98 protein-coding genes and 1 tRNA gene (2 of these 99 cut by a window edge) are annotated in these 115,343 nt (G+C 53.5%); 44 read left to right on the top strand and 55 right to left on the bottom strand.

Features of this window, described 5'->3' with window-relative positions; all coding sequences use genetic code 11:
• On the bottom strand, positions 1-1,737 hold the 5' portion of the coding sequence (locus tag ACQ9LF_RS01905) for a DUF4954 family protein (RefSeq protein WP_462487670.1). 477 nt of this gene lie to the left of the window's left edge; the window shows 1,737 of its 2,214 coding nt (coding positions 1-1,737); it begins with the start codon at positions 1,735-1,737; its stop codon lies off the left edge, out of view.
• A 344-nt stretch (positions 1,738-2,081) separates the two neighbouring features.
• Between ACQ9LF_RS01905 and ACQ9LF_RS01900 the strand changes: the two genes are divergently transcribed.
• The gene (locus ACQ9LF_RS01900; protein WP_462487669.1) at positions 2,082-3,272 is read left to right on the top strand and encodes a saccharopine dehydrogenase family protein; all 1,191 of its coding nucleotides are present in this window, start codon (positions 2,082-2,084) and stop codon (positions 3,270-3,272) included.
• A gap of 28 nt (positions 3,273-3,300) precedes the next feature.
• Positions 3,301-3,429 carry a hypothetical protein gene (locus tag ACQ9LF_RS01895; RefSeq protein WP_462487668.1) on the top strand — a complete coding sequence of 43 codons (129 nt, stop codon included), beginning with the start codon at positions 3,301-3,303 and terminating at the stop codon, positions 3,427-3,429.
• 28 nt (positions 3,430-3,457) lie between these two features.
• Here ACQ9LF_RS01895 and ACQ9LF_RS01890 read toward each other — a convergent pair whose 3' ends face one another.
• Together ACQ9LF_RS01890 and ACQ9LF_RS01885 are read right to left on the bottom strand one after the other, a co-directional pair.
• Entirely contained in the window at positions 3,458-5,389 is a 1,932-nt protein-coding gene (locus ACQ9LF_RS01890) for a c-type cytochrome (protein WP_462487667.1), read from the bottom strand.
• A gap of 1 nt (position 5,390) precedes the next feature.
• Positions 5,391-8,147: an HzsA-related protein gene (locus tag ACQ9LF_RS01885; RefSeq protein ID WP_462487666.1), complete on the bottom strand. Its 2,757-nt coding sequence runs from the start codon at positions 8,145-8,147 to the stop codon at positions 5,391-5,393.
• Between the two features lie 525 nt (positions 8,148-8,672).
• Here ACQ9LF_RS01885 and ACQ9LF_RS01880 point away from each other — a divergent pair.
• From ACQ9LF_RS01880 to ACQ9LF_RS01825, 12 genes are all read left to right on the top strand, one after another.
• On the top strand, positions 8,673-9,227 hold the full coding sequence (locus ACQ9LF_RS01880) for a sigma-70 family RNA polymerase sigma factor (protein WP_462487665.1): 555 nt from the start codon (positions 8,673-8,675) through the stop codon (positions 9,225-9,227).
• Positions 9,220-10,884, top strand: a complete 1,665-nt coding sequence (locus ACQ9LF_RS01875) for a FecR domain-containing protein (RefSeq protein ID WP_462487664.1) — start codon at positions 9,220-9,222, stop codon at positions 10,882-10,884. The genes ACQ9LF_RS01880 and ACQ9LF_RS01875 overlap by 8 nt, the downstream gene beginning before the upstream one ends.
• A gap of 163 nt (positions 10,885-11,047) precedes the next feature.
• Entirely contained in the window at positions 11,048-13,246 is a 2,199-nt protein-coding gene (locus ACQ9LF_RS01870) for a LamG-like jellyroll fold domain-containing protein (protein ID WP_462487663.1), read from the top strand.
• A 238-nt stretch (positions 13,247-13,484) separates the two neighbouring features.
• A complete protein-coding gene (locus ACQ9LF_RS01865; protein ID WP_462487662.1) occupies positions 13,485-16,811 on the top strand; it encodes a LamG-like jellyroll fold domain-containing protein in 3,327 nt (1,108 codons plus the stop codon).
• A gap of 492 nt (positions 16,812-17,303) precedes the next feature.
• Complete coding sequence (locus ACQ9LF_RS01860) at positions 17,304-18,320, top strand: TRAP transporter substrate-binding protein (RefSeq protein ID WP_462487661.1); 1,017 nt, start codon at positions 17,304-17,306, stop codon at positions 18,318-18,320.
• Positions 18,317-18,835: a TRAP transporter small permease gene (locus ACQ9LF_RS01855; protein WP_462487660.1), complete on the top strand. Its 519-nt coding sequence runs from the start codon at positions 18,317-18,319 to the stop codon at positions 18,833-18,835. The genes ACQ9LF_RS01860 and ACQ9LF_RS01855 overlap by 4 nt, the downstream gene beginning before the upstream one ends.
• The gene (locus ACQ9LF_RS01850; protein WP_462487659.1) at positions 18,832-20,133 is read left to right on the top strand and encodes a TRAP transporter large permease; all 1,302 of its coding nucleotides are present in this window, start codon (positions 18,832-18,834) and stop codon (positions 20,131-20,133) included. Before ACQ9LF_RS01855 ends, ACQ9LF_RS01850 begins: the two co-directional genes overlap by 4 nt.
• Positions 20,134-20,255: 122 nt before the next feature.
• Positions 20,256-20,561: a hypothetical protein gene (locus ACQ9LF_RS01845; RefSeq protein WP_462487658.1), complete on the top strand. Its 306-nt coding sequence runs from the start codon at positions 20,256-20,258 to the stop codon at positions 20,559-20,561.
• Between the two features lie 72 nt (positions 20,562-20,633).
• Positions 20,634-21,107: a hypothetical protein gene (locus ACQ9LF_RS01840; RefSeq protein ID WP_462487657.1), complete on the top strand. Its 474-nt coding sequence runs from the start codon at positions 20,634-20,636 to the stop codon at positions 21,105-21,107.
• Between the two features lie 96 nt (positions 21,108-21,203).
• A complete protein-coding gene (locus tag ACQ9LF_RS01835; protein ID WP_462487656.1) occupies positions 21,204-22,145 on the top strand; it encodes a calcium/sodium antiporter in 942 nt (313 codons plus the stop codon).
• 106 nt (positions 22,146-22,251) lie between these two features.
• Entirely contained in the window at positions 22,252-24,057 is a 1,806-nt protein-coding gene (locus ACQ9LF_RS01830; protein WP_462487655.1) for a family 43 glycosylhydrolase, read from the top strand.
• 79 nt (positions 24,058-24,136) lie between these two features.
• Complete coding sequence (locus tag ACQ9LF_RS01825; protein WP_462487654.1) at positions 24,137-24,709, top strand: tellurite resistance TerB family protein; 573 nt, start codon at positions 24,137-24,139, stop codon at positions 24,707-24,709.
• 516 nt (positions 24,710-25,225) lie between these two features.
• Here ACQ9LF_RS01825 and ACQ9LF_RS01820 read toward each other — a convergent pair.
• From ACQ9LF_RS01820 to ACQ9LF_RS01810, 3 genes are read right to left on the bottom strand one after another with little or no spacing between them, the layout of a single operon-like run.
• Complete coding sequence (locus tag ACQ9LF_RS01820; protein WP_462487653.1) at positions 25,226-25,798, bottom strand: manganese efflux pump MntP; 573 nt, start codon at positions 25,796-25,798, stop codon at positions 25,226-25,228.
• A complete protein-coding gene (locus ACQ9LF_RS01815) occupies positions 25,795-26,748 on the bottom strand; it encodes a metallophosphoesterase (RefSeq protein ID WP_462487652.1) in 954 nt (317 codons plus the stop codon). Before ACQ9LF_RS01815 ends, ACQ9LF_RS01820 begins: the two co-directional genes overlap by 4 nt.
• A complete protein-coding gene (locus ACQ9LF_RS01810; RefSeq protein WP_462487651.1) occupies positions 26,748-27,467 on the bottom strand; it encodes a DUF1638 domain-containing protein in 720 nt (239 codons plus the stop codon). Before ACQ9LF_RS01810 ends, ACQ9LF_RS01815 begins: the two co-directional genes overlap by 1 nt.
• A 72-nt stretch (positions 27,468-27,539) precedes the next feature.
• On the opposite strand from ACQ9LF_RS01810, the gene ACQ9LF_RS01805 reads away from it, so the two are divergent.
• Positions 27,540-27,815 carry an acylphosphatase gene (locus ACQ9LF_RS01805; RefSeq protein ID WP_462487650.1) on the top strand — a complete coding sequence of 92 codons (276 nt, stop codon included), beginning with the start codon at positions 27,540-27,542 and terminating at the stop codon, positions 27,813-27,815.
• Positions 27,816-27,983: 168 nt separating this feature from the next.
• Here ACQ9LF_RS01805 and dtd read toward each other — a convergent pair whose 3' ends face one another.
• The 6 genes from dtd to ACQ9LF_RS01775 all read right to left on the bottom strand — a co-directional run bounded on the left by dtd (position 27,984) and on the right by ACQ9LF_RS01775 (position 34,578).
• Positions 27,984-28,433, bottom strand: a complete 450-nt coding sequence (dtd, locus tag ACQ9LF_RS01800) for a D-aminoacyl-tRNA deacylase (RefSeq protein ID WP_462487649.1) — start codon at positions 28,431-28,433, stop codon at positions 27,984-27,986.
• A 5-nt stretch (positions 28,434-28,438) separates the two neighbouring features.
• The gene (locus ACQ9LF_RS01795; RefSeq protein ID WP_462487648.1) at positions 28,439-29,554 is read right to left on the bottom strand and encodes an aldo/keto reductase; all 1,116 of its coding nucleotides are present in this window, start codon (positions 29,552-29,554) and stop codon (positions 28,439-28,441) included.
• Between the two features lie 21 nt (positions 29,555-29,575).
• Positions 29,576-32,266, bottom strand: coding sequence for a right-handed parallel beta-helix repeat-containing protein (locus ACQ9LF_RS01790; RefSeq protein WP_462487647.1), 2,691 nt, complete (start codon positions 32,264-32,266; stop codon positions 29,576-29,578).
• A 14-nt stretch (positions 32,267-32,280) separates the two neighbouring features.
• Complete coding sequence (locus tag ACQ9LF_RS01785; protein WP_462487646.1) at positions 32,281-33,489, bottom strand: M48 family metallopeptidase; 1,209 nt, start codon at positions 33,487-33,489, stop codon at positions 32,281-32,283.
• 62 nt (positions 33,490-33,551) lie between these two features.
• Positions 33,552-34,109, bottom strand: a complete 558-nt coding sequence (locus tag ACQ9LF_RS01780) for a LemA family protein (protein ID WP_462487717.1) — start codon at positions 34,107-34,109, stop codon at positions 33,552-33,554.
• Positions 34,110-34,185: 76 nt separating this feature from the next.
• Positions 34,186-34,578, bottom strand: a complete 393-nt coding sequence (locus tag ACQ9LF_RS01775; RefSeq protein WP_462487645.1) for a zf-TFIIB domain-containing protein — start codon at positions 34,576-34,578, stop codon at positions 34,186-34,188.
• A 140-nt stretch (positions 34,579-34,718) separates the two neighbouring features.
• Here ACQ9LF_RS01775 and ACQ9LF_RS01770 point away from each other — a divergent pair, with 140 nt between their 5' ends.
• From ACQ9LF_RS01770 to ACQ9LF_RS01760, 3 genes are all read left to right on the top strand, one after another.
• Positions 34,719-35,552, top strand: a complete 834-nt coding sequence (locus tag ACQ9LF_RS01770) for an amidohydrolase family protein (RefSeq protein WP_462487644.1) — start codon at positions 34,719-34,721, stop codon at positions 35,550-35,552.
• Between the two features lie 71 nt (positions 35,553-35,623).
• Complete coding sequence (locus tag ACQ9LF_RS01765) at positions 35,624-37,177, top strand: sodium-dependent transporter (RefSeq protein ID WP_462487643.1); 1,554 nt, start codon at positions 35,624-35,626, stop codon at positions 37,175-37,177.
• Positions 37,178-37,456: 279 nt separating this feature from the next.
• Positions 37,457-39,931, top strand: coding sequence for a 3-keto-alpha-glucoside-1,2-lyase-like domain-containing protein (locus tag ACQ9LF_RS01760; protein ID WP_462487642.1), 2,475 nt, complete (start codon positions 37,457-37,459; stop codon positions 39,929-39,931).
• 239 nt (positions 39,932-40,170) lie between these two features.
• Here the strand turns inward: ACQ9LF_RS01760 and ACQ9LF_RS01755 are convergent, their stop codons facing one another.
• Both ACQ9LF_RS01755 and ACQ9LF_RS01750 read right to left on the bottom strand, forming a co-directional pair.
• The gene (locus tag ACQ9LF_RS01755; RefSeq protein ID WP_462487641.1) at positions 40,171-40,437 is read right to left on the bottom strand and encodes a MazG nucleotide pyrophosphohydrolase domain-containing protein; all 267 of its coding nucleotides are present in this window, start codon (positions 40,435-40,437) and stop codon (positions 40,171-40,173) included.
• An 18-nt stretch (positions 40,438-40,455) separates the two neighbouring features.
• Positions 40,456-40,860, bottom strand: coding sequence for an RrF2 family transcriptional regulator (locus ACQ9LF_RS01750; RefSeq protein ID WP_462487640.1), 405 nt, complete (start codon positions 40,858-40,860; stop codon positions 40,456-40,458).
• A gap of 323 nt (positions 40,861-41,183) precedes the next feature.
• On the opposite strand from ACQ9LF_RS01750, the gene ACQ9LF_RS01745 reads away from it, so the two are divergent.
• The 3 genes from ACQ9LF_RS01745 (at position 41,184) to ACQ9LF_RS01735 (ending at position 42,741) form a co-directional block, all read left to right on the top strand.
• Positions 41,184-41,540, top strand: coding sequence for an STAS domain-containing protein (locus ACQ9LF_RS01745; RefSeq protein ID WP_462487639.1), 357 nt, complete (start codon positions 41,184-41,186; stop codon positions 41,538-41,540).
• Between the two features lie 144 nt (positions 41,541-41,684).
• Positions 41,685-42,122 (top strand): ATP-binding protein, encoded by a 438-nt coding sequence (locus ACQ9LF_RS01740; RefSeq protein ID WP_462487638.1) that lies wholly within the window; start codon positions 41,685-41,687, stop codon positions 42,120-42,122.
• Between the two features lie 145 nt (positions 42,123-42,267).
• The gene (locus ACQ9LF_RS01735; RefSeq protein ID WP_462487637.1) at positions 42,268-42,741 is read left to right on the top strand and encodes a hypothetical protein; all 474 of its coding nucleotides are present in this window, start codon (positions 42,268-42,270) and stop codon (positions 42,739-42,741) included.
• A gap of 108 nt (positions 42,742-42,849) precedes the next feature.
• On the opposite strand, the gene arsB is transcribed toward ACQ9LF_RS01735, so the two are convergent.
• From arsB to ACQ9LF_RS01710, 5 genes are read right to left on the bottom strand one after another with little or no spacing between them, the layout of a single operon-like run.
• A complete protein-coding gene (gene arsB / locus ACQ9LF_RS01730) occupies positions 42,850-44,025 on the bottom strand; it encodes an ACR3 family arsenite efflux transporter (RefSeq protein ID WP_462487636.1) in 1,176 nt (391 codons plus the stop codon).
• Complete coding sequence (gene arsM, locus ACQ9LF_RS01725; protein WP_462487635.1) at positions 44,022-44,834, bottom strand: arsenite methyltransferase; 813 nt, start codon at positions 44,832-44,834, stop codon at positions 44,022-44,024. Before arsM ends, arsB begins: the two co-directional genes overlap by 4 nt.
• Positions 44,835-44,843: 9 nt before the next feature.
• A complete protein-coding gene (locus tag ACQ9LF_RS01720; protein WP_462487634.1) occupies positions 44,844-45,293 on the bottom strand; it encodes an arsenate reductase ArsC in 450 nt (149 codons plus the stop codon).
• A 3-nt stretch (positions 45,294-45,296) separates the two neighbouring features.
• Positions 45,297-45,755, bottom strand: a complete 459-nt coding sequence (locus tag ACQ9LF_RS01715) for an arsenate reductase ArsC (RefSeq protein WP_462487633.1) — start codon at positions 45,753-45,755, stop codon at positions 45,297-45,299.
• Positions 45,731-46,120, bottom strand: coding sequence for an ArsR/SmtB family transcription factor (locus ACQ9LF_RS01710; RefSeq protein ID WP_462487632.1), 390 nt, complete (start codon positions 46,118-46,120; stop codon positions 45,731-45,733). The genes ACQ9LF_RS01715 and ACQ9LF_RS01710 overlap by 25 nt, the downstream gene beginning before the upstream one ends.
• Positions 46,121-46,533: 413 nt before the next feature.
• Here ACQ9LF_RS01710 and ACQ9LF_RS01705 point away from each other — a divergent pair, with 413 nt between their 5' ends.
• The 7 genes from ACQ9LF_RS01705 to mnmG all read left to right on the top strand — a co-directional run bounded on the left by ACQ9LF_RS01705 (position 46,534) and on the right by mnmG (position 53,701).
• Positions 46,534-47,124, top strand: a complete 591-nt coding sequence (locus ACQ9LF_RS01705) for a PEP-CTERM sorting domain-containing protein (protein ID WP_462487631.1) — start codon at positions 46,534-46,536, stop codon at positions 47,122-47,124.
• Between the two features lie 311 nt (positions 47,125-47,435).
• Complete coding sequence (locus ACQ9LF_RS01700) at positions 47,436-48,485, top strand: PAS domain-containing protein (RefSeq protein WP_462487630.1); 1,050 nt, start codon at positions 47,436-47,438, stop codon at positions 48,483-48,485.
• The gene (locus tag ACQ9LF_RS01695) at positions 48,486-49,805 is read left to right on the top strand and encodes a PAS domain-containing sensor histidine kinase (RefSeq protein WP_462487629.1); all 1,320 of its coding nucleotides are present in this window, start codon (positions 48,486-48,488) and stop codon (positions 49,803-49,805) included.
• 9 nt (positions 49,806-49,814) lie between these two features.
• A complete protein-coding gene (locus ACQ9LF_RS01690; protein ID WP_462487628.1) occupies positions 49,815-50,423 on the top strand; it encodes a response regulator transcription factor in 609 nt (202 codons plus the stop codon).
• Between the two features lie 121 nt (positions 50,424-50,544).
• Positions 50,545-51,174: a MarC family protein gene (locus ACQ9LF_RS01685; RefSeq protein WP_462487627.1), complete on the top strand. Its 630-nt coding sequence runs from the start codon at positions 50,545-50,547 to the stop codon at positions 51,172-51,174.
• A 48-nt stretch (positions 51,175-51,222) separates the two neighbouring features.
• Positions 51,223-51,876 carry a 16S rRNA (guanine(966)-N(2))-methyltransferase RsmD gene (rsmD, locus tag ACQ9LF_RS01680; RefSeq protein ID WP_462487626.1) on the top strand — a complete coding sequence of 218 codons (654 nt, stop codon included), beginning with the start codon at positions 51,223-51,225 and terminating at the stop codon, positions 51,874-51,876.
• Positions 51,857-53,701, top strand: coding sequence for a tRNA uridine-5-carboxymethylaminomethyl(34) synthesis enzyme MnmG (gene mnmG, locus ACQ9LF_RS01675; RefSeq protein ID WP_462487625.1), 1,845 nt, complete (start codon positions 51,857-51,859; stop codon positions 53,699-53,701). Before rsmD ends, mnmG begins: the two co-directional genes overlap by 20 nt.
• Here the strand turns inward: mnmG and ACQ9LF_RS01670 are convergent.
• The 4 genes from ACQ9LF_RS01670 to recG form a co-directional block, all read right to left on the bottom strand.
• Entirely contained in the window at positions 53,667-54,521 is an 855-nt protein-coding gene (locus tag ACQ9LF_RS01670; protein WP_462487624.1) for an HAD family hydrolase, read from the bottom strand. The genes mnmG and ACQ9LF_RS01670 overlap by 35 nt on opposite strands.
• A gap of 12 nt (positions 54,522-54,533) precedes the next feature.
• A complete protein-coding gene (locus ACQ9LF_RS01665; protein WP_462487623.1) occupies positions 54,534-55,217 on the bottom strand; it encodes a potassium channel family protein in 684 nt (227 codons plus the stop codon).
• Positions 55,218-55,248: 31 nt separating this feature from the next.
• Entirely contained in the window at positions 55,249-57,027 is a 1,779-nt protein-coding gene (locus tag ACQ9LF_RS01660) for a TrkH family potassium uptake protein (protein WP_462487622.1), read from the bottom strand.
• A gap of 97 nt (positions 57,028-57,124) precedes the next feature.
• On the bottom strand, positions 57,125-59,221 hold the full coding sequence (recG, locus tag ACQ9LF_RS01655) for an ATP-dependent DNA helicase RecG (protein WP_462487621.1): 2,097 nt from the start codon (positions 59,219-59,221) through the stop codon (positions 57,125-57,127).
• 160 nt (positions 59,222-59,381) lie between these two features.
• On the opposite strand from recG, the gene ACQ9LF_RS01650 reads away from it, so the two are divergent.
• Together ACQ9LF_RS01650 and ACQ9LF_RS01645 are read left to right on the top strand one after the other, a co-directional pair.
• On the top strand, positions 59,382-59,897 hold the full coding sequence (locus ACQ9LF_RS01650) for a sigma-70 family RNA polymerase sigma factor (protein ID WP_462487620.1): 516 nt from the start codon (positions 59,382-59,384) through the stop codon (positions 59,895-59,897).
• Positions 59,898-59,901: 4 nt separating this feature from the next.
• Positions 59,902-61,299 carry a FecR domain-containing protein gene (locus tag ACQ9LF_RS01645; RefSeq protein WP_462487619.1) on the top strand — a complete coding sequence of 466 codons (1,398 nt, stop codon included), beginning with the start codon at positions 59,902-59,904 and terminating at the stop codon, positions 61,297-61,299.
• A 26-nt stretch (positions 61,300-61,325) separates the two neighbouring features.
• On the opposite strand, the gene ACQ9LF_RS01640 is transcribed toward ACQ9LF_RS01645, so the two are convergent.
• Both ACQ9LF_RS01640 and ACQ9LF_RS01635 read right to left on the bottom strand, forming a co-directional pair.
• A complete protein-coding gene (locus ACQ9LF_RS01640) occupies positions 61,326-62,201 on the bottom strand; it encodes a DUF4405 domain-containing protein (protein ID WP_462487618.1) in 876 nt (291 codons plus the stop codon).
• Positions 62,202-62,484: 283 nt separating this feature from the next.
• On the bottom strand, positions 62,485-64,221 hold the full coding sequence (locus tag ACQ9LF_RS01635) for a rhamnogalacturonan lyase family protein (protein WP_462487617.1): 1,737 nt from the start codon (positions 64,219-64,221) through the stop codon (positions 62,485-62,487).
• A gap of 248 nt (positions 64,222-64,469) precedes the next feature.
• Here ACQ9LF_RS01635 and ACQ9LF_RS01630 point away from each other — a divergent pair, with 248 nt between their 5' ends.
• Positions 64,470-64,742: a hypothetical protein gene (locus ACQ9LF_RS01630; RefSeq protein WP_462487616.1), complete on the top strand. Its 273-nt coding sequence runs from the start codon at positions 64,470-64,472 to the stop codon at positions 64,740-64,742.
• 81 nt (positions 64,743-64,823) lie between these two features.
• Here the strand turns inward: ACQ9LF_RS01630 and ACQ9LF_RS01625 are convergent, their stop codons facing one another.
• The 4 genes from ACQ9LF_RS01625 to ACQ9LF_RS01610 form a co-directional block, all read right to left on the bottom strand.
• The gene (locus ACQ9LF_RS01625) at positions 64,824-65,426 is read right to left on the bottom strand and encodes a PEP-CTERM sorting domain-containing protein (protein ID WP_462487615.1); all 603 of its coding nucleotides are present in this window, start codon (positions 65,424-65,426) and stop codon (positions 64,824-64,826) included.
• A gap of 83 nt (positions 65,427-65,509) precedes the next feature.
• Positions 65,510-65,725, bottom strand: a complete 216-nt coding sequence (locus tag ACQ9LF_RS01620; protein ID WP_462487614.1) for a hypothetical protein — start codon at positions 65,723-65,725, stop codon at positions 65,510-65,512.
• A 101-nt stretch (positions 65,726-65,826) separates the two neighbouring features.
• On the bottom strand, positions 65,827-66,435 hold the full coding sequence (locus ACQ9LF_RS01615) for a PEP-CTERM sorting domain-containing protein (protein WP_462487613.1): 609 nt from the start codon (positions 66,433-66,435) through the stop codon (positions 65,827-65,829).
• Positions 66,432-69,212 (bottom strand): right-handed parallel beta-helix repeat-containing protein, encoded by a 2,781-nt coding sequence (locus ACQ9LF_RS01610; protein ID WP_462487612.1) that lies wholly within the window; start codon positions 69,210-69,212, stop codon positions 66,432-66,434. The genes ACQ9LF_RS01615 and ACQ9LF_RS01610 overlap by 4 nt, the downstream gene beginning before the upstream one ends.
• A 1,066-nt stretch (positions 69,213-70,278) precedes the next feature.
• Here ACQ9LF_RS01610 and ACQ9LF_RS01605 point away from each other — a divergent pair.
• On the top strand, positions 70,279-70,971 hold the full coding sequence (locus ACQ9LF_RS01605; protein ID WP_462487611.1) for a response regulator: 693 nt from the start codon (positions 70,279-70,281) through the stop codon (positions 70,969-70,971).
• A gap of 23 nt (positions 70,972-70,994) precedes the next feature.
• Entirely contained in the window at positions 70,995-72,782 is a 1,788-nt protein-coding gene (locus tag ACQ9LF_RS01600; protein ID WP_462487610.1) for a HAMP domain-containing sensor histidine kinase, read from the top strand.
• Between the two features lie 173 nt (positions 72,783-72,955).
• On the opposite strand, the gene ilvN is transcribed toward ACQ9LF_RS01600, so the two are convergent.
• From ilvN to ACQ9LF_RS01585, 3 genes are all read right to left on the bottom strand, one after another.
• Positions 72,956-73,465 (bottom strand): acetolactate synthase small subunit, encoded by a 510-nt coding sequence (gene ilvN / locus ACQ9LF_RS01595; protein ID WP_462487609.1) that lies wholly within the window; start codon positions 73,463-73,465, stop codon positions 72,956-72,958.
• A 140-nt stretch (positions 73,466-73,605) separates the two neighbouring features.
• Positions 73,606-75,318, bottom strand: coding sequence for a biosynthetic-type acetolactate synthase large subunit (gene ilvB, locus ACQ9LF_RS01590; protein WP_462487608.1), 1,713 nt, complete (start codon positions 75,316-75,318; stop codon positions 73,606-73,608).
• Positions 75,319-75,384: 66 nt separating this feature from the next.
• Complete coding sequence (locus tag ACQ9LF_RS01585; RefSeq protein ID WP_462487607.1) at positions 75,385-75,546, bottom strand: hypothetical protein; 162 nt, start codon at positions 75,544-75,546, stop codon at positions 75,385-75,387.
• 395 nt (positions 75,547-75,941) lie between these two features.
• On the opposite strand from ACQ9LF_RS01585, the gene ACQ9LF_RS01580 reads away from it, so the two are divergent.
• The 5 genes from ACQ9LF_RS01580 to ACQ9LF_RS01560 all read left to right on the top strand — a co-directional run bounded on the left by ACQ9LF_RS01580 (position 75,942) and on the right by ACQ9LF_RS01560 (position 83,336).
• Positions 75,942-77,105 (top strand): hypothetical protein, encoded by a 1,164-nt coding sequence (locus tag ACQ9LF_RS01580; protein WP_462487606.1) that lies wholly within the window; start codon positions 75,942-75,944, stop codon positions 77,103-77,105.
• Positions 77,106-77,210: 105 nt separating this feature from the next.
• The gene (locus ACQ9LF_RS01575) at positions 77,211-78,812 is read left to right on the top strand and encodes a LamG domain-containing protein (RefSeq protein WP_462487605.1); all 1,602 of its coding nucleotides are present in this window, start codon (positions 77,211-77,213) and stop codon (positions 78,810-78,812) included.
• A 41-nt stretch (positions 78,813-78,853) separates the two neighbouring features.
• On the top strand, positions 78,854-81,277 hold the full coding sequence (locus ACQ9LF_RS01570; RefSeq protein WP_462487604.1) for a carboxypeptidase regulatory-like domain-containing protein: 2,424 nt from the start codon (positions 78,854-78,856) through the stop codon (positions 81,275-81,277).
• A gap of 85 nt (positions 81,278-81,362) precedes the next feature.
• Positions 81,363-82,487, top strand: coding sequence for a hypothetical protein (locus ACQ9LF_RS01565; protein ID WP_462487603.1), 1,125 nt, complete (start codon positions 81,363-81,365; stop codon positions 82,485-82,487).
• A gap of 60 nt (positions 82,488-82,547) precedes the next feature.
• Positions 82,548-83,336, top strand: coding sequence for a hypothetical protein (locus ACQ9LF_RS01560; RefSeq protein WP_462487602.1), 789 nt, complete (start codon positions 82,548-82,550; stop codon positions 83,334-83,336).
• Positions 83,337-83,388: 52 nt separating this feature from the next.
• Here the strand turns inward: ACQ9LF_RS01560 and ACQ9LF_RS01555 are convergent, their stop codons facing one another.
• The 10 genes from ACQ9LF_RS01555 to ACQ9LF_RS01510 form a co-directional block, all read right to left on the bottom strand.
• Positions 83,389-84,237 (bottom strand): 4Fe-4S binding protein, encoded by an 849-nt coding sequence (locus ACQ9LF_RS01555; RefSeq protein WP_462487601.1) that lies wholly within the window; start codon positions 84,235-84,237, stop codon positions 83,389-83,391.
• Positions 84,238-84,257: 20 nt separating this feature from the next.
• Positions 84,258-84,497 carry a hypothetical protein gene (locus ACQ9LF_RS01550; RefSeq protein WP_462487600.1) on the bottom strand — a complete coding sequence of 80 codons (240 nt, stop codon included), beginning with the start codon at positions 84,495-84,497 and terminating at the stop codon, positions 84,258-84,260.
• 45 nt (positions 84,498-84,542) lie between these two features.
• Positions 84,543-84,640 (bottom strand) — tRNA-Sec (locus ACQ9LF_RS01545).
• 53 nt (positions 84,641-84,693) lie between these two features.
• Positions 84,694-86,262 (bottom strand): selenide, water dikinase SelD, encoded by a 1,569-nt coding sequence (gene selD, locus ACQ9LF_RS01540; RefSeq protein ID WP_462487599.1) that lies wholly within the window; start codon positions 86,260-86,262, stop codon positions 84,694-84,696.
• Between the two features lie 16 nt (positions 86,263-86,278).
• Entirely contained in the window at positions 86,279-87,058 is a 780-nt protein-coding gene (locus ACQ9LF_RS01535) for an acyl-CoA dehydratase activase (RefSeq protein ID WP_462487598.1), read from the bottom strand.
• On the bottom strand, positions 87,055-88,437 hold the full coding sequence (locus tag ACQ9LF_RS01530) for a 2-hydroxyacyl-CoA dehydratase (RefSeq protein WP_462487597.1): 1,383 nt from the start codon (positions 88,435-88,437) through the stop codon (positions 87,055-87,057). The genes ACQ9LF_RS01535 and ACQ9LF_RS01530 overlap by 4 nt, the downstream gene beginning before the upstream one ends.
• Entirely contained in the window at positions 88,434-89,297 is an 864-nt protein-coding gene (locus ACQ9LF_RS01525) for a 2-hydroxyacyl-CoA dehydratase (protein WP_462487596.1), read from the bottom strand. The genes ACQ9LF_RS01530 and ACQ9LF_RS01525 overlap by 4 nt, the downstream gene beginning before the upstream one ends.
• On the bottom strand, positions 89,294-90,460 hold the full coding sequence (locus ACQ9LF_RS01520; protein WP_462487595.1) for a double-cubane-cluster-containing anaerobic reductase: 1,167 nt from the start codon (positions 90,458-90,460) through the stop codon (positions 89,294-89,296). Before ACQ9LF_RS01520 ends, ACQ9LF_RS01525 begins: the two co-directional genes overlap by 4 nt.
• A gap of 3 nt (positions 90,461-90,463) precedes the next feature.
• Entirely contained in the window at positions 90,464-91,267 is an 804-nt protein-coding gene (locus ACQ9LF_RS01515) for a class I SAM-dependent methyltransferase (RefSeq protein ID WP_462487594.1), read from the bottom strand.
• A gap of 18 nt (positions 91,268-91,285) precedes the next feature.
• Entirely contained in the window at positions 91,286-92,215 is a 930-nt protein-coding gene (locus ACQ9LF_RS01510) for a DUF3034 family protein (RefSeq protein ID WP_462487593.1), read from the bottom strand.
• A gap of 380 nt (positions 92,216-92,595) precedes the next feature.
• Between ACQ9LF_RS01510 and ACQ9LF_RS01505 the strand changes: the two genes are divergently transcribed.
• The 4 genes from ACQ9LF_RS01505 (at position 92,596) to ACQ9LF_RS01490 (ending at position 98,848) form a co-directional block, all read left to right on the top strand.
• Entirely contained in the window at positions 92,596-92,739 is a 144-nt protein-coding gene (locus ACQ9LF_RS01505; RefSeq protein ID WP_462487592.1) for a hypothetical protein, read from the top strand.
• 309 nt (positions 92,740-93,048) lie between these two features.
• On the top strand, positions 93,049-94,464 hold the full coding sequence (selA, locus tag ACQ9LF_RS01500) for an L-seryl-tRNA(Sec) selenium transferase (RefSeq protein ID WP_462487591.1): 1,416 nt from the start codon (positions 93,049-93,051) through the stop codon (positions 94,462-94,464).
• Positions 94,461-96,371, top strand: a complete 1,911-nt coding sequence (gene selB, locus ACQ9LF_RS01495) for a selenocysteine-specific translation elongation factor (protein ID WP_462487590.1) — start codon at positions 94,461-94,463, stop codon at positions 96,369-96,371. Before selA ends, selB begins: the two co-directional genes overlap by 4 nt.
• Positions 96,372-96,394: 23 nt before the next feature.
• Positions 96,395-98,848 (top strand): glycoside hydrolase family 2 TIM barrel-domain containing protein, encoded by a 2,454-nt coding sequence (locus tag ACQ9LF_RS01490; RefSeq protein ID WP_462487589.1) that lies wholly within the window; start codon positions 96,395-96,397, stop codon positions 98,846-98,848.
• Positions 98,849-98,913: 65 nt separating this feature from the next.
• Here the strand turns inward: ACQ9LF_RS01490 and ACQ9LF_RS01485 are convergent, their stop codons facing one another.
• The 6 genes from ACQ9LF_RS01485 to nusA all read right to left on the bottom strand — a co-directional run bounded on the left by ACQ9LF_RS01485 (position 98,914) and on the right by nusA (position 105,873).
• Positions 98,914-99,666 (bottom strand): YebC/PmpR family DNA-binding transcriptional regulator, encoded by a 753-nt coding sequence (locus ACQ9LF_RS01485; RefSeq protein WP_462487588.1) that lies wholly within the window; start codon positions 99,664-99,666, stop codon positions 98,914-98,916.
• A gap of 26 nt (positions 99,667-99,692) precedes the next feature.
• Positions 99,693-100,568 carry an ATP phosphoribosyltransferase gene (gene hisG / locus ACQ9LF_RS01480; RefSeq protein WP_462487587.1) on the bottom strand — a complete coding sequence of 292 codons (876 nt, stop codon included), beginning with the start codon at positions 100,566-100,568 and terminating at the stop codon, positions 99,693-99,695.
• Between the two features lie 65 nt (positions 100,569-100,633).
• A complete protein-coding gene (locus ACQ9LF_RS01475; protein WP_462487586.1) occupies positions 100,634-101,299 on the bottom strand; it encodes a hypothetical protein in 666 nt (221 codons plus the stop codon).
• Between the two features lie 22 nt (positions 101,300-101,321).
• Positions 101,322-101,768: a 30S ribosome-binding factor RbfA gene (gene rbfA, locus ACQ9LF_RS01470; protein WP_462487585.1), complete on the bottom strand. Its 447-nt coding sequence runs from the start codon at positions 101,766-101,768 to the stop codon at positions 101,322-101,324.
• 20 nt (positions 101,769-101,788) lie between these two features.
• On the bottom strand, positions 101,789-104,590 hold the full coding sequence (gene infB / locus ACQ9LF_RS01465) for a translation initiation factor IF-2 (protein ID WP_462487584.1): 2,802 nt from the start codon (positions 104,588-104,590) through the stop codon (positions 101,789-101,791).
• A 56-nt stretch (positions 104,591-104,646) separates the two neighbouring features.
• Positions 104,647-105,873, bottom strand: a complete 1,227-nt coding sequence (nusA, locus tag ACQ9LF_RS01460) for a transcription termination factor NusA (protein ID WP_462487583.1) — start codon at positions 105,871-105,873, stop codon at positions 104,647-104,649.
• A 619-nt stretch (positions 105,874-106,492) separates the two neighbouring features.
• On the opposite strand from nusA, the gene ACQ9LF_RS01455 reads away from it, so the two are divergent.
• Complete coding sequence (locus ACQ9LF_RS01455) at positions 106,493-107,899, top strand: hypothetical protein (RefSeq protein WP_462487582.1); 1,407 nt, start codon at positions 106,493-106,495, stop codon at positions 107,897-107,899.
• On the opposite strand, the gene ACQ9LF_RS01450 is transcribed toward ACQ9LF_RS01455, so the two are convergent.
• The 6 genes from ACQ9LF_RS01450 to ACQ9LF_RS01425 all read right to left on the bottom strand — a co-directional run bounded on the left by ACQ9LF_RS01450 (position 107,881) and on the right by ACQ9LF_RS01425 (position 113,685).
• Positions 107,881-108,630, bottom strand: a complete 750-nt coding sequence (locus ACQ9LF_RS01450; protein ID WP_462487581.1) for a VanZ family protein — start codon at positions 108,628-108,630, stop codon at positions 107,881-107,883. The genes ACQ9LF_RS01455 and ACQ9LF_RS01450 overlap by 19 nt on opposite strands.
• Before the next feature lie 27 nt (positions 108,631-108,657).
• Positions 108,658-109,725, bottom strand: a complete 1,068-nt coding sequence (locus tag ACQ9LF_RS01445) for a DUF7544 domain-containing protein (RefSeq protein ID WP_462487580.1) — start codon at positions 109,723-109,725, stop codon at positions 108,658-108,660.
• 97 nt (positions 109,726-109,822) lie between these two features.
• The gene (gene hisF / locus ACQ9LF_RS01440; protein ID WP_462487579.1) at positions 109,823-110,587 is read right to left on the bottom strand and encodes an imidazole glycerol phosphate synthase subunit HisF; all 765 of its coding nucleotides are present in this window, start codon (positions 110,585-110,587) and stop codon (positions 109,823-109,825) included.
• Complete coding sequence (gene hisH, locus ACQ9LF_RS01435; RefSeq protein ID WP_462487578.1) at positions 110,581-111,201, bottom strand: imidazole glycerol phosphate synthase subunit HisH; 621 nt, start codon at positions 111,199-111,201, stop codon at positions 110,581-110,583. Before hisH ends, hisF begins: the two co-directional genes overlap by 7 nt.
• 193 nt (positions 111,202-111,394) lie before the next feature.
• A complete protein-coding gene (gene tilS / locus ACQ9LF_RS01430; protein WP_462487577.1) occupies positions 111,395-112,804 on the bottom strand; it encodes a tRNA lysidine(34) synthetase TilS in 1,410 nt (469 codons plus the stop codon).
• 65 nt (positions 112,805-112,869) lie between these two features.
• A complete protein-coding gene (locus ACQ9LF_RS01425; RefSeq protein ID WP_462487576.1) occupies positions 112,870-113,685 on the bottom strand; it encodes a tetratricopeptide repeat protein in 816 nt (271 codons plus the stop codon).
• A gap of 614 nt (positions 113,686-114,299) precedes the next feature.
• On the opposite strand from ACQ9LF_RS01425, the gene ACQ9LF_RS01420 reads away from it, so the two are divergent.
• Positions 114,300-114,503, top strand: a complete 204-nt coding sequence (locus ACQ9LF_RS01420) for a cold-shock protein (RefSeq protein WP_462487575.1) — start codon at positions 114,300-114,302, stop codon at positions 114,501-114,503.
• A 135-nt stretch (positions 114,504-114,638) separates the two neighbouring features.
• Here the strand turns inward: ACQ9LF_RS01420 and ispD are convergent, their stop codons facing one another.
• A protein-coding gene (gene ispD / locus ACQ9LF_RS01415) for a 2-C-methyl-D-erythritol 4-phosphate cytidylyltransferase (protein ID WP_462487574.1) crosses the window boundary here: on the bottom strand, positions 114,639-115,343 show its 3' portion. It continues 36 nt past the right edge of the window; only the last 705 of its 741 coding nucleotides appear in the window; its start codon lies beyond the right edge, outside the window — the gene reads right to left on this strand; it ends in the stop codon at positions 114,639-114,641.

Raw genomic sequence — 115,343 nt, 5'->3', positions numbered from 1 at the left:
CATGGCAGCAAAATTGGCTTGCGAATTGGCCTGCAGATAGGCAATCAAGGTTTTGACGGCGTAATACATCAGCATATCACCGTAGGCATGATACCCTTCATAGGTTTTACAGATCATCACTTTGCGACGGGATTTTTCCATATTTTCGCCACAGATTTCCAGTTCGTCGACTGCGTTCTGTGGTCCGTTCAGTAATTGTCTGCCGATATTCCCCAGCTGCTCAGCGGGCAGGTCTTTGGCATATTGGCCCGACCGCATCAGAGCGGCTTTGCCGGTCCACCGTTCCAGCAGTGTCCGGCCGGTAATCAGTTCTTCGGCCGTATCCGGCGCCAGCGTCTCAAATTCAATATGCTGGATTTTATGAATGCGTTTATCACGGCTTTGGAATTTTGAGGAGTTTCGGGCCAGAGCATACATATTAAACAGCCACCAGAATGCCGGAATCACTTCCAGCTGATCTTTGGCGGTATTGTTGTTCAGCAGGGAAAATGGCAGGGGGATATTCAGTTCGGCAGGATAGTCCCCTTTGGCCAGCAGCACAAAAGACGCAAAACGGCTGGAGTGCTTGATGCTGGTGCACAGTCCCGGCCAGAATCCCCGACCGGCCTGGACCTCGTTATCATTGGCACGGCTGTTATGGTTTGACCCGACTGTGGCTCCGGCAGCCATATTGCTTTGGCCCATTACCACTGCGGCAATCAGGAATGAGTTGTTATGATGCTGCTCATGGGCCGGGAAGATCAGATTGTTGAGGACTTCGCAGCAGGAAATGGTGGAGTTGTCACCGAGGAAGGAATTGATCAGTCTGGCCCCGTATTTCAAATTCGAATTATTGCCCAGAACGAATCGCACCGCTTTGCAGCCGTAGAAAATATGGCAGCCGTAGCCGATGATGCCATTGACCAGCTCCACGCCTTCGCCGATCTGGGTAGGTTCCTCCGGGGAAGAATTGATGGTGAGGTTCTTGAGCTTGTTGGCGCCTTTGATATAGCAATGCGCTCCGACTTTCACATCCTTGAGAATACGCGAGTTCTTAATCACGCACTGATCGCCGATGACGCCGTAATATCCACGCCGTGCATCGAATCGCTGTTGTGTGATGTCTTTGAGTTTTTCCTGCAGGGCCTTGTCGTCCCGATACTTGGCCCACAGATACGCATCGGCAGTAATCATTCCGTCGAACGGGAGCACCTGCCGGCAGCCGGTTTCGTTCATGATATCCATCCACACGCGGACCTTTTCCGGCTCGCCCTGCTTGACAATCCCATTGCCGAACTTGGCGTAATTGGTGGTGTGCATTTCATCAATGTTGGCCAGAATGCATCGATTGCCAATGATATAGTGGGCCATATAGGACACATTGTGAATCGCCACATCGTCGCCGATATCGCAGGCCACAATCCGGCTGTTATTGATGCCCGCCGGGATTTGCAGGTCATGATGCTGCAGGATTACATTCCGCAGCCGACCGATACGTACCAGACCAAAAAAGTCTGTATTCTTGACCAATTTCGGATCAAATTCGTCGGTGACAAATATCTCGTCCCAGTTATCGGACGTATTGCTGTTCATCACCAGCCGTTCCAGTTCATCGGCCCGCAGATGACGCCATTTCGGCGCCGGCTGGCTGATCTGACTGTTGCGGAGATAATATTCATCCTGGCCTGCGGGCAGATACTCGGCGGGGATAAAATGTCGACCGATGCTTCCTGACGGCTGAATCGATACATGCTCCATGCCAATGGGCCTCCTGAAACCTGAGTTCGGTTTTGTCAATTCCTGTCGTCTGTCAAAAGATAAAATCTACCAAATGAATCCTAAAAAGAAAATAGGGAAAACCCTGCATTTTTCGAAAAAAAATGGGCACTTTGGTCTTAGAGAAACAGTATGTTGCTGTTATCGGCAGGTCTGCTTTGAGAGATAATTGGTTATAAAACAAAATAGTTACGGCAGATTTAATGGATTTGGAAAAATTGCCCGCCTCCAGGTGTCAGTTTAACTGGATTTTAGACCTGAAAATGCTATACTCTGGTCTCAGAGTGAACGGATTATTAACCATTGTAGAGTAAGGAGAGCCGGAATTGAGTAAGGTTCTGATTATCGGCGCCGGCGGTGTCGGCAATGTTGTCGTCCAGAAATGTGCCCAGCTGCCGGGGGTGTTTTCGGACATCGTGCTGGCCAGCCGGACGGTCAAAAAATGTCAAGATATTGCCGCCAGCCTGAAACGACCGATTACGGTCGAACAGGTCGATGCCGACGATGCCAAACAGGTCGCAGCCCTGATTCGCAAACACAAGCCCCAACTGGTGATCAATGTCGCCCTGCCCTATCAGGATTTGCCAATTATGGATGGCTGCCTTGAGGCGGGGGTCGATTATCTTGACACGGCCAATTATGAGCCCAAGGATGTGGCCAAATTTGAATACAGTTGGCAGTGGAATTACCACGACCGCTACAAAGATAAAGGGATTATGGCCTTGCTGGGCAGCGGTTTTGATCCGGGGGTGACCAATGTCTTCTGTGCTTATGCGATGAAGCACTATTATGACGAAATCAACTATGTGGATATTGTGGATTGCAACGCCGGCGACCATGGCCATCCGTTTGCAACCAATTTCAATCCGGAAATCAACATCCGCGAAATCACCCAGAAAGGCAAGTACTGGGAAAACGGCCAGTGGGTGGAAATCGATCCGATGAGTATTCGCAAGGATATCAACTATCCCGAGGTTGGTCCCAGGGCGTCATATCTGCTGTATCATGAAGAGCTCGAATCGCTGGCCAAATATATCAAGGGCCTCAAGCGGATTCGCTTCTGGATGACTTTTGGCGAGCAATATCTGACGCATCTGCGCGTCCTGCAGAATGTCGGCATGACCCGCATCGACCCGGTGGACTACGAAGGCCACAAGATCGTCCCGCTGCAGTTTCTCAAGGCCGTCCTGCCCGACCCCGGCTCGCTGGGTGTCAATTACAAGGGCAAGACCTCCATTGGCGTGATTTTTGATGGGGTCAAAGACGGCCAGCGCAAACAGATGATGATTTATAACGTCTGTGACCATGCCGAATGCTATAAGGAAGTCAAGGCCCAGGCTGTGTCCTATACGACCGGCGTGCCCGCGATGATCGGCGCCAAAATGATTCTGGAAGGCAAGTGGAAGGGCAAGGGCGTCTTCAATATGGAGCAGTTTGACCCCGACCCGTTTATGGCCGACCTGAACCTCTACGGCCTGCCGTGGAAGATCATCGAAGGCAAGACGATTGACAATTAAAACGATGCATCAAATGAAGGAATCCCTTATGGGATCGATCATGAAATGCAACCCTACAGAGCTGGAAATCCGCTGCCGCCGTGGGATTACTGCGGGCAGACAGCGAAATCGACTGTCGGGTTGGATTCGGCGATACCATAAGGGAAACCTGTTTTAATACCCTTATGGGCCTTTGCTCCATACGGTCAAAGCGACAAGATATAAGCAATTAAATCGTCAATCTCCTGGTCCGACAGGTCTGAAGTCCTGCCGTGAGTATCGCCCCGATTATAGGTTGTCAGTACCTCTTTGATGCTTTCGGCGCGACCATCGTACAGATAGGGCGCTGTTCGCCAAATCTCTGTTAGCGGCGGCGTTGCGAATTGACGAATGCCTCGCTCATCCGGCCCCAGTCCGACATCATACAGCTTGCCGTCTGTGTAATAGTCGCCGGTATGACAACTGCTGCATTGGGCCCTGGCAAAAAGCTGCTTTCCGCGGAGCACTGCGGCTTCGGATTCGGGGCCGTTTGCTACCTTGCGGGAAAGCGGCCTGAGTGCTTTAAGATAGGCATCCACACACATAGCGGTTTCTTCCGGCACGGACGCAAACTGAATAAAGCGAAACCCCGCACGCACCGCAGTCTGGGCGTTGGGACGAATGCCGGATATCATCACTGGCGAAACGGCGTGCGAAAACAGCATGCTCCGGCTGTTTTTGGGATTACCGATACCGTCATTCAGGAGGTCCCAGTTTAGAGCGTCCGCGCGGGCATCCGGGTGACAACTGGCACAGCTTTGCCACTGCTGGAAGCACAGTGCTGCATTGTGGAAGGCGATCTCGCCTCGGCGAATCTCGGACAGATTCACCTGCTTGTCGAAGGGAATGGATTGAACAGAGGGACTGCCCGTGCCAGTCCATTCCACCACTGCCAGGCTGTCGCTGAAGTAGTCTGCTGCAACAACGGTTTTACCCGAAATGGCTACACCTCGCGGGCCGCAGCCCGGCAGGCGGATTCGTCGTCGCAATCCGGCAAGAAAAGCCAGGTCATTGGGGATCGTGGTTAGACTCATGGAGACTTCGCTGACTTTCTGGCCGGCGGCAACCCGGCTGATTTTGTCATGCAGGGCCTGCCGGTCGATGATGCTTAGTTCATGGGTGCCTGCGTGGGTAACCACCAGCCACCCTCCATCTTGCGAACAGGCCGCCGCCCATGGATTGGCCGCACCCAGGTCTGCTTCGTCCAGCAGCACCGTCGTCAGCCAGATGCGTTTGTTCAAATCGATGATGCTCAGGGCGGCTGTATTCATCCAGCCGCGATCCACCTGGGTTGTCGGCACTCCGAAGCGGGCCAGCGTATGAGGAATATACGCATACTGTCCATCCGGCGATATGCAGACATCACGCACCCCCGTTGAGCCGTTGGGCAGTTGAATTGTGGTGATTGCCTTCAATGCCGCTGTATCGATGATATCGACCGCCGCTGCCACCTGGTTCTTCACGGCGGCCTGGGCAGGAAGATGATGAGCGACAATCAGCAGGGCATCGTCCGGAGTTAAAGCTGCGGCAATCGGCTCGCGGGCGACAGAAAGACGGGATCGAATTGTCCGCGTCTTGAGGTCATATGCAGCAACCTCGTTGTCAAATCGATTGCAGAGATACAGAGTCTGGCCGCCGGCGCAGACAACTGGAGCCGTTGGAGCGAAACCCGCAGGGATGGTCTCGGTAATCTTTTGACTCTGCGTATCGATAATGGCGATATGGCCGGGATTCTGGCCGTAAGTGACATACAAACGGTTGTGTGCTTCATCCAGTGCCAGCCCCGAAGGTGCCCCATCCAGGGAAATGGAATGCACGATTGCCCTGGACGGGAGGCTGACGATATCCATGCACTGCCCGGTATGCTGGACTACATACGCCAGATTGTCTTTCGATGATATCGCCACATCCAGCGGGGACCGATAAGGATAATCCTTGCCCAGCGGCAGCCCCTCAATACTTAGCGAAGTCGCGGCCTGTGGACTGGGTGAGGAAGAATCGGCGAGGCCAACAGCCGCCCAAAACGCTGCAAGGGTGGCTAATGCCATGCAGTTCAAGCCGATCATACGAAGGGTTTTTAAGGGTGTCCGTGCCTGCATATTATTTTCCGTTGCGGCTCTCGATCAAGGCCTGAATGTTGTTGCGTTCAATTTGTTCCATGGCCCGCCGTTTCTCAAGGAAGTGCTGATACTTGTTCTTATCTTCCTGCGACCATGCATTGGCTTCCATATAATCGCCGCAATAGGGTACACCCAGGTCAATCCACAGAGCGATAGTCTGAAGTTCACTGGCCGGCAGCGAAACGCCATGATGTCTCTTTTCCAGCATCTTGATTAGCGGGCTTATGGCGGCTCCGGTCGAGTAGGGCGGCTGGATTGAGGGCTCGGATTGCGGATGGACCCATCGAACCAGCCCTTCCGAAGGTGCACGGAATGCACCTAAAGAAGGTTCTGTCAGCGCCAGATACGCATCGCTCCAGTACCGTTGGGCATCCGGGTCGTGATTGGGCGTGCTCAATAAGCTGAAGGCCCGCCGTCTCCCGGCTTGCTTCGAATCTGATTTTGACTCGGGGGTCGGTCGTATCAGGGGATTATTTGCAAATCGGGAGTCCGTGCGGTCGTTGTGGCAGGAAATACAGCGGCGGTCCAGAATCGGCTGAACGCGCTTGATGAAGCTGAATCCCTCCACCGGCCCATCTGTTGGTTGAAGCGGCTGCACACCGGCACGCATGGCCTGACTGGCCTTGTGCAATAACGGTGCGGCCTGCTTGTTTTCGCTATGACAGCCGATGCAGGAGGAGATCTCTCCCGGCTGCAGCGTGGACCAGGATCGCATGGTCTGAACGGCGTACCCTTTGGCATCCAGGGCCTGAAAATACACCGGTGTGCGGGCCGGGACTTCAAACATCGCCGAGCCGTCCTCAAACACTGGGGCCTGCCCCAGAACGGTTTTGACATCCCAGCATCCGAAAACCGAAATCGGCGTACTGCTTAACGCGCCGCCGGCAGGGCCATGGTTTGTATTGCTGCCGATGCCGGCCGGACGATATTCCAGAGCAACGACCCGCAGATTTCGAATCGTCCCCCGGGCCACATCCTTCAAGCCCGGTCCTTCATAGATATCCTGAATGTAGTAAATGCCTGTTGTTTTCTGGTAATCCACGGTGCTGGGTCTGACATGGGGTCGTGGGCGTTCTGCCAGGATGGCCATCCGTCCGGTCGAAATTCCCTTGTCCGTGTCGATGTCCAGCAGCTCACGCCGGCCGTCTATATCCATCAGGTACAAGCCAAAAACCGTTCGATATCGTCCCAATTCGTTGTCTTCCCAGCCTCGCGGTGCATAACTGACCAGGAAATGGCGTTCGTCCAGCGGCCAGGGATACATAAATAAATCGCCATCCTGACCGTATGCGTCGATGCGTTCAGCCGGCGTTTCTCGCACGGGAGCGACTAGTTGAGCCCCCTGATTTTCCTGCCGTCCCCGTCCGGGATCCAGGATCCCCAGTTTGCCCGCCTGCAGGGAATGATGCCCGGTGAAAACTGCCATGACTTTCTGGGTCCCCGGGATGTGTCGGGCGTGAATGATTGTGGTCGGAAACCAGGAGTTATTTCCATAGAAGGCCGTCTGAGCCGTGCCGTCAGGAAACATCTGGAAAAGGCTCTGCGGAAAAATCTGTCCGCGGTCGTTATATTCCCATCGTGTGTAAAGAATTCGTCCGTCCTCGGTAACCGTGGGATAATTGGTATGCACCTGGTCAAAACCAAGCCGGCGTAAAAAACGTCCATCTGGCCCGCAGGTGTACAAGTTCGACACCTCCGTCCACCAGCAGTCCACAATCTGCACACACCGTGTGGAGTTAAACAGAATGTCGCCGTTGGGCAAAAACACCCCTTCATAATCGGCATGGCCCAGGTCATTTGTAATCGTTGTGACTTTGTGTGTATCCACCTCCATCAGATACAGCCCGTAGTCATCCTTTCGGTCGGATTTTTTCCACGAAAACAGGATATGCTTGCCGTCCCAGGAAGTATCCACATCGCGAATGACGCCATCAGGGGCATTCAGAAGGATTTCGACACGCCCATACAACCCTTCCATACGCAGCAGACATAACTGCGAACCGGGCAGAAACAGCCGTTCTGACTGTGCATCGCTGAGGCCTTCTGTGTAGGCATAGTGCGAACCGCCCATGTTATAATGGCGTGCAAACACAATCCCCTGGGGTTTCTTCTCGACCAGCGGCGTGAGTCGTTTTGCACGTCTTGCCTGGCAGGCATTCAGATACAACGCCGCCAGTTTCGTCTCGTCTTTGCCTGCGGCGGCATCCGTCAATTGCTGCTGAAGCGTTGTTCCTTCATCGCCAAGTTCAGCCAGGACACGCCGGGTCATTTGAACCCACCGGTCGAAATTGATAGTCGTTAGTAGAGTAGCCATTTTATCGCCAATCACAGCGGTTTGCCGCTGCGATCCGCCCTGGCCGCCGGCCGGTATGTGCGCCCATAGCGGTTCATCCAGCCCATCCTGAAGCATCCAGTCGCAAGCCAGCGGAAATCGCTGTTCCAACTGGCGCCATAGCCGGAGCGCATCCACTGTCTGGGCGCTGGATTGTTCCATCAGATAGGTCTTTGCGGCATGGAGGGAATTGACCCACTCGGCTGCGGTTGTGTCGGTTATCATAACCCCGGCCAGAGTCAAGCCGCCAAGCATGACATATCCGATACATAATTTCGTGAATGCACTGAGCAACAGAGGGCTTGATTTTCGGTACTGCCAGGCAGGGGCATTTGCGGGGGTAAAGCCTTGGTGGATTTGGTGTCTGGCTGCCTTACGGTTTGGAGTTGGACTTTGTTTTGTCACGATTCATCCTGGTTTTCGTTCCTGATGCCGTCTGCGGTTATCCAGACAGCTGTCGATCGGGGCACTCAACCCCGCCTGGGATTATACACCCCTATGGTATCGAGGGCAAGCGATTTGAAGTGTTTATCTGCAGTGATTTTACAGGTCCTAACATGGACCCAGCTGGAGTTTTCCCCTTTTAATATACAGGCGGATAAAATCATAGCTGAGGATACCTTAACGAACATGATCGACAAATATACCCAACAGATATGAGGATTCCGTGGCGGCTATAGGCCGCTTATATGCCGCGCGTACTCCCGGGGCAACGTTACCCTATGGTAGCCGCAGTGATAATGCTGCTGGACGTGGCGAGGAAAGCTCATTAGCCGCCACGAAATGGGATATTTCAACGAGGATTCAGTATACAAACCTGTGTTACAGTACGATTTCTAATATAATCAACTATAATCAACAAAATCATAAAATATTTTGTCACAAAATCTGCTTTGGAAGGGATGTCCCTATAGCCAATAAGGATCGACGATGAATAATCCTGAAAACAGCCAAAATATGTCCAAATACGAGGAATTCCTGAACCTATTCAGGACCAATGAGGATCGTATTTTCGGATTTATTCTGACATTCCTGCCCAACTTTGCCAGGGCTGAGGACATTCTCCAGGAAACCATGATTATCATGTGGCGCAAGTTTGATGAATTTCAACCCGGAACCAATTTTGCGGCCTGGGGGATCAAAATTGCCAGATATAACCTATACAAATTCCACAAAAACCAGCAGTCCGGCATCGTTCACTTTGACAGTAACGCCATTGAGGCCATCTCCAAAGAGGTTGCCGAAACGGACACCTGTAAAACAAACTCGTATATTGATGCTTTATTGCATTGTTTTGAGAAATTGGGCATTCAGAGCAGGCAGTTAATGCTGCTCAGATATGAGCAGAATTTCAAGGTGCCTGAGATTTCCAAGAAAATTGGACGCTCTATTCGGGATACCTACAGGATGTTGTCGCGGGTTCAGCACACACTCCATGAGTGCACATCCCAGACTCTGAAGGCGTGGGAGCAGCAAAATGGATAAGACGACCGAATTGCTGATTCATGAACTGGTCAATAAATCCCTCGAAGGGACGATTGTTCAGTCCGAGATGCACCAGCTCAACCAGCTTGTTGCCGGTGATCCGCAGGCTGCTGCGTATTATGTATCCTGCGTCCGATTGCATTTTGCCTTTTCAAAAACAGGGCCTCTGCTTCGAGAACATAGTCAGCCGTGTGCTTTGGATAGCGTTCATGTGCTGCAGGCATTTGCCGAATATGAAATGACTGCCCCGGGTGTTGAAATTCCCAAAATCCCGATTGAGGGCCATCCGGGACCGACTGCCGGAATCGAACAGGCCCGCGCTGCCAAAATCAGCAAAGCCCCGCTGATGACGGTACTGATTTCCTGTGCGGCATTATTGATGGTATTGATTTATATCTATATCAAGCCTGTCCCCATGGAAGTTGCGACGCTGACCGATGCGATGGACGCTCAGTGCTTAAATTCCAATATGATGCTGTTGCCGGGGGCACGTCTTCAGACGGCACAACCTCCGGTTATCCTGACGGGGGGTATTGTCAAGCTGCTTTACGATAACGATGTGGAAGTCCTGATTGAAGCCCCCGCCGAATACCAGATTGAATCCTCCGGCGCTATCCGTCTGAATCAGGGACGTCTTTTTGCCCGGGTTTCGGAGGCCGGAAAGGGCTTTTCTGTCTTCACACGCAACACCAAAATCGTGGATTTGGGCACGGAGTTTGGGGTGTATGCTGATCCCCTGAACAAGACCGAACTGCATGTCTTTAAAGGCAAAACCACTGCGACCGTTACTGTAAACAATACGGTTCAGACCATTGGCGTGATTGGCGGGCAGGCCCGCGAAATCAATGCAGATGGGCTGGCTCGGGAAATCCACTTGAAAAAAGAAGGTTTTGTCAGAGCGATCGACTCCAAAACGGATCTCGTCTGGCGAGGCCAGAAGCTGGATCTGGCAGATGTGGTCAGAAAAGGCAATGGTCTGGGCACTGGCAGTTCCGAACAGCGTTTGAATTATGAGAAGGGCTATACCACGGAGATACGGTGGGGACACACCTCTCTTTTTAAGACCTATCTGCCTATTGAAGATTCGCCATTTATTGATGGTATTTTTATTCCGAACGGCCATACCATCATCAGCAGCCGTGGGGATGTTTTTGAAGGGTTCCCGTTTACCAACGGCGTTTATTGTGCGGATTTAATTGCCAATCCAAAGCCCGGAACATTTGTGATTGATGGACAGCCCCGTACCATCCAGTTTGGCGGACAGGAGTATAGCGAACTTGGAAAATCCTGTATTGTCATGCAGAATTCGAATCACGGGGTCACGTTTGATCTGGATGCGATTCGCAAGTGCTATCACTTGAAGATTGATCGATTTGAATCCCAGGTGGGACTGGTCGATTTTGATGAAAAACGCTGTAATGCCAACTTCTATGTGCTGGTGGATGGCCAACTGCGGTATTCGCTCCTTGGGTATACCCAGAAAGGAATCCTGAATCGTGTTTTAGTCAACCTCAAGGATACGGATCGTTTTTTGACACTGGCGACCTCAGAAAATGTGGATCAGATCGATTATATGGCCAACAGTACACTTCATGAGAACTGGTGTGTTTTTGCCGACCCTGTGTTAGTACTGGAATCAGGCGATTCGGGGTTCTGATATCAGGCAGAAACCAGTGTGTAGCCGTAGGCTTAAAGCGTGGGATCGTGTCGAGACAGAATCTTTCGGGCAGGATTAGCGAAAGGTTTATAGGGATAAGGCAAGAGATCGCTGTGAGTATCGAAAAGTGTTTCGTTTAATACTGTTTTTTGGAGGATTTACAATGACGAAGACATGGTGTGCTGTAGTAGTATGTGTAGTGGGGGTATTGTCGTCCCTGGCCCTGGGCGACGTCAAGGTGGACGATCACTTTGATGATGGCGCGATCGGAACTAACTCTACGGGCATTGGTACCGGGTTTAATGCCTGGGACGGTCAATGGAGTGCCACGGTTACGGAAGCGAACTCTAAAGTAACCCTGAACAATCCGGTTCACGGCGGGTCCCGGTGTTCGATTGCCTCCAAGGATGGGGCGGCTCTGGGCAATGTCCTTTCGCGTTTTGAGTTTCGCGGTGTCAGCTTTGCGGTAGCCAATAACACCACCAGCGGATCGACAGCCCGAAACATCATCGGTGTCGAGGGCAGCTCTCTGGCCTTTGACTACGATAATGGACTGCCGACCGGATTCTGGATTCAATTTGAAAACAATTCGCTGACGACTGCCAGTGGCGCCGGCGGATGGAACGGGACGTCTGTCTTGTTTTATGAGGCCAATGACAACACCAAAAAAGTGCTGGCCACCTGGACCTTTGACACGCTGAACTGGAATACCGGCACACGCAACTTTGAGCCGGTGCTGGACATTACTCTGGACATCAGCCCCGATGGGTATGAACTGACGATTGAAGGCGATACGGTTACGGTGTTGTCGGGTTCGCTGGCCGGGTCATTCGCATCTGCCGGTTTCACGAATGAATTGACTATGGGGTATGCAGCCGCGTATGTCCAGTCGGAAAATCCCAATGTCAACATTTCCATTGATCGCGTTATTATTACCGAAGATGTTCCGACTAAGATTGCAATTGATAAACCAGCCCATAATGAGGCATTTGCACCCATTAACCAGGATCTGAGCTGGATCGTAATGGATCCGGCAGTCACCCATATCGATCTGTATTTCGGGCCGGAAAATGAACCGAATCTGAGCATGAAGCCCGCCTATAAGAAACTGTCCATGGCGCCGGCTGCGACGACGACCTGGGATACAGGTACTCTGGCATACAGCACGACATACTACTGGAGAGTGGATGCCTATGAACCCAATCTCCTGGGCGGACCAATGTTCAAGACAGTCGGGTCGGTCTGGAAATTCACCACCGTCGGTCAGTCGGCTACGGTCAGTGCGGTCAATCCCGCCAAGACTTTCGTGGATCCGGGAACCGCCAGTGTGGTTCTTTCGGTGACAGCTGCCAATGCCACCTCATACCAGTGGTATAAGGTCGGGACGCCCGATATCGCATTGAGCGACGGTGCCGATTATGCGGGAACCAAAACCAACACCCTGACGATCTATGATGTGCAAAGAGCCGATGAAGGACAGTACTATTGCCAGGTTGACAACGATCTGGCCGGAACCGATCCCGTCAAGAGTGCGGCAGGCCTGGTGATGACCAAGCGTCTGATTATTCATTACCCGCTGGATGAGGTCATAGGCGGGGTGTCTCCGGATGTGGTTGGCGGATTTGATATGAAGCTGATGACCACCGGGGCGGATTATCCCAGTCTGGTTGAGGGTGTCCCTCAACTGGGTCCGGGTTCAGCCCTGTCTTTCAATAACATCAACCCGGCCGATCCGAATGTTTGGGGGCAGTATGCCACCGCCGGCGATGTGGATATGGAAGCGATGGGCAATGGCCTGACGATTGCCTTCTGGGTTCAGTGGACTCAGAATAATACCAACTGGCAGGGTATCATCAATCGCCGAGGTTCCTGGAGCGGTGCAAATATGATGTGGCGCATCGACAAAAATCCCAGTACCGGCGAAATCAGTTTTGAGCGGGAAGGTGCCGGCGGCAGAGTGGCGACCAATCTGGTGCAGAATAATTGGCACTATATTGTGGCCACCTATGATATCGCCTCCGGGACGACCAAGATGTATAATAACGGCGTACGCATCTCAACGGCGACCGGATTTACCTACGGAACGGGTACTAATTCGGGATTCAAGCTGGGCTGCAATAACGATAACGCCAGCGAATTCTTCTGCGGCAAAATTGACGATGTCAAGATTTATAACTATGCCCGCAGTGCTGCCCAGATTGCACAGGACTATGCGGATATCATGGGCGTGTCAGTATGCAACAGAGAAGGTACGGATAATATGCGGTTTGATACCAATGGTGACTGCAGGGTAGATATTATCGACTTTGCAGAACTGGCCAAGGATTGGCTCAACGACAACCGGATTTATCCGCAGCAGTAAGTATGGTTTACACGGGTTTGGGGGCATTCTCGTAATGCCCTCAACCCCTTTTTTGGGGGAATCCGGAACCCGGATTTATGGTACATCCTTCAGGAATTATATTCCTAATCGGCATGATTATTCTGTGAGCAAGATAAGCACGTGGTTGAAGTAGCCGTACCGAGCCGTGATAAATCGGTAAATGTCAAGGACAATCGGTCTCATTGCATAAATATCTTTGGCGATAAGTGGTGTCATTATGATCAAAAAGAATCCATATCAAGCGTCTGACATTTACCATCTGGTTGTGCTGATGGTTCTTGTCTGGAGTGGCAGCGTGTATGGCTATCAAGGAATGGCGACGCCGAAATTACACGTTTCTGGACGATTCCTTCAGGATCCCAGCGGCAAGAACGTGCTTCTGCATGGATGGATGCAGCCGACCGAGACCTGGTTTAACGGCGGAGGGCGGTGGTACAGCAACCCGTCTGACTGGACGAATCCGGGTAATGTTGCCGGCTTTTTGAACTATATGAAGGCCGCAGCGACAGTCATGAGCGATACCTCTCCCAAATATGGTCGGGATTATGGATGGTATTGCAGCTTTGTGCGCGTCAATACCGATGCAATTGGCGGATGGACGCAACAAGATGGTCTGGTCAATCCCACCCAGTTTAATGGCTGGATTCAAAATTTCATTGTTCCCTATGCTGACCATCTCAGGCAGCGAGGCTTGTATCTGGTGCTGAGTGCTACAGGGCCGATTAACACCCCCAATAACGGCACCCGTAATGCGGGTGTTGTGGAGCAGCAGCGATTAATTACGTTTTGGCAGACAGTGGCCGGTGCTCCAGGCGTCAAGAGCGCTGACAACATTATGTTTGAGCTTATGAACGAGCCGGTTGATATCGAATCCTCGCCGGGCAACGGCGACTGGGGCAACCACCAGGCCAAATACTTTGAGGCCTTCAGAAACTGGATACAGCCTGTCATTAATGCGATTCGGGATACGGGCGCAGACAACGTGATCTGGGTTCCGACCCTCGAATGGCAGGGTTCACCTTATCAGCATGCCTTATATCCCTTTACCGGAACCAATTGCGGTATCGCCTGCCATTTTTATCCGGCGTATGGCGGTGTGTTCGACAATCCCACGAAAGTGCAGAACCTGTGGAACTCGCAGTACAAACCTGCTGCGGATTTGTGGCCGATGATCATTACGGAATGTTTCTGGTTTCCCATGCCGGAAGACCCCTGGAACCTGTGCAATGGAACCACTGCGGGGTTCGGCAATGCGATTAAAAAAGCCATAGATAACCAGGGTAACGTCTCCTTCCTTGTCGGTTTTCTTGGAGATCTTCTCGATAATCTGAACAATAGTCTTCCTGCGGATTGCAGTCTGAGTTCAAGAGAGGGGGCACAAGCTTATTTTGACTGGCTTGCGACCTATACCTGGGCCGCACCGACCAATCGCCCGATGGGATTGAGCGCGACGATGATTCTGGATACGCAGGTCAACCTGGCCTGGACGGCTGTGCCCGGAGCGACCGGTTATACTATTAAACGTTCCACCGTCAGCGGCGGGCCTTATGCTGTGATCGCCGCAAACATCACAACAACAAGCTTCTGCGATACGGATGTAGCCGGAGGTGTGACGTACTATTATGTTGTCAGCGCCACTATGCCCGACGGTGAGAGTCCCAACAGCAATGAGGCAATTCCGTCCAGAGTACGTACCTATTTGAAATTCAATGAATCCGGCGGCACAACGGCTTTTGATGCCACCGGCTACAACTGGAACGGCACGCTGGTCAATGGTCCATTATGGGCGACTGGAAAGTTCGGCAAGGCAGTTGATCTGGACGGAACCAATGACTATGTTTCTTTACCGACAGGTGTGGTTGGTGGCCTGACCAGCTGTACGATTTCCGCATGGGTTTACCTGGATACGCTCAGCAACTGGTCCCGCCTGTTTGATTTTGGCACGGGAACCACTGTCAACATGTTTTTGACGCCGCGGAACGGGTCAACCAATACGGTGCGTTTTGCCATCACTACCGGCGGCGCTGGTGGCGAACAGCGGATCAATGGTGTCTCTGCCCTGCCTGCAGGTGCCTGGACGCATGTGGCCGTTACGCTTGACGGTACGACCGGCATTCTATATGTTGACGGCGTAGAGGTCGGACGCAACAGTGCGATGACGCTGACGCCATCCTCACTGGGCATTACGACTCAAAACTATATTGGCCGGTCGCAATACAGCGACCCGTATCTGGATGGGCGTGTGGATGAGTTCCGGATTTATGCGAATGCCTTGAGTGCCTCCGAGGTGGCGATGTTATATGCCGAACAGATTCCAATGAGTGCGCCGTCTGTGCCAACCGGGTTGAGTGCAACGGCGGTATCTCCCGGCCGTGTTGACCTGATGTGGAATGACTCTGTTGGGGCAGTGACTTATAACATCAAACGCTCAACCGTCTCTGGCGGACCATATATGCAAATTACCAGTGTATCAGGAACCGACTATAGTGATACCACTCTGTCCGAATCGACGACGTATTACTATGTCGTCAGTGCTGCCAATAGTGTCGGCCAAAGCGGCGACTCTGTTCAGGCTGCTGTCACAACCCTGGCTGCTCCGCCTGCGGCACCTTCGGGGCTTTTGGCGACTGCCGGTGATGGTATTGTGAGTCTGACGTGGAATGCCAACTTGGAAAGTGATCTGGCGGGGTATTATGTATACCGATCCACCGAAGCGACAGGCGGATATACACGCCAGAATGAGGTATTGCTGAATAGTCCGACATTTACGGATCGCGTTGTTCGTTACTACACGACTTATTACTATGTGGTGACGGCTGTGGATAAGGACTTTCTGGAAAGTCCTGTATCCAGTCCGGTCTCGGTTGTGCCGATGGATCCCGGTGCGGTGGTGCTCAGTGCAGCGGATTTTGAGAGCGGATTTGGAGACTGGATCAACATAACCGGCGAGGATTCTCACAACTGGACTCGGAATCAGTCCAGCACCCTGACCCCCAATACCGGTCCCAGCGGCGGGGCGAATGGAAGCAGCTGGTATGTGTATCTGGAAACCTCTCCGGGGGGAGCCAATACGGCGGGGAATACGGCCATTCTGCAAGGTCCGATGATAGATGGTTATCACCGCGTGCTGACGTTTTATTACCACATGTATGGAGCGACGACCGGCATGCTGCATGTGGATCTTTTGCATGACGGGGTCTGGCATAACAGCATCTGGAGCCGCAGCGGTCAGCAGCATGCCTCCTCGTCGGAGGCGTATACGCCGTGCCTTGTGAATCTGATGAATTACCCGGGACCGCTTCGGATTCGATTCCGAGCGGTAGCGGCAGGGGGGCCGACGGGGGATATGGCCATCGACAGTATTGCGGTGACAGGGCGGTTGCTTTACGGCGACTTGAACGATGACACGCAGGTGGATCTGGATGATCTGGCGGAGTTTGCTGCCTGGTGGCTGCAGACCCAATGCAGTCTGGATTTGGATGGCAACTGCCTGATCGATCTGTATGAATTCGCCGCATTCGCCCAAAACTGGATGAGGGATTAGTTCCCAATAGACGAATCCCGGATGGGATTGTCCCCCTGGGATGCCGATTGCATGGGTTTAAGGTAGTCTGCGGCCAGCCGGCAAGCAAAGGTTTTTTATTGCGACCAGAAGCAAGGTACTGCATTCAGAGGGATGCAGTACCTTTTTTTGTCATTTCATACCGCAGTGGGACTTGCAGGATTATCCCCGAATGATTCTTGGTTATTCTGACCAATAATCGATAACATCCAGACTCTACCTGAAAAAGCTAAAAATAAAGACGAGAATATCAACGATGATTTCAAACCCAGAGAAAAGCCATGCTTGGCTATGCTACGCACCAGTGAGAGGGGAAATGGTTCAGGTCGTGAGAAATTTCTTGACGGGCGAGGAGAAATGTTGTACTAAAGAGCGGATAATGGCACTATTGTTTCAAATATGAACAGGCAACCAAAATGCTGAGTAACTAGGCCGGGGCATGGGTCTGGTGTGCAATGAGTAAAGGGGAATGACGTGGACAAAAAAGCGGTATCATTTTTCGCGGTGGGGCTGGGGGTTGGTATTATCATTTCGACATTGCTGTTCAGTGTGTTTATCCGACAAATGAAAAACCGGGACAGTGGCAGTACGGTGGTATTGAAGTTATCGCATGGTCTTGAGCCGACCCACCCGGTGCACAAGGGGATGGTGCTGATGGCCGAGCGGATGCTGGAATTATCCGGCGGCAAGGTCAAGATTGAGATTTATCCTTCCGGGCAGCTCGGCAACGAGACGGAAAATATTGAGCAGCTTCAGAATGGGGCGCTGGATATGGCCAAGGTTTCGGCGGCGCCGCTGGAAAGTTTTGTCAAGGAAATGACGGTCTTCAGCATTCCGTATGTCTTCCGGGACCACGACCATTATTGGAAAGTGCTGGAAGGGCCCATCGGACAGGATATGCTGCTCAAAGGGGCGTCCAGGGGGCTGCATGGCATTTGCTATTATGATTCAGGCAGTCGGAATTTTTATACCGTGTCCAAGCCGGTGCTGACGCCGGATGATTTAAAGGGACAGAAAATTCGCGTTCAAAAAAGCGAAACAGCAATGAAGATGGTCGAGATCCTGGGCGGGTCGCCGACACCGATCCCGTGGGGCGAGCTTTATACCTCCTTGCAGCAGAAAGTTGTGGATGGGGCAGAAAACAACCCCCCAAGCTTTTATACCAACCGGCATTTTGAAGTCTGCAAGCATTTTTCGCTGACGGAACATACCCGTATTCCCGATTTATTGCTGATGAGCGAGGTTTCGTGGCAGAAGCTGTCCCCTCAGGTGCAGATGTGGCTCAAGCAGGCGGCGGAGGAATCCGTGGTGTATCAGCGCAAGCTCTGGGCGCAAGAGACCGAAAGCAACCTGCAAGAGTGCCAGAAGCTTGGGGTTAAGATTTATCGTCCGGATCTGAAGCCATTCCAGGAGAAAGCCCGCCAGATGTACAAGGATTATGACGGAACAGTGGTTGGCGAGATGATTCAGAAAATCGAGGCGGTACAATGAATGGATTGGTGCGATTATTATATGGTATCCGTCATGTTCTGGTTAAACTGCTGCAATGGGCGGCGATTGTGATTATGACGGTGCTGGTGGTGGATGTGTTGTGGGGGGTGTTCAGCCGGTATGCCATGGGGCATCAGAGCCCCTGGACCGAGGAAGTGGCGACGATTCTGCTGATGTGGATTTCGCTGCTTGGGGCCAGCCTTGCCTATGCGGAAAAAGGGCATCTGGGGGTGGATTATTTTGTCGGCAAGCTGGAGCCGTCGGCGCAGCGGACCAACGAGATTCTGGTGCATCTGATTGTGGGGCTGTTTTCGGCTGCGGTGATGGTCTATGGCGGCTGGATTCTGTTTAGCCGGACGCTGGAGTCGGGACAGACGCTGCCGGCGTTGAAGATCCAGGCAGGGTATAAGTACATCGTTGTTCCCATCAGCGGGTGTTTTATGGTGCTGTTTGCGATGGAGCATATTCTTGACCTGTTGAATGCCCGAAATAAGCAAGGGGAGGCCGCACAATGATTGAAGAAATCCTGATTCTGGTGATTAGTTTTGCGGTGCTGCTGCTGATGAATGTGCCGATTGCGATTTGCATCGGGGCGGCGTCGTTTCTGACAGTGCTGGCGATTGGCAATGTGGAATCATCGTATATTGTGGCCCAGCGGATGGCCGGCGGGGTGGAAAGTTTCCCGCTGCTGGCAATACCGTTTTTTATCCTGTCGGGGTATTTGATGGGCGAAGGCGGCATGGCCCGTCGGCTGATTGATTTTGCATCGGCGGCGGTGGGCTGGTGCCGAGGCGGGCTGGGTTATGTCAACGTGTTAACCTGTATGATGTTCGGGTCGATTTCGGGGTCTGCGGCCGCGGCGGTGTCGTCGGTGGGTGGTTTTATGATTCCCCAGATGAACCGGCAGGGGTACGACAAGGCCTTCAATGTGGCGCTGACCTCGACAGCGGCGACGACCGGGCTTTTGATTCCTCCGAGCAATGTGATGATTGTGTATGCGGTGGTGGCCGGCAGTGTGTCGGTGGCGGACTTGTTTATGGCAGGAGTGTTGCCGGGCTTGCTGATGGGCTTGTGTCTGATGGTTGCCAGCGGGTTGATTTGCCGGTTTCGCGGGTACGGCGGGGCGCAGACAACGTCGCTGAAACGGATTCTGAGTACTTTTGGCGAAGCGGTGCCAAGTCTTCTGTTGATTGTAATTGTACTGTATGGGATCCTGGGCGGGATTTGTTCGGCGACGGAGGCCTCAGCGGTCTCAGTGGCCTATGCGCTGTTTCTGACAGTGTTGATTTATCGGGAAGTGAAACTTTCAGCACTGCCCCGGATTCTGCTGGCCTCGGCCAAGACGACGGCGGTGGTCATGCTGCTGGTGGGCTGTTCGACGGCGATGAGCTGGGTGATGGCCCGCGAGAATATTCCGCAGAATGTCAGTGCGGCGATGCTGTCGCTGTCGAATGATAAAATGGTACTGCTGCTGATTATCAATCTGATCCTGCTGCTGGTGGGCATCTTTATGGATATGACGCCGGCGGTGCTGATTTTTACGCCGATCTTTCTGCCGGTGGCGATCAAGCTGGGGATTGACCCGGTGCATTTCGGGATGATTCTGATTGCCAACCTGTGTATCGGGCTGTGTACGCCGCCGGTGGGAACATGTCTGTTTATAGGCTGCGGCGTGGGACGCATCAGTATTGCCCAGGCGCTGCCGAGCCTGCTGCCGTTCTTTGTTGCGATGATTGCGGCGCTGATGGCGATTACCTACCTGCCGTGGCTGTCACTGTGGTTGCCCAGCGTGGTGCGAGGCCTGGGGAACTAGCACCAGCAACAGTGAACGGTATACAAGACGAAAAAGATTGATTTATCAGTCTTGTATGCTACAGTGTCATGGATTGAAAGCTGGACAATATGAGACGATATTCCAGAATCATGATATGGGTTATGGCGGTTTTGCTGCCTGGCGGAATACTGCTGAGCGGGCATACCGGCCCATTGACCGACAATTCTGAGAAAAGCACCGAGGCCGGCATTCGTGCCGCGATGGTAACGGTTTCTCTGGTCATGTATGATCAATCCCATAGCCGCGTTCGTTCGGGCGGGGATTTATCCTTGTCCGGCTGGGTTGTCATGCCTGCGATGGGTTTTCATCGGATAGCGGTTTCGGGCTACTCGGTCCGCACGTTTTGTCATTCCTTTAATCCTCTGGAATCGACATTGATTTCGCTGGATTGTCAGCTCCAGATTTGAGCTTTCTCTGTACGCCGGGGTCGTGTCATACAATAATCGATATTCAACCTAAACTTTGTACGGAAATAGTCTATGAACGCTGCACAAATTGGACATTTGATTAGCCAAAATAAGATAGAGGATGCCTTAAAGATTTTACTTGCTATTCCAGACAAGACAAACTGGGTACAGAATGCATTGGCTGTCTGCTATATGCGTCAGGGCAATGCTGAAAAAGCGGTTTCGGTTTTATTGGATGCAGTGTATCAAAAAAATTCTGTTGTCATCAAACCTGGCGTCTCGGATACGACCAAATTGAATCTGGCGGCGGCGATGCTGCTGGCCGGTCGGATTGAAGGGGGCTTAAGTGTCCTCCAGGAGGTCCAGCACGACCTGCCGATGAAAAAACAATTGGAAAATGCATTCCAAAACTGGAAAAAGCAGCAGTCAATTGGGTCTAAGATTCTGATGGTGCTGGGTGTGTATCCGACCGACAAGCCGGTAGCAATGGATTTTCCGCCCGGCCAGATTGAAGTGGACCTGAAAGCGGAACATTTTGCACGTTAATTCATCAGTACAATGAAAGGATCAGCGGCAATTCGGCATTTATCCTCCAGTTCTGTTCAGGACGATTTCGATTTGCTGTATTATCAAGGATAGTCTATGTCTATTGTTTTGATTGGCATCGGCCTTGTGCTGCTGTATTTCGGGGCTGAGTGGCTGGTGAAGGGTGCCTCGTCTCTGGCGATTCGTATGGGGGTGCAACCGCTGGTGATTGGGTTGACGGTGGTTGCGTATGGCACCAGCGCGCCGGAGCTGACCGTCAGTACGCAAGCGGCGATCAATAATCTGGGCGATATTGCGGTGACCAATGTCGTGGGATCCAATTCGTTCAATCTTTCGCTTATTTTGGGTGTTTCAGCTCTGATTTGTCCGATCAGTGTGAGCCGGCAGTTGATTCGCTGGGATGTGCCGGTGATGATTGCGGTTTCGCTTTTGTGTATGTTGTTCCTTCGGGATTTGGCACTGTCACGGCTGGAAGGTGCGATTCTGTTCGGCGGGGCGGTGCTTTATACGGTGTGGACGTTTTATCAGGCCAAACGTGAGCCCAACCAGTCGCTCGCCGGGGAAGTGTCTGTGGAAGTCAGCGATGGCCCCAAAGGTTTGTTGCTGATTGGAGGATTGATTCTGGCGGGGCTGGTCTTTCTGGTATTGGGATCCAAGTCCCTGATTGCCGGGTCGATTCGTGTGGCGCAGTATTTCGGCATTTCCGAGGCGGTGATTGGATTGACGATCATCAGTGCGGGGACCAGTCTGCCGGAGTTGGCGACATCGGTGGTGGCGGCGATTCGGCGACAGCCGGAGATTGCCCTCGGCAATGTGGTTGGCTCGAATATTTTTAATATTCTGGCAATTTTGGGGTTGTCCTCTCTGGTGAAGCCCTATTCGTCGCCAGGGTTGACGAACGTGGACCTGCTGATGATGCTGAGCATGGCGGTACTGTCGCTTCCATTTATGTGGTCGCGGTTTCGGCTGGATCGCTGGGAAGGGGGCGTCTATCTGCTGTGCTACGGACTTTATCTGGCCTATCTATGGCCGACGTAAATTGGCGTGAGCAACGAGAAAAAACTTGCGGAAAGTTGCGGATAAATTATGCTTGAGGGCAAGATGTCTGAACCGGTTCCTTTCATTGATTTATAAGGAAAATGGTATGAATGGTTTGTTTTGCATAAACATGCGACGGATTTTGGCGGTTAGTTTGCTTGCTTTTGCCGGGATTGCTTTCGGGGTAGAGCAGGCCTATCTATTTACTTCGTTTCGAGACAATGGCGACGGGCTGCATCTGGCATACAGCAGTGATGGGCTGCGGTGGACAGACCTGGATGAGGTGTTTTTGGTGCCGGAGGTGGGCAGCAAGCTGATGCGTGATCCGCATCTTTTGCGGGGGCCGGACGGGGTGTTTCATCTGGTCTGGACGACCGGCTGGAATGATAACGGGATTGGTTATGCCCGCTCCAAAGACCTGGTGAACTGGTCTCAGCAGAAATATATCCCGGTAATGGGCAAGGTGGAGGGGACGAAGAATTGCTGGGCGCCGGAGACGTTTTATGATGCCAAACGCGACGAATATATGATCACCTGGTCGTCGGATGTGGCGGGGCGGTTTGCTGAAACCGTGTCACAGGATCGGATGAACAACCGCACGTATTTTGTTACGACCAAGGATTTCGAGACGTTTAGTGAGCCTAAGGTGCTGCTGGAGCCGGGGTTTGACCATATTGATGCAACGATAATGGAGGTTGGCGGCAAGTTTGTGCTGACTTTCAAGGAAGGCGATATGCAGGCCAAAGGCAAGTGGGGACCGATTTGGCAGGCGACGGCAGATGACCCGCGGGGGCCTTATACGGTCAATCCGGTGCCGCTGCTGACGCAGCGGGCGGAAGGGCCGACGATGGCCCGGGTGGGTGAGGATGTCGTTTTATATTACGATTTCTATAGCGATGGCCGATATGGTGCGATGCGGAAGTCCGGCGATGGGGGCTGGGCCGATATCAGCGACCAGATTCGGCCGGTCAGGGGACAGCGGCATGGAACTGTGCTGGCGGTGGATGCAGCGATTGTGGATGCACTAAAGGCCCGCAAGGCTAAGCTGCCGCCGGCGCCGGTGGTGCCGGGGTATCATGCGGACCCGCATATTGCGGTGTTTGGCGGGCGGTATTATCTTTATCCGACTACCGACGGCAACGAGGGATGGTCTTCGACGTCGTTTAGCTGTATGTCTTCAACGGACCTGGTTCACTGGCAGAATCACGGTGTCATCCTGCGGCTGGGGGTGGATGTGTCGTGGGCGGACAGGTATGCCTGGGCACCGGCCATTGCAAGCAAGCATGGCAAGTACTATTTCTATTATTCGGCGGCTCAGCAAATCGGAGTCGCGGTGGCTGAGTCTCCCACAGGGCCGTTTACGGATCCGCTGGGCAAACCGCTGGTTGCCAAGGGGGCATATCCCTGCCAGTCGATTGACCCGATGGTCTTTGTGGATGACGACGGGTCGGCGTATCTGTATTTCGGGCAGGGCAACTGCATGGCGGTCAAGCTCAATGACGATATGATTTCCTATGATCCGGCCGGGATGAAGCGGATTACACCGCCAGGGTTTAATGAGGGCAGCTTTGTTCTGAAACGCAAGGGCAAGTATTATCTGATGTGGTCAGAGCATGATACGCGTGACCCGCGGTATAGTGTGGCGTACGGGGTTTCGGATTCGCCGATGGGGCCGTTTATCAAGGCCAAGGACAATCCGATTTTGAAAGCCAAGGGGATGGTGCTGGGGGCGGGCCATCACTCGGTGGTGCAGGTGCCGGGCAAGGATGAGTATTTTATCGTCTATCACCGCTTTGCTATCCCTGGCGGGACCGGTTACAAACGCGAGACGTGTATCAGCCCGATGCGGTTCGATGCTGAAGGCAATATTTTGCCGGTGGATGTATATGAATCGGCAGTGATACAAAAATAAGCAAACAAACCAGGGGTTTTCTCGTAGAACCGTAACAGTAAAATAAGTTTAACAGAGTGACAAGCTCAACAGGATTGTGATGAATAGACCTAAATTTTTTCAGACCAAATACAGCCGCAAACTGGAAGATTTGTTTTTTCTCCGGCAAGATGCGATTCTGACCGAAGAATATCATCGGATGGAGGCGATGAAAGAGACCAAAGAGGCTCTGGCCCGGGTTTCGGGTATTACCAATGACCAGATATTGGAGACGTTTGTGCAGATGAATATCCGGCCGGAGGTTCTGGCGTCGCTGGCGTTAATACCACTGATTGAGGTGGCCTGGGCGGATGGCTATGTGGATGAGCGGGAAAAGGCGGCGATTCTGGATGCGGCGGCCAGGTCTTTTTTTGCCAAAGACAGCATTGATTTTGCCTTGCTCAAACAGTGGATGGAGCATCGCCCGTCGCCGGAGCTGCTGGATGCCTGGATGCACTATATTCAGGGGCTTTGCGAGACGCTGACGGCTGAACAGAAGAACAATCTCAAACAGGAATTGATTGGCCATGCCCGGCAGATTGCCCAGGCTGCAGGCGGTTTTCTGGGATTTGGCAGCAAGATATCGGATGCGGAGCATCGCGTTCTGGATCGGCTGGAATCGATGTTTGAGTAATATCTAAATACGAGTTGGATATTTGAATTACAAAATCTATCGCAAAGTGTCTGTAAATCGATGATTTTTTCTGGCCATATTGGATTAATGTATCAAAAAGCGAGAATTTCTATGTAAATCACATAGTCCACTATATGATAATCATATAGTGGACTTGTATTAATGCATACATATTTGTCAACAAATCAAATTATACCTTAAAGGTATGATTATTCCGTGAGTAAAAGAAGCAAGTGATTGAAGCTGCTGTACTTAACCGCGAAGAACCGGAAAATTTCAAGTACGATCAGTAAATTTCACATTGTCAATCGTGTGAAAGCGGAAATTCGGAGCAGAACACTAAAACTGGATACCCGCCTCCGCGGGTATGACAAGTCGTATCGTTTAGTCCAAGTTGATATACCCAGTGGTGTATTTATTCTTCGATCAAAAAAACAAGCGGTTGATTTGGTATCTTTAGCTCACCGAAACTCAAAATAGCAGGCAGATATGAGTCGAATTCTTTTTGGTGCGGATTTACTGCAGCAGGTGGGTCAGCAGGATTTTGAGACCGATGCCGATGAGGATGAGTCCGCCGAAGACTTCGATTTTATTTTCAAAGAAATGGCCGAGGCGTTTGCCGATTTCCCAGCCTGCCAGGCAGATGACAAAGGTAATGATACCGATGAGGGTAACGGCTTGAAAGATGGATGGGGTGACCAGCGACAGGGTGATGCCGACGACCAGGGCGTCGATGCTGGTGGCAATGCTAAGGGCCAGCAGGACACCGAGTTTGGACGGGTCTTGCGGTTTTTGACCGACTTCTTTGATTTGAAATGCCTCATAAATCATTTTGCCGCCGATAAGGGTCAGCAGGATAAAGGCCAGCCAGTGGTCATACGAAGTGATATAGCTGATTAATTTTTCTCCGAGAATCCAGCCGAGGAAGGGCATTAGCGCCTGAAAGCTGCCGAAAAACAGGGCCATGCGAATGGCGTGGCCGATATGGAGCTGGCGATAGAGGCTGCTGGTGATAACCGAGACAGCGAAGGCGTCCATTGCCAGGCCGACGCCGATGCCGGAAACCGAAATTAATTCCAATCCAGTCATTGTTTTGCCTTGCGGGGAATGATATCGAACACCGTAATTTCCGGCCGTGCCAGAAAACGCACCCGCGGCAGCCAGCCGCCGTCCAGGCCGATGCCGCGATTGGTGTACATCGTTATAGGTCCGTATTGATTTAATCCGCGTTCAAAGGATTTGCCGGTCATTGACATGGTGGTGATAGCTCCCCAGACCGGCAGGGCGACCTGTCCGCCGTGGGTGTGGCCGCACAGATATAAATCAATCGGCAGGTCTTTAAGCCAGACGATAAAGTCGGGGGTATGGAATAAAAACACGGTGAAGAATTCTGGCTTGAGTTTGGTGATGACCGGGCCGCTGTGGGGACCGTGCATATAGCCCAGGCCGGCGATACAGAAGGTTTCGCCGTCTTTTTCGAGGAACCGCACGTCCTGATTGAGAACTTCAAAGCCCGTGCCGGCGAAGCGGTCCAGGTCGGTCATGCGTTTGGTGTCCCAGTTTCCGGTGACGGCGAATTTGCCGATGGAGGCGTTGAGGCCTGTCAGTGTTTTGCGGAACAGATCCAGTCCTGCGGGGGAGTTGATGGCATCACCCGTGAAGACGACCAGGTCAGGATTTAGCGGATTGATAATCCCGGCTAAGCGGGGTTCGAGACGAACCTTGCCTTCGCAGTGCAGGTCGGAAATCTGGACAATCCGCAGAGAGGTGTTGACCAGTTTGTCGGTTTCGAGCCGGACGGTGACAACTTCCAGACGATACGGCTCGATAAAGTAGCCATAGAGCAGACAAACCAGGGCAATCAGACATAGAATATGATTAATAATCATTCCGCGTGAGGTCAGTATCCTCTGGGTGGGTTGTTTTTTTAGCCGCTGTATGAAAAAGCGCAGCAGTTGAATGAATTCAATACTAAATATGGCCGCCAGCAGCAGCGTAAAGAGTAACACCGGAAGAATGAATGACAGCGGTTCCTGCATTATGAGACCGCCTTGACTATATCGGGATGGGTGAGGTCTTCGACGATGCGTCCGCCGGGCGGGACGATCAAAAATTCGCGATCGTTCCAGTCGCCATCAACCAATCGCTGCATGAGGCCCGGGCTGCCTTCGACGTGATCGTATTGCCAGTGCAGATACTCAGCACAGCGGCGAGTATAATCGGACTGCTGGTCGGCTCCGGCCAGATGCCAGTCGATATAGACCGCCCAGTTATACTCCTTCATCCAGGTCTGCTCCATCTCCAGCAGATACTGGGCATTGTCGGGGCCGTATTTTTCGGAATAGTCAGCCAGCAGGCGTTCGTATCGGTCCCGGCCAGGCATGGTACCGGTGGCGATCCAGCCGTCGCTGTACCAATAGACGCCGCGGTGAGAGTCGATGTAGTTCTGGTAGGCCTCCCGTGAGCCGAGCAGCAGGGTGATGCAGTCGTGGGCGCGGGGCAGGATGGTTTTGATGGCCGCCCGCAGGCCGACGGTGCCATTGCCGCACAGGCCATAGCCCAGCAGCATCGCGTCATAGGGATTTCCCTGATTGTCGCAGGTTTTGTCGAGTTCTTTCTGGACCTCGGCGCGGAGGATGTCCGGCGTATTGTGCAAACCCTGCGGCATCAGGATGATATCCACGATATTGCCGCTGCGGGCCGCGACGGTGTACGCTTCTTTCTGGATGACCTTGCAGACGATAAATTTCAGACGCATGGCGGAAATTGTAGCGGAAAAGAGGGATTTTTTCCATTTTCATTTTTCCTTTTTCCTTTTACAATGATGCTTATGTCCAATATTTCCAGACAGGTTATTTTTCGGGGGCACGTGCAGGGCGTGGGATTTCGCTATACCACCCGGAATATCGTGCGCGGTTATCCGGTGACGGGGTATGTCCGCAATCAGGACGATGGTTCGGTCGAGGCCGTGCTGCAGGGAACTGAGGCGGATGTTCAGGCGTGCATCGACGAGATTCAGGAGTATTTCGGCGGCTATATCCGGAGTGTGACTATTTCGCCGATGGTGTATAACCCCAACTGGACGGAGTTTGAGATTACGTTTTAGAAGGCTCTAAAGACGCATTTGTGTCGCCCCGCTGGGGCTTGTTCGAGAAAGATATACGCAACCGGGGGTTTCCACCCCCGGCTATTTTATACGACCCCTTTGGGGTCACAAAAATTGATTGTTTTATACGATTTTCGTAAAAGCACGCTGCATCATGCCGGTTTTTTCTCAGAATAATCTTTTGCTGTCGAGCAGCATGGTGACGGGGCCGTCGTTGGTGGAGTCGATTTGCATGTCGACGGCGAAGATGCCGGTCTGGACGGGGATGCCCAGGCCGCGGAGGGTTTCGATGGTCTGTTCGTAGAGGGCTTTGGCCAGGGCGGGTGGGGCGGCCTGTGAGAAATCCGGCCTGCGTCCCTTGCGGCAGTCGCCGAACAGGGTAAACTGGCTGATCAGGAGGATGCCGCCGGCGATATCCTGCACACTGCGATTCATCTTGCCGCCATCGTCAGCGAAAATCCGCAGATTGGCAATCTTGTCGGTGATATAAGCCGCATCCATCGGACCATCGTCTGGCCCGACCCCCAGAAAGACCAGCAAGCCCTGCTTAATCTCGCCGGTGATTTGGCCCTCAACAGTGACGGAGGCCTGTTTGACGCGTTGTACTACAGCTCGCATAATGTTTATTCCCATGTGGCGATTTTTTCCAGGCGGCGAACAATATCCAGATGCTGGGTGCAGGCCAGTTCGCAGCGGCCGCACTGGACGCAGTCTTTCGCTTCGGCCCTGCGGTCCACGAGGATGCCCCATTTCTTTTGTATGTCCAGACCTTTGGCCATTTCGCTGTCGGTCTTGCCGACGAGGACTTTCTCGTTGTAATACTGCATATACGATGCAATCGGGATATCTTTGGGACATCGGCCCATGCAATAGCCGCAGCCGGTGCAGAGGCGGTCCATATTCTTTGTAACATGGCGTCGGATACGCTGGATATCCTCTTGCGAGAACGGCTGGGCGCTGTTGGCCACGCGGCAGGCGGTGTCAATATGCTCACGGGTGGTAAAGCCGACCAGGGTGACGGTAATCTGCGGGCAGCCAACGCAGAAGCGAATCGCCGCTTCGGTTGCGGTTTCGCCGGGGCCTGCCAGAAAGGCAAGCTGTTTTTCGTGAGTGGGGATGATGCCGCCGGCCAGCGGATTCATCGCAACTACGCCCATCCCGGCCCGATGTGCCGCCTCGACACCTTCCCAGCGGTACAGGAAATTCAGGATATTGATCCCGATTAAAATTCCGTCGAATTGATGTTTGTCAATCAATTTGACAATCTCCGGGCCGCGGAGGTGGGACGAGACGACGATATGGCGGATGAGTCCTTTTTCTTTACAGCGCAGCAGGCCTTCGTATTGGCCGCCGGGCCGCATGGCAAGGTCGTATTCTTCCATCCGGCGGATGCACCAGACATGATAGAAATCGATATAGTCGCATTTGAGACGGGACAGGGATTTTTCGACGGCCTTTATGGATTTTTCTGCGGTGTCGTAATCTTCGGGCAAACCCTTGGTGGAGACAAAGAACTGATTCCGCCGGGGTTTCATCGCGGCAAAGGCCCGGCCGTAAATGTCCTCGCTGCGGTCCTTGCAGTAGTCGGGTGCGGTGTCAAAATAGGTGATGCCTTTGTCGAAAGCATAGCGGAGCAATTCGGCATTGGCATCGTCGGTGCAATTGAGGTCAAATCGCATCCCGCCAAAGCCGATGGCGCTGACTGAAAATCCAAGGCTGCCGTAAGGTTTCGTAATCATTTATGATTCCATACACTTTGGTTACTTTGATTCTGAAATTGTATAATACAGCTTGAAATTGTCCAGATAAAACGTGGTTGCCGCGTCTGCATTGCTGATAAATCCTACCCATTGCAGGGTGTGAAAATCTTTTGACAGCATCGGCATCTTTTCGATGCTCTGGGGCGATTGACCGGCAGGCGTCCAGGTGATTGACCATTGCTGCCCAGTCAGTTCCAGATGGAGCTGGACGTGAATCCATGTATCGGCGGGCAGGGCGACCGGAGATTTGCCGGGAATGTGCAATTGTCCATCGCGAATCGACAGATTTGGCCCGGTTTGATATGGGGGCTTGTTGTAATCCCGTCCCTCAATGACGATGTCGCAGCCGTCAGTGACTTTCAGGTCAAAGCTGCAGTCGGCGGTGCCGTCGGGATAATTGCAGCGATAGACCAGGTGCGGATTATAACGCTGAGACAGACCTGCGGCATCCTGAATCTTGAGACAGTGTTTGCCTGCGGCGGCGGTGTCGTCGGTGATGACAATCGCATCACCTTTGTTTTCGACATGATTTTCAGCGGCAGGGGCAGCACCGGGAGCGTAGTCTTCAAAATCGTCGTCAATGGCCACCGGCGGCGGGGGTGGTGCGATTTTTAATGGCTTAACAGGGATTGACCTCGCCAGCCTGACCCAGTCCATGGGCCCATAGACGCCTGCATCGTCGGCTTTGAAGGCTTTGAATCCGAGCTTAAAAGCCGGCGAATCCGCGGCCAGTTTACCGTCGAATTTGGAAATGTCGGTAAATTTCGGGTCGGCGATAATTGAATGCGTATCGCGGCCGAGTTTTTGCCACTGTTCAAAGGTCATGCCGGCAAAATCAAACGTGCCGCTGTCGGCCCGATAGTAGCAGTTGTTATCCATCTGTACCCTGATACGGTCCCAGGGGCCGTTGAGCAGGGCGCCCTTTTCGAAATAAATAATGTTTCTGTCGAAGATAAACGACAGATGCTCTTCGACGCGCGAGGCCTGAAGCTGGGCCAGTTCGCTGTCGATGAAGATGTTGTTATGGATGTGGTTGTCTTTGCCGAAGTGCTGATGAAAGCCGCCGGTCTTGGTCCGATACACGAGGTTATAGGCCATCTCGATATTGCTGCTGCCTTCGTCGGTGTAAAGCCCCCAGCCGCCATAGGAAAAGGCATAGACATCGTGAATCACGTTGTGGTTGACGGTGGTGCCTTCGGAGGGACCGAGGGTATAAACCGCACCCATATCGCTCAGGACGCCATAGCCGATATGGTGGAGGTAATTATAATCGATGCGGTTGCGTTTGGCCGGGCTGTGGTCGTAACCCCATCGCCAGCCGACCGAGACGGCGGTATAATACAGGTCGGCGATTTCGTTGTGGGTGATGATATTGTCGGGGCTGTGGCCGATCCAGACGCCCACGGCACAGGGAAACAGATAGCCCATTGCATGCAGGATGTTGTTATCCACGAGGATATGGCTGGTCTGGTCGGCCAGATTGGCGGCGATAGCCGTTGAGCCGATTTTGATGCCGCCGGCGCCGGTGTCGGTAATATGGCAGCGTCTGACGGTGCATGTCGTGCAGGCGTCACGGAACCACATGGCATAGGTGCCGATGTGGGCGATGCGGCAGTCTTCAAAGACGATATTCCTGGCGCCGTCGGCATGGACAGCGGCGCCAATCTGTACAGCGGCCTGTTGCGGCTCGAAGCCCTCCGGGCCGGACAGATACTGGCCGTGTTCAAATGCCAACCCTTTGAACTGGATATGTTCGACGATCTGGTTGTCGGCGGGGCTGCCCTGGATGCGGATAAATTGCTCCAGCCGCGGGGCGATGACCTGCACGTTGGCCATGTCTTCGCCGGGCAGAGGTTTATAATACAGCCAGCCATCCCGGGCCAGAAACCACTCGCCGGGGGTGTCCAGAAACGCCATCGCATTTTCAAAGAAAAACGGCGTGTCGGCAGTCAAGGGATTCCACGATTTCATCAGGCCGCCTTCGATTCGCATGGCGTTTCGATGGATGTCCAGGTCTCGCAGGAACTTCCGCGTGATATCCCATTTGTGATAGGCGACCATTTGAACATCATTGAGGGATTTGGCGTCGATGCCGGCCAGTGCAGCAGTGGTCTCCGGATGCAGCTTGATGGTCTGGACGGCTCGGTCGTTTTCCAGGCGGGTCTCTCGTACGGATTGCATATAATAATAAAACTCGTTGGGCGTTCGTGCCCGTACCGCCCGCCTGCCATCGACAAACAGCTGCTCGAAATACCATTTTCCATGGGCGACTTCGGGCAGGTGGGTCTTCCAGATGCCATCCTGATGCGGCTGCCAGCCAGTGATGGCCACGCCTCCGCTAAAGACAGGCTTGGCTCCGGCAGCGGCCTGATAGACCACCGGTGTTTGCGGCTGGCCGCTGTCCTGTGCGGTCAGCTCAAGCGTCTGCGTCATCGTATAAATTCCATCGCAGACGATGATGCGTACAGGCGTTTCATTGGGTTCTCCCGCTCGCAGTTTGCGAATCACATCGCGTGCGGCAGTCAGCGTGGCCAGAGGGCCGTTGGATTTGTCGAGGTTGGGTTTGTCATACATACCCGACCAGGCATCATTGCCGTCGGGGCTGACATAGACGGTTACGGCTGTGGTGTGCGCAGACACGACCAGCATTACCGCAAGGGCAATGCTGATGACTTGACATCGATGAGTCATGAGATTTCTCGCTGTTAAGATTGAGTGACGGTGTGAACGGTTTTGCACCGCGGACATTGCACTCGGTTGGTTGGCAGATTCGGCGGCAGTTTGAGTTTGACGCCGCAGGAGCAGTCAATAAAGGCAAACCCCTGTTGCTGGCGGATGAAGTCGCCCAGGCGAATGCGCTGTTGGGCCTTGTCAGTGGCCTGCGACTGCGGCTGGGACCGGATATCGGCCTGCCGGGTGGGGATGGATTCGGAGTGATTCAGAGCCGAGGCAGGAATGATGCCGGATTTGCCTGTCACCGAACGATAGGCCTGCTCGTAATCCTGGTAATTGGCACCGTGCATCATCGCCCGCAGGATACGAATGCGTTCCTCGGGAGCAGGATGGGTACTGAACAAACTGGCCTGTCTGCCCCGAAACGGACTGGAGATATACATCGGAGCGGTTACTTTATTGGCGGTTTCCATCGGGATGTTGCTGCCGGTAATTTTTTCAAGGGCACTGGCCAGCCCTTCCGGATAACGCGTTAGACGGACAGCGCCCGCATCGGCCAGAAATTCCCGCTTGCGCGACAGGGCAAAATAGAGAATCTGGGCCATTAGCGGTGCCAGAATCGCGGCTATCAGGGCGATGATAATCATCAAACCCTGTGCGTTATTATTGCCGCGGCTGGAGTACCGTCGATGGGAGCCATACATCGTGCCCCGCAAAAAGACATCGGCCAGCAGGACGATGGTGCCCAGCATGATACCGGCCAGGGTGACAAACAGGATATCCCGGTGCACGATATGGCTGACTTCGTGGGCGATGACGCCCTGAAGTTCATCGCGGTTGAGTTTGGCCAGCAGACCTTCGGTAACCGCGACGGCTGCTTTGGACGGATTGCGACCGGTCGCAAAGGCATTCGGGGATGGGTCAGGGATGATATAGACTTTGGGCATGGCCGGAAGCTGTGCGGCAATTTTCATTTCTTCGACGATGTTAAATAGCATCGGATGGACTTCGGGCGTGACTTCGACAGCACCGCTGGAAGCCAGCAGAATCTGGTCGCCTGAAGAAAAACTGATGAGTGTCAACAGCAGCCAGACTCCGCCTGCGATCAGGATGCCGACGCTGACACCCTGCGGGCCGAGGAAGGCGTAGCCCAGCAACCCTCCCAGTCCCAGCAGCAGACCGGCCATGGCCGTCAGCAGAATCATCGAGTTGCGTTTGTTAATCCGTATCTGTTCCCACATCTGTGAAAAATTCTAAATTCTAAACTCTAAACTCTAAATTCGAAACGCCAAGTGAAGAGAAATCAGAATTTTACTTTTGGCACTTCGCGTTCAGCGGGGCTTTCGATTTCAAAGAAATCGCGTTTGGTAAAGTTGAACATCCCGGCCACGATATTGCTTGGGAACATCTGGATCTTGTTGTTATAGCTCAGCACCGCATCGTTGTAAGCCTGGCGGGCGAAGGCGATCTTGTTTTCCGTGCTGGTCAGGGTTTCCTGCAATGACAGGAAGTTCTGATTGGCCTTCAGGTCCGGATAGTTTTCCACCACCAGCATAAATTTGCTCAGGGCTTCGGTCAGGGCACCCTCGGCTTTGGCCGCCTCGGCGACGTTTTTCGCTCCCATCGCCTGGCTGCGGGCCTGAGTGATGGATTCCAGGGTCTGTCGTTCGTGCTGCATATAGCCTTTAGCGGTTTCGACGAGGTTGGGAATCAGGTCGTGCCGCCGTTTAAGCTGGACATCAATCTGTGACCAGGCGTTGTCCACCTGGTTGCGTCCGCCGACCAGCCCGTTGTAAATGCCGATGACAACCACCGCCGCTACCAGAACCAGACCGCCCAGCAGCAGAATCATCATGACCATTGCACCTAATCCAGCCATTCTTAATCTCCTTTCAGAATTTTAGGGTTTGCAAGTGTTGCATAAGGCTTGCAAATACCTAAGATTTTAGGTCTCCAAACATCTCTTTTAACATCCGTACGACTTTTCCATCCGAGTCCACTTGTCCGTTCTCCAGTACCCGGGTCAATTCCCCCCGGTCAAACCACAGGCCATGGACCAGACAGCGATCCAGCAGGACCTTATTATGGACATCCCCGACGTTGACTTTTTCCATTTTTTTTCGACAAATCGGACATTTTCGTGCGGTTTCAGTGCAATTCGGGGCCACTGTGAGAGAAGATAACACCTGGCGGGCCTGGGTTTCATCGGACAGTAAACTCTCCAATTCGCCGGCATCGAGCCAGATTCCCCCGCACGTCCCGCAAAAGTCGATTTCGACATGCTCCAATTCGGCCGTAATCATGGGTTGTTTGCAATTGACGCAATCCATAGTAATCCTTTCTTGTGGATAGCAGGGAATATGGTAGTCCTTTTGGCGGAGTTTGTCAAGGTTTACGCTGCCCAATGTCCTGAAATCCGACGTCGTTTTGTCTTGACTTTGGACGCAATCGTCATAATATGGTTCAAATTGTGACAGGAATTGAAGTTGCCTTGAATTTCGAACAGACAACCCGGGAAAAGTTGCTCATGATAGTCGATTGTCATACACATTTATATTCTGATGGGACGCGGATTTCGCCGCAGGAGCATCGCAGTGCCTGCAAAGATCTGGATGCCTGCATTGTTCTGGCCGGCTGTCAGGGCGACCGCCGCAGTGCTAATGAGGCTCTGTCAGACTATGTTCGGCAAAACAGCAAAGCGGTAGGTTTTGCCACCATCAATCCTACTGAAGACCCGGTGACCGTCCGGCAATTGAAAAAAGAGGTTTTAGATAAGGACCTTCGCGGTCTTGTTCTATATTGTGCCGAGGAGCGGTTTCATCCGGCCCACAGTCAGGCGATGAATCTCTATGAGGCAGCGGCAGAGCTGAATCTGCCGATTTTCTTCCATAATTGTCCGCCATTCAGCCAGCAGGCGGTGATGGATTATGCCCGACCGTTCCAGTTGGATGAGATTGCCCGGACGTTTCCGACGCTGAAAATCGTTGTTGGGCGGATGGGATTTCCCTTTATCGAGCAGACCTGGTGTCTGCTGGGCAAGCATGAAAATGTATTCGCCGATTTAACGATTATCCCGCAGAAGGTCTGGGAGGTGTATAACCTGGTGATGTCGGCGTATGAGGCCGGGGTGATGGATCGGCTGCTGTTCGGCAGCGGGTATCCATATGCCCTGCCGCAGACCTGCATCGAGGCCCTGCTGGGCTTTAACAAGATGCTGTCGGATACACATCTGCCGCAGGTCCCGCGGGAAAAGCTTCGCAGTGTGATTGAACGCGACAGCTTGGCCGCTCTGGGCCTGAAATAAAGATATATACCGTAAGACCGCTTTTTAGCGGTCTTTTTTTGCATGATGAATCTGTTTTGACGTGCAATCGTATGAGTCGTGAACATTGGGGAAGCAAGCTGGGGGTGATTTTGGCGGTGGCAGGCAGTGCCGTGGGCCTGGGCAATTTCCTTCGGTTTCCGGGCATTGCTGCCGATAACGGCGGCGGGGCATTTATGATTCCCTATTTTGTGTCTTTCCTGCTGCTGGGGTTGCCGCTGATGTGGATTGAGTGGACCATCGGGCGATTCGGCGGCGGTTTTGAGCATAGCACCGCCCCGGGTGTGTTTCAGACGATGTGGCAGAAGAACCGCTTCATCAAATATTTCGGCGTCATTGGCATCTTCGGTCCGACGGTTATTTTCATCTATTATACCTATATTGAATCGTGGCTATTGGGATATGGCGTTTTTTCGGTGACGGGACGGTACGCTGCATGTACGGACTCGACGCAATTGGCAGAATTTCTCAAGGGCTATCAAGGGTTGGCTCACAATGAATATTTTTCCGGTCTCGGAACCGCGTATCTCTTTTTTTTGCTTACATTTATCACGAATATCACCGTGCTGTGTTTTGGCATACGCGGGGGGATTGAGCGGGTCTGCAAGTGGGGGCTGGTGGTTTTGTTTGGGCTGGCGGTGATTCTGGTGGTGCGGGTCCTGACGCTGGGGGCGCCGGACTCGGCCAGGCCCGAATGGAATCCCATCGCGGGCATGGGTTTTCTGTGGAATCCGCAGTGGGAAAAACTCAAAGAAGCCAAGGTCTGGCTGGCGGCGGCGGGGCAGATATTCTTTACCCTGAGTGTCGGCTTTGGCGTCATTTTGACCTATGCCAGCTACCTGACCAGGCAGGATGATGTGGCCCTGTCCGGGCTGACGGCGGCGACCACCAATGAAATGGCCGAGGTGATTCTGGGCGGCAGCATTGTGATTCCCGCGGCATTTGCGTTTTTAGGCCCCCAGGCTACACAGGCCATTGCCGGGCAGGGGTTGTTTGACCTGGGCTTTATCACCATGCCGCTGATTTTTGAGAAGATGGCCTATGGAAGCATCTTTGCCGCGATGTGGTTTTTCCTGCTGTTTATTGCCGGTGTGACCAGTTCGATTTCCCTGGCTTTGCCGGCCATTGCGTTTCTGGAGGATGAATTCGACCTGAGCCGCCGCGAGGCGATTATTATTTTTGCGACGATAACTTTTATTTTGTGCCAGCCGGTGATTTTCTTCCTGGGCAACGGCGTGCTGGGCGAGATGGATTTCTGGGGGACCTCGGTCAGCCTGGTGGTCTTCGGGACGATTGAGGCGATTTTGTTCGGCTGGGTTTTCGGGATCGACCGGGCCTGGACGGAACTGCATCAGGGGTCGGATATTCGCATTCCGGGTTTTTATCGCTGGATTATCAAGTATGTAACACCGCTGATGCTGCTGACGATTATCGGCGTCTGGGTCTGGCAGGAATGGAAGTCAAAATTGCTGATGGACGAGGTGGAAGAGGCTAACCGGCCGTTTGTGCTGATGACCCGCATCGGCCTGATGGGCCTGTTTGCATTCTTATTGATTATGATATGGGTGGTCTGGAAACGACGTCATCCCTCGGAGGAAACTTCATGACAACGGCCGGATGGATTTTCATGCTGATAAGCTGGGGAGTGATTCTGGGGCTGTTTGTGTATTGTATGGTACGCACGCTGTTCAGCGGGAAACGAAACAATAAGTGATATAGGCTAAGGTGCGGTTTCGGGGACAATTTTTTTGGGGAAACGGTATTCTTGCTGGATTTTTCTCACGATGTGAGTTATTTTATTGCTGTAAGAAAATAAACCGTATTATTGGTGCCGGATTGAACCTTGTCGCCTGCGGCAGGGTCATCCATGCGTGTGGAGGTTTTTCATGACCAAGCGTAGTGAAATGTCGGAATTAACCCAGGTCTCCCGTCGTAACCTGCTAAAAACCATCCTGTTTACCCCCCCGATTTTGATGTTCAGCAAGGGCGGTCTGTTTGCGGCAGAGGATATCCAGCCGGTGTTCAAACCCCGTATCGTGCCGCCCGGACAGAAGATTCGCATCGCCCAAATCGGCGTTTTCAACCGTGGCAACGAGGTTCACAATGAATTTCGTCGATTTACGGATAAGCAGGTCGAATTTACCGCCTTTGCCGATGTGGCCTTTACCACGCATGATTTCAAGATGAAAAATTACCCCGATGTCCCGTGTTTCCGGGATTACCGGGAGATGTTCGAGCAGATGCATGAGAAGATTGACGCGGTGGTCATCTGTACGCCGGACCATGCCCATTTTGCCCCGGTGATGCACGCGATGCTGCTGGGCAAACATGTCTATGTCGAAAAACCGATGGCCCAGAACGTCTATGAATGCCGCTTGCTGGAAAAAACGGCCCGGGCGTGCAAGGTTGTTACGCAGATGGGCAATCAGGGCCATTCCGGGGCCGGCACGATTCAGTTCGGCCAGTGGGTCGAGGCGGGGCTGGTCAAGAATGTCAAACGGATTGACGCCTGGATGGCTAACAGCCGTCGCTGGCATGGCTGGACTGATAAAGCCTATCCGGAAGAAATCCCGCCGATCGGCTATGACTGGGATCAGTGGCTGGGCCGCCGGCCGTTCCGCCCCTACAGTGAAAAGTTAGTCAACGGCAACTGGCGCTGCTGGTTTGAGTTCGGCTGCGGTGCCATGGGCGACTGGGGAGCGCATATTCTTGATGCCGTTCACCGTTATCTGAAACTGGGCCAACCCTATGAAATTACCACAGAGCTCAAAGGCCCCAGTGACCTGATTTATCCGCAAGGCTCAGTCATTACATTCAAGTTCAGGGCCCGCGAGGGAATGCCGCCGGTCGAATTAAAATGGTATGATGGTCAGGGGAATGTGCCGGCCGCGCCTGAAGGTTATACCGAAAAACTCGGCATGGTCGGATCGCTGATTTATACCGAAGATTATGTCATCCGCGGCGTCAGCCATGGTGCCGATTACAAAATCATCCCGGCTGCGAAAATGGATGAGCTGAACAAAGCTGGCAAGCTGCCAAGGCCCGAAGGCAGACTGCCGAATCATTTCCAGAACTTCCTGAATGCCTGTCAGGGGCTGGAGCAGGCCAACTCGCGATTTGAAATTGCGGCTCCTCTGGCGGAACTGTTGTGCCTGGGCTGCATCGGACAGCGTTTTGGCGGCACGCTCCAGTACGATGCGGATGCGATGGCAATTACCAATCATCCCGAGGCCAACAAAATGCTCAAAGGTCCCGAGGTTCGTGCCGGATGGGAAGCTTACGACAAGCAGCAGCTGGTCAAATCCAAGGTATCGCAGATCAAGTCCCCCGATGCGGTTGAATGGGAAAATCTGTTGGCGGACAAGACGCTGGCCAACTGGGAAAATCCGTATGACTGGGGCAAGGCCGAGTATGTGGATGGTGAGGTCCATCTGACCACCGATAAAGGCAAGTGGTTCCTCGTGACCAAAAAAGAGTATGCCAATTTTGTCTTTGAAGGCGAAATCAAAATGCCGGTCAACGAAGGCAATTCCGGCTTTATGTTCCGTTGCCAAAAGAAGAAAAATTCGGTCTGGGGGTATCAGGCCGAAGTGGATACGGCGGACCGCAAGTGGTCCGGGGGCTTATATGATGAAGGACGCCGGATGTGGTTTATTTCGCCCAACCGTGACAAAGCCGACACGGAAGAAGAAAAGAATGCCTCCATTGCCGCGTTCCGTGCCCGTGCCGGAGAATGCTACAAGCAGGGCGAATGGAACCGCTATCGCATCGTCTGCGTGGGTTCGCATATCCAGATTTACGTTAATGATGTGCTGACCACTGATATTCACGATGAGATGGATCTGGCTGGTCATATTGGCATCCAGCATCATGGTGAAGAGGGGCTGGTTTATAAATTCCGCAATCTGCGCATCAAGGACCTCGGCTCTGGCGGCGAAGTGTATTATCCGCACCGTGAAAATGCCAAGGCCGCACCAATTCCGTCCAAGATGGACGGGGCAATTTATGAAGCCGAATCCGCCAAAATGGTCGGCTGCAGCAAGGCCGATAATCAGGCTGGCTATCAGGGGACGGGGTTTGCCGATTTTGGTGATGCGGGAAGCTCCATCGAATGGGATAACGTACTGGGCGACAAAGACGGCCAGGTTACGCTGACGTTCCGTTATGCCACACCCAACAATCGGCCGTGCAATCTGATTGTCAACGGCGTGGATGCGGGACGGATTGAATTTGCCGCGACCAAAGGCTTTACCGACTGGAAGACGGTGGATATGACCGCGACGCTGAGAAAGGGTCAGAACTCCGTGAAGGTGGTGGCGATTGGCGCCGGACCGAATCTGGACGCGATGGCTGTTAAATAAGGATTGACTCAAAACAAAAACGGATTCAACGCCCGCATATGGGGTTGAATCCGTTTTTTATGCCTCATGGACGAATCTGCTCCTTCAGGGGGTAATGGGGTTTTATGTTCTGCTTCCCAGGACTCCTCTATGGAAATGATTTTCTATTAACGATGCACTCCCAACTTCGAACTTTTCCCTTGTGTCCTGCATGATGCGCAGAATAAAACAGGCGGGTTTTTGAGGCCCGCCTGTGAATATTATTTGAATCCTTCGATTGGCTTTGTGATGTACTTGTCCGTCACGGCTTTATCGAGATCAACGCCGTTGATATTGGCCAGCGTACACAGCCACGCCAGGACATCGGCAAACTCTTCTTCTTTATTCTTGTGGTCGTCGCCGGCCAACGCTGTTGCCAGCTCGCCGACTTCCTCGACAAACCACATAAAGGTTGCCGGCGTCCCGCGTTCACGGTCGCGACGGCCATACTTTTCCTGAATAAGCTGCTGAAAAGCCTTTAATTCCACGAAACCAGCGGCTCCGGTTTAGGCTTCCCAACCCAGCATCTTGCTGAGGCGAGCTTTTTCATAAATGACACGGACTTCATCAGTCGCCTTGCGACAGACTTCTTCCATCTTCTGGCTGAACGGAGCATTGTTGGTCTGTTCGGCCAGGTGCAGATGGCTATGGAGTGGGCCATCTACGGCTTCGATGATTTCCAGCAGGGTAATGCTTTCGGCCGGGCGAGCCAGGAAAAAGCCGCCGCGAGGTCCGCGTTTGCTGCGGAGGACGTTGGCACGAACCAGCTGCTGAAGAATCTTCAACAGATACTCCAGCGGAATGTTGTATTCTTTGGATATCCGAGCTGCCAGAACCGCGCCCTCTTTATAATTCATAGCGATATAACCGACTGCTACAAGAGCGTACCCTGTTGATCTGCTGATTTTCATATTCAGGCCTCCTGAATATTAGTTATGTTAAGTTTCTTGTTTCCCGATTGGTTATCGGACGACAGCAAGTTTTATATGTGAGTTGGTTAATCACCTATTTCTAATATACCTGCCTCTGTATAGTGTTATTATCAATAAAAAGTTCAAGAGTAGCAAGAGAAATTTTGTCGAAAAATAAAATTTTCTTTTATTAGACTATGTAACTCTATAATATCCTTATATTCAACTGGATAAGTCAGGTTTTCTTTTTTATGGCTTTAAAGCTTGACAGGGTGGCCGGATTACTTTACGATTTCCCAATAATTTTGACGAGGAGACTCATAATGGATCAATCGAATCCAAATCTGAGCATTGAATATATCGACAGCGTCACCGTGGCGGTTCCAACCGATGCGAAAATTCTGGACGAAGAACAGATTCAGGCGCTGGAAAAGACATTTATGCCCCTTATCGAACAGACTAACGGTATCCGTTTGCTGATAGATTTTTCAAATGTGCAGTTTCTGACCAGCTCGGTGCTGGGCTTGTTAATCCGAATTAACCGAAAAGTCTTGCAGGTGGAGGGCCGGCTCAGGCTCTGTTGTATCGATCCGAAGATTCTTGAGATATTCAAGATTACCCGGCTCGATAAGGTATTCGAACTCTATCAGGACAGGCAACAGGCGCTGGAAGGTTTTTGAAAAATACCCCTTTCCACTGCGGTTTTGCCGGTCGGATTGGGTATATCCGGCTAAACAGGCAAAAGCCGCTACGGGGCCATCCGGACAGGTTCCGGGCAGTCCAGCGTATCGAGGTTGCTATCCGATGAAAGGTGTCGTCAAAGGATGCAGTCAGAGACTGTCTATACAAAATCATGTGTCATCCCCAGCACAGCCGCTGCGGTCGGCCAGCTTTGCAGGGAGATTCTCGATACGGCGAAGGAACGCGGTTTTGGGGAGCAGGACCTGTTTGCGATCCATCTGGCCCTCGAAGAGGCTTTCATGAATGCCGTCCGGCACGGCAACCAGTCCGACCCATCCAAGAATGTTACCGTTGAATTGCTCATAACTCCTGAAAAATTCGATATTTCCATCGCCGACCAGGGGTGCGGTTTTGATCCGGCAGCCCTGCCCGACCCCCGCCAGGGCGAAAATCTTTATAAGACCGAAGGCCGGGGCGTGCTGCTGATTCGGGCCTATATGGATATTATCGAATACAACACCACAGGCAACTGTGTCCATCTGGTCAAATTTCGCGGCAAGGGGCTGCCTGTCATTCAGTAGGCACTTTGTCCGATAACTCAACTCTGTCTATCCAGCCATCTCAATTTTTTGCATAAAATCGCTACAATCGTTAATTTTGCCTAAGTTGCCCATCTTTTTTTCCGATAGTCCAGCCTGAACAAGAACTTAATTTCAGGTGAATATTATGGACAGTATTTATCAGGCATTATTCTCATCGTCACAGATATTGATTGACCAGATTGGTCGCGCAGCGGTTTCGGAAGAGGTCGGTTTTGGGCCGTTCTGGGTGCTGATGGACGGCCTAAAGACCGTACGTGCAGGCGATAAAGGCAAGCTCTATGATGTGTTGGAGGATATGGAACAGATCAGTCGGCTGACGGCTCAGGTTGATGATGGATTTGAGCCGGCCATTCTTGGGGTGGATGGGGCGGTCGTGGCGGCCGGGCAGCTTTGCACCGAACGGTCGCATTGCGGATATATGTTTCTGGTGCTGCCCGGATACAGTCTGGATACAGCCGAGGCCAATGCCGACCTGATTGAACTGCTGATGTCGCAGATGAACATTATCGCAAGCCTGATTGAAAAAAATAACCAGCTTCACCAGGGCCAGCTCACCCGTATGGCCCAGAAGTCGCCGGTGCTGTCGGCAACGCGATAATATATAGGGTGTCCTTTAAATCAAGTTGAACAAGTATCCCTGCAGGAATGATTATTCTGGGGGGCCAGAAGCTGTTTTAGGTTGGTCTTTTGACGGGGCTGTCATATCTTACGATTGTGCGAACCAGGATTTTGTGTTTTGACAGATTTTGACGAGCATGAGCATCACGGGGACTTCGATGAGGACGCCGACAACAGTGGCCAGTGCAGCGCCGGAGGACAGGCCAAACAGCATGACGGCCGTTGCGATGGCGACTTCGAAGTGATTGGATGCCCCGATCATGGCCGAGGGGGCCGCATCTTCATACGACAGTTTCAACACTTTCGACAACCAGTAGCCCAGCCCGAAGATCAGGCAGGTCTGGATGAACAGGGGGATGGCGATCCACAGAATCGTCAGCGGATTGCTCAGGATGACCTCGCCTTTAAAGGAAAACAGCAGCACCAGCGTGATCAGCAACGCGACAATGGTGATGGGCGTCAGGATGTGCAGGAACTGGCTCTGGAACCAGTCAAGACCTTTGCGGGCGATGATCCATTTGCGTGAGATAAAACCCGCGGCCAGCGGCAGGGCGACATAGATGGCGATGGACAGCACCAGTGCCTGCCACGGGACGGGCAGCCGCCCGACGCCCAGGAGAAATCCACCCAGCGGACCGTATAAAAACAGCATCGTCAGGGAGTTGATAGCGACCATGACCAGCGTGTGGCCGTCGTTGCCTTTGGCCAGGTAGCCCCAGACCAGCACCATGGCCGTACAAGGGGCGATACCCAGCAGGATGCAGCCGGCCAGATAGCTGCGCCACAGGGGGATTTGCAGCATTCTGATGCCGTTGGATTCGATGACAGTGCCGACACCATAGGTGGCACCAACAGGCAGGTCCAGACCGAAGGGCATCTTGACGATATCGGTGGCGTCCGGGCCGATAAGGCCGTAAAAGAGCGTGCCGAGAAAGAACAGGGCGATGAAGTACATCGTGAAGGGCTTGATGGCCCAGTTGACAAACAGTGTCAGGCCGACGGGCTTGATGCTTTTGCCGGCCTTGAGGACTTCGGCGAAATCGATCTTGACCATAATCGGGTACATCATAAAGAATAGACATACCGCGATGGGGATCGAGACGACGGGGGCACCGTTGACACTGATAGACATGGCGTCCAGTGAGCGGGCGAAATTCGGGGTCAGCTTGCCCAGTACGATACCGCCGAGGATGCACAAAATAACCCACACCGTCAGATACCGTTCAAAAAAACCAAGTCCCGATGATTTTGATGTTTCACTCATTTTGATTTCTCCGCAGTCAGGTTGATGCTGACGATATAATCCGAGAGTTTCTGGCCTTTGGGCAGGGCGTCTCTGACGGATTGGTAGAGACGGTCGTTGCAGTCTTCCATGAAATCGACGGCATATTCCTTTTCCGTCCAGTGAATGTTGACCAGGCCTGCAGCTTTGGCCATCTCCACGGTCTGCTCAATTGATACGGCCCCGGCCACACAGCCGACCAGTGCTATGGTCATCTCGCGAATGGTTTCAGGCAGGGGTTTTTTCAGTGCCAGGTCCGACACACATACCTTGCCGCCGGGTTTGAGTACGCGGCTGACTTCCCGCCAGACCTGGGGTTTGTCGGCCGAAAGATTGATGACACAGTTGGATATGATCACATCCACCGAGGCATCGGCAACCGGCAGATGCTCAATCTCTCCCAGGCGGAATTCGACATTCGACAGGCCAGTTTTGGCGGTGAATTGCTTGATACTGGCCCGGGCCTTGTCCAACATCTGGGGTGTCATGTCCACACCGATGGCCCGGCCGGAGGGGGCGACCTTGCGTGCGGCGATAAAAACATCAAAACCCGCACCGCTGCCGAGGTCTAAAACGACCTGGCCGGGTTTCAGGTCCGCCAGTGCCGTCGGGTTTCCACAGGACAGCCCCATATTGGCCCCATCCGGCAGCATGGCCAGCTCTTCGGCAGAGTAGCCAACCTGCGCGGCTAATTTATCCGGCTGGGAGGAACCGCAGCAGCTGCAGCCTGTGGCTGCAATCTTGGCATAACTCTGCCGCACTGTTTGTGTGATATCATTTCCGGATTCCATTATATACTCCTATTCTTTTGACGGGTCTGTTGGGCTTATCGTGCCGAGCCATTCTTCAATTTTCATTTCGAGGGTGTCGCGGCTGTTGCGGAATGCGTCGGCGATTTCTGTCGGGCTGCCTCGGACGGCGGCGGGGTCGGGCAGCGGCCAGCGCTCGACGTGCAGGGCAAAGGGATAAAGCCGGGGACATTCGGATTCCGACTCCTGACAGACGATGATGATGTAATCGAAGGGCTGACGGCCCAGGTAGAGATCGACGCTCTTGGGGGTCTGGCCGGAGATGTTGATGCCGATTTCTTCCATGACGGTATAGACCAGCGGATGGATCGGCGCGGGGTAGAGTCCAGCACTGTAGATGTCGAAACGATCGCCGGCCATATGACGCAGGAGGCCTTCGGCCATCTGGCTGCGACAGGAGTTATGTTTGCAGAAGAATAACACGCGTTGTTTTCTGGTCATCGGTCACCTCGTTTCCGGGTTTGGGGTGAGATTGTCGGGCAGGCCTGCGACGAAGCTGCGGATTTCATCGCGGACGCGACGGTAGCAATCGAGTGCGGCCTGCTCGGTTTTGGCTTCTTTGGCCAGCCGCGGCGGATCGTCGAAACCCACGTGGACGATTTTGGCCCGACCGGCAAACAGCGGACAGCTTTCATGGGCATGGTCACAGACAGTGATGACGTAATCAAACTGAATGTGCTTGAGCTCATCGACGTGTTTAGACCGCTGGGTGGAGATATCTACCCCAGCTTCGGCCATGACGCGGACGGCATTCGGATTGAGACCATGCGTTTCGATGCCTGCCGAATAGGCTTCAATGAGGTCTGATTTGAGATGGCGTGCCCAGCCTTCAGCCATTTGGCTGCGGCAGGAATTGCCAGTGCACAGGAACAGAATTTTCAGTTTTGGCTTTTCTTGCGACATAATTGCTCCGGTTCGATGGCGAGGACTTCCTGAAGACGCTGGCGGTCCCGGCCGATGTGGTCATCATTGCGTAAAGTGCTGTTTATCCATTCGAGAGCCTGTCCGGCTTCGGGCGAGCTGTCATCGTTTGACCAGGCGAAGTGCATCCAGCGACCCTGCTTTCGGCCGGTGACCAGCCCGGCCTGTTGGAGGATAGACATGTGCTTGGAGATTGTGGAAGGAGCAAGTCCTAATACTTCCACAATCTGGCAAAGGCATAAGGGGCCATCCGCCAGGAGCATTAAGGCCCGCAAACGGGTTTCGTCGGCCAGGGCCTTGGCGATGGTTACAGCGGTTTTAAAGTTGTTATTTTTATGATTCGTCATATAACGAAATATAGCATCTGTATCCGAGTTGTTCAATAGGAATTGTGTTAGAATTGAATTAGAAACGATGAAGATTTTCTTATCTCTATCTATGTAAATAAGTTACATTATTTTATGGGATTTTAATGGAATCTAAAAAAATCGAAAAAATACGTAGTTTCCACAATAGATTTAAAAATACAAAAATCGTAAAATCAGGGAGCAAATAGCCCGAAGAATAAAACGTGTGTATTGAGCCCTTCCGGAGAGCAGTATCAGCGGCACAGGGAATAGGGCGGCTATTTGCAAAAGAGCAAAGAGGAACTTCCTCTTCATCAACGCGGTCGGACTTGCCCCTGTCAGGACAAGTCCGGCAGGCTATAATCACAGAGACGTGCTCTGTGTTCCGTGACAATCATATAATAAAAGGAGCCATGATGAGACAGTTTTTTGTTTTAGCAACGTTGCTGGTCGTGAGTCATCTGAGTCCTGGGGGGTTGGTTGAGGTCCATGATTTTTCCGGGCAGTACGCTGGGTATGTGCAGGAGGACAATTTACAGATCCCGTTTACGGATAATGTGAATCTGCTTGATACCTTTGTGCATAGTGCGGCCTATACCAACGGCGAAAACTATGTCTATCTGTATCAGGTGACCAACATGAATTTCACCAAGGTGCTGCATCGGTTCTCCGCATCGGACTTTGATGGTTTAAATTCAGGTACAGTAATGGGTTATCTGTCAGCAGACAGTGCGGTGCCGCTGGGATTTCTGGCCGGAGGGGTTGAGCCGGTTTCGGGTGATATCTACGGTAAAACCTTTGGTTTTTCTTTTGAACTGCTGCCCAGGCAGTTCAGTACTGTTCTGCTGGTCGAAAGCCCTTATGCCCCGTCGGTAATTACGGGATATTTGCAAAACGGCGGCCAGTCCTGGGGCAATGTGCTGGGAGCAGCCATTCCGGAGCCGGCAAGCCTTGGGCTATTCCTAATAGGGACACTGTTTGCCTCGAAAAAATGGAGGTCATAAGCTTGGTATGATGTTCCAACTCAGAACAAGCCTGAAAAATCCCCATTTTTCAGGCTTTTCTTATTCCCATTAGATGGTTGTGATTGTAGTCACAATATGAACCCGTGTTTCTTTGGTACCCGAAAAAAGATAACTCCGAATTTTAAAATCAGTATAAAAACGGATTATATCGGTAAAAATTCCTATAAAGCCTTGCGTTATGCGGAATGCTTTTGCTATAATGCCTTCGGTAAAAGCTTCATCAAGTACAGGTCTTGCTGAATTTAGGATGTTATTTTAGGGAATGCGTCAGGACTTTTTGTGTGGAGTGAGTGTATGGGGTAGATTCAAGGGCGGATCAGGGGTCGGAAGATCGGTGTCAGGGTGAATCATCTTCTGAGTTCCATTTTATTCCTTCCCAATCTCTGAGTGCGAGTCCTTCAAATCTGGGGACGGTCGAACTGCTCGATTATTTTCGTGGTGTTGTCGAGTCGATCAAGGATGGGCTGTTTGTCCTGGATGAACAGGGGCGTTTTGAATATGCTAATCCAATGGGGCTGACCGTTTTCAAATGGCCCAGACAAGAGGTGCTGGGGCATCATTTTCTCAAATTAGTATCCCCGGATTGTTATCTCCAGGCGATGAAGGCCTGGCAGGATGTTGTTGCCGGCAACCAGGGAACTGTGGAATTGGAAGTGATACTGGGGGATGGCGGCAGGCGGCATCTGCTGGTTGGGTATTGTCCGCTGAAATACCGTGACAGCCGTAAATATTGTGTGAGTTTTCTGGATATCGGGCCCCTCAAGAGCCTGGAGCATCAACTTCGCCGTTCTCAGGAGCAGGTGGAAGCCTTGTATCGGCAGCAAAATGATTATCTGCATCAGATTGAACACCAATATTACGGCCTGTTGGAAAACGCCGGCTACATTGCCATCATTCTCGATGAAGAAGGGGTTTATGTGTACGGCAATCCTGTGGCGGAACAGTATCTGGGATTAAAGCAGGGCCAGCTTGCCGGCCGGCATATCTGCGACGTATTTGGCACCGAACAGGGCCAGCAGCGACTTGCCATGATCCCACAGATACTGGCTGGTCAGGTGACCCATTTTGAAGACAAGCTTACTATTGACGGCAGGGAGCTGTATTTTGATATTCATTGCTGGCCGTTGCACACCGACAGCGGCCAGAAACGCCGGATTCTGCTGTTTGCGGCCGATATTACCGAATCGAAAAAAACACAGGAAGCTCTGCATCGGAGCGAGGAGCTGTTTCGGACGATATTCAATTCCTCCAATGACTGTATTGTGATCTGGGATAGGAATTATCAGTTTATTGATGCGAATACGTCTGCGGTTGCTTTTATGCGGCGGGAACGCAGCTAGGTGGTCGGTCATCGCCTGGATGAAATGCTGGGATGGAATCCGGAGTATCTGGCTCAGTGGAAAGGCCGAATTGACCGGGTCTTTCAGACAGGTCAGCCCGAGCGCGTGGAAGATAGACTGTTTTATGAGGATCAGGAGCATTATTCCGAGTCAGTGCTGTTTCCATTGCGCAATCACCAGGATGCTGTATTTGCGGTGGGGGCGGTATACCGTGATGTGACCGACAATCGCAAGGCGGTCAGGGCGCTGGCCGAAAGCGAGCATCGATTCCGCAGTCTGGCGGATGCGGCGTTTGAGGGGATTGTGATTCATGATCATGGAATGATTGTGGACTGCAATCAGCGGTATGCGGAAATGGCGGGCTGCAGCCGGGAGGAACTGATTGGCAAAAACGTGATGGAACTGATTCATCCCGAGGATTGTAACAAAATCCTCGGTGTCAAACAACCGGATTATCCGCATCTATACACGGCAAGGATGATTTGCGGGGATGGAAGCATCCGGACGGTGGAATATCAGGGGCGTTCGATTCAGTGGGGTTGTCGGCAGCTTCGGGTGGCCTCGGCCAGAGATATTACCGAACGGCAAAAAATGGAACAGGAACTGGCCCAGACACGCCAGCGGCTGCAGGAACTGCATCGTCAAATGTATCTGGGGTCGATGAGTGCGTTTCTGGCGCATGAACTCAACCAGCCGCTGACGGTGATGGAATTGACTCTGTCGGAAGCCCTGCAGCACTGTAATGACACTGACAGCGGCCAGGCCATGCGGGCTATTATCGAAAATAACCTTCGACAGATTCAGCGGGCGACGGACACGATTCAGAAATTTCGGCGGTTTTTCAAAATGGCCTCATTTGATACCGAACAAATTATCAGTATTGAGCCTGTTGTCCAGCGAGTCAAAATGAGTCTGCTGGAGCTGGCCCGGCAGGCCCGGATTGAGATTGTGCTGGATCCATCCTTGAAGGACCTGCCTGATTTGATTTTCAGCGACCTGGCGATGGAGCAAATCTGCATGGTGCTGATGCAAAATGCGGTGGATGCAGCCGATCCGAATCTGCCTAACCGACTGGTCATCTCGGGCCGTGTGGCAGATCACGGAGTGGAATTGTCCTTTGCCGATGACTGCGGGGGAGTGCCTCAGGCGATGAATGAGCCGTTTTCTGAACCGTTCTTTACGACCAAGGCAGGCAGCCTGGGACTGGGGCTGGAAATTGTACGGCGTATTCTGTCGGCCTGCGGCGGATCAATACGGCTTGACAATGACCAGGGCAAGGGATGTTGCTTTGTTATACGAATTCCGTTCAATGCCTCCTAAGGAGAGACCATGAAGACCTGTGCGAGTCGATGCGTGTGTTTTGTGGATGATGAGGCGGATGTACGAAATGCGGTGAATATGATCCTGTCCAGTCAGGGCTATACCGTTCACAGTTTTGCCGGCGGTCAGGAATGCCTGGTCCATCTGGAGCAGCAGAGCTGTGATTTACTGATCACCGATATTCGAATGCCCGGGATGGACGGGATGACGCTGCTGAATTTGGTGCGCCAGCGCCAGCCGGAACTGCCGGTCATTCTCGTGACGGGGGTGGGGGATATCCCGATGGCGGTGCGGGCGATGAAAATGGGGGCCTCGGATTTTCTGGAAAAACCTCTGCGGCGGGACGAATTGCTCTGTAAAGTCCAAATGCTGACAAACCCTGATCCCGGCCAGAATAAACCCGCCCCCATGATCCAGCGGGGGATTTTTGTGGATTTAACCGACATCGAATGGGAGGTTATGCGGCTGATTCTTCAGGGCAAAACAAGCAAGCAGGTTGCCGACTTACTGGGCCGTTCAGTACGCACCGTGGAAGTCCATCGGGCCCATATCATGAAAAAATACCAGGCCAACAGCATCGTGGAGTTATTGAACAAATATTGGAGTTCCCTGCGCTAAGCGCAGCCGACACCGGCGGGGGATTTTTCTTTACATTATCAGCGAATCGGTTAGAATTTATCCAGTATAGAACAAGCTGGACTGATAGATAACCAATACGCGTGATGAGGTATGTTATAGAATGTCTCTGACGGTTGAGCAGATACGCAGTTTTTTCCATATTTATATTCAGATGCTGTTTTTGCTGGCCCCGTTCTTTTCGTCGTCGATTTTTCTGATGATGTCCGATGGGATGGAGCCACCGCAGCGCCGCAAGGCCGCGATTCGCACCTCGTTTGGGGTTCTGGTGTGTATCTGTGTGTTCTTCTTTTTCGGCAAGCCGCTGTTTTCCGTGCTGGGCATTACTCTGCCGGCCTTTCAGGTTGGAACCGGCTGCGTCCTGTTTCTGTCGTCGATCATGCGGGTGCTGGGCATTGGTACCCAGCAGCATCGTCGTGATGAAAATGAGGATTTTGCCGTGGTGCCGCTGGCGATTCCGATTATCGTCGGCCCGGGCACCATCGGCGCGCTGCTGGTGCTGGGGACTGCTGTGGAGGGGATTGTTGAGACCCTGCTGACGTTTGCTGCGGTCTTGTGCGGGGGCTTGACAGTGGCGGCATTTATCCTGCTGGCCGAACGGATCGAACGGCTGCTGGGCCAGAAACTGCTGGCGACGATTATTAAAGTCACCGCGCTGATGCTGACGGCGCTGGCGGCCCAGATTATTTTCAACGGCATCAAGGGATTTTTCATTACGCCGCCGGCGGCCTAATGGCGCGCGGCAGCGCCAATGACAGGTTGATTTGGAATTGAGGCACAGATGCGAATTATAGCAGGAACCAAACGCGGGATGAAACTTTTCAGTCCCGAAGGGATGGATACCCGCCCGATTACTGACCGGGTGAAAGAGTCGGTGTTTAATATCCTGTACAGCAAAGGTTATCTGGAAGGACGGATTGTTGCGGATTTATTCTGCGGGACCGGGTCAATGGGGCTGGAAGCACTCAGCCGCGGGGCGGCCTGGGCGACCTTTGTGGACAAAGATCATCGTGTCGTGGATATTCTCAAACGCAATATCCAAAAGGCCGATTTTGTCGGGCAATCCAAGGCGGTCTGTGCCAATATCTTTCGGGTGGGGGCGCCGCCGACGCCGGAACATGGGTTCTACGACCTGGTGTTTGTGGACCCGCCGTATAAGATGAGCGAAAACTGCCAGCTGCAGACGCAGGTCGGCAAACTGATGAGCCTGCTGGTCTCGCAGGTGCGGGACAGCGGCATGGTGATTCTGCGGACTCACGAGTATGCGGTGGTTGAGCCGGAATATGGGCAGCTGGTACGGGTCGATCATCGCAACTGGGGGACAATGACGGTTCATTTTTACTGCAAAGGTTCGCTTGCAGGCAGACCTGCGATGGTTGAGCCGGATGCGGCATCAGAGCAAATAGGTGACCAGGATGAGCAGCAGGAGGTTTGATTGCATTGTTGTCGGCGGGGGACATGCCGGGGCGGAAGCCGCCTGGGCTGCATCCCGTCTGGGAGCGGCAACGCTATTGATTACGATGAGCCGCCAGACGATTGCCAAGATGAGCTGCAACCCGGCCATCGGCGGTCTGGCCAAAGGGCAGATTGTTCGTGAGGTGGATGCCCTCGGCGGGCTGATGGGGCTGGCTACGGATGCAACGGGAATCCAATTCCGGATGCTGAATCGCTCCAAGGGGCCTGCAGTGCAAAGCCCGCGAGCTCAGTCGGATAAATACAAATACAAAGACTATGTTCGTCACGCCCTGGAGAACGCGGCAAACCTGACGATTGTCGAGGGGATTGCTGCCGAGGTGCTTACACAGGACAATGCCGTCAGAGGAGTGCGTTGCCTGGATGGGGCAGAATATTGGGCGCCTGCGGTGGTGCTGACAACCGGGACCTTTCTTCGGGGCATCATGCATCTGGGCGAAAAGCAATGGCCCGGCGGCAGACTGGATGAGCCGGCCAGCAATGAATTGTCCGACAGTCTGCGGCGGCTGGGCCTGACTGTGGGCAGGCTCAAAACCGGAACGCCCGTACGGCTGGCCGGCGACAGCATCGACTATGACAAGCTCGATACACAGCCGGGCGACGAAGAACCATCGCCATTTTCCTTCCTGAATGACCGGATTGACCGCAAGCAAATTCCCTGCTGGATCACCTGGACCAACCCGGCGATTCATCAGCTCCTGCGGGACAACCTGAACCGGGCCCCGCTGTACAGCGGCCAGATTACCTCCGTTGGGCCGCGGTACTGTCCGAGCATCGAAAGCAAGATTCTGCGTTTCGCCGACAAGGACCGTCATCAGGTTTTTCTGGAACCGGAAGATGAAGCCATCTCCACCATTTACTGCAACGGTATCAGCACTTCGTATCCGGCCGATATTCAGGAGCAGATGTTGCGGCTGATGGTCGGGACCGAGCGGGCACGGATTGTGCATTACGGGTATGCGATTGAATACGATTACTGTCCAGCCGTGCAGTTGAAGGAAAATCTCGAAACACGGCGGATTGCGGGACTCTTTCTGGCCGGACAGATTAACGGGACCAGTGGCTACGAAGAAGCCGCAGGCCAGGGCCTGATGGCCGGCCTGAATGCCGCACGCAAAGTCGCCGGCCAGGAACCACTGATTCTGCGGCGGGATCAGGCGTATATCGGGGTGATGATGGATGACTTGCTGACGCGGCCGATTGATGAACCTTATCGGATGTTTACCTCACGAGCGGAATATCGCTTGTCGCTGCGCAGCGATAATGCGGATGTGCGGCTGACGCCGCTGGGCAGACAATGCGGGCTGGTCGATGACTATCGCTGGCAACGCTTTCAGGACAAGCTGACCCAGATGGAGGCGTTGCGGCGAATGCTCAAGACCACCCGGCGGCAGGGCAAGAGTCTCTGGGAGATTCTCAAGCAGCCGCAGGCGGGGCTGGCCGAGCGGCTCTGGCTGGAACCGGACGTGGCGGCGATGCACTGTTCGCGGCAGGTCGTGGAGGCGGTGGCGATTGAGTCGCGGTATGAAGGCTATCTGGCTCGGCAGGAACGCGATATTGCCCATCTGCGAAATCTTGACAATATTCGCATCCCCGATGGCCTGGATTATTTCGGCGTGTCGCATTTGCGTTATGAGGCCAAAGAACGACTCTCTGCTGTCAAGCCGCTGACGCTGGGCCAGGCCTCACGTGTCGGCGGTATCACCCCGGCCGATATCGCGGTGCTGCAGATTTATCTGCGCAAGGAGAAAGCTAACGACTCGGGAAGTGAGCCTTCAGATAGGTAACCACGCTGTCCTCGGTGTGGGGGCCGATGACTTCGCTGGCGACGGCTTTGACCTCCGGTTCAGCGTTGGCGACGGCCACACCCCGCCCGGCCAGTTCAAACATCCGGATGTCGTTGATGTGGTCGCCGAAAACGGTAAGGTTATCTTGGGTGAATCCAAACATGTCCATCAATTCCCGCAGGGCGATGGATTTGCAGGCTTTCTTGTCGTGAATTGTCAGCCACCAGTAACCCGGCGAGTACGGGTTTTCGAAATAGAAATTTTCCAGTTGGCCCGAGAACGTCTCGGCCAGCAGCGAGGAAAGCTGCCCGATGGATTCTTTCTCGCCCATCACCGCCAGCGAAATCACCTGTTCGCCGAATACGCCGGCAAGATGTTGCGTTTCCCGCAGCCGTTTGTCGCCCAGCAGTGACAGGGTCTGACAATACCATTGCATGGCCGGGTGCGACAGGGTCTGATAATACAGACAGTCCTGCTGCCCGTTGAACGTGCACACAAACGGCCAGAGATGCTGCGAGCGGATGACGTCGAAAATAGCCCGTGCAACAGACGGAGCCAGACTGTTAATCACAAGATGCCTGCCGGTTGTGTAATCAGTCAGATAGGCCCCGTTGACCGCAATGACTGGCAGTCTGAGAGGCAGGTCGCCAAGCACCGGCTGAATCTCGTTAATCGCCCGGGCACTGGCTACAGTGAAATTCAGACCCTCGCCGAGCAGTTGTCTGAGCGTTTTTCGACTAAATTCCGACAGGGCGCCGCTCCCATCCAGCAATGTCCCGTCAAGGTCCGATACAAATAGCTGCTGCTGTGTCATATCCATGAGCGTGTTGTCTTATTCCTGCGGCAGGCGGGCCAGGTCAATATCCGCTCCTGCAACCATCAGGATGTCATTGCTGTAAATAATGGTGTTGGGCATCGGTACATTGATAACCGTATTGATTTCGTCGCTGTTGGCAACATTTTCGCCGCGTTTGATGGCGACCAGATTGATGTTGTATTTCTGCCGGAGCTGCAGTTCCATGACGGTCTGGCCGTGAAAGGCCGCCGGGGCTTTCACGCGGGCCAGGCTGTAGCCGGGAGCGAAATCGATTTTCTCTTCGATGTGCGGGGCAATGAGTTTGTAGGCCCATCGCTGGGCCGTCTCAATTTCCGGATAAATGACTTCCGTAGCACCGACGGCGGAAAAAACCTGACCGGCAGTGAGATTCTCGGCGCGGGCGTAAATCAGCGGAATGGCCATGCGTTTGAGATTGACCACCGTCAGAATGGCGGCCTCGAATGCATGGCCGGACTGGCCCATGCCGACGATGGCGACATCGACCTGGTCAACACCCTGCGCACGGAGAGCTTCTTCGTCGGTGCTGTCCAGTCGGACGGCGTGGCTGACCTCGTCACGGAGATCCTCGATAATATCCCGATCTTTATCAATGGCGATGACTTCGGCGCCGCTCATCGACAGCGCCAGTGCCAGCTTTTTTCCGAATCGTCCCAATCCAATGACCGCAAAACGCTTCATAGGAATCCCTTAATTAAGTTCATAGTTTGGTTTAGCCGACCACCAGCGGTTCAGTCGGGTATTCATATTTGGCCGGCTTGACATTGAACAGCAGTGCCGTCAGCAGCGTCAGCGGCCCCAGCCGTCCCGCCAGCATGCCTGCAATGATAATCCACTTGCCCGCCGTTGTCAAAGTCGGGGTAATGCCGGTCGAAAGCCCGACGGTGCCCAGGGCCGAGGCGGACTCAAACAGAATATCCAGAAAGGCGAAATTGCTGTTTCGTTCCGTAATCAGTAAAGCCAAAACCGCGATCAGCATCATGGACAGGTAAAGCATCAAAATGGTAATGGCCCGCCCCAGGACGACCAGGCGGATCGACCGCTTGAACATCTCCACCTCCCGGCGTTTTCGCAGGGTGGCCCAGGCCACCATCACAATTACCGCAAAGGTGGTGGTTTTGATGCCGCCGGCACAGGAACCCGGCGAACCGCCGATGAACATCAGCAGAATCAGCACCAGCTTGCTCCCGTCAGACAACGCGGCGATGTCAACGGTATTAAAACCCGCCGTGCGTGCTGTGACCGACTGAAAAAAAGCGGCCAGGATTCCCCTGTCGGCACTGGGATTCTGCGAGCAGGATTCGAACAGCCACAGCAAAGCTGTACCTGCCCCAATTAATATGGCCGAAATCGTCAGGACGATCTTGGTTTGCAGATGCAGCCGTTTAGGGGAAGACGTGTGGAGCAGGTCCACCAGGTGATGGCCTTTGCTGAACCAGGAGGCGATGCGGCTGGTGATCATATCGGCCAGATTGTACAAAACACTGAACCCCAATCCCCCCAGAATAATCAGCGGAACGATGACCAGGTAAACCTCCGGCATAGTATGGAAAGACATCAAATTGTCCGAGTACAGGGAAAAGCCCGCATTGCAAAAGGCGCTGACGGAATGAAAAAGACTATGGAACCAGGTGGTGGCCATGTCGCCGGACGCCCCCGGGATGTTATTCCACATCGGATACAGACAGACGGCCCCGATGGATTCAATAATGATCGTAAATGTAAAAATAAAGCCGATCATTCGTACAATTCGATGCAGCGTATCAGCACTGATGATATCCTGCATGACAGCGGACTCCCGCACCGTCAGCGACTGGCCCAGCATCAGTCCCAGCACTGCTCCAAATATCACAATACCAAGCCCGCCCAGCTGAATTAAAAACAGAATGACGACCTGTCCAAACATCGTAAAGTCTGTGCCGGTATCTTTGACGATAAGCCCCGTTACACACGTGGCACTGGTGGCGGTAAAGACCGCATCGGTAAAACTCATCCGGGGTAAGGTATGGGCCTTGGGCAGCATCAGCAGGCCCGCTCCCGCCAGAATCAGGGCCGCAAACACGCTGGTCAAAGCCCGCGCCGGGTTGTGGCCTGCGGAGGCAATATTGACCACACTGCGGCATAGTTTATCGATGACCTGAAATGCCAGATAGATACTGATCACATCCAGCGAGAATTCCCGCACCGATGCTCCGGTATACCACCGACCCGCTCCGATAATCGCAAACAACACCACCCCCAGCAGCGGAATTTCAAACCAGTACATTCGCAGATAATCCCGCTTGGTGACGGCATTAAAATAGCGGATAATTTTTTCGGTAAAGAAGAAAAAGAAAAGCCCCCCGTCAATATATCGCAGCAGCATTCGCGGCATGGGCGGCACATCAAACCCAAACAGCATCACAAAGGTCGTGGCAACGGCCAGAATTGCAATGCAATTCAGGGCAATGACGGTCTTTTCGAGTGTTTTATTCTTATATTCAATTTTCATGGCACCAGGTTGTCTCGACGTTGTCGATACAGAGTGTAGGATAGTCGTACGATTTGATAGTAATTTTTACTGGTTTTGGACTGGAAAATCCAGAAAATTATCCCACGTCCACCAGCCCAAGCGAGCTGCCGAATTTTTCAATCAGGGTCTTGCGGAGTTCAGCATGTTCCGGCCGGTTCAGATTCGGATCCGTGTCGATTATCTCAAACGCATCCCGACGAGCCAGATTTAACAGGTCGAAATCCTCCACAATATTGGCGATTTTCAAATCTCCCAGCCCATGCTGTCGGGTACTGAATAATTCGCCCGGCCCACGCAACCGCAGGTCCTGTTCGGCGATTTCAAAACCATTATTGCTGCGTGTCATGATGGCCAGTCGATCCTGGGCAATCGGATCGTCGCTCTGGGAGAACAGAAAGCAATAGGACCGATTGCTTCCCCGGCCAATACGTCCGCGAAGCTGGTGAAGCTGGGCAAGCCCGAATCGCTCGGCGTTTTCGATAACCATGATGGTGGCGTTGGGAACATCGACGCCGACTTCGATGACGACTGTAGAAACCAGAGCGTGGATTTTGCCCGAGCGGAAATCCCCCATAATTTGTTTTTTTTGCTCGGTGGTCATCTGTCCGTGCAGCAGGGCGATGTGATATTCCGGAAAGACCTTCTGGCTCAAAAACCGATGCTCATCCACTGCCGCCTTGATATCGCCGTTGGGGATTTCAGCGGTCGTTTCCGCATCAATGCGGGGATAGACAAAGTATGCCTGCCGTCCGGCGTGAATCTGTTTGCGGATGAATTCAAACGCTGCCATACGGTCCCTGGGATGCACATGGCGGGTAATGACTTCCCCGCGTCCCGGCGGGCAGTGCTCAATAATCGACACATCCAGATCGCCAAAGGCCGTCATCGTCAGTGTCCGCGGAATCGGTGTTGCGGTCATCACCAGGCAATGCGGCGATTTGCCTTTTCGCAGCATGGCCCGCTGGTGTACGCCGAATTTATGCTGTTCATCGATAATCACCAGCCCCAGGTTGTCAAAATCCACATCCTGCTGCACCAGAGCCACGGTTCCGACCACGATATCCACATCACCGCTGGCGATTTGATGCAGCAGCGCCCCCCGCTTGACCGCCGGCATCCCGCCAATCAGTAGTCCACGTCGGACCTGACTGTTTTTAAGGTATTTTTCAATGTTCAGAAAATGCTGCCGGGCCAGAATTTCGGTTGGGGCCATTATCGCCACCTGCTGCTTGTTGGCAACCGCCACCAATGCCGCATACAGGGCAACGACGGTTTTGCCGCTGCCAACATCACCCTGCAGAAGGCGATTCATCGGTACCGACTGATTCAAATCCGCAACAATTTCCCCAATCGCCTTGTCCTGGTCAGCGGTCAACAGGAATGGAAATCGTCTGCGTATCCGGTGGTCAATCGTTTCATTCCAGACCAGCGGGGTCGATGGCGCCGTATGGCGCAGATGATGTCGCTTCAACGCCAAACCCAATTGCATCAGGAATAGTTCATCGTATTTGAGCCGACGTTTGGCCTTGGCCAGGTGTTTTGCATCGGGAGGATTATGAATCCATTCATACGCTTTTTGGCGACTAATAAGGTCGTTTTTCTTGAGAAATGGCTTTTCAAATAGCTCCGGCATTAACGGACTTATAGTGTCTATATTAGCTTTTACAACCCGCTTAATGTGCCAGGATGGCAGATTAGTGCTGGCCGGATAAATGGGGCCGCTGAACGCTTCACTGTCGCGAGGCTGGTCCGGGTGCAGGATATGGAACTTCGGATTACTGAACTGGAGTTGATGACGATAAAAATCGACTTTCCCGTAAACCAGCAGAATCTTCCCCGGCTCAAGCTGGTTAATCAGGTATTTTCCGTTAAACCAAAGGACTCGACAAAGCCCGGTCTTGTCTGCTAAGATCGCTTCAAAAAAGGGTTTACGACGATACGGCTGCCAGTCTGTCCGCTCGACCATCCCGACAGTACAGACCAGCTTGCCCGGCTTCAAATCGCCTATCAGTACCGGCTCCGGCACAAATGTCCAGTCCCGCGGAAAATACCCCAGCAGGTCAGCGACCGTCTGCACGCCCAGGTCGTTAAACGCTGCCGCCCGCCCCGGGCCAACACCTTTAAGGTATTGAACTGGAGTTGTCAAGTCTATATTTTGAGCCGTTTGGGTCACTTGGAATCCTTTCTATTGCATCCAAAATCATAAATAACGACCTGGATTTTGGGAAGAAGTTTATCCAAATTTAGCCCACGGATGCAATCCTTTTGGGATTTTGTGTCGAGAAATCGGTTTTTTTGCCGTCATACCATAGGATATGTTAATATGGATGGGTATGTTGACTAAAGAACAAGTTGCCGGACACTTATTAAAAGAACAGATTCTGCTGACTGCCTTTATCTCGTCGATTACGCGGGATTACCAGTCGGCTGAAGATGTGTTTCAGGATGTCTGCGTCAAGGCGATTTCGCTGGCCGAGACCTTCACGGATTTTGCACACCTGATGCGGTGGGCTCGGATGGCCAGTCGGAATAAGGCCATCGACTTCCTCCGTGCCAGCCGCAGCGACGGACTCATCCTCAGCGAACGTCTGCTGGATATCCTCCAGCATGAATGGCCGACCCATGATCGCAAAGATAACTCCGTCGCGATGGATGCCCTGGCCGACTGTCTCAAACGCCTGACCGAAAACAATCGCACAATTATCCGCTTGCGATACTTCAACGGCATGAGCGGCATCGAAGTCGCCGAATATATGAAACGCAAGGCCGAAACGATTTATCAGGCCCTGGCCCGTATCCACAAACAACTGGGCCTGTGTGTCCGACGAAAAGTGGCCCATGAGCAATAACCCGATGACCGAAAAGACTGAACCATTCGATGTGCCGCAGGAGTTTCTTATTCGCCTGCTTCAGTATCAGGACGGCACCATCACCCCTGAACAGATGCGGATTCTTGAAGCCCAAATGCTCGACGACAGCCGTAAGCGGGACGCATTCTATGAAATGCAGATCCGCGGTCAGGTGATCTTTGAACTCTATCGTCGTGCCGAAAGCCAGACCGATCAGCTTATTCAGAATGGATTCAAGTCCCATCCGGCCCAACCCGCCTTGTCGAGCCGCTGGTCAGTCCGACCATGGCTGGCAGTCGCGGCGACGGTCCTGCTGACGGTGGGAGTGCTTATCGCAGTCTGGCCGGCCCCGCCGGACATCGCCAAAGTAACCTATATCAATAATGCTTGCTGGGAATCGGGTCAGATTCCCGAAGTCGGCCAGATGCTCAAGCAGGGCGGTTTTGCCCTGAAATCCGGCCGAATGCGTCTGCGGATGCCGGACGAGACGGTCGTCATTCTGGCTGGGCCAAGCCGATTCGAGCTGATTGATAACAACACCCTCAAGCTCGAGCAGGGTAAAATCAGTGCCAAGGTCAATAATCCCGGCAGCCTGTTTACCGTTCGCACTGCCATGATGGATGTGATCGACCTGGGGACCTCTTTTGGTGTCAAAGTCGCCAAAGACGGCCAGTCCAGTGTCTCGGTTTTTGAGGGAGCTGTGGCCGTCAAACAGCCCATCCCCAAATCGGGCGACAAAGCCATTCTGCTCAAAAAAGGCAGCAGTGCCCGTATCCGTCCCGGCCAGAAGGAACTCGAAACCGTGCCCTATGACCATGCTGAATATCATGAGCTGTGGCCGTTGACCAATGGTGTGGATGAATTGTCCGAAAAGGTTGAATTTGTGCCGCCGGCGGCCCCCCAGCCATTTGAATTATTTCGCAGCGATGAAAAATTGTTTCTGATGCCCGAACGGCAAAACCTGATTCTCGAAAAACCGCTGCCGGTGGATATCAACAAACCCGGACGCTGTGAGCGCTACACCCCCCAGCACCGGCCGCTGGTTGCCGCGGGCAAAAAAGTCAACAGCTACCTGCTGTTTTTCAATCAGGAAGGGCCGAAAAACTGGAAAAACTACCGTAAGCTGACCGGCCAGATTACCTTCAGCAAACCGATCCTCGGCGTCATTGGCCATTATCAGAAACTCAAGGATACGGATGCCGTCGTGGGCATCGAAGGTTTTGACTACCCGGTGTTCATGCAGCGGGAAAAAGACCGCGGACTGGACAATCGCAATGCCGGTGCCGAAGAACAAATGGCCCACGATGTCATTACCATCAGCCCCGATCGCAAAACTTTGTCGTTTGAAATCAGCAGCGGTCCCTGGATCGACCAGTTCCGTGTGATTGTTCAGGCCAATTAGCCCGATGTGTCTGGGGGCCTGCCGGTTTACTGCCGCAGAAGCAATTGCCGAATCTGGCCGGGGCGAATGTTGTTTTCATCGGCGATCTGCCGGATGGTTTGATCCGCAGAGGCCTGGATGCCTGCCTGACGCAATGTGTCCATGGCCGTGTTCATATCCAGATTAAATTCCTGGCAGAGCTGCCGCAGTGTCTGCTGTCCAAATCCTCCACTGCCCGAACCGCCCCCACCTCCGCCTTCATTTTGCCCTCCGCCGCCACCTCGCCGCTGACCGCGACCGCGTGCGTCCGTCTTTCCGGCAGCAAGCATATACAGCTCTTCGGGGGAATATCCGGCCTGCTGTGCGATCGTCCCAAAGACATCCTCCGGCCCGGCTGTAATGCCTGCATTCCTGAGATTTCCAAGAATCGTATCAACGGGAATCTCGGCCTGCTCAGCCAGCTGGGTCACAGTCAGCGATTCCGCATGCGGTACCGGCGGCTGTTGTCCGGCCTGCGTACTCCAACTATTTTTGAGTGTGGTATTCAGACGCAGCAGGGAACTGAACGGCGCAAACGGTCTCAATGACCCCCACGCGGTAATACTGCACAGCAGCAAGGCCCCGATCCACTCATACCGCAGCTTTCGAGCCGACTGAATCCGGCTGACAAAATAATTCACCAGCGGCCTGAGATTCAAGACGATATGGACAGCCGAAGCGATCGTAAAAAGGGCGCAAAAGCAGATATGCAGTGCCGACCATTCCTGTTTGCTCAGCCCCCAGACCGTCCAGTTGCCCCAGTTGGCCACACGTCCCGGCGGAGTAACAAACAACACCGCTCCGGTGATTACGACAGCCGCAAACGAAAATCCCGTCAGAATCGACACAAAAGGCCGAAAACGCAAGGCAGGTCGGGTACGCATAAACACTCCCTGATAAACGAATTCTCTTATTAAATATGCATCAAAGAAGAGTATTCTGGTGACTGCACTAAGCATTGTATCCCGCACAGTGTTCCGGAATCAAGCATAAATCCAGGGATAATAGATGTTATTCAGCCAGGAAGAGACATACATCTTCAGGACCTGCCAGTCAACCTTTCCCCACGAGTCCAGGGAGGCCCTCCGGTACCACGGTTAGGCACATCACAGCAGTGTGCAAACAGGCGAGTGTGTTTTGTGAACAGCCAAAGCAGGCATGTCATCGTCAATCCTTCATATAGTAGCTTAACTGCGGCGGGTAGAGATAGCCCATCGAGACCATCGCCACATCATTACGATAAATGGGGTCCTGCATCAGGGTGACACGACGGTTTTTGGCGGGGATCGTTGTGGTATAAATCCGCAGTTCGCCTTCGACGACGGTAATCATCTCCTCCCGCCAGTCACCGAAGCAATCGGCCACGGCCAGAATCTGTCCTGCGTAATTGCCAGCCCGGTCGCCCTTGTAATGCTGAATGCGTCCACGCCCGGCCAGTAGTTTTGTCGTGCCCTCGGCCCAGTACAGGGGGATCACCGCCCCCCCGGGCAGCGGTTCTTCCGACAGCAGCCTGCCGTCCATGCCATACAGATAATGCTGCGGAAGTTCCTTTTCGCGAGCATAAAATTCCATCCCCGGATTTTCCGGGTCATAATCGCCAAACACCCCCTGCGAATGGACATGCGTTGTCGGTTCCTGTCTCCCCCAAAGGATCTCTCCGGTGCGTGCATCAGCCAGGCAGATACCATTTTTCTTTTGAGGCGGTTCGATGCCGAAGATAATTTCCAGTCCCGGCCGGTCGGGCAGAATATCGGTCACATAGCAGGCATCCGGATGCCCCAGCCGCGTATTCCACAGGCATTGACCCGTATCATCCAGCACCGCTGCACCCAGGATGATTTCATCCCTGCCGTCCGCATCAATATCAGCCGCATGCATTCCGTGCATGCCCTGCCCGCGGACGGGCGGATTCTCGTTATCACCATTCCAGCTCCAGACCAGCTTGAGTGTCTTGCTGTCCAGGTTATATGCATCCACACGCATCGTCGTGTAGGTTCCGCGAGCCACCAGCAGACTAGGCCGTTTGCCGTCCAGATATGCCATCCCCATCAAATGCCGCGAGGCCCGATTGTTTTTAGCATCGCCCCAATCCTGTATCTTCCCGCGGGCGGGCCAGTCCACGCGGTCGATCTCCTTGCCGGTCATTCCGTCCAGAATCGTACAATACTCCGGCCCCGAACAAACCCGACCGGCCAACTCGCCTCCCTTTTCACGATAATCCGGCTCCAGTGGGGCGGTTTTGAGTGCAACTTCCGCCTTGCCGTCGCCGTCGAAATCATACACCACCATCGGCGACCACCAGATGCCCTGTTCGATATTCCAGCCCAGATCCTTCCGCCACAGGAATGTGCCGTCATGCAGATACGCCTCGACTTTCCAGGTCTCCGTGCTGGGCTGCCAGACCCCCGGGTCGCTCGTCTGACGAGGCTGCTTGATGATATAATCATATTGCCCATCGCCATTCAGGTCTGCGATGGCGACTTTATTGCATAGGTATTTGCCATGCAGGGGGATGGCGATGTAAGGTTTGACCGGTGCGTTGGCGGCTAAAGCCGCTTTACCCTCGGGGGCCTGTTCCTTGCCGTCGATAACCGGGCAGACCCACCAGCGATTGGCCTTGTCCATCGGAGCGGTGGTATCGAGAAAATCCGTCGTCCGGGTCAGCGGCTCGGGGTTGAGTATGATCGGCTGAGCATCTTCTGTTTGGCGATAGAGATTAAAGGAAACCCCGGCCCGGTCAGTATTCAATAACCGCCAGCCCAAATAGACCTTGCCCTCCTGGGCCACGACCGCAACCAGCCCGCGGTCAAGTTTTTCTGTCTGCCGCTGCGCTGCAAGCGTGTCGCACATGCCTGTAATGACTGCTATAATACCAAACACAAAAACCGTAGTCCGAATAGCCATTATATACCTCGCAAACAAATTCCTTCCGGTTGCACAGATCAAGCCTCATTGCAGCCGCATTTCATTACAACACTACCGGCCTGTTCTATTCAGACGAAAGCTCCTTGTAAACAGTTACAAAGCCCGATTCCGACAAATTTTATGTTTTCCATTCCATGATGATTTCTGCTACAATAAGAAGGCACCAATAGACCGGCAGGGTGGCACAGAAGGTATTCCAGCACAACGACAGGTGCGAAAGGACAGGTATGCAAAAGCTATTGTTATGTCCGCGGACGGAGATTTGTTTTGTCTATTCCCTGTATGTCGAACAGACGCGCGATGAAAGCGTGGGGATTATTGAGATGGAAAGCATCGAAAACCGGGATTTCTATAGCTGTAAAGCCCTCAACTTTGTGCTTGAGCTTGCCCAGAAACATCAGCTCCCCCCGGAAACCACCGCCCGCCTGCAGGGGATTATCGATTGTCTCCTGACCAACCAGGCCAACCGCGCCGTAGAAAAACGCCGCTCAGACTTTTAAGTAGGGCGCATTTCATCAAAAAAGCCTGCCGGGGGTAACCTGGCAGGCGTGTTTAAAAGAGACTTAAGCCTAAGGAGTTTACTAACGACGACGAAGAAAAACGCCGCCCAATCCTAGCAGCAGCATCGTGGCTGGCTCGGGCACGAAACGAATGTTATCAATCGTTGCGGCATAGCCTGCCGAATCGATAAGCTGAATACTGAACGCGGTTCCATCAAGCCACGTTCCTGTCAGCAGTTTGGTTGCCGTGTTATAAGTATGTGTGCTGCATACTATGGTCACATGCGGATTCCAGACTAATTCTGCCGGCTGGCCCACCCATTTCCAGATCGATTGCGACGTGGTCAGGCGGTCGATACGGCCTCCGCTTAATACGGCAGTACCGTCTGCTCCCAAGCCGATTTCATGAACTTCGCCACCATAAAAATTAAGATGGGCAGAAATATCTACCCCTATTCGTCCGATGCCGCCCAAATAATCGGGATTATAGGGTGTGGTACCGTAAATATCTGCCGTACTCCAGTCCGTTAAATCTAATACATGCCCTCCCCCCCCTGTCATTAGAAGAGATTCATGATTACTTAGAGTGCCTACCGGCAAAAAACCATCCGTAACCACATAGGTATAACCGGCCATCACCGGCAGCGACAGAACTAACAATGTCAAAAATGCAAACCGTTTCATTGGACTTCCTCCGATTGAGTGAATGTTTTAGGTGTTGTTTTCAATGCCTTCAGGGATTGATTGATTTCATTCATAAAGCGATCTCATGCATCCGCATCAATATCCTGCTGTAGCTGAGGATCGGATAACCAAAGCGTTTCAAGGAACAGGGCCGCATTATGTAATTCGACAATCTGTTCGCCAGTCGTTTTTTGCAGGGTGACATCTTTCAGTATTGCAGCAGGCCATTCTTCTTCTAAAGATGCCTCCAACGACATGAGCGAAGCCGTCGCATTTATCATCTGTGATTGCTGTTCCATCAAATCCAGCCGCCAGCAGGCTTTCCAGCACCCCTCCCGATATAAACCAGTTCGGGCATGCCTATTCAACTTGCCCGAACTATGATTGGTATATGCAACACTCATTTTCGGCAAATCAGCATTCCGCCGACCGCCAGCAGCAGCATCGTGGCCGGCTCGGGCACGAAACGAATGTTATCAATCGTTGCGGCATAGCCTGCCGAATCGATAAGCTGAATACTGAACGCGGTTCCATCAAGCCACGTTCCTGTCAGCAGTTTGGTTGCCGTGTTATAAGTATGTGTGCTGCATACTATGGTCACATGCGGATTCCAGACTAATTCTGCCGGCTGGCCCACCCATTTCCAGATCGATTGTGACGTGGTCAGGCGGTCGATACGGCCTCCGCTTAGCAACGCTGTGCCATCGACACTCACACTTATCTCGTGAACCTCGCCGCCATGAAAATTGAGATGGGCATTATGGGTCACGCCAATTATCTGTATCCCTCCCAGATAATCGGGATTATAAGGTGTGGTACCAAAAATATCTGCGGCACTCCAGTCATACAAGCGTAGCATATCCCCACCCCCCCCTGTCATTAATAAGCTCTCATGATCCTGGAGCGTTGGGACATAAGCAAGTTCTATTCCCTGTGTGACGACATAGGTATAACCGGCCATCACCGGCAGCGACAGAACTAATAGTACTAATAATGCAAACCGTTTCATTGGACTTCCTCCGATTGAGTGAATGTTTTAGGTGTTGTTTTCAATGCCTTCAGGGATTGATTGATTTCATTCATAAAGCGATCCCATGCATCCGCATCAATATCCTGCTGTAGCTGAGGATCGGATAACCAAAGCGTTTCAAGGAACAGGGCCACATTCTGCAATTCAATAATCTGCTCGCTAGTCGTTTTTTGCAGGGTGACATCTTTCAGTATTGCAGCAGGCCATTCTTCTTCTAAAGATGCCTCCAACGACATGAGCGAAGCCGTCGCATTTATCATCTGTGATTGCTGTTCCATCAAATCCAGCCGCCAGCAGGCCGCCCACATCCAATCCTCATCGAGCCACACCAGCAAATCCGCTAAATCAATCGTGTACTGACTGGTTCCCGTGGATGCCCAATTGCATCGTGCATTCCAGTGAATACAATCAGCCGCTTCCACATGCTGCGGACTGGCGGGATCGCCGGTATAGTAGGTGTGGTCCGGGCAGTTCGGGTCCAGCACATAGGGATCCCATGATTGCCATGCCCATGAAAACAGCCCGAAATCCCCCAGCCCGACCAGCCCGTCCCCATCTAAATCTTTAACATGATACACATCCGAGCAATCCACCTCATCGGCCCCGATATCTACAATATCGTTATCAATTCGTGTCGCTCCGTCCATGTCGGTTTCTTCGGCGGCAATCCCGGCGTTATTCCCCCTGTCAATGCAGGGCGACGTCGGCAGCAGGTGAAAATTATGCAGCGTAATATCCGCGTAGGCAAACTGCGGATTGCAACTGATATTGTGCGAATTCGGGTCCGGCGTCATCAGGGTGAGATTATTGGGATCGGCAAGAAGACAATAGGTCGCAATGCCGTTTCCCCGCAACTGCTTATGGTCCCCGTAAGCTTTGTTGCCCCACAGAATACTGTTCCGTATCGTCGGGTCAAGACCGAAAGCGTTAACTCCTTCGTTGGCATTATACACAATCGTATTGTTGCGAATCAGGGTCGTCCCAGCAGGTTGTATTACACTAATTCCGTAATAGGAATTGCCTGCAAAGCCGTTTCGGAAAACAGCACTATTAAGAATCGAAGGAGTAGAGGCAACTGTAGAAATACCGTTCTGGAAGTTATCATAAATTTGACAGTGATCAACTAAAACAGTCCCTCCTAACCGATGATAGCTACCGTCATATCCATTATATCTGATTATTGAGTCTCTGATTTTAATTTCCGAGTTTTCTGTATAAATTCCATACCACTGATTATACTCTGTGATACAGTTTGAAATAGTAGAATTTACTATATTTTTCCCCAATATGCCTTGTCCTTCTTTGTTGCTTTCAGTAACAATAAATCCATCCAGCATGGTATTATTCCCCATGGTTACTACCGTAGTATTCCGTTTGGGTACGTCCGGCGTAGCGGGATTACTATCGTCGTCGTACATTCCGATATGCCCGGACAAGATCGTCGGCACCCCGCGAATATTCCGCTGGTCGATCGCCGTTTCTGTTCCGGTAAAGCCGCCATACACAGATACCCCTGCAGGAATTACAAAGCTGTCGGTCGTTTTTGTGCCGGGATAATACGTTCCCGCCGCCACCCAAATCTGCGTCCCGCAGCCTTTTTCCGCTCGGCCTATCGCAGCCTGCAAGTCCGTATAAGCATTCGCCCAACTGGTGCCGGTATTCACCCCCGTTGCCGTATCGTCCACATAAATCACATCCCCGCCCCAGCAGCACACCGAGATGGACCTATGGGTTCTGGCCAATACAATGTCTTCAGCAATCAACTCGGTGGTATTCACTACAACGCCGCTTGGCTCCGAATTCTCATTAACCCTCAGCCGGATCGTAACACTGCCCGAACTGCCCGGATACAGCGTCCCCAGTTCCCACGTCACTGTCCGAGTAAAAATATCATACGTGCCCATCGGCGAGGATGATACATAATCCGCATCCGGGGGGATATAATCCACAAGCCTGACTTCCGTCAACGGCTGCCGCGTATGGTTCGGGTCATCCGAATACGTATAGGAAATCGTAAATTCCGCCTCCCCCCACACATCCACACATGGCAGGGTGTTGGGATCAGAATTGACGGTCTTTTCAAAATCAAGACCCGGAATATTGAAATTCGCAACAGTAACAATCTCCTGGCCGCTGCTTCCCCCCAATTCAAATGGTACAAATCGGGAATTGTGCAAAGAAAATTGAGTGTGGTATGATGTACCCCACCTTGATAAGCGAATGTCTGGATTTTCACTGTTTGCAACCAGCCCATCGTAGATATCCCAGACAAGAGCGTCCTCCGTTATCGTGGTAACGTATTCCCCCCCATCTTGGGATGCCTGGACTCCCCACGCCGCAGGGATCCATGAAAACAGGGCTGTCGGGTCGGTTAATCCTATCATCCCCGTTCCTTTTCCATCCAAAACAAACTGCAATGCCTGCAGGAATAATGTCCGTGCTGCCAGCGGACCATGAACAATATGATAATCCAGATCATGGCCGGTTAGAAACACCCGCCCTGTAATCCCGGCAGCAAGTACGCCCGCCGATAATCCGGAATTATTGCCGCCGCTGTTCCACCCGACAATCAGGATATCATGGGTATTCAAATCCGCCAAGGTAACAGGATTTACCGAGGTTCGAAGCGTATAATTCGTAATACCCAATACAGCCATAGCGGCCTGAGTATCGCCGCTGGAGGAATTATGCGGATCATAAACCAAAATATGATAACTGCTAAAGTCCGGCAAAGAATCAGGGGCTTGACTCTGCAATGCCGCAGGTTCTGACTCCCCAGATTCATCGGGAACATTCAGGAATGGATTAACTGAACAAAAACCAAAACATGAACAAAAGAGGATAGAATACAAAAATATTCTTAATGACAAAGTCTTGCTGCCCCGACTCTCAACCCCTTTTCTCATCACACACCGTTTCCTTTCTCCAATCAAATATCCAACCCATCCTATTTGATGCCCTTTACGCCCCGCAAGTACGCCTCACAAAACGCACAAAAAAGGAGCATCGTTTCATCGTGCTACTGTAGGTTCGCCAGAACCCGCCGAAAACACAAGTTCACGATGCCCCAAGCGGGGCACCGACTCTTGCATCTTTTCGGCTATAAACTGGCGATTTACAGTAAGACGCTTAAAGTCCAGTGGACTATCAATATTAAAATTTCAAGTAAATATGTATCTTGTTATGTCTATATTTTCCTAAATCCTTTTGACAAAATAACAATCCTTCACTCTGTATGTTTCCTTTATAATACAAAAACAGACTTACTTTGTCAATAGCTTTCCATTTCTTAAATATCAGCACTGATAGTGCACCCACTATAATGCCGATTCTCAATATCCAAAAGGCCATAAATGGAATATTTGAACAAAATATTTTATTTTGTTAGCAACTTTTCCATTCCGGCTGACATAATAATAAGCTGGGCCGGGGGAGGCCCTCGGGAACCATTTCCCGACCAGGTTTATAGTTTTTACTATGAACTACGAACTATGAACTATGAACTTTTACATGAAGGAGCAAAAATGCAAAACAAACCCAATTCCACATTCTTGTATCCATGTATCCTTGTCTTCATGTATCCATGTATTTTACCAAACGAACCCAATTTTACCTTTTCCCTTATACTTTTTCCTTTTCCCCTTTGCCTTTTTACTTTCTTATGAAACGAACCCAATTTAGCCGTTGCCGACGTTGCGAATCAAACTCTAACGCGACGCTAACATTATGCTAATATTTGACATAGACAATACCGGTGAAATGATATATTAATAGAACGTTCACTTTTGCCGTTTGGCGAGCAGTGGGATAAAGGGAAATCTGATGGCTGATGAGAAAATTCTGATTGTGGAAGATGAAGAGGATGTACTGGAGCTGATTCGGTATAATCTGGATAAGAATGGTTACCGTACTGAGACGGCCATGACCGGCCCGGCCGCTCTGACCAAAGCTCAAATGGTGGGCCCGGATCTGATTCTGCTGGATTTGATGCTGCCTGGGGTGGATGGGCTGGAGGTCTGCCGGACCCTGAAGAAAGATCCCAAAACTTCTGCGATCCCCGTGGTTATGGTTACGGCCAAAGGCACGGAAGCCGATGTGGTGACAGGACTTGAGATGGGAGCGGCGGACTATATCACCAAACCGTTTAGTCCCCGCGTCCTGTTGGCTAGGATTCGTGCGGTGCTTCGTCGGGAACAGCCTGCTGAGGCTGCTGACAATCAGATACTTCGTATCCATGATATCGAAATTGATGCTGGCCGGCATCGTGTGGCCGTCAAAGGGAAAGATGTCCCTATGACCAGCACGGAGTTCAGCCTGCTTCGCTTTCTGGCGGCACGCCCCGGCTGGGTTTTTACCCGCTATCAGATTGTTGACGCCATTCACGGTTCAGATTATCCTGTAACCGACCGCTCTATCGATGTGCAGATTGTCGGGCTTCGCAAGAAACTTGGTCCTGCGGGCAAGTATATCGAAACCGTCCGCGGAGTCGGTTATCGGATGAAAGACCCAAGCTGAACAAACCCAACGGAATCGCCCCGATGAAAAAACGATTGCTCTGGCAGATATTTCCCTCGTATGTGTTGATTATGATTCTCGCTCTGGTGGCGTTTTCGATGAATGTTTCCTTTCTGGTGGATGGATACCTGACGCGACAGACCCGTCAGATGCTTGAGGTTCGCGCTCGGCTGATTGGTTCGGCGATGGAGCCGCTGCTGCAGGCGGGGGACTTGAACCGGATTGATGCACTCTGCAAAAAGCTCGGGCAGGAGAACAAGACCCGCATCACGATGATTGAACCGTCAGGTCGGGTGCTGGGGGAATCGGACAAAGACCCGCAGGCGATGGAAAATCATCTGAACCGTCCCGAAATTCAGCAGGCCATGACCGGCGTGGTTGGTTTCTCTGAGCGCCGACCCAGTGCCACTCTCAAGCAGCGGATGATGTATGTGGCGGTGCCTATTTTCCAGGACACGCAGGTGGCGGCGGTGGTGCGCACAGCGATGCCGCTGGTGGAAATCGAACATGCCATCGGCTCGCTTACCCAGCAGGTGATTCGCTATGCAATTGTGATTACCGCGATTCTGGTACTGGTTAGTCTATATTTTTCCTGGCGTCTGTCGCGTCCGCTGGCATTGCTGCAGCAGGGTGCCCGGCGATTTGCCCAGGGACAGCTGACGCACAAGCTGGATGTCGTCGGACCGGGCGAGATTGCGGAACTGGCCCAGGCGATGAACACCATGGCCCAGGAGCTGAACCACCGCATTGAGGCCTCGACTCGCCAGCGGAATCAGCAGCAGGCGGTCTTTACCGCGATGCTGGAGGGGATTATCGCTTTTGAAACTGAAGGCAAGTGCCTGATGCTCAATACCGCAGCGGCTCGGCTGCTGCAGCTGGATGCGGACAAGGCAACCGGCCGGACTGTGGGCGAACTCATTCATAATAGTGAGCTGCAGTTATTTGTGCAGAATGCCCTGCGATCGCCCCATTCCGCCGAGCAGTTTATCCTGATGCCCGATGCCGACCTGCGGCAGGATTGCTATCTTCAGGTCCGTTCGTCGGCGCTGCTGGACAGCGAAAACCGCCATATTGGAGCGCTGATTGTGCTCAACGATATGACGCGGATTTATCGGCTCGAGCAGATTCGACGCGACTTTGTTGCCAATGTCAGCCATGAGCTCAAGACCCCGGTAACCTCGATTCGCGGCTTTATTGAAACGCTGCAGGATGGGGCGATTCATCACCCCGAAGACGCCAAACGGTTTCTGGGCATCATCGCCCGTCAGACCGACCGTCTTAATTCGATTATCGAAGACCTGCTGCTGCTGTGTGAACTGGAACAGCAGGGGCAGTCCATGCATGTTCCGCGTGAGATCTGCTCGATTCGTGAGATTCTCAACGAGGTTGTGGAACTGTGCCGACATAAGGCCGCAGAACGCAATATTCGCATTCAAATGACATGTCCCGCTGAGCTGAAGGCCTCGGTCAATGCGTCGCTGCTGGAACAGGCGGTCGTGAACCTTGTCGATAACGGCATCAAATACAGCAATCCTGATTCGGAGGTGACGATTGCGGCGACGGCTGAACACGACCGGCTGGTGATTCGTGTGCAGGACAAGGGCTGCGGTATTGCGGCTGAGCATCAGAATCGTATCTTTGAGCGATTCTATCGGGTGGATAAGGCTCGCAGCCGGCAGCTTGGCGGCACAGGCCTGGGGCTGGCCATCGTCAAGCACATCGTCCAATATCACAAAGGCTCAGTATCTGTCCAAAGCACCCCCGGCAAAGGCAGCACTTTCACGCTCTCCCTGCCGCTGGATGTGTCTTAAAAGGAATGTGTATCTACGTAACGGATTTCATTTTGTCGCCAGGATGGTCCAGAATACCTCGAAATGGGACACAGCTGGGCCTCAGGCGGACAATTTTTTTGGGGTGAGTATAAAACAGAAGGGGCGGTTTTGAGGCCGCCCCTGTGAGGGTTGATTGTGTTGTGTCCGAAGGGTTATTTGCCGGCGTCTTCATCCCCGGCGGCAGAGCGGATTTGGCGGGGCATGGCGACTGAGCCGGTGCGGACCATATTTTTGATGCCATAGGGCCTGCAGGCATCGATGAAGGCCTCGATTTTGCTTTCGGGGCCGGAGACTTCCACCATGACATATTTGGTGGCAATATCGACGACCTTGGCGTTAAACATCTCAATCAAAGCCAGGACTTCAGGCCGTTTTTCCGGCGGGCATGCGACGCTGATGAGCATCAGGTCGCGGGCGACGACGTCCAGCCCGGCGAAGTCCTGCACCTTGACGACAGTGATAATTTTGGCCAGCTGTTTGCGGACCTGCTCAACGGTCCTGTCGTTGCCAATGACAACGATGGTCATACGGGACAGCGTCGGGTCTTCGGTGCGACCGACGGTCAGCGAGTCAATATTAAAGGCCCGGGCGGCAAACATGCCGGCCACATGAGCCAGGACGCCGGGTTTATTCTGCACTAATGCACTGAGTATATGTTTCATTGTTATTCTCCTGAGTTATACCCCACGGGTATTATGATTCCGCGTGCCAAAGCAGCACCTGGTTACTATCTCTGTACTTGGCTTCGCCGAAACAAACCACACGTGCGATTCGGTATCTCTGTCAGACGAAGCCGACGGGGTTATGCCATCTCAAAGATATCCAGACCGCTCATTTCATCGAGGCTCTTGCCTGCGGGAACCATCGGCCAGACATTTTCTTCGCGGTCCACGCGGAAGTCCACAACACAGGGTCGGGTTTCTTTGATCATTTTTTCAATGGTCGGGGCGACATCTTCTTTCTTATCGACGGTATAGCCGACGGCACCGAAGGCACGGGCCAGATTGGCAAAGTCGGGATTCTGCAGATAACTGCACGAATAGCGTTTGCCATAGAACAGTTCCTGCCACTGACGAACCATACCCATATAGCCGTTGTTGAGGATACAGACCTTGACGGGCAGCTGGTACTGCACTGCGGTTGACAGTTCCGTCAGGGTCATGTTGAACGAGCTGTCGCCATCGATATCAATCACCAGTTCGCCGGGTCGTGCCAGTTGGGCGCCAATGGCGGCCGGCAGGCCGAAGCCCATCGTGCCCAGGCCGCCGGAGGTAATGAACTGACGCGGACGGCTAAATTTGTAGAACTGGGCTGTCCACATCTGATGCTGACCGACGCCGGTGACGATGGTAGCCTGCCCCTGGGTTTGCCGCCAGATTTCTTCGATGACGTACTGGGGTTTGATGGTCTTGGCATTGGTATCATAGCGGAAGGGGTGTTTTTTCTTCCAGACCGCAATCTGTTTGAACCAGTCTTCGCGCGGACGGAATTCGACTTCTTCAGCCATGGCTTTGAGGACTTCTTTGGCATCGCCGACCACCGGGATGTCTGCGTTGACGTTTTTGGAGATGCTGGCCGGGTCGATGTCCACGTGGATGACCTTGGCGTGCGGGGCAAAGGATTTCAGTTTGCCGGTTACGCGGTCATCAAAGCGGGCGCCGACGGCAATCAACAGGTCACAGTTCTGGACGGCATAGTTGGCGTAGGCCGAGCCGTGCATGCCGAGCATATCCAGGGATTCATTGCGGCTCTGGTCATAGGTACCCAGTCCCAGCAGGGTCATGGTCACGGGGATATTGGCTTTGAGGGCCAGTGCCCGCAATTCATCGGAGGCGTTGGAGATGATTACGCCGCCGCCGACATAGAGTACAGGGCGTTTGGCGTCGTTGATGGCCTGTGCTGCCAGGCTGATTTGCCGGGCGTGGCCGCGGGTGCGGAGATGAAAGCCCGGCAGTTCAATCGGGGTCGGCGCGGTGACGGGTATCTGTGCGATCTGCATATCGACAGGCAGGTCGATGAGCACCGGGCCGGGCCGTCCGGTTTTGGCGATATAAAAGGCCTCACGGAATGCCTGCGGCAGTTCGGCGGGATTTTTGAGAATCATATTGTGCTTGGTGATCGGTCGAGTGATGCCGGTCATATCGGCTTCCTGAAAGGCGTCGTTGCCGATCAGCTCGGTCCGCACCTGCCCGGTGATGGCGACCAGCGGCACTGAATCCATCATGGCATTGGCGATGCCGGTGACGAGGTTGGTAGCGCCGGGGCCGGAGGTGGCGACAATGACGCCGACTTTGCCGGTAGCACGGGCATAGGCATCGGCCATGTGGCATCCACCCTGTTCGTGGCGGGGGATGATGAATTTGATGCGGGAGTCATAGATTTTGTCAAACAAGGGCAAAACCACCCCCCCGAGGTAGCCGAACATCACTTCGACACCCTGTTCTTCGAGGATATCGACGATAATCTGGCTGCCGGGTTTGGTGGGGGCCGTATTGTGAGGTGAATTTTGAGTCATAATAGTCTCCTGATTGTTTATATATAGCATCGAGAATGCAGAAATACGATGTTTTCTGTCTGGTACTTATCTGATTTGTTTAGACCAGGGTAATACAGCCGTTTCGAGATATCTCAATACGGTATCGATTCCCCATTCCAGACAGACAGTGATGATGGATGGACTGCCGAGCGATGTCGGCATACGAGGTCCGGCGGTGATACCGCCGTAAAGGGTGGGAGTGTTCATTTGTGTTTTTCCTGATAAACATATCTGTTATTCCGACGGCTGCGATTTCAATGGGTTGCTCCGACCGACCTGCCAAAGGCCCCAAGCCTTTGACCTGCCAGGTACGGGGTTGATTGCCCGACCGCAGTGCCGTAACCACACGTTTTTTTGTGTTTCAGGGCGCTGGCTATCCATTTTTAGGCTAACCAGCATCTCTATTGTACTATTTTCGGCAGATGAGTCAAAGGAAAATAAGAAATTCTCAAGATATATCCATAAGAAGATATAGCCTGGTTTGTAATAGAGTATTCAAAATTAATTTTTTTGAAACATCTGTACACGCTATGTGTCTTGTTTATATAATGCACTAAAGCAATTCAAGGAGAGTTGAACTGTAAAATCAGGAAGGGCGCGTCATGAAAAAGTTACAGTATGTGCTGCAGGCTGGATGTATTTTGATCGTGCAGGCTGTGGTGTTTGGGCAGCCGCAGTGGCTTCAGTACAAGACATCTCTATCTATGGAGGATGAATTTTCCACGTATGGGAGCTATCACCAACTCGAAAAGAAGCCTGCTGGCGTAAGGATGCCTGAGTTTGGCCCCTATGCCCAGAAATTCGGCAAGTGGCAGCATTCGATGGATGAGGGTAAGGTTCGGTGGATTGCCCTGGACCGCACCCGCAAGTCCGGCCCGATGGACCTGCTGTATATTGATTCCAACGGCGACGGGCATCTGGATGATGAGAAACCCTATAAGGGGGTTGTGTCAGACCAGTATCGGATTGCGTTTGGGCCGGTGGCGGTGTATTTCAAGGGCGAAGACGGGCCGATTACCTATCACTTAAATCTGCAATATTACTCATATGAAGAACAAAGCTCATACCTTATCGTTTCAACGGGGTGCTGGTATGAGGGGGAGGTGATGATTGACGGCAAGCCGACCCGGGTTGCGCTGGTTGACTATAACGCCAATGGGACGTTTTCGGACAAGGCTGAGTCGCCCAACTGTGACCGGATTTTTATCGGGCCAGAGTCGAAACGCAAGGCGTATTATGTGGGCAATTACCTGGAGCTGGGCAACAAGCTGTATCGCGTTGCGATTGCCAAGGACGGGGCAACGTTTGAAATCACTTTGGCCCAGGATGTGGCTTACGGCAAGGTGAAGGTGCCGGCTAATATCACGACGTTTACGGCTGCCGGGGTCAATGGGTTGTTTGATCGGAAACCGGTGGGGGGCGAGGTGTCCCTGCCGGAAGGCCAATATCGCATTCACGAATGGATGATTGAACGCAAAGACGACAAGGGCAAGACCTGGACTTTAAGCGGCAGCGATTTCCCAAGTGAAAAGACATTCACGGTGGCCAAAGACGGGACGCCGGAGCTGGATATTGGTGAACCGGTCATTTCGATGGTTACTCACACGATTCGCAATAATGCTTTTAATTTTAACCAGGAGCTGGTTGGCAAGATGGGGGAATCGATCAGTCTGCGGGTGGGAGGCGGGCGGCCGGATGCACCGTCGCTGCATATCTACAGCAAAAGCGGAGAATATGACCGAACGTTTAAGCTGGAGTATGGGTGAGGCGGGACCTGTTCGCTCTCGTGGCGAGAGCCCAAAGAGATCAAACGTCCGTATTATATCGCTTGTCAAATCAAGGGGCCTTTTGAGATTCGTTCACAGAACCTGGTGATTAAGCCTGAGGGCCGCAGTCTGCCGGCAGTGGGGCAGATGGTGCTGGATGTGAAGACTGCCGCTTTAGCACTGTCGGGGGCTGGACTGGGCAATGCGGATCGCGATCGGCTGCTGGAGCACAACACCAGTCCCGATGCGATGTGGCTGAGCAAAAAAGAAGCGGTTGGCGAGGGGGTTGTGTTTGAGTTTGATGCGGCCCGAACGCTGGAAAAGATTGCGATTTGGAATTATAATCTGCCCAACTATACCGGACGCGGCATCGGCAAGGCGGATATTTCCGTCTGGACCGAACAGAGCGGATGGAAGAGCCTGCTGAAGGGTGTGGAGATAGCTGAAGCGGAAGGCACGCCTGATTACGATGACCCGACGATTGTATCGTTTAAACCGACGCTTGCGAAGAAAGTGCGTATTGAGAACCTGGTGCCGATTCGGGACGAGGGATTTGTCGGTCTCAGTGAGGTGCGGTTCTTCGAGCCGTTTGGTCCTGCGGCGTGCAATCCAGAGCCGACGCCGGCGGCGGTATTGCCTGCGGCCGGACGGGTCAAAGTGCAGTGGATGGCGGGGCAGGGAGCCAGGGCTCATGATATTTATGCCGGCACCCGTCCGGATACGCTGACGCTGCTGGGCCGGACGGAACAACTTGAGGCGACATTGTCGGAGCTTGCTGCCGGGACGCGATATTACTGGCGAATTGATGAGGTGGATGGCCAGGGCAAAATAACGCAGGGTAAGGTCTGGGATTTTAGTCTTGAAGAAGGCAAGCTGGTCGCCGGGTGGGCGTTTGATAAAGTTGAGGACGCCAAGACTGCCGATGCGGCGGGGACTTTTACTGCGGTGCTGCAGGGCGGCGCGCGGTGGGTTGAGCAGGATAGCGGCCGGACGGGTGTCATTGAGCTGGACGGCGAGAAGGGGTTTGTCCAGGCGGATCCGCTGAAGCTGGATACCGACTGCGCAACGATTACCCTGTGGCTGCGTTCCAACGGGGTACAGAATGCCTATACGGGGCTTGTGTTCTGCCGCGGGGGCAAGACGGTGTCGGGCCTGAACTTCAAAAACGACAACGAACTGGGGTATCACTGGGACGACAAATCAGCGACCTGGCAATATGAATCCGGATTGATCGTGCCTCAGGATAAGTGGGTGTTTGCCGCTCTTTCCGTGCGGGATGACAAGGCGATGCTGTATCTGATGAACGACGGTGAGCTGAAGGCCGCAGTGCATGACTTTACGCACGCTGCGGAACCATTCGATGCACCTGTGACCCTCGGCAAGGATCCGGAAAGCAGCAGCAATCGGCATTTCCGCGGGTGGATAGATGATGTTCGAATCTATAATTACGCACTCGATGAAGAGCAGATTCGTGCTGTGGCGGACAATAAGCCTTTTGCTGCCGCCAGAGCTGCAGCCACACCGGTTCTGATCAATACCAAGCTGATTGCGTGGGGGCAAGCTGCTGTGCCGAATGAGCCTGGGGCCGAGGTTTCTTCGGAAGCGACGGCGGAAAAGCCGACGCCCAAGCGTTCGGTCTGGCCGGTGTTGGTGATTGTAGCGCTGATTGCTGCGGTTGTGGTTGCGACCCAGGTGCGAAGGAAATAATAATCCGTTATTGACCCTCCGATTGTGGAAGGAGATAGTGTATGAAGCGGTATGGACTGCCGAGATGTCGGCTGATGATTTGTGCAACGGTATTGGCTTTGTGCGGGACTGCGTTTGGGGTCACGTACACGGGTAAGGCGTTTTGTCCGAATGGCAACCCCGTGGGCGGCGTGGATGTCAAGCTGTATCAGTTGTCCATGGACCTGTCCACCCAAACGGTGAAGATGAATCTGCTGGGACAGGGCCAGACCAATCCACAGGGGGAATACAGTATTACCTCGGATGTGCCCATTGATCCGGGTACGCAGGCGATTTGCGGGGTTGCCAAGCGGTCGGACTATGCTTTTACCTGGGCGATGACGATGGGACAGCAGGCGGCGCCGCTGGAATTTCACATGAGCGAACCGCAGACGCTGGCCGGGCGGGTGGTGGATGAGCAGGGCAAGCCCGTTGCCGAAGCCCAGGTGCGGCTGGTGGTGCTGGTGATTGCTGACGAGAATGCCCGGCCCGATACGGAGCCGCGGATGATGCTTAATTTTGAGCCGATGCCGTATTTTACGACAACGACCGATGCCGAAGGCAAGTTTGAGTTTAAGGAATTGCCTGCGGGCAGTTCGGCGGAATTTTTAATTACCAAGCCGGGCATGGGACAGATATTGACGGCCAGTGATGACCTCAATCCGATGCAGGGATTTCAGTATAAAGCCGGCCAGAAGGACATTTCCTTCACGATGAGCAAGGGGCTGACCCTGTCGGGCATCGTGATGGATTCAAACAATAAGCCGGTGGCTGATGTTTTGTTGTCGGTGACCCGGATCGGCCTAGATATCGATCCGACGCAAAAGCCGATCAAGACGGATGCGGAAGGGCAGTTTTCAGTGAAGGATCTGGCGGCGGGAACCTATCGGGTGATGGTGATGAGCGACCAGTGGCTTTGTGAGCCGCAGACGGTGGATCTGAAAAGCGATATGGGTATCCAGCTCAAGGCCAAACAGGGAACGATGGTGCGGATCAAGGCGGTGGACCCGGATACGGAAGAAGGCCGGGAGGGAATCCAGATTTACCTGAATCAGGATAACCAGCCGGGTGTCGTCGGCAAGACCAACAAGGAGGGGATTTTTGAAAAGCAGCTTCTGCCGGGGCATTACCGTGTGCAGGTTCAGGATGGAAATCTGTCTAAAAGACAGGAATTCGACGTGGAAGAAGGCAAGACGGCCGAGGTTAAAGTGGTCCTGGGTGCGGCGAACAAGATTACCGGCATTGTAACCAGACCGGACGGCAAGCCTGCGGCCGGGGTCGAGATGAAGCTTATCCCGCAGGGTTTGGGTGTGGCGGTCAAGACCGATGAAAAGGGCAGTTATACGCTGCGATGGTCGCCGGATAATATGTCGTGGGCGGAAGGAGAATATCTGCTGGTGGCGATTGACCGGGGCAATAAGCTGGCGGCGGTGGTGAGTGTCGATGCTGAGACCAAGGTGATGAATGTGCAGCTCAAACCGGCATTGACGCTGACGGGGAAAGTGGTGGATCCGAATCATCGGCCGATCCCAAACGCTTCGGTTTTCGTCCAGATTCGCGCTTCACGATGGTCCAGTACCTTTGATAATACAAGCATTACCACCGATAAAAATGGTGTTTATAAAGCGGAGTTGCTGCCTGCGGAAGGGACGTACTATCTGAGTATTTCCGGCCCGAAGGGGTATGGGACTGCGTCTGCCACGATGGATGAAGCTGCCGAAGGTAAACTGGCCGTTGAAATGAAAGATGTGGTTTTGAAGATTGCCAACAGTTCTATTTCAGGCCGGGTGGTGGATGTGGATGAAAAGCCGCTGGAGGGAGCAAGGATTTACTGCTATGGCGATGGCCAGCCCAATCTGAATGTCACCACCGATAAAGATGGCAAGTTTACACTCAGTCCGGTTTGTGAAGGGAATATTCGACTTAGTGTTAATTACAACAGGCTGAGTCAGAATATGTATGCCAATGTCTTTGTGCAGGCGGGTGAAAGAGATGTGGAAATCGTCCTGATGCCGGGCGGCAATTCGGGACGGCGTGCGGCACCGAAACCCAAGTCGCTTGTGGGCAGGCCGCTGCCGGCGGTGCTGAGCGATCCGAATCAGTTCGACGGCAAGGCCCTGCTGGTGTGTGTGTGGGATTATCAGCAGCGTCCCAGCCGATTTGCGGTCAGAGAACTGGCAAAGAAGGGCCAACTGCTGGTGGATAAAGGGGTCGCTGTGGTGGTGCTGCAGGGAGAACCGGCGGATAAGGCTGCGGTGGAAGGCTGGCTGAAGGAAAGCCATATTGCTTTTAAGCTGGATATGATTGCCGCCGATGCCGAAAAGACGCGACGGGAGCTTGGAGTGCAGGGTTTGCCGTGGATGATTCTGACAGATAAGGCTCATCAGGTGGTGGCTGAAGGATTTGGTGTGGAGGGGATTGAGGCGGCACTGGAGAAGGTGAACTAAGCGTTCGGAGTTCATGGTTGGTAGTACGGAGAATAATACATTCGGGCTTTTGCGGGAATGACAACGGTTGATATTGAGAGGATCTATGAAGCAGGCTGCTTTGGTTGTTTTTTTGTGTGCTGCGGCGTTCGTGTCAGCGGCGGAATATGTCTTCGACTTGGCGTGGCAGGATCATGGTTTCAATGAGAGTGTGCGTTCGAATCTTCGAAATGAGCCTTTTGCCAAGGAGCCTGAAAGTTCAGGCGGTAAAGTCTATCGCGGTCATATCTGGCTTGGGGGAAAGGAACCGGCCGGATTTATCTGGCTTAAACAGGATAGAAAATTCTACATCGATCTCAATCAGGACGGTGATTTGACCAATGACCCCAACGGGATTTTGAATGAGAATACTCCGAAAGGACATCCCAGTTCGGAGTATGAATTTGAGCCGTTTACGATTGAACGTCAGACCGAGTTTGGAACGCTGCGGTATGTCATTGATCTTAGAGTGTCCAATTACAATGAATCTTATTTTTATCCCTATTTTACACTCCGTTCCGGTTTTAAAGGCACATTATCATTAAAAGGCCAGACGTGGGATTTTTCGGTGGCCGATATGCCGGGATCGTCAGAGGCCCAGCGTTTTTTGTGCTGCCTGGCGGATTTAAAGGAGCCATGGTATCGTCCTCGCTGGACGATGCCGGAGATGATTTTTGTTGGCGGGGCCAATTATACAATCAAATTGCGATGGGCTCAGAAAGATGGGACACCGCTGCTTCAGGTCGTGCTGGCTGATAAGGCCGTGGCGATGGGGCAGATGGAAATTCCGGGCAAGGAAATCCGGAGCCTGTCGCTGCAGAGTGCCAATACCATCCTTTTTCCGGAAATCAGCGAGACTCCGGTTGCTGTTCCGGCCGGCCAGTATCATTGTTGGGAGCTGTCGCTCAGAGGCAACGACTTTCGAATGATTACCCCTCGGCGCCCTGTTGACCTTATGTGTACGGTGCCGGAAAATGGGATTGGCCAGTTCAAGGCGGGGGCGCCGCTGAATCATACGGTGGATGTCGTCCGATCCGGCAATATGCTGACATTCAATTATAAACTGGTTGGCATCGGCGGGGAGGAATATGACCCCCGGCAGGTGACCGGATACGATGGCAGCAAAGAGCCCAAAGTGGAGATTTATAAAGGCGATATGCTGCTGGCCTCGGGCGATTTTGAGTTTGGGTGAGGCGGTACCTGTTCGTACTCGTGTCGAGTACCTACGTATGCGTTTGGTGATTTGAAGATTGTGGCAAGCTGTGATATTGGTGCCCTCGGGCCCAAAGAAGGCCAGCCGATTCTGTATTACTGGAGTCCGCTGTATGCCATTCTGGGCGGGCTGTTCTGGGTTCCGCTGGTGCTGGGGTATGTTCTGTTTAAAGAAAACCGCCGGCTTGCGGCACTGTGGATTCTGCTTCCGGCGGCGGGATTCCGTACCATATTGTGGTTTCTCGCTGCGTTGACAGATATGTCCACCGAAACAAGTGGTCTTTTGACTTCGATTATGGATACGATTGCTGTAAGCTTCTGCTTAGTCTGGCTGCTGGCCGGACGCATTGGCGGACGACATCGCTTTGTAACAGCCGTACTGGCTCTGCTGATTTTTGCGGGCATGGCGGGTCTGGCGGTACTGACGCTGCTCAATTGGGACAACAGCCAATATATGACAGTCCTGACCATGTTTACGGGTATTTCGTTTGGGGTCTATACCATTGCCTTGACGATTGCGACCCTGCTGAGCCGCAAGCGGATGACGGGGCTGCGGTTTTCACTGTGGTCGATCCCGGGGTGCCTGATTGGAACGGCGATCCCGTTTTCAGTGATTTTGATTATCGAGATGATGCAGTATCCAGACGAAGGGATGGTGTGGCAATTTTTACTGCAAACGCTGGTCGGGGCGGCCTTTTTCTATGCGGCATTGCTGCCGTTTTTAATCCTGTTTTTTGTCAATGGATTCTGGCGGCAGCGGTTCGAGGCGATCTGCCTGCGTAAAAAACCAGCGGTTGCAGAGACGGCGGAGTTTCCCCCGCAGATTTAGTTGAATCTTGTAAAAGAAAAAGCCCGGCAGAGGACAACTCTGTCGGGTTTTTTTATGCTTTGTTTTCTTCCTGCGGCTGGTCGTCGAAGAGGAGTGTGATTTGCAGAGCCTTCGGTCCGCACTGGGTACATTCGAGGCAGCGGATGCAGCGGTGGTCGTTGGGCTGTTTGTCGGGCTGGATGCCATAGGTGCACAGTGTCCGGCAGCGGCCGCATTGGGTGCACTGGTGCTCTTTCAGGTCCATGGTGACCAGCGAGAAGCGGTTGAGAAACCCGAAGATGGCCCCCAGCGGGCAGAAGATACGGCACCACGGGCGGATGGTGATGAAGATGGCGACAAAAAAGGCCAGTACAATCGAGATTTTGATGGCGTTGGGCCAGGGGATGGGATTGCCGCCGATGGCCGCAGAGATGACATCGGGCAGGGCCTTTTCGACGCCGCCGGCCGGACATAACCGACAGATAAACAGCGGATGACCTTCGCCGTAGAAATAGGGAATCGCCAGCACTGCTCCCAGCAGCACGACATAGCGGAAATAGCCCATCCACTGCGGAATTTTGAGCCGGGGGGTGGGGACTTTGGCGGCCAGGTCCTGCAGCAGGCCAAATGGACAGGCCCAGCCGCAGACGACCGATCCGAGCAGGGCGCCGACAGCAATCAGCAGGCCGATGGCAATAAATGGAAACAGGTGCAGGGCCGAAAACTGGGCGATGACGCCGATGGGACAGGCGAAGGTTGCCAGCGGGCAGGCGTAGCAATGAAAAACGGGGGCACAGACGGTGTGCATCCGGAGATTGAGCGGGTCCAGCCAGACCAAAAGAAACATCGACTGGATGGCGGTCCGCCAGGCGATGAGCCTGGAGACGACTTTCTGTATCGGGGATTGTTTGGCTGTGGACACCACGGCCTCCTTTACTTGCCTCAGGTCGGGCAAGACTGAGGAGCCTCGCCGGTGTAGGTTAAACGCAGTTTGCCGTAGGGGTCGCGGACCACGCCGCCGATGCTGACTTCTTTAATCAGTTTCGATTCGGCGGTCAGCAGGCCCTTGTCGTTGTTTTCGGAAAAGACCGGCTGGGCGTGAAACCTGGTACCCCAGGCCAGCAGTCCCAAACCCACTGCAAGGACGGCAATCATCATTTGTTGTCGCAGTTTCATGCTCATAGACAGTATTGTATCTTGGACCCTTTGGTCTGTCGATAATCAAAATGGCGGAGGCGAATAGGAATCGAACCTACCCAGGACGGTCTAACCGCCACTACACTGGTTTTGAAGACCAGGAGCAACACCAGTTGCCTGTCACCTCCGATAGCAAAGTAAAAAGGGAAAGGCAAATAGTTGAAATCTTTCTGTGTCCTTTTTACTTTTCGCTTAGACTCTTATAGAACATCATAACAGGACTGCCGCCGAATGCAATCCCCATCCATGCGGCTTCGTCGATTTCGGGCTGGGAAAAGCCCATTTTTCGGGCCTTTTCCACATGAATCTTTAAACACGGTTCGCATTTGCTTAACACCGATAAGGCGATATTGATTGCCTGTTTGGTATAAGCATCCAGCCCGCCGGGTCTGCCGACGGCCGAGAGGAATTGTTTGTAGAGGTCTTCGGTACCGCCGCTGGCCGGAGCCGATGGTGTCGCGGGTGTCGAACAGCAGCAGGTTTCCTGCGATTGGGCTTGAGGCTGCGGCTGGGGCTGTGTTTGCGGTGCTGGCTTGGTTTGCCTGGCGGGCATGGTCCGTGTGCCATTGGTTTTGATGTGAATCATGCCTTTTCCGGCGATCATTTTTCCGATGACAGCGGCGGGGAGTTGGTGCTGATGCAGGGCGTCCAGCAGGGCCGGAGCGGAGTCGGCGGCAATGGCGATGAGCAGTCCGCCGGAGGTCTGGGCATCGTAGAGCAGGTCGGTCATATCTTCGGTGACTCCCGGGCCGGAAACGACAACCTTGCTGCAGGATTCCTTGTTGCGTTCGATGGCACCGGGGAAGATGCCCTGAGCGATGTAATCCAGTATCCCCGGCAGCAGAGGGATATCGTCCCAGATCAATTCAGCATCAAGGCCGCTTCTGCGGACCATCTCGGCCAGATGTCCCAGCAGGCTGAATCCGGTAACGTCGGTACAGGCGGAAGCACCGAACTGAACCATCAGCTCGGCGGCGGTTTTGTTCAGGGTCGTCATCGATTTGGCGGCTGCGGAGAGACTTTCGGCGGAGGCCCTGCCGATTTGATTGGCGAATGCGATGATACCTGTGCCCAGCGGCTTGGTCAGAATGAGCACATCGCCGACTTGGGCACGGGCATTGGTCTTGACCTTGTCTTTATCGATGACGCCTGTGACGGCAAAGCCGGCCTTGACCTGGGGATCGTTGATGCTGTGGCCGCCGATGATGGCGACGCCGGCTTCGTTCATTTTGTCGATGCCGCCGCGAAGGATGTCAGCCATGGCCTGGTCAGAGATGGTCCGGACGGGAAAGCCTAGAACCGACAGGGCCGTCAGGGGCGTGCCGCCCATGGCATAGATATCGCTGACGGAATTGGCTGCGGCAATCTGGCCGAACAGATAGGGATCATCCACGGCGGGAGTGAATACATCGACAGTCTGGACCAGGCAGGTGCCATTCTCCAGTTCATAGATGCCCGCGTCATCACCGGCCGGAACACCAACCAGGACGTGCGGATTGTCGGGGAAACTCAGGCCGCCCAGAACGTCTTTGAGAAAGGCCTGGTCAATTTTGGAGGCGCAGCCGGCCTTTTCGACCAATTGCGTCAGGGCTACCGGTCCGGTGGGGTTATCCAGCCGTTCGCCGGCACACAGGCAGATGTTTTTCTGTTTGAAGATGTCACAGGGACACGGTTGTTTCGGGTCGCAGATGCAGTGGCCCAGTGCGATGGATCGCTGCATGACACGTTTTCGTCGTTGGGTATCAATCATGTTTGGCCTCATTCCATTAAATTGTTTTTGATGTACTTGCCAATAATGCGGCTCCCAACGCCCCGGTGAATTGGGGGTGGGGGCTGATTTCGACCGGCCGGCAGAGTGCCGATTCAAACGCTTCTTTCATGCCGGGGATCAGGGCGACGCCGCCGGTAAAGACAACCGGTGCGGCGATGTCGCCTGCGGCCATAGCTATCAGTCGGCGGACGATGGAGGTCTGTACGCCGGCGACGATATTTTCGCGGGTTTCACCGGCAGCCAGCAGGCCGACGATTTCCGTTTCGGCAAAGACCACGCAGATGCTGCTGATCTGAGCGGGTTTGGTGCTCTGGCGGGCGACTTGGCCGAGCTGGTCCAGCGGGATATCCAGCCGCTGGGCGACGATTTCAAGGAATCGTCCAGTGCCGGCAGCGCAGCGGTCGTTCATCACAAAATCGCGGACCTTGCTGCGGCTGTCCAGCCGGATGAGTTTGCTGTCCTGACCGCCGATATCAATGATCGATTGTGCGCTGCGGTGCCAGTGGGCGACACCGGCGGCATGGCAGGTGATTTCGGTGACGGTCGTATCGCAAAACCGCAGCAGATGTCGGCCGTAGCCAGTGGCGACGGCGGCGGAAATGTCGGATCGTTTAAGACGGTTTTTATCGAGCAGCGTGTCATACAGGGTTTGTGCCTTGATCTCCTGATGGACACCCTGGTCGCAGAGGGCCTGGTCCACGATGGCTCGTCGTTCGGTGTCGAACAGGACCATCTTGATGGCACGGGAGCCTGCGTCTATGCCTGCGGTAATCACGATTTTCTCCTTGTTTTGACGGTTTCAATCAATGCTTCCAGTCGGGTCTGAAGCGAGGGACGATACGAATCGGTGAGAGTTGGTACTTCGATTTCAATGGTCGGCAGTCCGAGATGGTCCTGAATCCACTGGCTGATGATTCTGCCTTCGAAGGCACAATGGCTGGCCCCGGGGATGCGGCTGATAACGACGGCTTCGGAGCCGAACTGGCGAATCTTGCGGGCAATCAGTTCGGCACGGTCAAAAGCTGAGCCGGCCATCGGGTCGGACAATGCCATCTGTGCCAGCGCCGTCAGCGGGTCATCATGGTCGGGAATCGGCTCGAGGGCGTGGGCGAACAGAAATTCGGTGCCGCAGAGTCTGCCGCCGCATTCTTCCAGCAGGTTCATGGCGTATAAATCGGCGACGGGGTTGACCCAGAAGATGCGTGCGGCATCGGCGGGGAGGATGCCTTGGGCGTTGTCCATGCGCGTGCGGATTTCGGATAAAAAGGCCTCAAGAATCCATTCGGTCTGGGCCATATCCGAGCAAAAATGGATCATCAGCATCTCGGCAATCAGCAGTTCCAGTGAACCCATCGGGGCGACAGGGGCGGTAAAGCACAGCTGCTGGATGTTGCCAAACAGCCGGCGGATGTGATTGACGTTGCGAATGGTTCGGCGGAGGTCATCCGGGTGCAGTGCCCGGCCTGCCTTGTGTTCAAGAAATTGCTGAATCTGCTGGAGCTGGAGGCGGAGATGGTCAATTTGGTACTGCGGGGCGGTAAAGCCGCAGGGCAGAGTAACGGACGGTTCTGTGGTCGAAGGTGTACGGCGGTGGGGCATTTCCCACCAGAAGACAGAATGGCCGAGACTTTCGACCCGCTGGGCGGCGATGGAAAAATCGTCGCAGGTGGCCCCGACGCTGCAAATCAGGGCGTCGGGAATCGGGAAGTGTTTGCCGTTGACAAAGGCCCCGACCATCGCACGTACCGGGCAGAAGGACTCGTCAAGACCGTGTTGGGCAGCGATTTCAAACAGCCCTTCGTGCATCTGTTTGAGACAGGGCGTCCACCAGGCTCCGTCCGGGTAAAAGGCAACCATCTCATCGAAACTATCGACCAGAATGGGGACAGTGCCGAGGTCTTTCATCGTGCCGATGATAAGCTTTCCCTTGACGCGATGCTGCCGCAGGCGGTCTTCTTCGCTCAGCAGAAAATTCCACAGATGCAGAGCGGCCGGGGAGTTGTCGAATTTCAGGCAGGCAAGGCGTTTGTCGCCCTGATCAGCGTGACGCAGCAGAGGTCCGCCATAGGCTGGCTCCTGCAGGCCCGCTGTTTTCAGTTGTGTGTAGCGTTCCTGCCACTGGGACAGGGTTAGTTGTGCCGGCCTGTTATTCATTGTTCCAGCATCTCCAGAAAGGCTTCCAGTCGCGATAATGCCGCGGCCTGCGAACTGCCATTCCATTCGATGGCCAGCACCGGCGGCAAAGGACGCCGGCGGAGCTGGTGCTCAACGCCGCGCCAGTGGTCACAAAATGGATGACGCAGCAGGATAATGCCATCGACGACAGTGGCTTGCAGTTGGGTTTCGAGCCATTCATAAAACCGATGCCCCGGCCGAGTCCGAATCGATGGTGTGGTCTGCAAGTACGCCGCAGCCAGTTCAACATAAGGGTCAGTTTTCATGGCCTCTGGATTTAATGCCCTGCGGAATTGTTCGACCGCGTTTTCGGTTGCATTCAGGACGATTGTGCCGCGATTTCCCAGACTTTGCTCCAAGGCAGCAAGCTGACATGCATATACCGGGCCGCCAATCAGGGCGATTTTGGCCCGACGATAGTTGTGCGGCATAGGATTCTTCCAATGTGCCGCATCGGTCTTGATTGTGTCAAATCGTGCGGCATGGCCGGACAGACGGCAAAGAAATTGTGCCATCTGCCGAAGCTCCTCGGCGAACAGTGCCACAGCATCGGGGCCGGTTGTAACAGGAACATTCAGCAGAAAGCCGTTTTTGCCGCCATTGGCCTGGTACACATCATACACCCGCCGCATCTGGTCACACAGGGTGGTAAAGATTACGGCATACGGCTGGGTTTGCTTTTTTAATCCCGTCAGAAAGACCTCGACGGCAAAGCAAATGCCTTCGGTCTGGGCCGTACAGAAGTCATCCGCATCCGCATTGAATCGTCGCGGCTCCAGACCACAGGCGGCAATCAATTCCGCCGGCACAAACGGACAGTGGTACCATACCGGCATCATCCGCGGCGTCTTTCCCTGGCAGTTTCCAGCAATGCCTCCACGCGTACGGCAATTCGTGCCGCGTCCGAGGGCGAATAATCGGTTACGATTTTCAGATATGGCAATGATTTTGTTTCGGCAAGCTGACGTACAAAATAGGATTCGACATCGTAGGTCAGGCATCCCTGCCAGACCAGGTCCACGATGCAGTCGGGCCGAAAGTCTGCAATCAGGCGTTCCAGCAGGGTCATGCGGCCATGGTTTTGGGTCATCACCGAACAGGGCAGATGAAAATATCTGCGGGCAATGGCCTCCAGCGGATCGGCTGCGGTTTCGTCCACGTCTTCATCGATGGGCTTGATGCCGGTGCAGTTTTCCATGCAGACAATCAGAGCACCGGCGGCTTCGACGATGTCAACGACTTTTTCGGCCCCGTGAACCGTCGGCACGCCGGTCAGCAGGACGCGGACTTTATTTCGATTGGCACAGCATCCGCCATTGGATTCGGCCCAATCAATCAATCGCTGATACTCGGCCAGGTCCGCATCGATGCCGGAGATGATGCTCTTGAAGGTCAGCAGCTGCCGGCCTGTCCAGGGCGGGGCGGTACGCTTCATCTGTTCGGCCAGTTGACGGCGCAGGCGGCGTTCCCGATTCATCAGAGCGATGGCCTGCCGCAGCTTGTCGTCGGTGATGGTGGTGTTGAGCTGCTGTTCCAGAGCCGTCCGACACTTGGCCAGTTCCCGCAGCCAGTGTTCAAAAGCATCCGGGTCATCCGGTTTTTGCGGCAGTTCCAGAACCAGCATCGTTTTGTTCTGTGCCATCAGCTCGTACATTTTCTTCTTGCCGTCGCAGGTGGTCTCGGCGATGACCAGCGAGGCCATGGCCAGAAACGGATTCGATTGCGTCCGATGATAGCCATATGTGGATTTAATCAGCGGACACAGACCGGCGGGCAGGTCCTGTTCAGCGGCGGCGATTTTTTCTTCTGACCCGCCGCACAGGCAGACCGGCACAGCCCCCGCCGCCAGAATCAGCTCTCGCGGCGTGTATTCACACATCATGCCTACAATCGGTACGCCGCGATTGTGCTGCCCGGTGGCGTACTCGTAACAATTGGCAATCATCGTATCAAAACGGCTGGCCGTACGTTTCGATTGTTCGGTCATCGTGCACTGTGCCATGGGTTATCCTTTCTTTGCAACGAACAGGCCCTGAATGATTTTATTCTGCCGTGCCAGGTCGCCGATAAACATCATTTCTGCGGCCAGTCCTTCGAATACGGTCTGATCAAAATTCAGGATTTTCAGGGCATCGTAGGTGAACTGCTGGCTGACCATCTGAATATACAATTCGATACAGGATGTATAACGCCCCGTATTTTCAGCGGTCATCACCTTGCAGTTGTTTTTGCTGAGCAGGGTTTTGTAGTCATCGATATTGGCCAGATTCGGAAATTTCATAAAGGTCAGAAAGCGTCTGGCTTCTGCATCGGTCATTGGTGTGGGGCCTTCGACCCAGTCGGTAAAGGCAATCGTGCCGCCGGATTTCACAATACGTGCAGCCTCGGCAATCATGGCAGGTTTATCTTCCACATAACACCAGGCATCCTCACCCCAGACAAAATCAAAAGAGGCTGTCGGCAGACCGCTGCTGCAGACATCTGCCAGCACAAAGCGGATTTTATCATCGAGTCCCTCATCGATGCAGCGATGTTTACCAAGCCTGACCATCGCTTCCGTCGCATCAACGCCGGTCATTGAACCGACTCCGCAAAACCGTACCAGAAACCGCATGCCAGCTCCTGTGCAGCAGCAGAAGTCCACCCCGCTGGAGCCGGACTTAATGGCGGCCTTTCGTGCCAGATCCATCGATGACGTCAGGCCGCCGATATGAATCTGCTGGCCCATCAGCAATTCCCACAGACGCCCTTCGGCGCCACTATAGACGGTTTGAACCTGCTGTAATCCCATATTGTCCAGTGTTTTCATCGTGTCTATCCTGTTCGATTAGAATTCATATTTCAGTTGTAAAGCCCACACATTGCTTTCTCTGTGATTGAGTACATTGCCAAAATTGGCCCACCCGCCGGCCACAGTCAGATGGCTGTCGACAATATACGCCAGACAGATGTCTGTCCAGTCATTTTCCGCTTTGATCAGGTGTTTGCCGCCGGTTTGACATTGATCAATCAGATCGGATTTCTGGCGGTATTCCACGGCAAACAGCAGCTTGTCCGTCAGAAAATAAACAAAATTGCCTTCAAAGGTGGTAGCACGTTCGCCGGCAAATCCCAGCAGGCCGGTATGGATTGCATCGCTGTTTCGCACCCCTGCCGAGATGATGAACGGATTCGGCAGAATACCCTGAATGGTCTTGGATGCAACGGCGGTAAACTCTGTGCCGTAAGTATGGTCGGCTCCCAGATTGTTGCAGGCCCCGTTGAGATTGCGGTTGATGGTGGACAGGCCGTCATTCCATTTAAAATGGCTGCCCAGTGTAATTGCGGGCATCCAGTCAGCATCCAGCCCGCCTTCGGGGAGGATATTGTACCGCAGGTTGAAATTGTGGACATAGACCTCATTCTTTTCAATGTCGGGCAAGCCAGCCTCCTTGACATCATGGGGCCAGTCGCCCAGGCCGATGCGTTCCATGGCATAGCCCAGTTCTATCGGGCCGAACAGGTTTTCGGTTACGGCGATAGACTGGTAGTCCTTGTGCTTCATATAAGCCCCTGTAATCGAGACGCTGGGTTTGCCAAAGATGTCCCCTTTTTCGGCCGGGTTGGCCAGATATGCCGTGGGGGTGGTAAAAATACCGCTGTAGCCATGAACACAGTGTGTCGGCAGCGGGGGAGTATCCTTTGGCGTTTCAGTGTCCTGAGCCAATACGGTATATACCATCAGATTCAATAATACCGCTCTAATCAAATACCTCATACGACCTCCTTGTTTCAAGCCAATAAAAAAGGCGGATTAAGACCGTCTTAATCCGCCGGTTATCTCGCGATAGAAGATTTTATGGATCGATTTATCTGATGAGAGCCGAATTCCTCCGATAAAGGCTGTGCGGGCTGACATGCCGTACAGACGACAGGCCGCTGCCTGTGAAGATTTCTGGCGCTCGACACGAGTACCGGCAACTCTCCACTCACCCGTATTCCATGGTAAATGCAGGGCGATAGGGCCTGTTTTGTTGATCAATTATCGTCATATACAGTAATAGACCTGTCAACAGCAAGACTGTGTCAAAAAAATGGTATGGATTGCAATTTTTGGATAAAAAGACCTATCCCAGTCATCCAAAAGGCTGCAATGATATGGAGACTTTACAAAAACTGAAACATACGGATTCTCCTTGCCAGCCAGCAGGAGGAAATCCCTGGTTTCCGACGGCGGGTATTGGATTGATTCCGGATATTGACTGGCGGATTGTTCGGGCGATTGCCGTTGGTTCAAGATGATGCGGGTCTGGAGTGGATAATAGCCTGTGGCCGGGTCGGATTTATCCAGTTCCGGTGTGGCCCGGACGATGGCACAACAGGTCAACAGAAATCCTGCCCAGACAGATAATCCTGTGTTCACTGAATGGATGGAACACCGGTTCATTTTTGCCTCCGTTAACACTCCTTATTTGAGGTTTTGAATTATACCGCCCATATTCCTTTTGTGTCCAATGAAAAATCCATGGCCGGATAATGTGGGCAAATCCTTGCAAAACCGCGATATCAGCCATACAATAGACACAAAATGTTGATGAGGAAGGATGTGGTATGGCCGAGCAGATTCAGACATTATTACGGCGGCTGCCGTCGGTGGATACAGTCACCCAGCAGGTTCGGCAGGATGCCGAGTCGGCAGGGGTTGGGCCGGCAATTCTGGTCAAGCTGGTTCGGGAACGGATTGATTCCTACCGGCAGGCCCTGCTGGCTGGAAAGGCCGGGCAGACGGATGAACCCGCTGCGGCGATTGCAGCAGAGGTACGCAGGGATATTCAGGCCTTATCCGAGCCGTTTTATCGGCGGGCGATCAATGCGACAGGGATTGTTCTGCACACGGGCCTGGGGCGGGCGGTACTGCCGCAGGCGGCATTGAAACAGATCCAGGACCATCTGGGCGGCTATTCGCTCCTGCAGGTGGATATCAAGGAAGGCAAGCGGTCCAATCGCGATGGGCGAATCGAACAGCTTCTGCGGCTTTTGACCGGGGCGGAGGCAGCGACGGTGGTCAATAATAATTCTGCTGCGACGGCCATCGTGCTCAACACGGTGGGAGCGGGCAAAGAAGTGATTGTCTCGCGCGGGCAGCTGGTTGAAATCGGCGGCTCGTTTCGCCTGCCGGAGGTCATGGCCTTCAGCGGTGCCAAACTGGTGGAAGTTGGCACGACCAATAAGACCCACCCCAGAGATTACGAAAACGCTATCACGGAAAATACCGCTGCGATTCTGCGGGTTCATCCGAGTAATTATAAAATTATGGGATTTACCGAGGAAGTGCCGCTGGGAACGATGGTCTCTATTGCACACTCGCATAACCTGCCGCTGATTGATGATGTCGGGGCCGGGTCGCTGATAGATTTTTCACGGTTCGGGTTTGAGCCGGAGCCGACGCTGCTGGATTCGATTCAGCAGGGGGCCGATATCGTGACCTCCAGCGGCGATAAATTAATCGGGGCCTCGCAGGCGGGCATCATTCTGGGCAAGGCCGACTGGATTGCTAAAATCCGCAAAAATCAGTTTGCCCGCATCGTCCGCGTGGACAAATTTACCCTGACGGCACTGGAAGCGACGCTGACATTATTCCTCGACGAAAAGACAGCATTTCACAATGTGCCAACGCTGCAGATGATGCTGCGAAAACCCGATGAGCTCGAAAAACAGGCCCGGCGTATTGCAGATGCTTTGAGCAAGGCATTGCCGCATGCTGCGATTGTGGTTTTGCCCGGTTTTTCGCAGACCGGCAGCGGCTCGCTTCCGACACAAAATTTGCCGACGACACTGGTGGGGATTTCCAGCCCGGCGATGACAGCCATGACCCTGGCCAATCGCCTGCGGCTTTATTCGACCCCGATTTTTACCCGGATCCAGAACGAGCAGATTCTCATTGACCCGCGGACGCTGCGGGATGACGATGAAGCAGTTCTGATTGAGGCTCTGGCTAGTATCCTGGCCAGGGAAACTCGGCAATGAGTCGGATTAACATTACACTCGGAACCGCCGGACATGTGGATCACGGCAAGACCTCGCTGGTCAAATGTCTGACCGGCTGCGAGACCGACCGGCTCAGGGAAGAAAAAGAGCGGGGCATGAGTATCGAGCTGGGCTTTGCCCCCTGTACGCTGGGCGATCTGGAAGTGGGTATTGTTGATGTCCCCGGTCATGAGCATTTTATCAAGACGATGGTGGCCGGTGCCACCGGTATCGATGGGGTGATCTTTCTGGTCGCTGCGGATGATGGCATCATGCCGCAGACGCGGGAACATCTGGACATCCTGACATTGCTGGGGATTGGACACGGTGTGGTAGCCCTGACCAAGGTTGATATGGTTTCTCCTGACCGGGTTGAGAAGGTCCGTGATGAAATCCGGGAATTTCTGCGAGGTACCTTCCTGCAGGATAGCCCCATTTGTCCGGTGTCGAGTGTGACCGGACAGGGGTTTGATGCCTTTTACGGAAGCCTGATGGAGATGGTTAAACGCATCCGCCCCAAACCTGCCGACGGCATCTTTCGCCAGCCGGTGGAACGGGCGTTTACCATCAAGGGATTCGGAACGGTCATCAGCGGGATTCCCTGTGCCGGACAGGCTCGTGTCGGCGACGAAGTGACGCTGCTGCCCGGAGGCAGCAAAAGCCGCATCAAGGCCATTCAGGTGTATGGCAAAAGCGCCGAGGTGGTGCAGAACGGTCAATGTGCCGCTTTAAATGTACCTCAGATTGACCATAGCATGGTCCAGCGCGGTCAGGTCCTGACGGTGGGGGATTATTTTGAACCCCAGCGGTGGTTTCTGGCTTCACTGCGGATTTTACCGCTGGATGCCGTCCGCATCAAAAACGGCATGGACATCAAGTTTCACACCGGTACCGCCGAAACCCCGGCCACTTTGTATCTGCTCGAGTCCGATAACGCACTTGCCGGGACCCAGATACTTGTGCAAATTCGCACGGAGCATCTTCTGGTGGCAGGCCCGCGGGACCGCTTTATCATCCGTTCCTTATCACCGGTCCGCACGATTGGCGGCGGATATATCGTGCGGGGAGAACATCATAAACTCAAACGCACCGATGCGGCGGTTGTCGAAGATGCCCGCTGCTGTGCCGTCTCTGTCTTGAACGAACAAGACTATGTGGCCTATACCATTCGCTCTGTTCCTGCCGGAGCCGCCCGCATCCGAGACATTGCCTATCAGTGCAAAATGCTTCCGGCTGCCGTTGAGCATGTTCTGGACCGACTGTGCCAAACCGGCCTGATTCTGCAATTGGCGGATGGATTATTTGCACACAGCGACACGGTCAGCCAATTTGAACAGCGCCTTTGCGACGGAATTGGTCAGTATCATGCTGCCCATCCGGAGACCCCGGGTATGGAGCCATCTCTGCTGCTGGAGCAAAGCGGCCTCGATAAGGCAATCTTCGATGCGATGACGGCCAGACTGATTCAACAGGGCAAAATTGCCCTTCGCAAAGATCGGCTGGCTCTGCCGGGATTTGTGGAACAGTTCAACAGTCCCGAAGCCAGATTGATGGGACAGGTCGAGTCGCTGTTTCGGCACAACCTGTTCAGTCCTCCATCTCCGGATGAGCTGGCGGCCTTTCTCAAGACGCATGTCGGCCAGATCGAAAAAACAATCAAGCTGCTGTGCGATCAGAAGCGGCTGTGTCGAGTCGAAGCGGGACTGTATTTTCATGCCGACGCCATCGAGCAGGCCAAACAGCGGATTGCCGCTCATGTCAGAGCGGAAGGGCAGGGACGCCTGGAAAGCGTGGATTTCAAATACCTGATTGACACGACTCGTAAATTTGCCATCCCGCTGCTGGATTATATGGATAAAATCGGCTTTACCCGCCGTGTGGGTAACACCCGATATCTCAAAGGATAAATTTTCATTCAGAAAGGGAGAGCATGAAGGCGATTACATTGTGGACGAGCCTGCTGATGATTGGAATGCTGATGCAGCCTATCGTGGCGGAGCGGACGACGGTGGTGTTCAATAACGACTGGCTGTTTGCCAAAGGCAGCCCGGACGGTGCGCAGGATGTTGCGTGTGACGACAGCCAGTGGCAAAAGGTTCGTTTGCCGCATGACTGGGCCATCAGCGGACCGTTTGACCCCAACGGCAATCCCAACACCGGCAAACTCCCCTGGCAGGGGAAAGGCTGGTATCGCAAACACTTTGATGTCAAAGCCGAAGATGCAGGCAAATGCGTCTATTTTCTTTTCGATGGTGTTATGGCGATGCCGACGGTCTATATCAACGGCCGAAAGGCCGGCGGCTGGGACTATGGTTACAATTCATTCTGGATTGATGCGACCCAATACATTGCCTTCGGACAGAAAAATGTCATTGCGGTTGCCGTGGATACAACCCGTCACGGCAGTCGGTGGTATCCCGGGGCCGGCATTTATCGCAAGGTGCAGATGATAACCACCGATGCCCTGCATGTGGCCCCCTGGGGAACCTGTATCCGTACGCCGGAAGTGTCCGATCAGGCCGCCGAGATTCAGATTCAAACCCTGATTGAAAACGCCGCCGGCACCGACCAGACGCTGACCCTGGAAACCAGCATCCTGGACCCATCCGGCACATCCGTTGCCTCGCTGAAGACCGAAAACGCTAAACTCTCCGGCCCGCAGCAGGAATTCACCCAGACCTTCAGGCTGGCCAATCCCCAGCGATGGGACATCGACACACCCCGCCTGTACACCGCCAAGACCACCCTCTATCGCCATGGCACTGTCTGTGACACCTATTCGACCTCGTTCGGCATCCGCACGTTTCGTTTTGATGCTGACAAGGGCTTTTTCCTCAACGACCGTCCGCTTAAAATCAAAGGCGTGAACCTGCACCATGACCATGGTGCCCTGGGAGCGGTTTTTCTGCCCCGGGCCATGGAGCGCCAACTGGAAATCATGAAGGATATGGGCTGCAATGCCATTCGCACCAGCCATAATATGCCAGCCCCGGAGTTGCTGGACCTGTGCGACCGGATGGGCTTTGTGGTCTTTGATGAGTCCTTTGATAAATGGTCCAACACGGCCGATTTTCATCGCGGCATGGACCTGGCCGAATTCGGCGAACGCCAGATCAAAAACTTCGTTCTGCGCGACCGCAATCACCCGTGTGTTGTACTCTGGAGTGCTGGCAATGAGATGTCGGATATCGAGACCAACAAAGCCCCGCAGGCCCGTGAGAAACTGGAGATGATGGTCGGCTTTTTCAAAAAATACGACCCGACCCGGCCGGTGACCATTGCCTGTCATATTGCCAGCGGCGGATTGCTTGATCAGAAGCTCTATGATGTGCTGGATGTCCAAAGCTGGAACTATGGCCGCAAATATGTCAAGGCCCACCAAGTCGCCCCGCACCAGCCGACCCTGTGCAGCGAGTCGGCCTCGGCGCTAAGCACCCGCGGTCATTATGAACTGCCGCACCCGGCTAAAAAAGATATCTTTTCCCAGTCCGGCCAGATTAGTTCCTACGACCATCATGCCGCAACCTGGGCGGATATTCCGGATATCGATTTCAAAGGCATCGAGGATAATCCCTTTGTCTGCGGCGAATTTGTCTGGACAGGCTTTGACTATCTGGGGGAGCCGACGCCATATCATGAAGACAAAATCAACGGCCAGCCGCTGCAATGCACCACCGCCCGCAGTTCCTATTTCGGCATCGTGGACCTGGCAGGGCTTCCCAAAGACCGCTATTACCTGTATCGTTCCCACTGGGCGCCGGACAAGACCACCATCCACATTCTGCCGCACTGGAATTGGGACGGGTGGGAAGGCAAAATAGTGCCGGTCTATGTCTATACCAATGGCGACAGTGCCGAACTGTTTCTCAACGGCAAGTCGCTGGGCAAAAAGACCAAACAGCCCGATTCGGACAACGCCATGGATCGCTATCGACTGCGGTGGGAGGATGTGGTTTATGAACCCGGCGAGCTGAAGGCCGTGGCCTATCAAGACGATAAAAAAATCGGCGAAGCCGTGATGAAAACCGCCGGCAAGCCGGCACAGATTCGCCTGACTGCCGACCGCCGCGAAATCACCGCCAGCGGGGATGATTTATGCTATGTGACCGTGGAACTGACCGATGACCACGGCATTCTGTGCCCCAAGGCGGATAATCTCATTCGTTTTAACGTGGATGGGCCGGCGGTCATCGCCGGGGTGGACAATGGTGATCCGCAATCGCTGGAGCCCTTCCAGGCGGATTTCCGCAAGCTGTTTTACGGCAAGGCAGTACTGATTTTGCGTTCCATCCAGAACCAGACCGGAACCATCACCGTCACCGCCCGCAGCGAGGGCGTCCAATCCGGAACCATTCAGGTGCAAAGCCGGTCAATAGCCCGCTGAATTCCCAGACAAATAAAGAAGGCCGGGACATTGCGTTCCGGCCTTTTGGGTTTCAGCGAGTGAGCTTACTTCTGAATCTTGGCCAAAATCTCTTCCGGGATGTCAAAGTTGGCATAGACTTCCTGAATGTCATCGTGATCTTCAAATTCGTCCATCATCGCCAGGATACGCTGGGCAATTTCCGGGTCTGTGACCTCGACGCGATTTTGAGGAATCATGGATAACTCCGCCATCTCCACAGCGATTTTTTTTTCCGCCAGTGTCTTTTTAATTTGTTCATAGGCGGAAGGGGCACAGGTAATTTCAAACAGCTCCCCGGTATTTTGCATATCATCTGCTCCTGCGGACAGGGCGATGTCCATCAATTCATCTTCGCTGATGGCGCTGGTCTTGACGCCGATGATGCCCTTTTTGCTGAACATCCAGCCGACGCAGCCGCTGGCTCCCAGGGATCCGCCACGCCGCTCGAAAATCTTCTTGATTTCCGGGGCCGTACGATTGCGGTTGTCGGTGAGTCCTTCCAGCATCACCGCCACGCCGCCGGGAGCATAGCCTTCGTAAAGCACTTCTTCATAGCTGACCCCGCCCAGTTCACCGGTGCCTTTTTTGATGGCTTTTTCGATGGTATCCTTGGGCATGTTGGCGGCTTTGGCTTTGTCGATGGCATACCGAAGCGTCAGGTTGGCCGCCGGGTCACCGCCGCCGGCCTTGGCAGCGACAATAATCATGCGGGCAATCTTGCTCCACAGCTTGCCGCGCTTGCTGTCGATGATAGCCTTCTTGAATTTAATTGTTGACCAGTGTGAATGTCCGGACATAAAATGAACACCTTCATAAATCTGGATTAATGAATCACCTTATTTAATGCATACGTAAAAATACCTGATGCCCCGGCCCGTTTGAGCTGCGGGATCAGGTCCCGTTCGACTTTTTCTTCGACGATGATTTCCACTGCGACATAATCTGAATCAGCCAGTGAGGACACCGTCGGACTTTTTTCCGCAGGCAGCACGGCCAGGACGTTTTTCAGGTCGCTGGTCTTGACATTCATCTTCAGCCCCACGCGGGTCTTGGCGTTAATGGCGCCCTGCAGCAGAATCTGCAGGCTTTCGATTTTCTGCCGTTTGAACGGGTCCTGCCAGGCGGTGTGGTTGGCAATAAAGCGGGTCGTCGAGGTCAGAATCGTATCGATGATTCTCAGGTTGTTGGCCTTTAATGACGATCCGGTTTCGGTCAGCTCAACGATGCCGCTGACCAGACGTGCCTTGACTTCGGTTGCTCCCCAGGAAAACTCCACCTTGACATTGACTTTTTTCTGTTCAAAATAACGGCGGGTAGCGCCGACCAGTTCGGTGGCAATCAGGCCGCCCTCGAGGTCTTCGGGTTTTTGAATCGCCGATTCGTTCGGCACCGCCAGCACCCAGCGTGTGGGGTTGGAGGTTGCTTTGCTGTACAGCAGTTCACAGACTTCATGGACGTTGGAATTGTTTTCGATGATCCAGTCATATCCGGTAAACCCGGCATCCAGCACCCCATCTTCCACATAGCGGCTCATTTCCTGTGCACGCAGCAGAATCAGCGAGATTTCCGGATCATCAATTTTGGGAAAATAACTGCGGTCGGCACCGCTGATGCTGAAGCCGGCCTTTTCGAACAATTCAAAGGTTGCTTTTTCCAGGCTCCCCTTGGGAATACCCAGTTTTAATATTTGATCTGACAAGGGTCTATCCTTTCTCTGTTACGCCGCACGGTTTTATCGGCACTTCCGGGCCGGCGGTGCGGGGGTTACTTTTTCTTTTTCGCAGACACTTTCTTTTTCTCGGTCTTGGCGGCAGCAGATCCTTTTTTCAAGCCGCCTTCGGTGGCCATCCGCAGCAGTTCATAGAACTCCCATCCTGCGGCGGCCGGAATATGTCGTTCGAGAAATCCCTCGATTTCCTCCGCGGTCGCCTGCGGGTCAACAAGTTCTTCACTGCGCAGATAAGTCAGCATGGCTTCGTTGAGCGGTACAGCATGGCCGCCAAACGCCGCCAGAAAGCAGTAATTCACGGCAAAATGCGATGCCCCTTCCAGTTCTTCCAGCTCTTTTTTGGCCTGGCGTTTGCCCTGTTCGTCAATCCCCTTGAGACTCAGGGCGTCATATTTGTCAAACAGCGCCGTTAACAGACGGGTCAGATTCTCGGAAACCTGTTCGCCAACCGGCGTAAAATCCTCCAGAATCTCCTGGATTTCTTCCGCCCGGCAGACCCGCAGGTCATTATAATCAACAAAATGCGACTGCAGATTCTTGAACACCTTGCGGGCATGCTTTTCCGTCGTATGCTCGCTGATCAGACCGAAGATCAGGGCATCCAGCGGCTCATCAAAATCGGCGGGCTTGACCTTCTGGCCGTTTTTGATGCTGCGAATAAACTTGTCAATTTTAGCCCCGTATTCTTTGCTGTTTTTCATAAGCCCTGTCTCCGCTTGAGTCTCAGGGGATACGTTCGTTTCCGTCATTGTTTCCATCTTCTTCTGTGTCAATGTTGCCTGGTTCATCTTCCGTGTCATATGCCTGGTCTGGCTCCCGATATTCCCGGGACACCTGCTCAATCAGTTCCAGCGTGCGAAGTGTTTTCTGCATGGTGGTGTCCAGTTCGAACCGCAGGTGTGGACAATACCGGCTGGTGAGAGCCTGACCCAAGTACCGCTGGATAACGCCCGAAGCACGCTGAATAGCATGAAATGAGGCTTGTCTGGACTCATGACTGCTGGCCAGAATGCTTAAACTAACCACGGCGGTTTTCATATCCGGCGATACATTTACTTCCGTAACGCTGATAAACCCCGTTAGACGCGGATCACTCAAATGCTGCTGAATCGTCTCGCTGACCGAATCCCGGATAACCCGGGCAACTTTCTGTAATCGTCGATTTGTCATAGAATTACGTTTCGATGGGCTTACAGCGTTCTTGCTACTTTTACCATTTCATAAGCTTCCAGCACGTCATCCACCTTGATATCATCAAAGTTGGCGATCTTGATGCCGCATTCAAAGCCCATTTTGACTTCTTTGACATCGTCCTTGAGATGCTTGAGCGATTCAATGGAGCATTTGTCTTTGATGACGATATTGTTGCGAATCAGCCGCAGCTTCGAATCGCGGTTGACCTGGCCGCTGGTCACATAGCAGCCGGCAATCGTACCAATACTGGAGACTTTGAATGTCTGGCGAACCACCAGCCGCCCCAGCGTTTTTTCCTGGATTTCCGGTTCCAGCATGCCAACCATGGCGGCCTTGAGATCTTCGGTGATCCGGTAAATGATATTGTAGAGGCGAATATCCACGCCCTTGCTGTCGGCAATCTGGCGAACATGCTCGTCCGGAACGGCGTTGAAACCGATGATAATGGCCCGGGACGCTTCGGCCAGAATGACATCCCCTTCGGTGATGCCGCCGACTGCGGCATGCAGTATTTTCACACGCACTTCCGGCGTGCTCAGCTCGCTCAGATATTTCTGCAGAACCTCGACAGACCCCTGGACATCGGCTTTGATAATCAGGTTGAGTTCCTTGACATTACCAGCCTCGATTTGGCTGAACAAGTTGTCCAGCGTGATCAATGACCGCTTGGCCAGAGATTCCTCACGCATCAGGTGTTTGTTCTCATCAGCCGCCTGTTTGGCCTGGTTAATGTCATTGAGCTTATAGAACCGGTCGCCGGCCTGCGGAACCTCATCCAGTCCGGAGATTTCCACCGGCATTGACGGGCCCGCCTTTTTGATGCTGCGGCCCCGGCTGTCGGTCAGGGTGCGGATACGACCGTAGGCACTGCCGCAGACGACAATGTCTCCTTTTTCAATGCTGCCTTCGTGAATCAGCAGCGTGGCGACCGCGCCCTGGCTCTGGGTCATCTTGGCTTCAATGACCCACCCGGTGCCATCCAGGGTCGGGTCTGCCTTGAAGTCTTTCAGTTCCGCAATATAATCCAGATGTTCGATTAATTCATCAATTCCCTGGCCGGTCGTGGCACTGGTTTTGACGATTTCCGTATTGCCTCCCCATTCGGCAGGGGTCAGTTCGTGTTCGGCCAACTGCCCATAGACCCGATGGATGTCTGTGCCCGGCAGATCAATTTTGTTCAGGGCCACAATAATCTGTACGCCGGCGGCCTTGGCGTGCCGGATGGCTTCGATCGTCTGGGGCATTACCCCGTCGTCAGCGGCGACAACCAGCACAACAATATCGGTCATATTGGCACCTCGGGCACGCAAAGCCGTAAACGCCTCATGGCCCGGCGTGTCAAGGAACGTTACACGTTTGCCGTTCAGTTCCGCCTGATACGCACCAATATGCTGGGTAATTCCTCCGGCTTCGCCCTTGGCCACTTCGGCCTGACGTATCCGGTCCAGCAGGCTGGTTTTGCCATGGTCCACATGCCCCAGCATCGTGACAATCGGCGGACGTTTCTGCAGATGCTTGCGTTCCCGCTGTTCAAACTCCTGCTGGATCTGTTCCAGGATGGTCTGTTTTTTCTGAACAATCAGCTCTGTACCAAACTCGATGGCAATCAACTCTGCCGTGTCGGTTGATAACGCCTGGTTGGCTGTTGCCATGACGCCCTGTTTCATCAGTCGGGCAATGATGTCGCCGATTTTGACGCGCAGAGCCGAAGCCAGCTCTTTGACGGTAATGGGTTCAGTGACGGTGGCCTTTTCCGGACGCTCCACCTGAGCCGCCTGATCTTCAGCGGTTTTGGTTTCAATGCGACGAGACGGACGGAAACGCGAAAATTCTCCGCTGGCCGCAGCCAGCCGTGCCTGACGTTCCTCAAGATCCTTGGCACGCATCCGCTTGGAGCTGCCCTTGCCGCCAAATTCGTCATCAAAATCGAGTTCTTTTTTGCCCTTCTCTTTGACTTTTTTCGGTTTTCCACCTACCGGCCCAGCAATCGGGGGTTCTATTTTGCCCAGCATCAGTTTCTCACCGCTGCCGGCAGGTTTGCGTTTGTCTTTGTCTGGTCTGCGGGCTTCACGTCCGGCCTTGCCCTTCTTGGGTGGACGCAGAGCATCTTCGTCGGCGGCCTCGACTCGCACTACCGTCGGGCCGGACAATTGCACCGGCATCGGCTTATGCAGCATTGGACCGGCAGGCTTGATATCTTTGGGAATCACCGGCACATGCATCACCGGTGTCGGGAAATCCTGCTGGACAGCCGCTTCGGGCTGTTCCGGGGCGACTTCGGCGGCTGCCGCAGAGGGCTCCGCCGGGACGGCAGCTTCTGTAGGGGCGGCCTGGTCGACAGGCAATGCAGGCTGTTCCGCCGGTGCAGCAACGGGGCTGTCCTCAACCGCCGCTACGGCGACTTCTGCCGGGGCGGCCGGCTCCTCAGTTACTGGCTCTGCAGGTACCGGGGGGGCAGCTATCGGTTCGGGCTGCTGGGTATCAGTCGCCGGAGGTTCTTCAGCAATCACCTGAGCTGTAACCGTCTCACAGACCGCCTCACTGGCTTCCTGAGTCTCCTCTTTTTTACGCTTGACCCGGAGCTTATCCAGATCGACCGGTTTGGAGGTTTCCACCGCTGTGGTATGTGAACCTTCGCTAAACCATTCACGAACCGTCGCAGCCTGGCCGGCGGTCAGAGGGGACATGTGGCCGGTTTTCATCTCCATACCTTCGGCCAGACATTTTTCTACGATGGCCTTGCTGGGAACCCCCAGTTCCTTGGCCAATAAATATACGCGTGTTACTGCCTTAGCCAAACCGCATCTCCTAATACTATTCTGTGCGACTCACCTGGTCCGGGTCTCGGTCCGATTTACTTGCGAGTTCGCTTTTTTTGCTGTTCTTGAATCAGGCTCTCTGCCTGGGTTGTTTTGCCATCGGCTGCGGCTTGTTTGGCTGCCTGAGCGGCCGCCTGAATAATCTGGTCGGCCCGCTCCTTATCAACGCCCAGCTCGGCAATCAGCGGCTCTGGACCCACATCTTCCAGATCCAGGGCCGAAATGATACCCAGGGCCAGTAATTTATCTACAAACCGGTCATCAATGCCAGGAATATCCTTGAGCGTGGTGGCAAGCCGCTCCACCTCGCGGTTGTATTCCTCCGGCGTCAGGATATCTATATCCCACCCCGTCAGGCGGGCCGCCAGACGAACGTTCTGTCCATGCTTGCCGATAGCCAGGCTCAACTGGTCCTCAGTCACGACGACCGTTGCCTTGCCCAGTTCAAAGCAAATGGCGATTTCACTGACCTTGGCCGGCATCAGAGCATTGGCAATCAATGCCTGCGACGAATCACTCCACTTGACAATATCAATCTTCTCGCCGCCCAGTTCATCCACAATATTGCGAATCCGGCTGCCGCGAATGCCGACACAGGCACCCACCGGGTCAACCTTGTCGTCCGTGGATTCCACCGCAATCTTGGTCCGATACCCCGCCTCACGTGCCAGAGCCTTGATTTCGATAATATTTTCCGCCACTTCCGGCACTTCCTGCTCAAACAGCCTGCGGATAAACTCCGGATGCGTCCGCGACAGGATAATCTTGACCTGATTATTGGTTTCCCGGACATCCAGAATCATACAGCGAATGCGGTCACCGGGATGATGGGTTTCTCCGGAAATCTGCTCGGATTTGGGCATAATCGCCTCGACCCGGCTGTTCAGATTGATTACCAATACCCCGCCGTCATATCGCCCCGCAATTCCGGTAATGATTTCTCCTTTTCGCTGGGCATACTCCGAAAAGATACTCTCGCGTTCATCCTGACGGATTTTTTGAATCATCACCTGCTTGGCGGTCTGAGCGGGGATACGTCCCAATTGACGAATGTCAATCTGAGTATCATCCTTCCAGGCGGCAATCTCGCCGTTATTGCGGTCGATACGCACCACAACCTCGACTTCGGCACCTTTGAGTGCGCTGAAGTGCTTACGGGCCGCAGAGATCATCGCCGCTTCAAGGTCTTGGAAGACCGACTCCTTGTCGATGTTTTTGTCCCGTGCGATGTTCTCGACAATTCGCAATAATTCCTGATTCATTGTATCCTTTTCCTTGTGTAACCTATGGGTCTTTTTTTTCGACCGGCGGATTTCTGACCGGACGATACATAAAATAAATAAAAAAAAGTGGTACCCTTCAGGCTGCCACTTTCGATCACTGCAGAATCTTACCTTGTTATCCCTGCCACGCAGACAGGCGTTCTTGCTGGCTGAATCTATCCAGCCATTACAACGCCCTCCCTGTCGCAGGGGCTATTCTGCCGCTTCCCTGAAGACAATTATTATACAAAAATCGCGGGCGCAACCATTGCGCTGCTGCATAGCGAGTTGTTCCACTATGCCCAATCACGATTTTTAAGTCCCGTTCTTACCATAACTTAAATTCCTTAACGCCCGGATTGTGACAACACCGGCATGTCATTATTATATCCACGATGTTTACGAAGTCAAGCTTCAATGCCGGCGATAAAAAAATTGCACCAAAATCAATAAGCCGGGATTAAAATGACAAAGACCCATACGCAATACACACGATTGTAAATGGACATATTGACGCAAGTTTGTTCTGATTAAGTATTTTAATAAGAATTTCCTTTGACTTCCGCAATGTGTTCTGAGTAATCATAGAATAGAAAATACGACAGAAAGTTTTAGATACATGGGTAAGGCAAAACAGACATGTGTGAGGGGACTGATTGTAGGCATTCTTTCTTTTCCTGTATTTGGATATAATTGGGCGGAAAATCCAGGAACAGGGACTCTTCAGAATCCCTACCAAATCAGCACCTCCGAACAGTTGCTTGCAATAGGGTCTGATGCTGCTCGTTTGGGTTGCCATTTCATCCTGACAGCCGATATTGACCTGGCAGGCAGCGTCTTTCAGTCCGCGCCGATCGCTCCAGATGTGGATGCGTATGAACCAGAATTCCAGGGTGTCCCGTTCACCGGCAGCTTTGATGGTCGGGGTTTTGGTATTTTTAATCTGACATTAAAACCCGACCGACCAGGTCTTGGTTTTCTCGGTTTATTCGGAGTGCTGGGTAATTCAGCCGTCATCCGCGACCTGAAGCTCTCGGCTGTGGAGATAGATGCCCCGGTTTCTTTTTATGTCGGGGGACTGGCCGGCCGGGTGTCGTCGGCAACGATAATCCAGTGCAGTGTGCGCGGACGGATATCCGCGGCAGGATTAGCAGGTGGGCTACTGGGGGATGTGGAACATACTACCATTCAAAATTGCAGCTTTTCCGGTTCCCTGGCCACCGGGGACTCCCCCTCATCCTATGCAGGGGGACTGATTGGCAGGGCCTTTGTCGCAACTGTGGACGGCTGCTGGATGTCGGGCACCCTGACAGTGGGACAAGGATATGTCCAGGCAGGGGGGCTGGTTGGGTATATTTCCGCTTCGGCACTTCTGGGGTCCTATGCCAGTGTGGAGATATCCTGTGCTGCGGACACTGCCCAGATTGGCGGCCTGGTGGGAGCATTTGATTTCAGTTTTATCAATAACTGCTATGACCTGGGCAGCATCGAAGCCTCTGCCAGCTCCGACGCCATTGGCGGACTGGTAGGCCAATGCGATTCCATGCTCTTTGGGATCCAGGATTGTTACAGCATCTGTCGTGTTACCGGTGGCCGAAGTGATATTGGCGGATTGATTGGCTATGGAGATCCCATGCTGGTCAATCAGTGTTATTTTCTTCAGGCCAACGAAGGTGGTGGGCCGGACAATGGTCTGGGCATTCCGCAAACCGCATCACAATTAAAACAGATGGCTACGTATGAAGGCTGGGATTTTGTCGGCGAAACCCTTTATGGCACCCAGGATGTCTGGCGGATGTGTGTGGATGGGCTGGCCTATCCGCGTCTGAGCTGGCAGTATGCCCGCCGAGGCGATTTTGCCTGTCCTGATGGCATTAACATCGGGGATTTAACTGCACTGTCATACAGTTGGCTTAGTTCCAAATATGAGGGACACGCTTATCAAGTATCCATAGACGCCGACGGCAGCGGCAGGATCGATCTGGCGGACTTGAACCTCATGGCCGCTTACTGGCTGTCGTATTGACGGGTATCCAGACCCTTTCGGCGATTCAGGCGGACGGTTACAACGCTGATTAAGGTACTGGCTGCGATGCCAAACAATGCCGTCGCAACATCCACCCACCAGATGGGTTTGTGATAATAGGCACTGCCTGCCAGCACCGCACCCAGCAGCAATAGCGGCGGACAGATTGCCCACAACGGCCACCATGGCCGATGCCGTTCCAGGCCGGGTTTGCGGTCCAGGTATTGGATCCAGATCAGTGTGGCTGCCGAATAGGCTGTCAGGTGAAACACCGTGTTTAAATGGTACTGCGGATACAGTCCCAGCAGATGCGACAGGTTCGTGATGGCAAAGATAAAAATGGCCGACACTGCCAGTAATGCCGGCCAGAAACTCAATACCGACAAAATCACCAGTCCGATGGCCGCCCCCTTAAAATCGCTGACCAAATCCAGCAGTTCCATCTGCCGTCCCACGCGGCTCTGGAGCCATTCGTCAAAGGCCCCGTAACCGATCACAATGGCCAGGATAATCCAGGTCTTGGGTTTGTTCCAGCGGACCTTTTCGTAGGGACTGACGGCCAGCCACACAAAGAATACCAGAATCAGGTACGCCAGCAGATGCATGGTCTTGTCCGACATCCCGCTTTGTCCGGCAATCTGCGGTACCGGGATATGGGTCAGCACAAACAAGGCCGGCCAGTATATCCCCAGCGACATCAAAATGTATTTATGGCGTTTCAGCAGAGGCACACACTCCTGGTGTTATACGATGGATTATCAAAGATTCGGATCATAAAATCCCGGGTCCGGATTAGACGGAGGCGTTGGCGGAGTCGAATCTGGCGAAGGTGTCGGTTGTGATGACAGCGTCGGTTCAACATAAGGGGCCGGGGTCGGAACCACCTGTGGGGCAACGGTTAATGCGGCAAACACATCCCACTGCGGACCGTACTGAGCCAGATACAAGGCTGAATACGAGCGAAGGAAAACGTAAAACGGCAGCAGCAGAACAGTCCCGATATAAGGAATGGCCGTAATACAGCAGAAACAGCAGCAGGTCGCAAATCCCAGCGCGGCAAATATCGCCATGAAGCCGATAAACAAGACCAGATAAAACAGCAGATAAACAAAGAACCGCCCGAGGTTGTCTTTGAGCAGTCCCCAGAACATCCTCCATGCTTCCATACAGCGCAGATGATGGATATACATCACCGGCACCACGAAATGCTCGGTGAGTTTGGAAATGATGCCGAACACGATCCCGACCAGAATTGTCACTGAAGCCAGCAGGCAAATCATCCCTATTGCCGCCGCCAGCAGTTGCCCGGCTTCATGAGCATGGACAATCGGGATAAGGACAACGACCCACCCAATGACCAGCGGAATCATGCAGACCATATACAGCAGCCCTACGCACAGTTTGAACAGAAACAGACTGTTGGCCTGTGCGGCATAATCCTTCCAGGGCTGAACAATCAGGTCGGTATTGCGGGCGACACCGTTGAGAAACATAAATTTGCCGCGGCATCGCAAAAACAGAAGCCCCAGCGTAACGACCAGAATGATGACTGTAATGGTCAATGTCAGCGGAAGAATCCAGTGCATATTGGCTTCAAAAAAATGCCGGACTTCGTGTTTCGAGGGAAACTGCGGTCTGCCCCCGCCGCCATCCCCGCCTCCGCCGTTGCCTCCTCCGCCTTCCCCCAGAAACGCCAGCCATGCACAGAATCCCAGTGCGAACCATTTGCCGATATCAAACGGCGAAAACAGAATCTGCTTGGTTTTGTCGAAGGCCTTGCCGACCGGGTCGATAACACTGATGGGTTGAGTTGTCATCTGGTTCATACAACAGTTCCTTTAGCATTGCCTGAGAACACTCTGCATGGGGCTGCCATGCAGACCGCTGCAGCGTTTATCGTTCCATGGCTTACCCCTCTGTCAATCAGAGCCGCACCGGCACGCCTTTACCGGCCAGAAACTGCTTGGTCTGGTTGATGGTGTACGTGCCGTAGTGGAATATTGAGGCTGCCAGCACCGCTGAGGCCTTGCCTTTGTCCAGGACCTCATACAGGCTGTCCAGGGTCCCTGCCCCGCCGGAGGCGATGACCGGGATATGCACTGCCTCGGCGACTGCACGGGTCAGCTCGATATCATAGCCCGCCTGTGTGCCGTCGGCATCCATGCTGGTCAGCAGGATTTCACCGGCCCCGAGTTTCTCCGCCCGCACGGCCCATTCCACCGCATCGATGTCGGTCCGTTCCGTGCCCGCCTTGACGCAGACGACCCACTTGCCGTTGCGGGTAAGGTCTTTGCGGGCATCAATGGCCAGCACGACGCATTGGGCCCCGAACCGCTCAGCCGACTCCCGCAGCACATCGGGATTATTGACCGCCGCGGTATTGATGGAGCATTTATCCGCGCCGCTTCGCAGCAGCAGGCCAATCTGGTCGGCACTGCTGATGCCGCCGCCGACGGTAAACGGGATGAACACATTGGCCGCCACTTTCTCAACCAGCTCGACAATCGTCTTGCGTGAGCGAATCGTGGCGGTAATATCCAGAAACACCAGCTCGTCGGCACCCTCGGCGCTGTAGCGGCTGCCCAGTTCCACCGGGTCGCCCGCATCCCGCAGGTTTACGAAATTGACACCTTTGACGACGCGATTATCTTTAACATCCAGACAGGGGATGATGCGTTTGGTCAGCATGGCTGTTTGACCTCCTGACAGATACGAACAAAATTCCGCAGCACCGCCAGCCCGTCATTGCCGCTTTTTTCGGGATGGAACTGAACGCCGAAGATGTTGCCTTTTTCGACGGCTGCTGTCAGCGACAGACCTTCGTACTCGGTCGTGGCGACACTGGCGGCGGCGTCTTCCACCTTGGCATAGAACGAATGGGCAAAGGCAAAATGCTTACCCTGTTCCATCCCGGCAAACAGCCGCATCCCCGCAGCGGGAATCACCTTGTTCCAGCCCATGTGCGGGATGGTCCTGCCGGCCGGAATCGGGATGACACTGCCGCCAATCAGACCCAGGCATCGGTATTCACCCAGTTCATAGCTCATTTCAAACAGTATCTGATACCCTAAACAGATGCCCAGTAAAGGTTTGCCGATGCGGGCCTGCCGACAAATCAGCTCGGCAATCGGGGCGACCCGCTCCATCGCGTAGCCGCTGGCGCCGACCCCGGGCAGGATCAGCCCGCTGGCCTGTTCAATGTCTTCGGTGCGGCAACTGACCACAATATCGGCCCCAATGTGTCGAAACGCATTGGTTACACTGCGGACGTTACCCACGCCGTAATCAATAATGACAAGCATTCTATATCCTTGGTTGCTGGATTAAGTTGACCGTTTCTGACCTCACCAACCATTTCATCAAGACTGCCCCCAAAGGGCTTTTGTTCCACAACGTTGGAATTTGGGAAGGGGGAGGTCTGACCAAACAGGGTTATTGTATCCGGCCAGGGGTTGTTTCGCAACTGCAAACCGGAAAGTCGAGGATAACCATCTTTTATTGGTTCCGTTTACTGACCCGAATGGCGATAACCCTTCGGGTCTCGGCAGTCACCGCACAGTCCCCCGCCCGGCGGACTGGAGCAACCCATAGTATTCCTCGCTGGTCGGCAATGATAAAGGCCTGCCTGCGAAGGGCGGCATCGGTTTGTGAATGGGTCAAAAACCGGCTGACCCGCTTGGGACTGGTCTGTCCCATGGGCACAAACCGGTCTCCGTCGGTACGCCGTCGGGCAATCAGCGGCAACGTCAGTTGGTCCATATCAAACCATTGTACGGTTGGATTGCGGGACGCCTTCAAGGCTTCCAGCTGTCCCGGCAGGAGATTCAAGCATTGCGATTCGATAAGCCATGTCCCAAACCGAACCTGACCCTCTTGGGGTATCTCAATTTCTTGGGTTGGTAATAAGGTTTCCGTGCGGCGATGGGTAAACAGCAGCAACTTGCCCTGGCGTCGAAGGCGGCATCCTCCCGGCAGGTCAATCTGCTGGGAGGTGGTCTGAGCGGCCATGGCAAAGACCTGCTGATAATGGGCCTCGGTTAAATCCCGCCGTCCGCATCCGAGTCGGTCATAGATTCTGCCCAGCAGTTCTCCGCCGACAAAGGGGCCGCTGTCGGTGATGGCACTGGCCTGAAGGGAAATGACCTCATGGGGTGACACGATGACAGCATGATGCCAGATGTGGTCAGTCTTCTGCTCAAGGCGGGATTGCATTGCGGTTGCCGAGCGGTGCAGTTGTTCCAGCTTCGAGACCAGATCGCCGCAGGCCTGTTTCTGCAGGCAGGGCAAGAGGCGATGCCGGACCCAGTTGCGGCGAAAGCCCACATCGGCGTTGCTTTGGTCTTCGCGCCAGGCCAGGTTATGTTCCATACAATAGGCCGTGATATCTCTGCGACGTGCCGCCAACAGAGGCCGTATCCAGTGCAGGCCGTTGCGCTGGGCGACGGGACGAATCCCGACCAGCCCGCTGAATGCAGTGCCGCGCAGCAGCCGCATGAGCAGTGTTTCTGCCAGGTCGTCTTGGTGATGGCCTGTGGCGATGGTCTGGCAGCCGGCCTGTCGAGCCATTTCTTCCAGAGCCGCCAGACGCAGGTGCCGCCCTGCGGTCTCGATCGATAGCCGGTTGGTTTTGGCATAGCCCCCGACATCCACCCGACGTGTCAGGATGGGCAGCCCATAGCGGGCCGCGAGGTCTTTGACGAAGTGCTCGTCGGCGTCTGCATCGGCTCCGCGAAGCTGATGATTGACATGGCCGCAGACCAGCTGGTACGGGGCCGCAAGCTGCTGTTGTCTGGCCTGCAGCAGGTGCAGCAGAGCGACCGAGTCAGCCCCGCCGGAGACGGCGACAAGAAGACTGTTTTTGGCTGATATAAGACTAAGTGTGTCCGGTAATAATTCAATCATCATGGTTTGCCAACAAAAAAGGCCTGAGGCAAACGCCCAGGCCCTGATGTTGCGGTTATGTCACGGTGTTATTTCTTCAATACATCCGTGGCTGCTTCTTTCAATGACGGGTCGGCCTTGGACAGCTCGAGTATCCGACGTTGGGCAAATTCGGTGTTATCTTCATAGCGGGCCTCTTTCTGGACGGCCAGCTTGTACAGTGCCAGGGCTTCTTTACGCATCTTGAGTTTCTGGTCCAGGATATAGGCGGCGCGGTAGCGGGCGGGGAAGCTGGTGTTTTCGTTCCACTGGAAGCATCGCTGGTACATCACCGCGGCTAATTCGTAATCCTTGAAGTGTTCATAGATGCGCCCGGCCCGGAAGGCAGCTTCGTCAATCCGAGTACTGTTGGGGTACTCCTTCATCAACTGATTGTAAAGCTGGAGGGCCTGGCGAAGCTTGGCCGAGTCGGTGATGATGAAGTATCCGCCAGCCTCGAGGTACAGTTTCTGGGCCTGCTTGTACAGAGCTTCGGCACCTTCGATGGTCTCGGTGGCGCTCATATCCTGGGTGACGTATTCACCAGGCACCAGGTACCGGTACTGGGCCATCTGACGCAGGGTGGTCAGTTCATTCTGTGCCCAGCGGCGTTTCATTTCGTTGCCGGTGGACTGGTAATAGCTGATCATTTCCTGCAGCGCCATTTGGTAGCTAGTGCGTGCGGCGGCGACCTGTTCGACGACATCGACTTCGCCGGCATCCGGGTTCAGGACACCCTTTTCGGCGATAATTTGTTCCTGAGGACTTAATATCAGATGTGCGTCATCGACTTTAGGGTTGGAGCATCCAACCAGGGCGGTGATTGCCAGCAGGGCCAGTGCGGCCTTGGTGAACAGTCTTATCATATTGCGTAACTCCTTTCACTGTATAAAATTACGTTTATTTCGTCCGTTTTCGAAGCTCAAGACTTTGGCTTCGTTTAGTTTTTTTGTCCGACGGTGAAGGCAGAACAACACCTGCACCTAAAGCAATCCTGATATATCGGCAAAACAGGCAAAGTTTGCCCAAAAATTTCCCAGGTTGGCGACGACATATCACAATACCATCTTCCATCGTGGTGTCAATGGCCAAAGGACTGACCGCGGCCAGCTTCCAGCAAATGAGCCAGTTCGGTTGCTGTATTTAGAATAAAATGCGCTGGAATTCAAGTGATCAGGAGGAGAAATACCACGAAGATGGCAGAATGACGGCGTCAAGAGCAGAGGCCGGGGCAATAGGGGCTCTTTAACTGAAGCCCTGAAGCACTATATATACAAGAGCCAGTATATCAAGTAGTATGGGTTAAAAAATAAATTTGATAATTAATTTTATTTTTATGAACCATTCCGATTTATTTCGGGTATACTGTGCTATCACGAAGTGCATTCTTTCATCTCTCAAGAGTCTGCTTCCCATAACAATAAAAGTCGAGAGATCATAGTTGAATGGTCTGAAAAAAAGCAGGCCAGGGAGTATTTAAGTGAGTACAGGTACAGTCAAGTGGTTTAACGCGAGCAAAGGTTTTGGATTTATTACCCCGGATGATGGCGGCAAGGATTTGTTCGTCCACCACACAGAAATCAAGACAGGCGGTTACGCTACGCTGGATGAAAACCAGAAGGTGAATTTCGAAGTGGGTCAGGGCAAAAAAGGCCCTTGTGCCAACAACGTCAAGCCGCTGTAATTCAGTTGCAACCGTGACGACCTCAAGGCTCTGCCACCCGGCAGGGCCTTTTTTATTCTCCTATTAAATACCAGACTATACGGACTCTGCAGACCTGTACCGGCGGATGGTGCCTACTTCAGGGATAATCCCGTTTTACCACTGGGCTTCAACATAAGGGCCGGTGGGACCCTGTGGTTTGGGTTTGGGACGCGATTCGAGGATGGCCTCGGCAATCGGCACGTCGGCCTTGCGAGTGATTTTCAGGTTGGTATAGTCGGTTTCCACTATCGCCACCGGATGGCCGAGGCTTTCGACCAGCATGGCGTCGTCGGTGATTTTGGATGTGTCCAGATGGGGCAGATTGGCATAGGCTTTTTTGAGCAGGTCTGCGGCAAAAACCTGCGGGGTCTGGGCTTCCCAGAGGTTGGTGCGGTCCACGGTCTGCTGGACCAGGCCGTTCTGGACCCGCTTGAGGGTTCCGTTGACCGGACAGGCCAGGATGGCGGCACCGGTTTCGGCGGCCTTCTGGAAGACCTGATTGATCCATTCTTCGGTAACACAGCAGCGGACGGAATCATGCACGGCGATCAGCTCCGCATCGGGGTTGACCCTGGCCAGGGCATTGGCGACGGTTTCAAAACGCTCTTTGCCTCCGTGGACGATTTTAACACCATAAAACCCCATCGTTGGTCCCCATTTCAGACGGACCAGTTCATCATCCTCCGGCGCGATGCACAGCAGGACCTGCTTGACATCTTCCCGGCTGGCAAACGCCTCGATACTGCGCAGGAAAGCCGCTCGCCCCCCCAGTTCGACAAAGGGTTTTTTCTTATCACCGCCAAACCGGGCACTGGCCCC

Source organism: Anaeroglomus insulsum, from assembly GCF_050689095.1.
Lineage (GTDB): Bacteria > Planctomycetota > Phycisphaerae > Sedimentisphaerales > Anaerohalosphaeraceae > Anaeroglomus > Anaeroglomus insulsum.
The sequence above is the reverse complement of the archived record's forward strand: the minus strand, read 5'-3'. Positions and strand labels throughout refer to the sequence as shown.

Excerpts from the sequence above, each read along its gene's own strand:
- ACQ9LF_RS01615 (WP_462487613.1), bottom strand. The coding sequence starts at position 66,435 with ATGAAACGGTTTGCATTATTAGTACTATTAGTTCTGTCGCTGCCGGTG.
- ACQ9LF_RS01630 (WP_462487616.1), top strand. The coding sequence starts at position 64,470 with ATGCAAAAGCTATTGTTATGTCCGCGGACGGAGATTTGTTTTGTCTAT.
- ACQ9LF_RS01510 (WP_462487593.1), bottom strand. The coding sequence starts at position 92,215 with ATGAGGTATTTGATTAGAGCGGTATTATTGAATCTGATGGTATATACC.
- ACQ9LF_RS01835 (WP_462487656.1), top strand. The coding sequence starts at position 21,204 with ATGTCTATTGTTTTGATTGGCATCGGCCTTGTGCTGCTGTATTTCGGG.
- ACQ9LF_RS01620 (WP_462487614.1), bottom strand. The coding sequence starts at position 65,725 with ATGGAACAGCAATCACAGATGATAAATGCGACGGCTTCGCTCATGTCG.
- ACQ9LF_RS01810 (WP_462487651.1), bottom strand. The coding sequence starts at position 27,467 with ATGCGTCTGAAATTTATCGTCTGCAAGGTCATCCAGAAAGAAGCGTAC.
- ACQ9LF_RS01665 (WP_462487623.1), bottom strand. The coding sequence starts at position 55,217 with ATGAAGCGTTTTGCGGTCATTGGATTGGGACGATTCGGAAAAAAGCTG.
- ilvN (WP_462487609.1), bottom strand. The coding sequence starts at position 73,465 with ATGAAACATATACTCAGTGCATTAGTGCAGAATAAACCCGGCGTCCTG.
- ACQ9LF_RS01750 (WP_462487640.1), bottom strand. The coding sequence starts at position 40,860 with ATGAAAATCAGCAGATCAACAGGGTACGCTCTTGTAGCAGTCGGTTAT.
- mnmG (WP_462487625.1), top strand. The coding sequence starts at position 51,857 with ATGAGCAGCAGGAGGTTTGATTGCATTGTTGTCGGCGGGGGACATGCC.
- hisF (WP_462487579.1), bottom strand. The coding sequence starts at position 110,587 with ATGCTGACCAAACGCATCATCCCCTGTCTGGATGTTAAAGATAATCGC.
- ACQ9LF_RS01820 (WP_462487653.1), bottom strand. The coding sequence starts at position 25,798 with ATGACTGGATTGGAATTAATTTCGGTTTCCGGCATCGGCGTCGGCCTG.
- rsmD (WP_462487626.1), top strand. The coding sequence starts at position 51,223 with ATGCGAATTATAGCAGGAACCAAACGCGGGATGAAACTTTTCAGTCCC.
- ACQ9LF_RS01550 (WP_462487600.1), bottom strand. The coding sequence starts at position 84,497 with ATGAGCATGAAACTGCGACAACAAATGATGATTGCCGTCCTTGCAGTG.
- ACQ9LF_RS01850 (WP_462487659.1), top strand. The coding sequence starts at position 18,832 with ATGATTGAAGAAATCCTGATTCTGGTGATTAGTTTTGCGGTGCTGCTG.
- ACQ9LF_RS01740 (WP_462487638.1), top strand. The coding sequence starts at position 41,685 with ATGCAGTCAGAGACTGTCTATACAAAATCATGTGTCATCCCCAGCACA.
- ACQ9LF_RS01490 (WP_462487589.1), top strand. The coding sequence starts at position 96,395 with ATGAAGGCGATTACATTGTGGACGAGCCTGCTGATGATTGGAATGCTG.
- ACQ9LF_RS01745 (WP_462487639.1), top strand. The coding sequence starts at position 41,184 with ATGGATCAATCGAATCCAAATCTGAGCATTGAATATATCGACAGCGTC.
- ACQ9LF_RS01765 (WP_462487643.1), top strand. The coding sequence starts at position 35,624 with ATGAGTCGTGAACATTGGGGAAGCAAGCTGGGGGTGATTTTGGCGGTG.
- ACQ9LF_RS01825 (WP_462487654.1), top strand. The coding sequence starts at position 24,137 with ATGAATAGACCTAAATTTTTTCAGACCAAATACAGCCGCAAACTGGAA.
- ACQ9LF_RS01660 (WP_462487622.1), bottom strand. The coding sequence starts at position 57,027 with ATGAAAATTGAATATAAGAATAAAACACTCGAAAAGACCGTCATTGCC.
- selD (WP_462487599.1), bottom strand. The coding sequence starts at position 86,262 with ATGATTGATACCCAACGACGAAAACGTGTCATGCAGCGATCCATCGCA.
- ACQ9LF_RS01815 (WP_462487652.1), bottom strand. The coding sequence starts at position 26,748 with ATGCAGGAACCGCTGTCATTCATTCTTCCGGTGTTACTCTTTACGCTG.
- selB (WP_462487590.1), top strand. The coding sequence starts at position 94,461 with ATGAGTCGGATTAACATTACACTCGGAACCGCCGGACATGTGGATCAC.
- ACQ9LF_RS01515 (WP_462487594.1), bottom strand. The coding sequence starts at position 91,267 with ATGAAAACACTGGACAATATGGGATTACAGCAGGTTCAAACCGTCTAT.
- ACQ9LF_RS01870 (WP_462487663.1), top strand. The coding sequence starts at position 11,048 with ATGACGAAGACATGGTGTGCTGTAGTAGTATGTGTAGTGGGGGTATTG.
- ACQ9LF_RS01720 (WP_462487634.1), bottom strand. The coding sequence starts at position 45,293 with ATGACCAGAAAACAACGCGTGTTATTCTTCTGCAAACATAACTCCTGT.
- ACQ9LF_RS01865 (WP_462487662.1), top strand. The coding sequence starts at position 13,485 with ATGATCAAAAAGAATCCATATCAAGCGTCTGACATTTACCATCTGGTT.
- ACQ9LF_RS01735 (WP_462487637.1), top strand. The coding sequence starts at position 42,268 with ATGGACAGTATTTATCAGGCATTATTCTCATCGTCACAGATATTGATT.
- ACQ9LF_RS01710 (WP_462487632.1), bottom strand. The coding sequence starts at position 46,120 with ATGACGAATCATAAAAATAACAACTTTAAAACCGCTGTAACCATCGCC.
- ACQ9LF_RS01455 (WP_462487582.1), top strand. The coding sequence starts at position 106,493 with ATGGGTAAGGCAAAACAGACATGTGTGAGGGGACTGATTGTAGGCATT.
- dtd (WP_462487649.1), bottom strand. The coding sequence starts at position 28,433 with ATGCGAGCTGTAGTACAACGCGTCAAACAGGCCTCCGTCACTGTTGAG.
- ACQ9LF_RS01785 (WP_462487646.1), bottom strand. The coding sequence starts at position 33,489 with ATGTGGGAACAGATACGGATTAACAAACGCAACTCGATGATTCTGCTG.
- ACQ9LF_RS01475 (WP_462487586.1), bottom strand. The coding sequence starts at position 101,299 with ATGAAAAACAGCAAAGAATACGGGGCTAAAATTGACAAGTTTATTCGC.
- ACQ9LF_RS01845 (WP_462487658.1), top strand. The coding sequence starts at position 20,256 with ATGGCGGTTTTGCTGCCTGGCGGAATACTGCTGAGCGGGCATACCGGC.
- ACQ9LF_RS01670 (WP_462487624.1), bottom strand. The coding sequence starts at position 54,521 with ATGGATATGACACAGCAGCAGCTATTTGTATCGGACCTTGACGGGACA.
- ACQ9LF_RS01795 (WP_462487648.1), bottom strand. The coding sequence starts at position 29,554 with ATGATTACGAAACCTTACGGCAGCCTTGGATTTTCAGTCAGCGCCATC.
- ACQ9LF_RS01775 (WP_462487645.1), bottom strand. The coding sequence starts at position 34,578 with ATGGATTGCGTCAATTGCAAACAACCCATGATTACGGCCGAATTGGAG.
- ACQ9LF_RS01890 (WP_462487667.1), bottom strand. The coding sequence starts at position 5,389 with ATGCAGGCACGGACACCCTTAAAAACCCTTCGTATGATCGGCTTGAAC.
- ACQ9LF_RS01760 (WP_462487642.1), top strand. The coding sequence starts at position 37,457 with ATGACCAAGCGTAGTGAAATGTCGGAATTAACCCAGGTCTCCCGTCGT.
- ACQ9LF_RS01505 (WP_462487592.1), top strand. The coding sequence starts at position 92,596 with ATGGAGACTTTACAAAAACTGAAACATACGGATTCTCCTTGCCAGCCA.
- ACQ9LF_RS01830 (WP_462487655.1), top strand. The coding sequence starts at position 22,252 with ATGAATGGTTTGTTTTGCATAAACATGCGACGGATTTTGGCGGTTAGT.
- ACQ9LF_RS01780 (WP_462487717.1), bottom strand. The coding sequence starts at position 34,109 with ATGGTCATGATGATTCTGCTGCTGGGCGGTCTGGTTCTGGTAGCGGCG.
- ACQ9LF_RS01605 (WP_462487611.1), top strand. The coding sequence starts at position 70,279 with ATGGCTGATGAGAAAATTCTGATTGTGGAAGATGAAGAGGATGTACTG.
- ACQ9LF_RS01485 (WP_462487588.1), bottom strand. The coding sequence starts at position 99,666 with ATGTCCGGACATTCACACTGGTCAACAATTAAATTCAAGAAGGCTATC.
- hisH (WP_462487578.1), bottom strand. The coding sequence starts at position 111,201 with ATGCTTGTCATTATTGATTACGGCGTGGGTAACGTCCGCAGTGTAACC.
- ACQ9LF_RS01690 (WP_462487628.1), top strand. The coding sequence starts at position 49,815 with ATGAAGACCTGTGCGAGTCGATGCGTGTGTTTTGTGGATGATGAGGCG.
- ilvB (WP_462487608.1), bottom strand. The coding sequence starts at position 75,318 with ATGACTCAAAATTCACCTCACAATACGGCCCCCACCAAACCCGGCAGC.
- ACQ9LF_RS01715 (WP_462487633.1), bottom strand. The coding sequence starts at position 45,755 with ATGTCGCAAGAAAAGCCAAAACTGAAAATTCTGTTCCTGTGCACTGGC.
- ACQ9LF_RS01445 (WP_462487580.1), bottom strand. The coding sequence starts at position 109,725 with ATGAACCAGATGACAACTCAACCCATCAGTGTTATCGACCCGGTCGGC.
- rbfA (WP_462487585.1), bottom strand. The coding sequence starts at position 101,768 with ATGACAAATCGACGATTACAGAAAGTTGCCCGGGTTATCCGGGATTCG.
- arsB (WP_462487636.1), bottom strand. The coding sequence starts at position 44,025 with ATGAGTGAAACATCAAAATCATCGGGACTTGGTTTTTTTGAACGGTAT.
- ACQ9LF_RS01840 (WP_462487657.1), top strand. The coding sequence starts at position 20,634 with ATGAACGCTGCACAAATTGGACATTTGATTAGCCAAAATAAGATAGAG.
- ACQ9LF_RS01635 (WP_462487617.1), bottom strand. The coding sequence starts at position 64,221 with ATGGCTATTCGGACTACGGTTTTTGTGTTTGGTATTATAGCAGTCATT.
- ACQ9LF_RS01570 (WP_462487604.1), top strand. The coding sequence starts at position 78,854 with ATGAAGCGGTATGGACTGCCGAGATGTCGGCTGATGATTTGTGCAACG.
- ACQ9LF_RS01650 (WP_462487620.1), top strand. The coding sequence starts at position 59,382 with ATGTTGACTAAAGAACAAGTTGCCGGACACTTATTAAAAGAACAGATT.
- ACQ9LF_RS01565 (WP_462487603.1), top strand. The coding sequence starts at position 81,363 with ATGAAGCAGGCTGCTTTGGTTGTTTTTTTGTGTGCTGCGGCGTTCGTG.
- arsM (WP_462487635.1), bottom strand. The coding sequence starts at position 44,834 with ATGGAATCCGGAAATGATATCACACAAACAGTGCGGCAGAGTTATGCC.
- ACQ9LF_RS01580 (WP_462487606.1), top strand. The coding sequence starts at position 75,942 with ATGAAAAAGTTACAGTATGTGCTGCAGGCTGGATGTATTTTGATCGTG.
- ACQ9LF_RS01895 (WP_462487668.1), top strand. The coding sequence starts at position 3,301 with ATGGGATCGATCATGAAATGCAACCCTACAGAGCTGGAAATCCGCTGC.
- ACQ9LF_RS01530 (WP_462487597.1), bottom strand. The coding sequence starts at position 88,437 with ATGAATAACAGGCCGGCACAACTAACCCTGTCCCAGTGGCAGGAACGC.
- tilS (WP_462487577.1), bottom strand. The coding sequence starts at position 112,804 with ATGATGATTGAATTATTACCGGACACACTTAGTCTTATATCAGCCAAA.
- ACQ9LF_RS01880 (WP_462487665.1), top strand. The coding sequence starts at position 8,673 with ATGAATAATCCTGAAAACAGCCAAAATATGTCCAAATACGAGGAATTC.
- ACQ9LF_RS01805 (WP_462487650.1), top strand. The coding sequence starts at position 27,540 with ATGTCCAATATTTCCAGACAGGTTATTTTTCGGGGGCACGTGCAGGGC.
- ACQ9LF_RS01585 (WP_462487607.1), bottom strand. The coding sequence starts at position 75,546 with ATGAACACTCCCACCCTTTACGGCGGTATCACCGCCGGACCTCGTATG.
- ACQ9LF_RS01640 (WP_462487618.1), bottom strand. The coding sequence starts at position 62,201 with ATGCGTACCCGACCTGCCTTGCGTTTTCGGCCTTTTGTGTCGATTCTG.
- ACQ9LF_RS01645 (WP_462487619.1), top strand. The coding sequence starts at position 59,902 with ATGACCGAAAAGACTGAACCATTCGATGTGCCGCAGGAGTTTCTTATT.
- ACQ9LF_RS01875 (WP_462487664.1), top strand. The coding sequence starts at position 9,220 with ATGGATAAGACGACCGAATTGCTGATTCATGAACTGGTCAATAAATCC.
- ACQ9LF_RS01625 (WP_462487615.1), bottom strand. The coding sequence starts at position 65,426 with ATGAAACGGTTTGCATTTTTGACATTGTTAGTTCTGTCGCTGCCGGTG.
- ACQ9LF_RS01685 (WP_462487627.1), top strand. The coding sequence starts at position 50,545 with ATGTCTCTGACGGTTGAGCAGATACGCAGTTTTTTCCATATTTATATT.
- ACQ9LF_RS01425 (WP_462487576.1), bottom strand. The coding sequence starts at position 113,685 with ATGATAAGACTGTTCACCAAGGCCGCACTGGCCCTGCTGGCAATCACC.
- ACQ9LF_RS01855 (WP_462487660.1), top strand. The coding sequence starts at position 18,317 with ATGAATGGATTGGTGCGATTATTATATGGTATCCGTCATGTTCTGGTT.
- ACQ9LF_RS01600 (WP_462487610.1), top strand. The coding sequence starts at position 70,995 with ATGAAAAAACGATTGCTCTGGCAGATATTTCCCTCGTATGTGTTGATT.
- nusA (WP_462487583.1), bottom strand. The coding sequence starts at position 105,873 with ATGAATCAGGAATTATTGCGAATTGTCGAGAACATCGCACGGGACAAA.
- ACQ9LF_RS01790 (WP_462487647.1), bottom strand. The coding sequence starts at position 32,266 with ATGACTCATCGATGTCAAGTCATCAGCATTGCCCTTGCGGTAATGCTG.
- selA (WP_462487591.1), top strand. The coding sequence starts at position 93,049 with ATGGCCGAGCAGATTCAGACATTATTACGGCGGCTGCCGTCGGTGGAT.
- ACQ9LF_RS01525 (WP_462487596.1), bottom strand. The coding sequence starts at position 89,297 with ATGATGCCGGTATGGTACCACTGTCCGTTTGTGCCGGCGGAATTGATT.
- ACQ9LF_RS01520 (WP_462487595.1), bottom strand. The coding sequence starts at position 90,460 with ATGGCACAGTGCACGATGACCGAACAATCGAAACGTACGGCCAGCCGT.
- ACQ9LF_RS01705 (WP_462487631.1), top strand. The coding sequence starts at position 46,534 with ATGATGAGACAGTTTTTTGTTTTAGCAACGTTGCTGGTCGTGAGTCAT.